The 115,343-nt window shown below is 36.0% G+C and carries 104 protein-coding genes, 8 tRNA genes and 1 other RNA gene (2 of these 113 cut by a window edge); 50 read left to right on the top strand and 63 right to left on the bottom strand.

Annotation, left to right across the window (positions count from 1 at the left end):
- The 15 genes from BLR30_RS00820 to rpsU form a co-directional block, all read right to left on the bottom strand.
- Positions 1 to 1,834: the 5' portion of an efflux RND transporter permease subunit gene (locus BLR30_RS00820; RefSeq protein WP_089853302.1), read on the bottom strand. Its footprint begins 1,265 nt before the window's first position; 1,834 of the gene's 3,099 nt are visible here — the first part of the coding sequence; its start codon is at positions 1,832 to 1,834; its stop codon lies off the left edge, out of view.
- 217 nt (positions 1,835 to 2,051) lie between these two features.
- A complete protein-coding gene (locus tag BLR30_RS00815; protein WP_089853300.1) occupies positions 2,052 to 3,134 on the bottom strand; it encodes an efflux RND transporter periplasmic adaptor subunit in 1,083 nt (360 codons plus the stop codon).
- Positions 3,135 to 3,136: 2 nt separating this feature from the next.
- A complete protein-coding gene (locus BLR30_RS00810) occupies positions 3,137 to 4,378 on the bottom strand; it encodes a TolC family protein (protein ID WP_089853297.1) in 1,242 nt (413 codons plus the stop codon).
- A 369-nt stretch (positions 4,379 to 4,747) separates the two neighbouring features.
- Positions 4,748 to 6,112, bottom strand: a complete 1,365-nt coding sequence (locus tag BLR30_RS00805) for an ATP-binding protein (protein WP_089853293.1) — start codon at positions 6,110 to 6,112, stop codon at positions 4,748 to 4,750.
- Position 6,113: 1 nt separating this feature from the next.
- The gene (locus BLR30_RS00800) at positions 6,114 to 6,794 is read right to left on the bottom strand and encodes a response regulator transcription factor (protein ID WP_089853290.1); all 681 of its coding nucleotides are present in this window, start codon (positions 6,792 to 6,794) and stop codon (positions 6,114 to 6,116) included.
- 369 nt (positions 6,795 to 7,163) lie between these two features.
- Positions 7,164 to 7,235, bottom strand: a tRNA-Thr gene (locus BLR30_RS00795).
- Positions 7,236 to 7,276: 41 nt separating this feature from the next.
- Positions 7,277 to 7,349, bottom strand: a tRNA-Gly gene (locus tag BLR30_RS00790).
- Positions 7,350 to 7,434: 85 nt separating this feature from the next.
- Positions 7,435 to 7,515: transfer RNA gene (locus BLR30_RS00785), tRNA-Tyr, on the bottom strand.
- A gap of 19 nt (positions 7,516 to 7,534) precedes the next feature.
- Positions 7,535 to 7,608, bottom strand: a tRNA-Thr gene (locus BLR30_RS00780).
- 96 nt (positions 7,609 to 7,704) lie between these two features.
- Positions 7,705 to 7,777 (bottom strand) — tRNA-Gly (locus BLR30_RS00775).
- Positions 7,778 to 7,862: 85 nt separating this feature from the next.
- A tRNA-Tyr gene (locus BLR30_RS00770) sits at positions 7,863 to 7,943 on the bottom strand.
- A gap of 19 nt (positions 7,944 to 7,962) precedes the next feature.
- Positions 7,963 to 8,036 (bottom strand) — tRNA-Thr (locus BLR30_RS00765).
- A gap of 109 nt (positions 8,037 to 8,145) precedes the next feature.
- Entirely contained in the window at positions 8,146 to 8,436 is a 291-nt protein-coding gene (locus BLR30_RS00760; RefSeq protein ID WP_089853287.1) for an HPF/RaiA family ribosome-associated protein, read from the bottom strand.
- On the bottom strand, positions 8,433 to 9,320 hold the full coding sequence (locus BLR30_RS00755; RefSeq protein WP_089854568.1) for a tyrosine-type recombinase/integrase: 888 nt from the start codon (positions 9,318 to 9,320) through the stop codon (positions 8,433 to 8,435). Before BLR30_RS00755 ends, BLR30_RS00760 begins: the two co-directional genes overlap by 4 nt.
- 79 nt (positions 9,321 to 9,399) lie before the next feature.
- On the bottom strand, positions 9,400 to 9,597 hold the full coding sequence (gene rpsU, locus BLR30_RS00750) for a 30S ribosomal protein S21 (protein WP_062697349.1): 198 nt from the start codon (positions 9,595 to 9,597) through the stop codon (positions 9,400 to 9,402).
- Between the two features lie 255 nt (positions 9,598 to 9,852).
- On the opposite strand from rpsU, the gene ssrA reads away from it, so the two are divergent.
- Positions 9,853 to 10,254: a transfer-messenger RNA gene (gene ssrA / locus BLR30_RS00745) on the top strand.
- 255 nt (positions 10,255 to 10,509) lie between these two features.
- On the opposite strand, the gene BLR30_RS00740 is transcribed toward ssrA, so the two are convergent.
- Positions 10,510 to 10,986 carry a thermonuclease family protein gene (locus BLR30_RS00740; RefSeq protein WP_089853283.1) on the bottom strand — a complete coding sequence of 159 codons (477 nt, stop codon included), beginning with the start codon at positions 10,984 to 10,986 and terminating at the stop codon, positions 10,510 to 10,512.
- Between the two features lie 309 nt (positions 10,987 to 11,295).
- Here BLR30_RS00740 and BLR30_RS00735 point away from each other — a divergent pair, with 309 nt between their 5' ends.
- From BLR30_RS00735 to pyk, 5 genes are read left to right on the top strand one after another with little or no spacing between them, the layout of a single operon-like run.
- Positions 11,296 to 11,535, top strand: a complete 240-nt coding sequence (locus BLR30_RS00735) for an acyl carrier protein (RefSeq protein ID WP_002976354.1) — start codon at positions 11,296 to 11,298, stop codon at positions 11,533 to 11,535.
- A gap of 34 nt (positions 11,536 to 11,569) precedes the next feature.
- Complete coding sequence (gene fabF / locus BLR30_RS00730; RefSeq protein ID WP_089853278.1) at positions 11,570 to 12,814, top strand: beta-ketoacyl-ACP synthase II; 1,245 nt, start codon at positions 11,570 to 11,572, stop codon at positions 12,812 to 12,814.
- 9 nt (positions 12,815 to 12,823) lie between these two features.
- Positions 12,824 to 13,582 carry a ribonuclease III gene (gene rnc, locus BLR30_RS00725; RefSeq protein ID WP_089853275.1) on the top strand — a complete coding sequence of 253 codons (759 nt, stop codon included), beginning with the start codon at positions 12,824 to 12,826 and terminating at the stop codon, positions 13,580 to 13,582.
- Positions 13,560 to 14,033, top strand: a complete 474-nt coding sequence (locus tag BLR30_RS00720; protein WP_089853272.1) for an IPExxxVDY family protein — start codon at positions 13,560 to 13,562, stop codon at positions 14,031 to 14,033. The genes rnc and BLR30_RS00720 overlap by 23 nt, the downstream gene beginning before the upstream one ends.
- Positions 14,026 to 15,471: a pyruvate kinase gene (gene pyk / locus BLR30_RS00715; protein WP_089853268.1), complete on the top strand. Its 1,446-nt coding sequence runs from the start codon at positions 14,026 to 14,028 to the stop codon at positions 15,469 to 15,471. Before BLR30_RS00720 ends, pyk begins: the two co-directional genes overlap by 8 nt.
- Positions 15,472 to 15,543: 72 nt before the next feature.
- Here pyk and BLR30_RS00710 read toward each other — a convergent pair whose 3' ends face one another.
- From BLR30_RS00710 to BLR30_RS00695, 4 genes are all read right to left on the bottom strand, one after another.
- A complete protein-coding gene (locus tag BLR30_RS00710; RefSeq protein ID WP_089853264.1) occupies positions 15,544 to 16,836 on the bottom strand; it encodes an NAD-dependent succinate-semialdehyde dehydrogenase in 1,293 nt (430 codons plus the stop codon).
- 123 nt (positions 16,837 to 16,959) lie between these two features.
- Positions 16,960 to 17,883: a formimidoylglutamase gene (gene hutG, locus BLR30_RS00705; RefSeq protein ID WP_089853263.1), complete on the bottom strand. Its 924-nt coding sequence runs from the start codon at positions 17,881 to 17,883 to the stop codon at positions 16,960 to 16,962.
- Positions 17,884 to 17,951: 68 nt separating this feature from the next.
- On the bottom strand, positions 17,952 to 19,178 hold the full coding sequence (hutI, locus tag BLR30_RS00700; protein ID WP_089853260.1) for an imidazolonepropionase: 1,227 nt from the start codon (positions 19,176 to 19,178) through the stop codon (positions 17,952 to 17,954).
- A 33-nt stretch (positions 19,179 to 19,211) separates the two neighbouring features.
- Positions 19,212 to 19,577, bottom strand: coding sequence for a four helix bundle protein (locus tag BLR30_RS00695; protein WP_089853256.1), 366 nt, complete (start codon positions 19,575 to 19,577; stop codon positions 19,212 to 19,214).
- Between the two features lie 159 nt (positions 19,578 to 19,736).
- Here BLR30_RS00695 and ruvB point away from each other — a divergent pair, with 159 nt between their 5' ends.
- The 3 genes from ruvB to coaE all read left to right on the top strand — a co-directional run bounded on the left by ruvB (position 19,737) and on the right by coaE (position 22,396).
- On the top strand, positions 19,737 to 20,759 hold the full coding sequence (gene ruvB, locus BLR30_RS00690; protein WP_089853253.1) for a Holliday junction branch migration DNA helicase RuvB: 1,023 nt from the start codon (positions 19,737 to 19,739) through the stop codon (positions 20,757 to 20,759).
- A gap of 127 nt (positions 20,760 to 20,886) precedes the next feature.
- The gene (locus BLR30_RS00685; protein ID WP_089853250.1) at positions 20,887 to 21,753 is read left to right on the top strand and encodes an MBL fold metallo-hydrolase; all 867 of its coding nucleotides are present in this window, start codon (positions 20,887 to 20,889) and stop codon (positions 21,751 to 21,753) included.
- 7 nt (positions 21,754 to 21,760) lie between these two features.
- Complete coding sequence (gene coaE / locus BLR30_RS00680; protein ID WP_089853247.1) at positions 21,761 to 22,396, top strand: dephospho-CoA kinase; 636 nt, start codon at positions 21,761 to 21,763, stop codon at positions 22,394 to 22,396.
- Positions 22,397 to 22,811: 415 nt separating this feature from the next.
- On the opposite strand, the gene BLR30_RS17820 is transcribed toward coaE, so the two are convergent.
- The 6 genes from BLR30_RS17820 to BLR30_RS00640 all read right to left on the bottom strand — a co-directional run bounded on the left by BLR30_RS17820 (position 22,812) and on the right by BLR30_RS00640 (position 39,422).
- Positions 22,812 to 29,255 carry a GEVED domain-containing protein gene (locus BLR30_RS17820; protein WP_089853244.1) on the bottom strand — a complete coding sequence of 2,148 codons (6,444 nt, stop codon included), beginning with the start codon at positions 29,253 to 29,255 and terminating at the stop codon, positions 22,812 to 22,814.
- Between the two features lie 399 nt (positions 29,256 to 29,654).
- Positions 29,655 to 30,389, bottom strand: coding sequence for a DNA-binding domain-containing protein (locus tag BLR30_RS00670; RefSeq protein WP_089853241.1), 735 nt, complete (start codon positions 30,387 to 30,389; stop codon positions 29,655 to 29,657).
- 190 nt (positions 30,390 to 30,579) lie between these two features.
- Entirely contained in the window at positions 30,580 to 31,713 is a 1,134-nt protein-coding gene (locus tag BLR30_RS00665; protein ID WP_139164562.1) for a hypothetical protein, read from the bottom strand.
- A gap of 1,284 nt (positions 31,714 to 32,997) precedes the next feature.
- Positions 32,998 to 33,552 (bottom strand): hypothetical protein, encoded by a 555-nt coding sequence (locus BLR30_RS00650; RefSeq protein WP_175443567.1) that lies wholly within the window; start codon positions 33,550 to 33,552, stop codon positions 32,998 to 33,000.
- A gap of 628 nt (positions 33,553 to 34,180) precedes the next feature.
- Positions 34,181 to 37,192: a reprolysin-like metallopeptidase gene (locus tag BLR30_RS00645; protein ID WP_089854565.1), complete on the bottom strand. Its 3,012-nt coding sequence runs from the start codon at positions 37,190 to 37,192 to the stop codon at positions 34,181 to 34,183.
- Between the two features lie 166 nt (positions 37,193 to 37,358).
- Positions 37,359 to 39,422 carry a T9SS type A sorting domain-containing protein gene (locus BLR30_RS00640; RefSeq protein WP_089853226.1) on the bottom strand — a complete coding sequence of 688 codons (2,064 nt, stop codon included), beginning with the start codon at positions 39,420 to 39,422 and terminating at the stop codon, positions 37,359 to 37,361.
- Positions 39,423 to 39,629: 207 nt separating this feature from the next.
- Between BLR30_RS00640 and BLR30_RS00635 the strand changes: the two genes are divergently transcribed.
- A complete protein-coding gene (locus tag BLR30_RS00635; protein WP_139164561.1) occupies positions 39,630 to 40,007 on the top strand; it encodes a hypothetical protein in 378 nt (125 codons plus the stop codon).
- On the opposite strand, the gene BLR30_RS00630 is transcribed toward BLR30_RS00635, so the two are convergent.
- The 10 genes from BLR30_RS00630 to lpxB all read right to left on the bottom strand — a co-directional run bounded on the left by BLR30_RS00630 (position 40,004) and on the right by lpxB (position 51,607).
- Positions 40,004 to 40,663: a DUF6048 family protein gene (locus tag BLR30_RS00630; RefSeq protein WP_089853221.1), complete on the bottom strand. Its 660-nt coding sequence runs from the start codon at positions 40,661 to 40,663 to the stop codon at positions 40,004 to 40,006. The genes BLR30_RS00635 and BLR30_RS00630 overlap by 4 nt on opposite strands.
- The gene (locus tag BLR30_RS00625) at positions 40,629 to 41,111 is read right to left on the bottom strand and encodes a DUF6452 family protein (protein ID WP_089853218.1); all 483 of its coding nucleotides are present in this window, start codon (positions 41,109 to 41,111) and stop codon (positions 40,629 to 40,631) included. Before BLR30_RS00625 ends, BLR30_RS00630 begins: the two co-directional genes overlap by 35 nt.
- Before the next feature lie 33 nt (positions 41,112 to 41,144).
- Positions 41,145 to 42,557 carry a 23S rRNA (uracil(1939)-C(5))-methyltransferase RlmD gene (rlmD, locus tag BLR30_RS00620; protein WP_089853215.1) on the bottom strand — a complete coding sequence of 471 codons (1,413 nt, stop codon included), beginning with the start codon at positions 42,555 to 42,557 and terminating at the stop codon, positions 41,145 to 41,147.
- A 150-nt stretch (positions 42,558 to 42,707) separates the two neighbouring features.
- Positions 42,708 to 44,252 (bottom strand): TlpA family protein disulfide reductase, encoded by a 1,545-nt coding sequence (locus tag BLR30_RS00615; RefSeq protein WP_089853212.1) that lies wholly within the window; start codon positions 44,250 to 44,252, stop codon positions 42,708 to 42,710.
- 134 nt (positions 44,253 to 44,386) lie between these two features.
- Entirely contained in the window at positions 44,387 to 45,154 is a 768-nt protein-coding gene (locus tag BLR30_RS00610; protein WP_089853209.1) for a succinate dehydrogenase/fumarate reductase iron-sulfur subunit, read from the bottom strand.
- Positions 45,155 to 45,178: 24 nt separating this feature from the next.
- Positions 45,179 to 45,754 (bottom strand): hypothetical protein, encoded by a 576-nt coding sequence (locus BLR30_RS00605; RefSeq protein WP_089853205.1) that lies wholly within the window; start codon positions 45,752 to 45,754, stop codon positions 45,179 to 45,181.
- Between the two features lie 5 nt (positions 45,755 to 45,759).
- Complete coding sequence (locus BLR30_RS00600) at positions 45,760 to 47,772, bottom strand: fumarate reductase/succinate dehydrogenase flavoprotein subunit (protein WP_089853202.1); 2,013 nt, start codon at positions 47,770 to 47,772, stop codon at positions 45,760 to 45,762.
- 15 nt (positions 47,773 to 47,787) lie between these two features.
- On the bottom strand, positions 47,788 to 48,450 hold the full coding sequence (locus tag BLR30_RS00595; RefSeq protein WP_089853199.1) for a succinate dehydrogenase cytochrome b subunit: 663 nt from the start codon (positions 48,448 to 48,450) through the stop codon (positions 47,788 to 47,790).
- Positions 48,451 to 48,593: 143 nt separating this feature from the next.
- Complete coding sequence (locus tag BLR30_RS00590) at positions 48,594 to 50,360, bottom strand: ComEC/Rec2 family competence protein (protein WP_089853195.1); 1,767 nt, start codon at positions 50,358 to 50,360, stop codon at positions 48,594 to 48,596.
- Positions 50,361 to 50,503: 143 nt separating this feature from the next.
- Positions 50,504 to 51,607: a lipid-A-disaccharide synthase gene (lpxB, locus tag BLR30_RS00585; protein ID WP_089853192.1), complete on the bottom strand. Its 1,104-nt coding sequence runs from the start codon at positions 51,605 to 51,607 to the stop codon at positions 50,504 to 50,506.
- Positions 51,608 to 51,772: 165 nt separating this feature from the next.
- Here lpxB and BLR30_RS00580 point away from each other — a divergent pair, with 165 nt between their 5' ends.
- On the top strand, positions 51,773 to 52,282 hold the full coding sequence (locus tag BLR30_RS00580) for a DUF2480 family protein (protein ID WP_089853189.1): 510 nt from the start codon (positions 51,773 to 51,775) through the stop codon (positions 52,280 to 52,282).
- Between the two features lie 2 nt (positions 52,283 to 52,284).
- Positions 52,285 to 53,547 (top strand): protein O-mannosyl-transferase family, encoded by a 1,263-nt coding sequence (locus tag BLR30_RS00575; protein WP_089853186.1) that lies wholly within the window; start codon positions 52,285 to 52,287, stop codon positions 53,545 to 53,547.
- A gap of 48 nt (positions 53,548 to 53,595) precedes the next feature.
- On the opposite strand, the gene BLR30_RS00570 is transcribed toward BLR30_RS00575, so the two are convergent.
- Positions 53,596 to 53,715 carry a 30S ribosomal protein THX gene (locus BLR30_RS00570; RefSeq protein ID WP_083862198.1) on the bottom strand — a complete coding sequence of 40 codons (120 nt, stop codon included), beginning with the start codon at positions 53,713 to 53,715 and terminating at the stop codon, positions 53,596 to 53,598.
- Between the two features lie 263 nt (positions 53,716 to 53,978).
- Between BLR30_RS00570 and aspS the strand changes: the two genes are divergently transcribed.
- Both aspS and BLR30_RS00560 read left to right on the top strand, forming a co-directional pair.
- On the top strand, positions 53,979 to 55,733 hold the full coding sequence (gene aspS / locus BLR30_RS00565; protein WP_089853183.1) for an aspartate--tRNA ligase: 1,755 nt from the start codon (positions 53,979 to 53,981) through the stop codon (positions 55,731 to 55,733).
- A gap of 47 nt (positions 55,734 to 55,780) precedes the next feature.
- Complete coding sequence (locus tag BLR30_RS00560) at positions 55,781 to 56,326, top strand: hypothetical protein (RefSeq protein WP_089853179.1); 546 nt, start codon at positions 55,781 to 55,783, stop codon at positions 56,324 to 56,326.
- Positions 56,327 to 56,376: 50 nt separating this feature from the next.
- On the opposite strand, the gene BLR30_RS00555 is transcribed toward BLR30_RS00560, so the two are convergent.
- The gene (locus tag BLR30_RS00555; RefSeq protein ID WP_089853176.1) at positions 56,377 to 57,225 is read right to left on the bottom strand and encodes a mechanosensitive ion channel family protein; all 849 of its coding nucleotides are present in this window, start codon (positions 57,223 to 57,225) and stop codon (positions 56,377 to 56,379) included.
- Between the two features lie 360 nt (positions 57,226 to 57,585).
- Between BLR30_RS00555 and ku the strand changes: the two genes are divergently transcribed.
- From ku to BLR30_RS00535, 4 genes are read left to right on the top strand one after another with little or no spacing between them, the layout of a single operon-like run.
- On the top strand, positions 57,586 to 58,371 hold the full coding sequence (gene ku, locus BLR30_RS00550) for a non-homologous end joining protein Ku (RefSeq protein ID WP_089853173.1): 786 nt from the start codon (positions 57,586 to 57,588) through the stop codon (positions 58,369 to 58,371).
- Positions 58,371 to 58,970, top strand: a complete 600-nt coding sequence (locus BLR30_RS00545; protein ID WP_089853169.1) for a DNA polymerase ligase N-terminal domain-containing protein — start codon at positions 58,371 to 58,373, stop codon at positions 58,968 to 58,970. The genes ku and BLR30_RS00545 overlap by 1 nt, the downstream gene beginning before the upstream one ends.
- 41 nt (positions 58,971 to 59,011) lie before the next feature.
- Positions 59,012 to 60,922 carry a DNA ligase D gene (gene ligD, locus BLR30_RS00540; RefSeq protein ID WP_228400670.1) on the top strand — a complete coding sequence of 637 codons (1,911 nt, stop codon included), beginning with the start codon at positions 59,012 to 59,014 and terminating at the stop codon, positions 60,920 to 60,922.
- Between the two features lie 31 nt (positions 60,923 to 60,953).
- On the top strand, positions 60,954 to 61,463 hold the full coding sequence (locus BLR30_RS00535; protein WP_089853164.1) for a hypothetical protein: 510 nt from the start codon (positions 60,954 to 60,956) through the stop codon (positions 61,461 to 61,463).
- Here the strand turns inward: BLR30_RS00535 and BLR30_RS00530 are convergent, their stop codons facing one another.
- The 4 genes from BLR30_RS00530 to BLR30_RS00515 all read right to left on the bottom strand — a co-directional run bounded on the left by BLR30_RS00530 (position 61,464) and on the right by BLR30_RS00515 (position 64,099).
- Positions 61,464 to 62,195 (bottom strand): SDR family NAD(P)-dependent oxidoreductase, encoded by a 732-nt coding sequence (locus BLR30_RS00530; protein WP_089853161.1) that lies wholly within the window; start codon positions 62,193 to 62,195, stop codon positions 61,464 to 61,466.
- 102 nt (positions 62,196 to 62,297) lie between these two features.
- A complete protein-coding gene (gene yajC, locus BLR30_RS00525; protein ID WP_089853157.1) occupies positions 62,298 to 62,681 on the bottom strand; it encodes a preprotein translocase subunit YajC in 384 nt (127 codons plus the stop codon).
- A 4-nt stretch (positions 62,682 to 62,685) separates the two neighbouring features.
- Complete coding sequence (locus tag BLR30_RS00520; protein WP_089853154.1) at positions 62,686 to 63,183, bottom strand: DUF1573 domain-containing protein; 498 nt, start codon at positions 63,181 to 63,183, stop codon at positions 62,686 to 62,688.
- Between the two features lie 10 nt (positions 63,184 to 63,193).
- On the bottom strand, positions 63,194 to 64,099 hold the full coding sequence (locus BLR30_RS00515; RefSeq protein WP_089853150.1) for a transcription antitermination protein NusB: 906 nt from the start codon (positions 64,097 to 64,099) through the stop codon (positions 63,194 to 63,196).
- 90 nt (positions 64,100 to 64,189) lie between these two features.
- Here BLR30_RS00515 and BLR30_RS00510 point away from each other — a divergent pair, with 90 nt between their 5' ends.
- The 4 genes from BLR30_RS00510 to BLR30_RS00495 all read left to right on the top strand — a co-directional run bounded on the left by BLR30_RS00510 (position 64,190) and on the right by BLR30_RS00495 (position 69,176).
- Positions 64,190 to 65,851 (top strand): ABC transporter ATP-binding protein, encoded by a 1,662-nt coding sequence (locus BLR30_RS00510; protein WP_089853147.1) that lies wholly within the window; start codon positions 64,190 to 64,192, stop codon positions 65,849 to 65,851.
- Between the two features lie 99 nt (positions 65,852 to 65,950).
- Positions 65,951 to 66,286, top strand: coding sequence for a DUF3276 family protein (locus BLR30_RS00505; protein WP_002976288.1), 336 nt, complete (start codon positions 65,951 to 65,953; stop codon positions 66,284 to 66,286).
- A gap of 342 nt (positions 66,287 to 66,628) precedes the next feature.
- Positions 66,629 to 68,005 (top strand): T9SS type A sorting domain-containing protein, encoded by a 1,377-nt coding sequence (locus tag BLR30_RS00500; RefSeq protein ID WP_089853143.1) that lies wholly within the window; start codon positions 66,629 to 66,631, stop codon positions 68,003 to 68,005.
- Positions 68,006 to 68,078: 73 nt separating this feature from the next.
- The gene (locus tag BLR30_RS00495) at positions 68,079 to 69,176 is read left to right on the top strand and encodes a hypothetical protein (protein ID WP_089853138.1); all 1,098 of its coding nucleotides are present in this window, start codon (positions 68,079 to 68,081) and stop codon (positions 69,174 to 69,176) included.
- A gap of 98 nt (positions 69,177 to 69,274) precedes the next feature.
- Here the strand turns inward: BLR30_RS00495 and BLR30_RS00490 are convergent.
- The 11 genes from BLR30_RS00490 to BLR30_RS00440 form a co-directional block, all read right to left on the bottom strand.
- Positions 69,275 to 69,350, bottom strand: a tRNA-His gene (locus BLR30_RS00490).
- 35 nt (positions 69,351 to 69,385) lie between these two features.
- A complete protein-coding gene (bshB1, locus tag BLR30_RS00485; protein WP_089853135.1) occupies positions 69,386 to 70,105 on the bottom strand; it encodes a bacillithiol biosynthesis deacetylase BshB1 in 720 nt (239 codons plus the stop codon).
- 87 nt (positions 70,106 to 70,192) lie between these two features.
- The gene (locus BLR30_RS00480) at positions 70,193 to 71,842 is read right to left on the bottom strand and encodes a tetratricopeptide repeat protein (protein WP_089853133.1); all 1,650 of its coding nucleotides are present in this window, start codon (positions 71,840 to 71,842) and stop codon (positions 70,193 to 70,195) included.
- 95 nt (positions 71,843 to 71,937) lie between these two features.
- Entirely contained in the window at positions 71,938 to 72,810 is an 873-nt protein-coding gene (locus BLR30_RS00475; RefSeq protein ID WP_089853130.1) for a PstS family phosphate ABC transporter substrate-binding protein, read from the bottom strand.
- A complete protein-coding gene (locus BLR30_RS00470) occupies positions 72,800 to 72,997 on the bottom strand; it encodes a DUF308 domain-containing protein (RefSeq protein WP_175443566.1) in 198 nt (65 codons plus the stop codon). The genes BLR30_RS00475 and BLR30_RS00470 overlap by 11 nt, the downstream gene beginning before the upstream one ends.
- A gap of 72 nt (positions 72,998 to 73,069) precedes the next feature.
- Positions 73,070 to 73,915, bottom strand: coding sequence for an energy transducer TonB (locus tag BLR30_RS00465; protein WP_089853124.1), 846 nt, complete (start codon positions 73,913 to 73,915; stop codon positions 73,070 to 73,072).
- A gap of 24 nt (positions 73,916 to 73,939) precedes the next feature.
- On the bottom strand, positions 73,940 to 74,515 hold the full coding sequence (locus BLR30_RS00460; RefSeq protein ID WP_089853122.1) for an ExbD/TolR family protein: 576 nt from the start codon (positions 74,513 to 74,515) through the stop codon (positions 73,940 to 73,942).
- Positions 74,516 to 74,527: 12 nt separating this feature from the next.
- Positions 74,528 to 75,136: an ExbD/TolR family protein gene (locus BLR30_RS00455; protein ID WP_089853120.1), complete on the bottom strand. Its 609-nt coding sequence runs from the start codon at positions 75,134 to 75,136 to the stop codon at positions 74,528 to 74,530.
- 60 nt (positions 75,137 to 75,196) lie between these two features.
- Entirely contained in the window at positions 75,197 to 76,060 is an 864-nt protein-coding gene (locus BLR30_RS00450) for a MotA/TolQ/ExbB proton channel family protein (RefSeq protein WP_089853118.1), read from the bottom strand.
- Between the two features lie 240 nt (positions 76,061 to 76,300).
- Entirely contained in the window at positions 76,301 to 79,798 is a 3,498-nt protein-coding gene (locus BLR30_RS00445) for a leucine--tRNA ligase (RefSeq protein WP_089853116.1), read from the bottom strand.
- Between the two features lie 187 nt (positions 79,799 to 79,985).
- Positions 79,986 to 80,456, bottom strand: coding sequence for a lipocalin-like domain-containing protein (locus tag BLR30_RS00440; protein ID WP_089853113.1), 471 nt, complete (start codon positions 80,454 to 80,456; stop codon positions 79,986 to 79,988).
- A 195-nt stretch (positions 80,457 to 80,651) separates the two neighbouring features.
- Here BLR30_RS00440 and BLR30_RS00435 point away from each other — a divergent pair, with 195 nt between their 5' ends.
- The 3 genes from BLR30_RS00435 to BLR30_RS00425 are packed head-to-tail and all read left to right on the top strand — an operon-like array spanning position 80,652 to position 83,035.
- A complete protein-coding gene (locus BLR30_RS00435) occupies positions 80,652 to 81,629 on the top strand; it encodes an acyltransferase family protein (RefSeq protein ID WP_089853111.1) in 978 nt (325 codons plus the stop codon).
- An 11-nt stretch (positions 81,630 to 81,640) separates the two neighbouring features.
- Positions 81,641 to 82,399: a glycosyltransferase family 2 protein gene (locus tag BLR30_RS00430; RefSeq protein ID WP_089854559.1), complete on the top strand. Its 759-nt coding sequence runs from the start codon at positions 81,641 to 81,643 to the stop codon at positions 82,397 to 82,399.
- Between the two features lie 9 nt (positions 82,400 to 82,408).
- Positions 82,409 to 83,035: a deoxyuridine 5'-triphosphate nucleotidohydrolase gene (locus BLR30_RS00425; protein ID WP_089853109.1), complete on the top strand. Its 627-nt coding sequence runs from the start codon at positions 82,409 to 82,411 to the stop codon at positions 83,033 to 83,035.
- Here the strand turns inward: BLR30_RS00425 and BLR30_RS00420 are convergent.
- The 5 genes from BLR30_RS00420 to BLR30_RS00400 form a co-directional block, all read right to left on the bottom strand.
- Positions 83,027 to 84,253, bottom strand: a complete 1,227-nt coding sequence (locus tag BLR30_RS00420) for a 3-deoxy-D-manno-octulosonic acid transferase (protein WP_089853108.1) — start codon at positions 84,251 to 84,253, stop codon at positions 83,027 to 83,029. The two genes, BLR30_RS00425 and BLR30_RS00420, sit on opposite strands and share 9 nt — an antisense overlap.
- Before the next feature lie 33 nt (positions 84,254 to 84,286).
- Positions 84,287 to 84,418 (bottom strand): DUF1648 domain-containing protein, encoded by a 132-nt coding sequence (locus BLR30_RS18055; protein WP_089853106.1) that lies wholly within the window; start codon positions 84,416 to 84,418, stop codon positions 84,287 to 84,289.
- Positions 84,419 to 84,496: 78 nt separating this feature from the next.
- Positions 84,497 to 85,213, bottom strand: a complete 717-nt coding sequence (locus BLR30_RS00410; RefSeq protein ID WP_089853104.1) for a C40 family peptidase — start codon at positions 85,211 to 85,213, stop codon at positions 84,497 to 84,499.
- Positions 85,214 to 85,281: 68 nt separating this feature from the next.
- The gene (locus BLR30_RS00405; protein WP_089853102.1) at positions 85,282 to 85,929 is read right to left on the bottom strand and encodes an O-methyltransferase; all 648 of its coding nucleotides are present in this window, start codon (positions 85,927 to 85,929) and stop codon (positions 85,282 to 85,284) included.
- Between the two features lie 381 nt (positions 85,930 to 86,310).
- The gene (locus tag BLR30_RS00400) at positions 86,311 to 87,144 is read right to left on the bottom strand and encodes an OmpA family protein (RefSeq protein WP_089853100.1); all 834 of its coding nucleotides are present in this window, start codon (positions 87,142 to 87,144) and stop codon (positions 86,311 to 86,313) included.
- 85 nt (positions 87,145 to 87,229) lie between these two features.
- On the opposite strand from BLR30_RS00400, the gene tilS reads away from it, so the two are divergent.
- From tilS to BLR30_RS00370, 6 genes are all read left to right on the top strand, one after another.
- Positions 87,230 to 88,558, top strand: coding sequence for a tRNA lysidine(34) synthetase TilS (tilS, locus tag BLR30_RS00395; protein WP_089853098.1), 1,329 nt, complete (start codon positions 87,230 to 87,232; stop codon positions 88,556 to 88,558).
- Positions 88,559 to 88,560: 2 nt separating this feature from the next.
- Positions 88,561 to 90,627, top strand: coding sequence for a protein-disulfide reductase DsbD family protein (locus tag BLR30_RS00390; protein WP_089853096.1), 2,067 nt, complete (start codon positions 88,561 to 88,563; stop codon positions 90,625 to 90,627).
- 213 nt (positions 90,628 to 90,840) lie between these two features.
- Entirely contained in the window at positions 90,841 to 91,368 is a 528-nt protein-coding gene (locus BLR30_RS00385; RefSeq protein ID WP_089853094.1) for a biopolymer transporter ExbD, read from the top strand.
- A 61-nt stretch (positions 91,369 to 91,429) separates the two neighbouring features.
- Positions 91,430 to 91,939, top strand: coding sequence for a hypothetical protein (locus tag BLR30_RS00380; RefSeq protein ID WP_089853092.1), 510 nt, complete (start codon positions 91,430 to 91,432; stop codon positions 91,937 to 91,939).
- A gap of 12 nt (positions 91,940 to 91,951) precedes the next feature.
- Positions 91,952 to 92,734, top strand: coding sequence for an alpha/beta fold hydrolase (locus BLR30_RS00375; protein WP_089853090.1), 783 nt, complete (start codon positions 91,952 to 91,954; stop codon positions 92,732 to 92,734).
- Position 92,735: 1 nt separating this feature from the next.
- Positions 92,736 to 93,548: a patatin-like phospholipase family protein gene (locus tag BLR30_RS00370; RefSeq protein ID WP_089853088.1), complete on the top strand. Its 813-nt coding sequence runs from the start codon at positions 92,736 to 92,738 to the stop codon at positions 93,546 to 93,548.
- Positions 93,549 to 93,594: 46 nt separating this feature from the next.
- Here BLR30_RS00370 and BLR30_RS00365 read toward each other — a convergent pair whose 3' ends face one another.
- Entirely contained in the window at positions 93,595 to 94,602 is a 1,008-nt protein-coding gene (locus BLR30_RS00365; RefSeq protein ID WP_089853086.1) for a DHH family phosphoesterase, read from the bottom strand.
- Between the two features lie 231 nt (positions 94,603 to 94,833).
- Between BLR30_RS00365 and rpmH the strand changes: the two genes are divergently transcribed.
- Together rpmH and BLR30_RS00355 are read left to right on the top strand one after the other, a co-directional pair.
- Complete coding sequence (gene rpmH / locus BLR30_RS00360; RefSeq protein ID WP_007843334.1) at positions 94,834 to 94,992, top strand: 50S ribosomal protein L34; 159 nt, start codon at positions 94,834 to 94,836, stop codon at positions 94,990 to 94,992.
- A 153-nt stretch (positions 94,993 to 95,145) separates the two neighbouring features.
- On the top strand, positions 95,146 to 95,856 hold the full coding sequence (locus BLR30_RS00355) for a cell division ATP-binding protein FtsE (protein WP_089853083.1): 711 nt from the start codon (positions 95,146 to 95,148) through the stop codon (positions 95,854 to 95,856).
- A 54-nt stretch (positions 95,857 to 95,910) separates the two neighbouring features.
- Here the strand turns inward: BLR30_RS00355 and BLR30_RS00350 are convergent, their stop codons facing one another.
- The 3 genes from BLR30_RS00350 to BLR30_RS00340 are packed head-to-tail and all read right to left on the bottom strand — an operon-like array spanning position 95,911 to position 98,658.
- Positions 95,911 to 96,618, bottom strand: a complete 708-nt coding sequence (locus BLR30_RS00350) for a tRNA1(Val) (adenine(37)-N6)-methyltransferase (protein WP_089853081.1) — start codon at positions 96,616 to 96,618, stop codon at positions 95,911 to 95,913.
- Entirely contained in the window at positions 96,618 to 98,072 is a 1,455-nt protein-coding gene (locus BLR30_RS00345) for a sensor histidine kinase (RefSeq protein WP_089853078.1), read from the bottom strand. The genes BLR30_RS00350 and BLR30_RS00345 overlap by 1 nt, the downstream gene beginning before the upstream one ends.
- Positions 98,062 to 98,658: a riboflavin synthase gene (locus BLR30_RS00340; RefSeq protein ID WP_089853076.1), complete on the bottom strand. Its 597-nt coding sequence runs from the start codon at positions 98,656 to 98,658 to the stop codon at positions 98,062 to 98,064. Before BLR30_RS00340 ends, BLR30_RS00345 begins: the two co-directional genes overlap by 11 nt.
- A gap of 49 nt (positions 98,659 to 98,707) precedes the next feature.
- Here BLR30_RS00340 and pdxA point away from each other — a divergent pair, with 49 nt between their 5' ends.
- The 15 genes from pdxA to BLR30_RS00265 all read left to right on the top strand — a co-directional run bounded on the left by pdxA (position 98,708) and on the right by BLR30_RS00265 (position 113,215).
- Positions 98,708 to 99,799: a 4-hydroxythreonine-4-phosphate dehydrogenase PdxA gene (gene pdxA / locus BLR30_RS00335; protein ID WP_089853074.1), complete on the top strand. Its 1,092-nt coding sequence runs from the start codon at positions 98,708 to 98,710 to the stop codon at positions 99,797 to 99,799.
- 84 nt (positions 99,800 to 99,883) lie between these two features.
- A complete protein-coding gene (locus BLR30_RS00330) occupies positions 99,884 to 100,402 on the top strand; it encodes a YceD family protein (RefSeq protein ID WP_089853072.1) in 519 nt (172 codons plus the stop codon).
- A gap of 59 nt (positions 100,403 to 100,461) precedes the next feature.
- Positions 100,462 to 100,665: a 50S ribosomal protein L32 gene (rpmF, locus tag BLR30_RS00325; RefSeq protein ID WP_007843326.1), complete on the top strand. Its 204-nt coding sequence runs from the start codon at positions 100,462 to 100,464 to the stop codon at positions 100,663 to 100,665.
- 126 nt (positions 100,666 to 100,791) lie between these two features.
- Entirely contained in the window at positions 100,792 to 101,277 is a 486-nt protein-coding gene (gene accB, locus BLR30_RS00320) for an acetyl-CoA carboxylase biotin carboxyl carrier protein (RefSeq protein WP_089853070.1), read from the top strand.
- Positions 101,278 to 101,427: 150 nt separating this feature from the next.
- Positions 101,428 to 102,783 carry an acetyl-CoA carboxylase biotin carboxylase subunit gene (accC, locus tag BLR30_RS00315; RefSeq protein ID WP_089853068.1) on the top strand — a complete coding sequence of 452 codons (1,356 nt, stop codon included), beginning with the start codon at positions 101,428 to 101,430 and terminating at the stop codon, positions 102,781 to 102,783.
- A gap of 270 nt (positions 102,784 to 103,053) precedes the next feature.
- Entirely contained in the window at positions 103,054 to 104,301 is a 1,248-nt protein-coding gene (rocD, locus tag BLR30_RS00310; protein ID WP_089853066.1) for an ornithine--oxo-acid transaminase, read from the top strand.
- A gap of 194 nt (positions 104,302 to 104,495) precedes the next feature.
- A complete protein-coding gene (locus BLR30_RS00305) occupies positions 104,496 to 105,242 on the top strand; it encodes a glycosyltransferase family 2 protein (protein ID WP_089853064.1) in 747 nt (248 codons plus the stop codon).
- A 5-nt stretch (positions 105,243 to 105,247) separates the two neighbouring features.
- Complete coding sequence (locus BLR30_RS00300; protein ID WP_089853063.1) at positions 105,248 to 106,237, top strand: WaaS/CpsH family glycosyltransferase; 990 nt, start codon at positions 105,248 to 105,250, stop codon at positions 106,235 to 106,237.
- Positions 106,238 to 106,239: 2 nt separating this feature from the next.
- Positions 106,240 to 107,430, top strand: a complete 1,191-nt coding sequence (locus tag BLR30_RS00295; RefSeq protein ID WP_089853061.1) for a glycosyltransferase — start codon at positions 106,240 to 106,242, stop codon at positions 107,428 to 107,430.
- A gap of 1 nt (position 107,431) precedes the next feature.
- Positions 107,432 to 108,463, top strand: a complete 1,032-nt coding sequence (locus BLR30_RS00290) for a glycosyltransferase family 2 protein (RefSeq protein WP_089853059.1) — start codon at positions 107,432 to 107,434, stop codon at positions 108,461 to 108,463.
- A gap of 10 nt (positions 108,464 to 108,473) precedes the next feature.
- Positions 108,474 to 109,454 carry a WaaS/CpsH family glycosyltransferase gene (locus tag BLR30_RS00285; RefSeq protein ID WP_139164560.1) on the top strand — a complete coding sequence of 327 codons (981 nt, stop codon included), beginning with the start codon at positions 108,474 to 108,476 and terminating at the stop codon, positions 109,452 to 109,454.
- Positions 109,455 to 109,477: 23 nt separating this feature from the next.
- Complete coding sequence (glf, locus tag BLR30_RS00280; RefSeq protein WP_089853055.1) at positions 109,478 to 110,578, top strand: UDP-galactopyranose mutase; 1,101 nt, start codon at positions 109,478 to 109,480, stop codon at positions 110,576 to 110,578.
- Position 110,579: 1 nt separating this feature from the next.
- A complete protein-coding gene (locus BLR30_RS00275; RefSeq protein ID WP_089853053.1) occupies positions 110,580 to 111,431 on the top strand; it encodes a glycosyl transferase family 90 in 852 nt (283 codons plus the stop codon).
- On the top strand, positions 111,428 to 112,327 hold the full coding sequence (locus tag BLR30_RS00270; protein WP_089853051.1) for a glycosyltransferase family 2 protein: 900 nt from the start codon (positions 111,428 to 111,430) through the stop codon (positions 112,325 to 112,327). The genes BLR30_RS00275 and BLR30_RS00270 overlap by 4 nt, the downstream gene beginning before the upstream one ends.
- Before the next feature lie 9 nt (positions 112,328 to 112,336).
- Positions 112,337 to 113,215 carry a glycosyltransferase family 2 protein gene (locus tag BLR30_RS00265; protein WP_089853049.1) on the top strand — a complete coding sequence of 293 codons (879 nt, stop codon included), beginning with the start codon at positions 112,337 to 112,339 and terminating at the stop codon, positions 113,213 to 113,215.
- Positions 113,216 to 113,265: 50 nt separating this feature from the next.
- On the opposite strand, the gene BLR30_RS00260 is transcribed toward BLR30_RS00265, so the two are convergent.
- Positions 113,266 to 113,610 carry a phosphomannose isomerase type II C-terminal cupin domain gene (locus BLR30_RS00260; RefSeq protein ID WP_175443565.1) on the bottom strand — a complete coding sequence of 115 codons (345 nt, stop codon included), beginning with the start codon at positions 113,608 to 113,610 and terminating at the stop codon, positions 113,266 to 113,268.
- A 123-nt stretch (positions 113,611 to 113,733) separates the two neighbouring features.
- On the opposite strand from BLR30_RS00260, the gene gltX reads away from it, so the two are divergent.
- Both gltX and BLR30_RS00250 read left to right on the top strand, forming a co-directional pair.
- Positions 113,734 to 115,239, top strand: a complete 1,506-nt coding sequence (gltX, locus tag BLR30_RS00255; protein ID WP_089853045.1) for a glutamate--tRNA ligase — start codon at positions 113,734 to 113,736, stop codon at positions 115,237 to 115,239.
- 48 nt (positions 115,240 to 115,287) lie between these two features.
- Positions 115,288 to 115,343 carry the 5' end (the start) of an acetyl-CoA carboxylase carboxyltransferase subunit alpha gene (locus BLR30_RS00250; RefSeq protein ID WP_089853042.1) on the top strand. The gene runs 901 nt beyond the window's last position, so the window shows 56 of its 957 coding nt (coding positions 1-56); its start codon is at positions 115,288 to 115,290; its stop codon lies off the right edge, out of view.

Raw genomic sequence — 115,343 nt, 5'->3', positions numbered from 1 at the left:
TACCATCGTTACTTCTTCCGGTCTGAGCAAGAACGTCTGTCACTTCAGGAAAGCTCATGATGTCTTTCTTTAAAAGATCGGTTGTTTTTAAAGATTCTTTTAATGATGAACTCATCGGCATTTCCGCAGTGATCCATAATGAGCCTTCATTTAACTGAGGTAAAAACTCCGTTCCTAAGAATTTCCCTGAGAATAATGTAACTGCTAAAAATGAAATCGCAACAATTAAACTCATTTTTTTATGCTTAAAAGTATAATTAAATCCTTTCAGTACGATTCTGTCCCAGAAATTCACAAACGGATTATTTTTTTCCTTCACATTTTTATTCAACAAAATATGTGAAAGCACCGGCACCAAAGTCAAAGTAAAAATTAAAGCTCCGGTAAGTGCAAAACCTAACGTAAATGCCAGTGGCGAAAACATTTTCCCTTCAACTTTCTGAAATGAGAAAATCGGAATTAAAGAAGTGATGATAATTAATTTTGAAAAGAAAATCGCTTTTCCCAATCCTGTCCCGGTTTGCTTAATCCAGCCGGCTTTTGCCAGTTTATTGAATCTCTCTTCGCCATATTTATGAGCCTTGTGGTCGAGCATTACAAAGAGTCCTTCCACCATGACGACGGCTCCGTCAATAATGATTCCGAAATCGACCGCACCGAGTGATAATAAATTAGCACTCATTCCTGCCAGTTTAAGACATAAAAAGGCAAATAATAGGGATAACGGAATAATGATGGAAACAATGAGAGTCGTACGCCAGTCTGCCATAAAAATCAGAACAATTACCGTTACCAGAATAATTCCTTCGATAAGGTTGTGCATTACGGTGTGCGTGGTAAAATCCATCAGGTTGTCACGGTCGTAGAACGTCACCATTTTTACGTCTTTCGGAAGGATTTTTTCATTAAGTTCTTTAATTTTAGCCTTTACACCTGACAAAACATCACGAGCATTTTCCCCTTTTCTCATCACAACAATTCCTTCCACGGTATCTTCTTGATGATTTAGTCCGGCCTGCCCTACTCTTGGCAAAGACCCTTCATGAACATCTGCTACATTTTTCACTAGAACCGGATTTCCATTGTCATTTTCGATGGTAATATTTCCGATATCATTAATGGATTTCACCAAGCCAATCCCTCGCACGACATAGGCCTGTCCGTTTTTCTCGATAACATCACCACCAACATTCAGGTTGCTTTTGGTAACGGCATCGTAAACCTGAAGCGGTGTGAGATTATATTTATCCAACGCTCTCGGATCAATGCTTAATTCAAAAACTTTATCCTGCCCTCCGAATACATTGATGTCTGCCACTCCGGGAACACCTCTCAGCGCGCGGTCAATCACCCAATTTTGAAGAGTAAGCAATTCACGGGAATCTTTTGTTTTGCTCTGTAAAGTGTATCTGAAAATTTCCCCGGTCGGTCCATAAGGTGGCTGAACTTCAGGATCTACTTCATCCGGAAGACTTACGCTTCTCAGCTGATTATTGACCTGGTTTCGTGCAAAGGTATCGTCTACGCCATCATCAAAGAGAATCTTAACGATAGAAAGGCCAAACATTGTGGTACTTCTCACGCTGGTTTTTTTCTGAACCGGACTCATCGCCAACTCGATGGGTGTTGTTACAAAACGTTCTACTTCTTCAGCACTGCGGCCGTTCCATTGGGTAATGATGACGATCTGGGTATTGGTAACATCCGGAAAAGCTTCAATCGGCATATTCTTGAAACTTATAAATCCTGCTACCGCCAGTACGGCAACCCAGATAAAAGTAAATGCTTTATTTTTTAATGAAAAAGCAATTATATTTTTAATGAATTTATTCATGATGGATTTTTTTGACTTAAAAAGTCGTTGAATTTGTTTTTAACGCAGAGCGCGCAAAGATTTTTAATGACAATCTTCTGCATATTTTCGTTCGCAAAGGCATTTCATTAAGCAAAGGCACTTAAAATTATTTTTAACCTGCTTTACGTTTTTAGGTTCGCAAAGGTGTTTTAGTTTCACTCAGCCAAGCACATAAAAATTCTTTAAAAAATTAATTTTAGCTGTTCAAAGAGCGGTAAATTAGCAACTGATTGTTGGTGACCACCTGTTCTCCTTCAGATAAGCCCTCGGAAACGTAAGTAATGTCACCGACCTGTTTCAATACTTTAATTTCTTTTACTTTAACATCTGTTCTGGATTTATAAACCACTACAAAACTTCTGTTATCATCAAAAATCACAGCTTTGGATGGCACTGTAAGTGCTGTAGTATTTTCTGAACTGGTTACTTTAATGGTTGCTTTACTTTCAGGAATCAATAATCCGTTTTGATTGTCGAGTACTACCCTTGCCTGCATCGCATTGGTTTCAGGATCGATGATTTTGAAGATTTTATCTATTTTTCCGTCAAAAACTTTATCCGGATAAGACAAGGTAGAAACCTGCGCCTTCATTCCCAGGCTTATTTTATCAATATCAGATTCGTTGACGTTCATGATCGCCCAAACATTGGTGGTGTTGGCCACATCAAAAATATTATCGCTCCGGTCGCTTCTCAGCTGCATATCTTTATTGATATTTTTCTGAACAATGTATCCGCTGATGGGAGCTACGACACTGTAAATATTTCCTTTTCTTACATTATACACCGTACTTACCGCATTCGCGCGCTGCATCTGATCCTGAGCTTTCTGCAATTCACTTTTTGCTTCCAACACATCTCTTTCTGTATTTAGTTTACCTTCATACATTTCCTTTGCTACACGAAGATTGTTCTGGGCTACTACAAGATCTGTTTTTGCATCACTTACATCTTTCTGAACCTCTGCCAGTTCGGTACTTCTGATGGTTGCCATCACCTGTCCTTTTCTCACATGATCGCCCAGCTCTACATTTACACTTAAAACATTTCCGCCTACCAATGGGTAAACGTCGATGTAGCTGTTTTTATCTGCCGATATCTTTCCATAGAAACTGTAATCGTCTTCAATATATTTTTTTTCAACTTTTGCGAGAGAAATAGACTGAAGCATGGTATTACTAAGCTCAAAACCTTTTTTCTGAGTCTGTTGCGGTGCTTCTTTCTTTGAGCAAGACACTACGGCCAATGTTATAATTATAGGAATAATATATTTTTTCATGATTAATAGAAGATTTTCGTTTGTACCAGTTGATTTAATTGTTCTGCCGACTGCATAATTTCGTTTTTCATATCGTAGATCTGAAGTGCTGTTTCTCTATAGCTATCCATAAAATCTACAAATTCTATAAGGCTTACATTTCCTTTTCTGAAATTGCTCAGCATACCATTGTACACAGTATCCATATTGTTGAGATCTTCGGATTTAATTTGTGAAAGTTGCTCATACTGCGTTTTCCATGTTTTATATGCAGACTGCACTTTAGTTTCAAGACTTAACTTTTGGAAATCAGCATTCTTCTGATTCTGCTGAATGGCAAAATTTGCTTTCTCAACATTCCCTTTATTTGATTTCCATAATGGCAATGGAATTCCTACCATTAAGTTCACTTCATTTTTAAAAGTCCCTCCATTCTGGTCCCACCCTGCACCAAGATTCAGATCGGGAACGTTTAAAGACTTTTGCCACTGGGCATACAGTTTACTGTTGTCGATTAATTTGAGGTTATATTGATAATCAGCGTTATTTTCGAGTGCTTTTTTCTGCAATTCCGTTTCATCACCGAAAGGCTGTGAGGCAAGAATATCTTTCGCTTCAGAATCAGAAAGTTTAGGTTCGATATCATCAGTAACACCCGTTAAAACTTTAAGGGTCTGTTCAAATTCAAGAATGTTTTTATTAATACCTACTTTATCATTATTCAACTGAATGACAACACTCTGAAGCCTTACCTCATCTCTCAGAGATACATTTCCTTTCGCAGACTGCACTTTGTATGCTGCCAGCAGATCATTCATATACCCCAGCTGCCTGCTGGTGTTTTCAAGTTTGAGTTTTTCATAATAAAGATTGTAGTAGGCAGTACGAAGCTGCGCTCTAAGGTCTACCAGCAATTGAGAAAACTGAAGCTGGGCAAGTTCTTTGTTGGATTTTGCAAAAGCAATTTCATTTTTCTTTTTACCGCCCATATAAATAAGCTGCGTAATCTGTGCTCCTTTTGCATGACCTACATCAAAAACTTTATGATCTTGTGGGTTGTACGCATTTATTTGTCCGCTCAGCTGTGGCAATTCCCAGATTTTAGCCTGCAAAATATCGGCATCAGCCATATTGATATTATACTGTTCAGCGAGCAGCTCCAAGTTATTCTTTTGAAAAGCTTCTTCGCAATCCGGAAGTGACATTTGCTGCTGTGCCGTCATAAGAGATGATATCACGATCAGCAGCCCTGCAATTTTGTTCATCTTCTATTTTTTATGCCACAAAATTGTCATTTCGCTATTAAAATGCTCTTAAAGAATGCTTAAAAAAAAATTAAAATTGATTATTGCCCATTTACAAATAACCACAAAAAAATGAAAAATTTAAGTATTGGACTCAGGAAATTTCCTTTGAAGTATGGGTTCTGATTGTCTCTTTATGAGAAAGTTTCATCTTAAATGGGTTTTGCTCATCTCAAGCTGAGAAAGTTTAAACACAAAGTGGTTGACTCTGTCTCACTCTGAGAAACCTTCATCCTAAATGGGTTTTGCTCATCTAAGGCTGAGAAAGTTTAAGCACAAATTGGTTGATTCCATCTCACTCTGAGAAACTTTCTTCTTTACCAGAATCTGTTATTTATTAAAAATAACACTGAACTTATTGAGTAAATCTCCCGGAGAAGAGTACGTAATTTTTGCCCCGTGATATTCCAGAATTCTTTTTACAATTCTTAATCCCAATCCGGAGCCGGAAATATTATGAGAATTATTTCCCCGCATGAAAGCCTCAAATAACTTCGGACGTTCTTCTATCGGAATCGTATTTCCGTGTGAAATAATGTCAACGATAAGCGTGTCTTCTGTTTCTGTAATCAATACATCAGCTTCCATATCATCTGAGTAGACTGCTGCATTTTTAAGCAAATTAATAAAAACAATATCCAGCAAAGACTGTACTCCGTTGATCGTTAATAAAGCATCTTCAGAAGTTTTTTCAGAGATCAGAAAATCCATTTTCATTTTCGGATAACTTTTTTCCACAGCTTCAAAAGATTCAAATATAACTTCATCAATCCTCACTTCTTCATAGATACTCTGAATATTTTCTTTATCAAATTTCGTTAAAAGCAAAAGGGAATTGGTAAGATCAGACAACTGATAAACATCTCTCTGGATCTGCTGTAAAGAGGTTAAAGTTTCCGGGGAATTCTGGCCGAGTTTAATGAGATTTTCAAGCTGAAAAGCCATCCTCGTAATCGGAGTACGGATTTCGTGAGAGGCACTTGCGGTAAAGTCTTTCTGCGACTGGAAAACATCGTCTAGCCTTTTAATCATTGTATTGAAAGATCTTGCGAGAACATTAATCTCGTCATTAGAGTCACGCACCGGGACTTCCGTTGTGAGACTGTGAGCCGTTACTTCTGATATTTCTTTATTGAGATCTTCAAGAGGTTTTAGAAACTGCCCCATAAAATAATAGCTGAAAAAACCAATAATCAGTGTGCTCATGACATAGGCCGTAATCAGGAGATATTTTAAATAGGCTAGCTTTGAGTTTCCGTTGGTATCGTAAGCGCTGGTAAGAATGTAGTAATTTTCGCCATTGATATTTTTCAAAGCGGCATAAATTTCGGGTATTGTTTTTTCGGAATAGATGACTTTCTTTTCATCCAGCTCTTTCAAAAGCTCATTATCCCAGGTCACGTTTCTATCCTTGATCGTGCTGTAGATTAATTCTTTCTTACCATTAAAAATTAAGATCGTTTCATCTAAAAGAATATTATCCGAATTTTCATTAAAAAACACAGGCGCTTCTTGTTCAAAGTCTTTTGATTTAGCTATAAAATGAACAGTAAATTCCAGCCTCTGCCGGAATCTTTCCTGAAACTCGTCTTTTCTGAAATCATTAAAAGAGATATAAATCACCGCCATCACAATACCGAAAAGCAATGAAAAAGCAATACTGAGATTGAGGGCAATCTTTCTTTTTAAAGACATATTACAGCGGGCTTAAGTAATATCCGAAACCGGAACGCGTATGAATAAGTTTAACTTTAAAATCTTTATCTATTTTCTTTCTTAAAAAATTGATATACACTTCTACCGTATTCGTATTGGTATTAAAATTATGTTCCCAGACGTGTTCTGTAATCTGCTGTTTGGAAACGGTTCTTCCTTGTGCTTCTGCCAGATACACCAGCAGTTGAAATTCCTTTAAGGTAAGTGCAATCTCATTTCCTGCCCGGAAAACTTTCTGCTCGGTTTTATTGATGATAAGATCATCAATTCTTATAATTTCCTGATCGCTGCTTTCTGAAGGTGCTTTTCTTCTCAGCAGGGAATTTATACGCAAAAGCAATTCTTCAAACTGAAAAGGTTTTACCAGATAATCATCAGCAAGTCTTGTAAAAGCATCTTTTTTATCCGAAAGATCTCCGTATGCCGAAATGATAATGATCGGAGTATTTTTATCGAAAGAGCGAATAGTCTGGCAGACATCAAGCCCGTTAATTTTAGGAACATTAATATCGAGCAGGTACAAATCATACGAATTATTCCTTATCTGACGAATAAATGTTTCACCATCATAGATTTTGTCACAGGTAAAATTATTGGACTCCAAAAATTTACAAAGCTCTGCCGAAAGAATTAAATCATCTTCCAATAAAAGAATATTCATCGAAAATTATTTTATACGAATGTAAAGAAAATTTTTATGATGATAAAGGAAATGAAACTGGCGGAAATACTTTTAATTGAATTTTAAGGTTAATGGAGCTGGAAGAGGGAAGCTGGGCGCTGGAAGTTTTAAACAATATTACAACTTAAAACCTTTGAAGAGTTACGGATTAACATGATACTCAATTAGAAAAGATCATCAATTTTATAATCTTATCCGTACAATTTTAAATTTTAAAGCTAAATATCCAAAGCTATCACTTGCTGAACGGAAAGTATATGAGATGCTTAATAAGATTATTGTATTTGTAGCGTTTAAAAGAAGTTTCCAGAAATAAAAAAATCCCGAAAGAATCGGGATGAGAATCTGAGCCAACTACGGGACTTGAACCCGTGACCTCTTCCTTACCAAGGAAGCACTCTACCGCTGAGCTAAGTCGGCCTAAACAAAAAAATCACCCTAAAAAAGCGTGATTTTATGTGAGCGGAAGACGGGGGTCGAACCCGCGACATTCAGCTTGGAAGGCTGACGCTCTACCAACTGAGCTACTTCCGCAATTTTGTTTCCAAAACTATTGGTAACGCTGTGCAAACTTAAGGAAATTCCCTGATCTCTGCAACTTTTTTTGTAATATAAAATGTGGGGAGAGCAGGATTCGAACCTACGAAGCCGAAGCAACTGAGTTACAGTCAGTCCCATTTAGCCACTCTGGAATCTCCCCAGATATTTTATATTAATTGAGCCTCCAGAGGGATTCGAACCCACGACCCCGAGATTACAAATCACGTGCTCTGGCCAACTGAGCTATGGAGGCATTTTAATATATGGACTGAAATCTGTGAGAAAACTCTACTCTACATCATTTCAGTAGTTAAAAAAAAATCACCCTACGATAAGCGTGATATTTCTGAGCGGAAGACGGGGGTCGAACCCGCGACATTCAGCTTGGAAGGCTGACGCTCTACCAACTGAGCTACTTCCGCAATTTTGTTTCCAAAACTATTGGTAACGCTGTGCAAACTTAAGGAAATTCCCTGATCTCTGCAACTTTTTTTGTAATATAAAATGTGGGGAGAGCAGGATTCGAACCTACGAAGCCGAAGCAACTGAGTTACAGTCAGTCCCATTTAGCCACTCTGGAATCTCCCCAGATATTTTATATTAATTGAGCCTCCAGAGGGATTCGAACCCACGACCCCGAGATTACAAATCACGTGCTCTGGCCAACTGAGCTATGGAGGCATTTTAATAAAAAGAATTCAAAAGATCACTGTTCCTTTTTGCGAGTGCAAATATAGAAAGGATTTTTTGAATTCTCAAATTTTTTAATAATTATTTTTAACTTTTTTTATTAAGCCATTTCTTTTTTCTTGATTAGTAGCTTTTTAGCCGCATCAACGCATAAATCAAGGCTTTCTTCAAAAGATGTTGTTGTCTTTTTTACTACGATATCGTCTCCCGGAACCGCAAGAATAATCTCGGCAGTTTTGTTTGCCTTATCAGAGTTATTTTCTACTTTTAAGAATATTTTGCAATCTTGGATCTTATCATAAAAAGTATCCAGCTTGCTTACTTTTTTTTCGATGTGTGATTCTAGTGGTTCGTGTGGAGTTAATCCAATTGATTGTACTGTGATCTTCATAATTCGTCATTTTTTGAAGCTCTTGGATGAGCCTGATTAAAAACTTTTTTCAATTGTTCGATATTGGCATTCGTATAGACCTGAGTACTTGCAAGACTTGAATGACCTAATATTTTTTTTACTTTAGAGATCTCTGCCCCATTATCCAAAACGTGTGTAGCAAAGCTATGCCGAAGGATGTGAGGGCTTCTTTTTTCTTTTGTTGTTATAAGACTAAGGTACTTATTAACCACCACATAAACAAATTTTTCGGTGAGTTTTTTACCTTTCTTATTGACAAAAAAATATGATTTATATTCTGTTTCCGGGTTGCGTATTTCTACGTAACTTTTCAACAAGCTGCAGAGATCATCAGAAATCGGAATTACTCTTTGTTTGTTTCCTTTTCCAATTATTTTTATCTCGTTTCCGCTAAGGCTTACATTCTCAAAAGTCATACCACAAAGCTCCGCTTTACGAATTCCTGTTTGATAAAGAACCTCTAAAATACATTTTTCCAGAATGTCATGAACTTGTGTAAAAACCTGACTATTCAGGTCTTGCATCTCCTGTTCGGACATAGGAATTTGTTTTTCAGGGTAAAATTTTAAAGATGAAATATTTTCGGCTGGCGAAACCGTAATTTCACCAATTTTCAAGAGGAATACATAAAAACTTCTGAGTGAAGACAATTTTCTATTAATACTTCTTCTGGAAATATTTTTTTCACTTAACTCCACGATAAAATTCCGGATAACTTTTTTGTCAACTTTCAAAAGATCAGCAGAAGACTCTGTTCTAAGATAAAAATAGGAAAAATCTTCAAGATCTTTCCTGTAACTTGTAATTGTGTGAGGTGAATACCTCTTTTCAAGCTTTAAATATTCTAAGAATTTATCCAGCATCATAAAGTATAAAACAAAAATTCACTCTTCAAATATAAGTATTTAAAGAGTGAATTAGTATGCGAATTAAGAAAATTTCTTAAGCCTGCTCTTCTTTGCTAAGATTTCTTTGCTTGTGAGCTGCTTTTAATCTAGCTTGTCTTAAAGTTACAGAAGGCTTGATAAACTGTTGTCTAGCTCTTAACTGACGAACTGTTCCTGTTTTATCAAATTTTCTTTTATATTTTTTTAATGCTCTGTCGATGGATTCACCATCTTTAACTGGAATTATTAACATATTTTACATCTCATTTTGGATTGCAAAAGTAGGAATTTTTTATTTACCTGCAAAATTAATCATATAAAATAGTTAAAATTCTAATTATTAATCCTAATTTTAAAACGAATGACCACTCCCCTAGCCCCGATTGAAACGACATCCTTTTGGGTTGCGGCGGAGCGTAGCGGAGCCGTAACCCAAAAGATATAGAGGAAAGCGGGATAAAGCTTCTAATAAAAATAAAAGTATTATCTTTGCATTCACTTTATTCATGGGGTTGACTGGTTTCGACAGCAAGGTCAATGGGTAAGTAAGCATGCAGAGAACCGTAGCGCGATCTCTATAATCCCTTGCTACAAAATTTTAACTGGCAACGAAGAGTTCGCTCTTGCAGCTTAATATCGAAGTATAGTAGATCAAGCGTTTTCCCGAAGATGTTAGTAGGGAAGCAAGATATTCCACAAACGCTCTGTTCTGCGGCGTTTGATTCTGGGATATAGGAATGCGGAAATAAGGCTTTAGACACTTCGGTTAAAGCTCGAAAACCTCAGAAGATAAGCTGAACGTTGGGTGTCTGCTCTCTGCGTTCAGTCGAAAACCAATAGCAGAATAAGCATGTAGAAAGCTTATGTATTGCTTGTTTGGACGAGGGTTCGAATCCCTCCAACTCCACTTTTTAAACTAAAGAGAATTTGTAAATTATTAATTTTTAGATAATTGCATTTTCTCTTTTTGTTTTTGTCAGAAATCCACAATCATTTCATATTATCTTTCGATTAACAGAATACAATTTTATTTATACCTATCTAATATGTAAATAATATTATGCACTTAAAAAATAGTAACCGTAATCCGGACGTTCTAATCTCGTCAGAGATTCACGGTTTTTTTACCAACATAACATAGTCCAGACTAAATTGAGAAGATGTTTCATTTTTCCTTGCTCTTTTTACTCTTCCTGAATTCCCAGGGTGAAACTGCATTTTTATCACCCCATAAGCCAAGTTTCTTTGACTTCGCCTCATCCTGAAATTTCTGAAGTTCCGTATTTTTTGAAGTTTTAAAATACCACCATCCAAATCCTGCTTTCACAATCTCCCTTGAAAGATACTTATCTTCATCATAGAATACACCAGCAACGCTTCTTCCGTATCTGTCTTTTCCAACTTTGTAAAAAACAACATTTTTACCAAAAACCTGATCGGAAGTAAACTGTTTAGCATTGTTCCCGAAAGCCTGTCCTCTCTCCGGACAGTCAACTTCCGCAAGTCTTAATGTTTGCTCGGTTTTGTCTTCCAATAAGACAACAATTGTATCACCATCTTTTATCTTGATAACTTTTCCTTTGATCTGTGCTACGAGCGATATAGAAATTAAAAAGAATAAAACACAAATATTTTTTTTCATTGAATTAAATGAAGCTTTAAAATAACTTTAAAATAAAAGGCAAAACTAATCATAATACATGAATTAAAAACCTCATATAATAATCCGCAACTTACCATTCTATTACAACAAACATTCTCTTATTTTTTTGCACATAAACACATATAAACAAGATTATGAAATAATAAAATATAAACCACTGAAAACTAAAAGACTAAACATAAACACAACAAAATACACACCTGCAAGCCACAAAAAAGACTAAAAAAATGTTTTATCGTAAAGAATTTTATATATTTGCAGCATCTAACAATTAAAAAAAAATTTACTATGTCAGACATTGCATCAAGAGTAAAAGCTATCATCGCTGATAAGCTTGACGTTGAAGAAACAGAAGTAACTCCTGAAGCTAGCTTCACAAACGATTTAGGAGCTGATTCATTGGATACAGTTGAACTAATCATGGAGTTTGAAAAAGAATTCAATATTCAAATCCCTGATGATCAGGCTGAAAAAATTACTACTGTAGGACACGCTATCGCTTATATCGAAGAAGTAGTAAATAAATAATATTCTTCAACAAAAAAGAAATTAAACAAAGTTTATGGAATTAAAAAGAGTAGTTGTAACCGGTTTTGGAGCAATAACACCTATTGGAAATAATGCAAAAGAATACTGGGAAAATCTTGTAAAAGGTGAGAGCGGTGCCGCTCCTATTACTCTTTTTGATGCCACAAACTTTAAAACAAAATTCGCCTGCGAGGTTAAAAATTTCGATCCGTTGCAACATTTCGATAAGAAAGAGGCAAAAAAAATGGATAGAAATACACAGCTTGGGCTTGTTGCTGCAAGAGAAGCAGTACAACACTCAAGAATTATTGAAGACAGCGTAGACAAAAACAGAGTCGGAGTAATCTGGGGTTCCGGAATCGGAGGTTTGGAGACATTCGAAACTGAAGTTTTAGGATGGGCAAATACGGAAATCCCGAGATTCAACCCTTTCTTTATTCCTAAAATGATTGCGGATATCACACCGGGACATATTTCTATAGAATATGGTTTTCACGGTCCTAATTACACAACAGTATCTGCATGCGCATCTTCAGCAAATGCTTTGATTGATGCCAAAATGCTGATCCAGCTTGGAAAAGCAGATGTAATTGTATGCGGTGGCTCTGAAGCAGCCGTTACAGCAAGTGGTGTCGGCGGGTTCAATGCGATGATGGCACTTTCTACAAGAAATGATGATCCTAAAACCGCTTCAAGACCTTTTGACAAAGACAGAGATGGATTTGTATTAGGAGAAGGAGCAGGAACTATCATTCTCGAAGAATATGAACACGCGGTAAAACGTGGTGCAACAATTTATGCAGAATTAAAAGGCGGAGGTCTGAGTGCAGATGCACACCATATGACCGCACCGCACCCTGAAGGCTTAGGAGCTTATCTGGTAATGAAAAACTGTTTGGAAGATGCAGGCTTAACTGCTGATGAAGTAGATCACATCAATATGCACGGTACATCTACTCCATTAGGAGATATTGCAGAATCCAATGCCATTTCAAAATTATTGGGAGAGCACGCTTTTGACATTCAGATTAATTCTACAAAATCTATGACAGGTCACTTATTGGGTGCTGCCGGAGTCATTGAAGCTATTGCTGCGTTGGGAACAATTATTCATGGTATTGTTCCTCCTACCATCAACCATTTTACTGATGATGAGAATATCGACAGCAGACTGAATTTCACATTCAATGAGGCTGCGAAGAAAGATGTAAAAGTAGCCATGAGCAATACTTTTGGATTTGGTGGGCACAACGCTTGCGTTCTATTTAAGAAAATCTAAATCTACTGAATGGAGTTACAGAAATACTTTTCTAAATTCCTTCTCAAAAAAAGAAAAAGAAAATTAACGGAGAGAGATTATTTTCTCAGTACTGAACTTAACAAAATTCTCGGTACTGAGGTGCAAAATGTTGCGCTTTATCGTGAAGCTTTTTCTTTAAAAAATTCTTCTAAGAAAGACAGTAATTATGAAAGGCTCGAATTTTTAGGAGATTCTGTTTTGGGTACAATCATTTCATGTCATTTGTTTCGTACATATCCTCAGGCTAACGAGGGATATCTCACACAAATGAAGTCTAAGATTGTGAATAGGAAAAATCTTAATAAATTAGGAGAAGATCTAAAACTGACAGATCTGTTGCAAAAGCAGGCATCTTTAGCTTTAGGTGAAAATATCTCCGGAAATTTATTTGAGGCTTTAGTAGGTGCGGTGTATCTGGATTTTCATTACGAAACCTGCAGGAAGATTATTTTAGAAAGACTTCTTACACCAAGCGAAATGAATAAGCTTGAAAATAAAATTGTAAGTTATAAAGGTCTTTTGCTCGAATGGAGCCAGAAGAAAAAATTAAATATAAAATACGAAACCTGTGAAGAGATACAGGTGAACAAGTCGATCGTTTTTCGCTGTCATGTATGGCTCGGAGAAGACAAAATCGCAAATGCTACAGAAACCTCTAAGAAAAAAGCGGAAGAAAAAGCAGCACAGAGAGCATTTTATATTTTAAACAAAAAAGAAAACATACTTGGAAATTCAAAAGCTTTATGATCTTGATGATATAGAATTTGAAGATGTTACCATAGGATTGGTAAGATTAGCCAAAAATATACCCGATCATGAGTTTTTCTATACCGTAAATCAAAAAAACGATCTTAAATTTAAAAGGATTGATGATCTCGTCTATCATGGATCGTATTATGATTATTTTTTTCCACGATTTGAGGCATATCACAAGTTTACCAAGACATGTTTTACGTTTATTTCAAACCGATCTTCGGAAAGTAAACAAAAAAAAATACAAACTGAGCTCTTCTCAGAAGAAGAAAACATTAAATTTTTATTAAATAATCAGGTAGAAGTGCAATATATTTTGCATAGTTCGGAACAGTTTCCTGATTTTTCCGTAATTTTGCTCCCTGAAAATCTTGTTTTTCCAATTCAAGATTATACATTAGGTTCTGAGGAAGAACTTTATCAAATTATCCAGTATTATGAATAAGTATTTAAAGAAGACAAAAATTATCGCAACACTTGGGCCGGCGTCGTCGTCGAAAGAAGTAATGTTAGGGTTAATGAGAGCAGGTGTTGATGTTTTTAGAATAAATTTCTCACACGCAGATTACGACTTAGTTCGTTCAAATATCGAAATCATCAGAGAACTAAACAAAGAATACGGTTTTTCTGTTGGTATTTTAGGAGATTTACAGGGTCCCAAACTAAGAGTAGGTGTTGTAAAAGAGGGTTCATATCTTAATCCGGGAGATATTCTTACCTTCACAAATGAGAAGATAGAAGGAGATTCTACCAAAGTGTATATGACTTACCAGCAATTCCCCCAGGATGTAAAAGTTGGAGAAAGAATACTTATCGACGACGGTAAATTAGTTTTGGAAGTAACTGAAACCAACCTTACAGATACTGTAAAAGCCAAGACAATTCAGGGTGGGCCGCTAAGTTCTAAAAAAGGTGTAAATCTTCCGAATACGAATGTTTCTCTTCCTGCATTAACGGAAAAAGATATTCAGGATGCCAATTTCATGCTCGATCAGGAAGTTGACTGGATTGCTCTTTCATTTGTACGTCATGCTCAGGATATTATTGATCTTAAAGAATTAATTTCAAAACATCCGAACGGGAAATTCAAAACACCGATTATCGCTAAAATTGAAAAACCGGAAGGCGTAAAAAATATCGACGAAATTTTGTTGGAATGCGACGGATTAATGGTTGCTCGTGGTGATTTAGGGGTAGAAGTTCCTATGGAAGAAGTTCCTGCCATTCAGAAAACATTGGTAGAAAAAGCAAGATTCTATTCTAAGCCTGTGATTATTGCAACGCAGATGATGGAAACCATGATCAACAGCTTAACGCCAACAAGAGCAGAAGTAAATGACGTAGCTAACTCTGTACTGGATGGTGCTGATGCCGTAATGCTTTCCGGAGAAACTTCAGTAGGTAGATATCCGGTTCAGGTAGTTGAAAACATGGCGAAGATTGTAAAAAACATCGAAACCACTCACTTCTATCAACATAGAAATGAGCCGATTGAAAAGGACTTTAACTGTATTGACGAAAGATTTATCACAAACAGAGTTTGTCTTGCAGCCGTAAGAATAGCAAAGACAACGAATGTTTCTGCAATCGTTACTTTAACAAGTTCAGGTTACACAGCATTCCAGCTTTCAGCGCACAGACCTAATTCTCACATTATCGTTTACAGCGGAAATAAGAGAGTTATTACAATGCTGAACCTACTTTGGGGAGTTCACGCTTATTATTATGATATGAAGAAATCCACTGATGAAACGATTATCCAGGTTAATATGCTTACTCATAATTATGGTTATATTGAGGCTGGAGACTTTGTTATTAATATCAATGCCACTCCATCTTACGAAGGTGGAAAAACCAATACATTAAGATTGACTACGGTTTAAATCAAAATGTTATATAAACAAAAACTCCCGAAATTTTCCGGGAGTTTTTTATGTTTAAATGATTCTTTAATACTAGTTTCCGACAATGGTTTTTGCAGTCACAAATTCTTTTAAAGCCAATAAAGAAAGTTCTGTTCCGTATCCTGAGGTTTTGGTTCCTCCAAAAGGAAAACGAGGATCAGAACTTGTCATTCTGTTAATATTGACTGTACCGGATTCCAGATTTTCAATAAAAAATAATTGACGGTCTTTATTTTTAGTCCATACAGAATTTGATAACCCAAAAGGAATATCATTGGCCAGCTTTAATGCTTCTTCATCATTTTTAGCGATCATAACCATCCCTAAAGGTCCAAAAAGTTCTTCTTTCAAAATCGGATTTCCTTCTTTTACTCTGATTAGCCCCGGCATGAATTCATTATCAGAAATTCTTTCCAAAGGAAGAATAATCTCCGCTCCGTTTTCAAGAGCTTTTTTGAACTGTTTTTCTAAATCATCTGCCAGATCGGGTCTTGCCATTCCCGCAATTTTTGTTTCCTTATCCATAGGATCTGCAGGAATAAATTTTTGATACTCTTCAATAAATTTCGGAAGAAATGCATCCTCAATTTTTTCATCAATAATAAATCTTTTTGCCGCTACACAGGTTTGTCCGCAATTCTGAAGCCTCGCCAATGCACCAACTTTAGCCGCTTCACCAATATCTGCATCATCCAGCACGATGAATGCATCGCTTCCGCCAAGTTCCAATAAAGATTTTTTAATGTTTTGCCCTGCAATAGAAGCAACATCTGCACCCGCTTTTTCACTTCCTGTTAAGCTTACTCCTGCGATAGCCTTATGCTCTATAACTTCCTTTACATCTTTGTGTCCGATCTCAAGATTGTGGAAAACACCTTCAGGAAAACCTGCTTCAAGAAGTACCTTTTCAATGGCATTTCCACTTCCGAAACAGATCGATGCATGTTTCAGCACCACTGTATTTCCTGCTAAAATGGCTGGAGTAGCAAATCTCAGAACCTGCCAGAAAGGAAAATTCCAAGGCATTATACCCAAAATCACTCCCTTCGGAACATAATGTATTTCAGAAAAAGAATATTCAGATTCTATTTTTTCAGGCTGTAAAATATTTTCTGCATCTGCATAATAATTCATCATCAAAGCACATTTTTCAACCTCAGCAATCGCCTGTGAAATGGGCTTATTCATCTCTGAAGTTATAATTGCTCCAAATTCTTCAGAACGTGATTTCAAAATTTCAGCTGCCTTGGCAATAAGTTTTTGCCTGTGTTCGAATGGAATTTTCTTCCATTCTGAAAATGCCTCATCCGCTTTGATAAGTTTATTTTCAATTAATTGTTCCATAATATAGTCTCTGTTTCAAATTCAAAACTGAATTTATTTATTGCTTTAAAAAAGCGATGTGAAAGAAACAAAATGTGTTCCTTAGGATAATATAAAATAATGATTTTCTCTATTGAAATAATGCTAAACCATAAACCACTCATTAATAAGTGTGGCCGCCAGCCTTGCCGTTCTGTCCTGAATATCATAGGAAGGATTGACTTCTGCTACATCAAGCGCCAAAAGTTTTTCACTTTTTAAAATATGTCTGTAAAGATGCATAAATGCAGCATCGGCAAAAATACCGTTGTAAGCAGAAGCGGAGACTCCTGGCGCAATGGAAGTATTAAAAACATCCATACATATGGTGAGATATAGATAATCTACACTTTCAGTCAAATCATTTATTCTCTGATAAATTGACGGAAGATTTTCAAAGAAAATTTCATCTGCTAAAATATACTTCATTCCGTATTGATGGGCAGTATCAAATAACTTCAACGTATTGGAATTTCTCTGAATCCCGATATGCAAAGAATTCATTACTCCTTCCTGAGCAATCTGCCAGAAACCCGTACCAGAGCTCGCTCCTACTCCATTTTCCGGTTGCCGATTATCGAAATGAGCGTCTATATTAATAATTCCTATTTTTTGTTCAGGAAAAGCTGTTTTTAACCCAAGATAATGAGCATAGTTAACTTCATGTCCTCCACCCAAAACAACAGACCTGCCATGTTTCAGTAATACTTTAGATACATTTTTTGCCAGATTATTCTGTGTTTCTTCCAGATTACCATCTTCACAAGTAATATTTCCGAAATCGAGAAGTGTAAAATCGGGACGGATTACCGGAAAATTTGACATATTCTTTCTGATTACGTCAGGAGCATCTTTTGCACCTTCCCTTCCTTTATTCCTTTTGACTCCTTCATCTACTGCAAATCCGTGCAAAACGAAATCCTTAGTTGAAATAATATCATAATTATTCTCTTCCTTTACCCGCTGAAATATTCTGTGGTAAAGAAGTTCTTCGCCGTCTAATCTTCCCTGCCAAATATTGTTATTCATAAATTCAATTTGTGTGTGTTGTAGTTCTTATGCAGAAAGCATCTAAACGTAATTTTTATTACAATAAACTATTCAATTTTCATTCCTTCAATATAAACATGTTCCGCTCTCAAACTTCCCTGATGATAAAGTACATTCTGGAAATTATCAGTTTTGAATGTAACAAAATCTGCTTTTAATCCTACTTCCAGTTTTCCTCTGTCCTGAAGTCCTAACGCAAAAGCAGAACGAAAGGTTATTCCAGCTAAAACTTCCGCCGTCGTCAACTTTTCAAATGTCGCTAAAATAGAAGCCTGTGTAATTAAATTTCCCATCGGTGCCGATCCTGGATTCCAGTCGCTTGCGATCGCCAAAATAGCTCCGGCATCCAGTAATTTCCTTGCCGGAGTAAATTTTTCACCTAAACCTAGGCTGGCGCCGGGTAACGCCGTAGCCACTGTTTCAGATTGTGCTATGAATTCAATATCTTCATCAACAGTCGCTTCCAGATGGTCTGCAGACTTCGCTCTTACTTCTACCGCAATCCTTGAACTTCCGGGAGTAAACTGGTCTGCATGAACCGTGATATCAAAACCTAGTTTTTTAGTTTCAAGCAAAAATGTTTTACTTTCTTCAGGTTGAAATGCTGATTTTTCGATAAAAATATCAACCCTTTTGGCCAGGTTTTCTTCTTTTACTGTTGGTAAAATTTCATTTAAAATATATTGTAAATATTCTTCATTGCTTCCTTTAAAATCCCTTGGTTTCAAATGCGCAGAAAGACACGTAGGAACCAATGTAGCCAGAGTCTGTTGTTGTGCTTTTTGAATCGTCCGCAGCATTTTAAGTTCGTTTTCCACATCCAGGCCGTAGCCGCTTTTTACTTCAATGGTAGTTATTCCCAAAGCTATCAGAAAATCAATTCTCTCCAGTAATGTTTTTAATAATTCTTCTTCAGAAGCATTTCGTGTATGCTGCACTGAACTCCATATTCCTCCCCCGCTTTCAGCAATTTCAAGATAAGTCTTCCCGGCATTACGCATGGCAAAATCATTAGCTCGGTTTCCACCAAAGCAGATATGGGTATGTGAATCTGTGAAAGCAGGAAGAACAATCTGCTCTCCTTGAACTTTTTCAATTTCAATATTTTGATTTTCAGATTTTAAATTTTCAAAATTTCCGATTTTGTAAATTTTATTTCCGTTGACTATAATTCCGCCATCTTCAACAATTTCGAGCTGCTCATCTGAAATTTTTCCTCTTAGAGGAAGATTGGCAAGCGTTATAATTTGCTTAAAAGGTCCAATTAGTTTCATGTATTATGGTTGAGGTTAAGGTTGAGGTTGAGGTTAAAAGTGGTTATTATTTAATCTACTTGTGATTTTATTTAAATCATATATAACCTCACCAATTAAATTTTGTATTTCTAAACTCTCATTTTCTGCAAAATATTTTACTCTGTGCCCATATATTAAATGGCTTTTCGTTTCAAATGCTGATCCTCTCGAAATATCATAGAATCTGCTTTTATCTTTAGATGTTCTTCTCCCAAAACCTTCAGCAATATTTGCCGAAATACTTTCGGCGGCTCTTCTTAATTGTGATGCGAGTGCATAATCTTCTTTTTTGGGTAAACTTTCAGATATTTTGAAACACTTTTCAGCAATATCCATTGCCTTTTGCCAAACGGGCATTTCGGTAAAATCTTTTATCATTTGTTATTATTAAATTTCCTTTCCAAAAATACTTAAAATAAATCAAATGTTTTGCTCGTCTCATCTCAACCTAAACCTTAACCTCAACCTTAAATCTTAACATCCTTCTTTAATCGTAACCTCAATTTCCTTATCTTTACGGTAAATGAAATTGAATTAATGCCAGACTTTTTACATCCAGATAAAGACAATTATTCCCGTGAAGAACTTGCACAGGAAGAGCAGATTCGTCCCCAGAGTTTCAGGGATTTTGCGGGTCAGAGAAAGACACTGGAAAATCTTGAAGTTTTTGTAACGGCTGCTAAAAAACGTGGCGGTGCACTCGATCATGTTCTTTTGCATGGTCCTCCAGGTTTAGGAAAAACTACTTTAGCCAATATCATAGCGAATGAATTAGGAGTAAATTGTAAAATTACTTCAGGGCCGGTATTGGATAAACCCGGGAGTTTGGCAGGCCTACTTACCAATCTCGAAGAGAACGATGTTCTTTTTATCGATGAAATTCACCGCCTGTCGCCTGTTGTGGAAGAATATCTGTATTCTGCCATGGAAGATTACAAGATCGATATTATGCTTGAGACCGGTCCGAATGCAAGAAGTGTCCAGATTGGTTTAAATCCTTTCACACTGGTGGGTGCAACTACCCGAAGTGGTATGCTTACCAAACCCATGCTGGCAAGATTTGGAATCCAGAGCAGACTGGAATACTATACGATTGAGCTTTTATCAATGATTATTCAGAGAAGCTCAAGGGTTTTGGGGGTAAAGATTTACGAAGATGCAGCGATTGAAATTGCGCGCAGAAGCCGGGGAACTCCAAGGATTGCGAATGCTCTTCTCAGAAGAGTCCGTGATTTTGCAGAAATCAAAGGAAATGGAGAAATCGAGATCAACATTACGAAATATGCTCTTAATTCGTTAAATGTAGATGAGTTTGGTCTTGACGAAATGGATAATAAAATCATGCGGGTCATGATTGAGAATTTTAAAGGAAAACCTGTGGGAATTTCTGCCCTGGCAACATCAATCGCAGAAAATCCGGAAACGTTGGAAGAAGTTTATGAACCTTTCCTGATTCAGGAAGGATTTATCATCAGAACGCCCAGAGGGCGTGAGGTAACGGATAAAGCGTACAAACATTTAAATATTGCAAGGCCTAAAAATCCGGGAGAACTTTTCTGAAATCATAAGTAGTTATCAGTAGCAGCAGTAAAATTTCATGTAAATAATTTTTAAAACTGCCATGAAAATCTTATTTTTTCAGATATAAAACTATTAAAATAAACAACATTATAAATCTTAATATTATATGAAATTATATCCAATACAATGTGGAAAATTTAAACTCGACGGCGGAGCCATGTTCGGAGTCGTCCCAAAGAGTCTGTGGGAAAAGACCAATCCTGCAGACGAAAGAAACCTGATAGAGCTGGGAACACGTTCTCTGCTGGTGGAAGACGGAAAGAAACTTATCCTGATCGATTGCGGACTGGGTGATAAGCAGGACGAAAAGTTCTTCAGCCATTATTCGCTTTGGGGAGACGATACATTAGATAAAAATTTAAAGAAATATGGTTTTGTAAGAGAAGACATTACCGATGTTTTTCTTACACACCTTCACTTCGACCATTGTGGCGGAGCTATTGAATGGAATGATGATAGAACCGGCTACAGACCTGCTTTTAAAAATGCACACTTCTGGACGAATGAAAATCACTGGCAATGGGCAACAGAGCCTAACGCAAGAGAAAAAGCAAGTTTTTTAAAAGAAAATATTATACCGATCCAAGAAAGTGGCCAATTGAATTTTTTACCTCTTCCGACAACAGGGAATTACGGGTTTGCTCCGGATCTTAAAATGGACGTAATCTTCGTAGACGGACATACAGAAAAACAGATGCTTCCTGTGATTCAATATCAGGAAAAAACAATCGTTTTCGCGGCTGATCTTATTCCTACGGCAGGACATATCAATCAGGTATATGTGATGGGATATGACACCAGACCTCTCCTTACTTTAGAAGAGAAAGGAAAGTTCCTGAAACAGTGTATCGACAATGAATATCTGCTGTTCTTTGAACATGATGCCCACCATGAGCTGGCTAGCCTGAAAATGACAGAAAAAGGCGTAAGGCTGGATGAAACTTTTAGCTTTAATGATGTTTTCGGATATTAAGTAAACTATGGAAGAACTACATTCAGAAACTCAGAAAGCCGAACCGGAACCATTATCATCACCCAAGGTTATCGGCCTCACAGGAGGGATAGGCTCAGGGAAAACAACCGTAGCCAGATTCATTGAAGAATTCGGATTTCCTGTCTATTATTCTGATGAGCGGGCAAAAGATATTGTAAATGAAAATGAAGATCTGAAGATAAAGATTAAAGAAATCTTAGGCGAAGATGCATATGATGAAAACGGATTTTATAACAGAAAATTCGTAGCGGAAAAAGTTTTCAGCAATACAGATCTGCTTCGGCAACTGAACGAGATTATTCATCCGGCTGTACGTATCGATTTTGAAAACTGGGTAAAAAAGCAAACCAAGTATTTGGTCTTTAAAGAAACAGCTTTATTGTTTGAGCTAAAACTACACCGGGAATGCTACAAATCTGTGCTGGTAACTGCCGAAGACAATATCAGAATTAAAAGGGTGATGGACCGAGACGGTAAAACGTATAGAGAAGTCCAGGCCGTTATGGAAAGACAAATGCCCGAAAAAGATAAGATCAAGCTGGCAGACTGCATCATTTATAACAATACCAATCTGGAAGATCTTAAAGACCATACCGAAAAGGTAATCTTTGATATCGAATAAATTAAAACTCACTGGAAAAAATCAGTGAGTTTTTTTATACCTAACAATTGGAGTTCCACCTTTATTCACCTTAAGTATTGCTCTATTGATATTAGGTATTTTTCTACTTACTTCGGGTATTGCCCTACTCACCTTGGGTATAATCTTACTGACTTCGGGTATTGCTCCACTGACCTTGGGTATAACCTTACTTACTTCGAGTAATATTCTACTGACTTCGGGTATTGCTCTACTGACCTTGGGTATAACCTTACTTACCTCGGGTATAATCTTACTGACCTTGAGTAATGTTCTACTTACTTCGGGTATTGCTCCACTGACCTTGGGTATAACCCTACTGACCTCCGGTAAAAAGACATAAAAAAACAGGCTCTCAATATTGAGAGCCTGTTAAGATGATTAATAGTTAAATGATTTATTCTTTAATAAATTTCTTCTGAACTGAGATATCATTTCCATCCTGAATATCGATGATATACACTCCATTTATTAGTGCATGAACATCAATCTTGTTGTTCAGGATAATTCCGCTTGACACCAATTGTCCGGCTGCATTGTAGATCTTATAATTAGCTTTTTTGCTGATATTTTTCACATACAATACAGAACTTACCGGGTTCGGATAGATTAAAATATCCGTCTGGTTAATTGGGTTTGAAATAAGAGGTTTAGATATTCTCACTGTATAGTCTTCAACTTCGCCATTAGGGAAATTGGTACAGTTTACAGGGATAGCATCTTTCGCCATTGCAACTCTCATAACTACATACTTGTAATCTGTCAGGCTGATGAAAGCATCTGCCGGTACAGTAAATGTTCCGCTTACAGTAGAATTTGTATTTGGAGCTACTGCCAAGACTCTTTCATTGATATCAAAATATCCGTTTCTGTTGAAATCAATCCAGACAGCTACCCCAGCTTCTGCATTTCCGGAAAGTTTTTTATCAATGGTAATCTGATTGTTAGAAGACCCTTGGATCAATTCTATAAACTTCAGCGGATCACCTGTATAGTCTGTATAGTTGGATGCTCCTGATGCATTTTCCATTGTATCTTTTCCATTTGGCACCACTTTAACTTTAGAAATATACTCTGATGAAGAAGATGCTGAAGACATATTACAATAGATAACAGTCGGAGTTGTAAAGAAGTACGGAAGGGTATAAGTACCCGGCGTACCACTACATACATTGGCAACCTGTAATTCGTATTGCGTTAATTCCAGTAAACCTGTCAGTGTAATGGTATTGGTATTCGAGGTAACCGTCGTCCAGCTAGGAATGCCAACTTTTCTATATCTTATGATATACGTTGCTCCAGGGAACGGATCCCAAACCACTATTGCAGTTGTTGGAGTAAGGTTGGTAATCGTAAGTCCCGGAGGAGGTAATTCGCATGTTCTCTCAGTAGTAAATACTTTAGGATTAGACCATGCATTCACCGTTGTTTCTCCATTACAGATATTAGCCACCTGAACCTCATACGTTGTATATGGGCTTAATCCCTGAATGGTGTAGGTATTCAATGGTGGTGTTGTGATGTTCACGGTAGTCCATAATGTGGTTCCTACGATTCTGTATCTTAATACGTAGGTAGCACTTGGTACTACAGGAGCCCATGTTACTACTGCAGAGTTTGTCGTCACAGTACCAATGGTTACATTCGGAGGTGTAGGATCACATCTTGTTGTGAAAGTCTGAACCGGTGTAAATGTTCCCGGAGTAGTTCCACAGCTTGCCGCAATCTGTACTTCGTATGTTGTTGCAGGCGTTAAGCCTGTTAGAGCCAAAGGTGGGTTTCCTGTTAGTGTAGAAGTTACTACCTCTGTCCACGTAGATGTACCGGCCACTCTATATCTTACAATAAATGTAAGACCTCCTGTAGGTACAGTCCAGGTAATATTCGCAGAAGTATGGGTAATTGTATTGAATGATACACTTGTAGGTGCCGTTGTAGAGCATGGTCTCAGCTTTACAGCATAATCTTCAACCTCTCCGTTGGTAACATTCTGACACATTACAGGAGCACTTGAACGCTTCAGCACCACTCTCATGGTTGTAGTTAAAGGTCCGTTATATGCATTCGCAGGTACTGCAAAAGTAGCTGTCACAGGACTGGTTGTACTAGCCGGAGAAGTCATGATTTGCTCGTTAGTTTCAAACACTCCGTTTCTGTTGAAATCAATCCATGCTGTTACGGCATCATTCTGACCTCCGTTTTTAGCAACCGAAATCTGATTCCCTGTAGAACCTATTTCAAGATTAATTAATGTAGCCGGCGTTGTATAGCTGATATAATTTGTCTGAACCGAAGTATTACTCATCGGAGGAATTCCCGGATTCACAGAAGTTACTGTAACATTGGAAATAAAATCAGTTGTACCGGTACCTGTCATATTACAATAAGTAATTGGAGTGGTCGTAAATGGTGTTGAGGTAGACCAAGGTCCCTGACTTCCTCCACATATTGTGGCCACCTGTACTTCATAAGCCGTTTGCTCTGTAAGCCCTGTAATATTGTAAGAGTTTCCATTGATCGGTCCAGGAGAAACGTTCCATGCTCCGACAGGATTGGTTGTTCTCCATCTCACAAGATATGTTGCTCCGGTAGAAGATATCCAGGATACAGTGGCTGTAGTAGCCGCAATATTTGATACGGTAATTCCTGAAGGAGCAGCTGTAGTACACGGCTGAATATCTATAAATTTCACCTGATAATCCTCAACTTCCCCGTTACTTGTAAGAGGTGAGCAGGCATCTGTTGGTGTAAGATAATATACGATAACACGCATTTTCACTTTGTTCGTTCCGGAATAGGCTCCGGCAGGAACAGGGAATGTAGCTGTAACAGGTGTTGTAGAAGAATAACCAAGATTCATAATTCTTTCTCCACCCGGCACCGTAGTAGGATTATTATTAAATACTCCGTCCCCGTTAAAATCTATCCATGCATAGGTAGAATAAGTACCTGATAATATTGTTCTTCCTACTGAAAGTACATTATTGGTAGAGTTTCTGGCCAGCGTGACAATTTTAGTAGGATCATTAGAGTAATCAGTGTAAGTACTAGACCCTGAATTGTTGGACATTGTAGGTGTAGCAGTACCTGTTACCGTGATATTATTAATAAAGCCGTTAGTAACAGAAGCTGTACCAGAATTACAGTAAGATATCGCAGGAGTCGTAAAGTTAACAGATCCAGACCAAGCTCCCGTACTACCTCCACAAATAGTTGCTACCTGCACTTCATATGTGGTATTTCCGTTTAGGTTTGCAATGGTATAAGGATTTGTTGCCGGAGCAATAACCGTCCAGGCACCTGTACCCGTTCTGTATCTCAATGTATAAGTCGCCCCGGTAGCATTAATCCAGGAAACCATAGCAGTTGATGCAGTAACGTTTGAAACAACAATCGGAGATGGTGCTGCTGCAGAACAAGGAGAAAGATCAATGATCTTCACAGCGTAATCTTCAATTTCTCCATCAGCTATTGTTGCACAAGGATTTGTAATCGTGCTTGTAGAGAAAATCACTCTCATTCTTAACGTCAGCGGACCGTTATAAGCGGTTCCCGGAACAGTGAATGTAGCACTGATAGGAGTCGTTGTATTTGCAGTTGTATTAATTACTCTTTCACCTGTTTCAAAAATACCGTTTCTGTTGAAATCAATCCATGCACCCACCGCTAATGATGAGTTAAATGTGCCAAGCCATGATTTAGAAACAGATATACTGTTGTTTGTAGTGTTACGAACTAATGTAATGAGTTTTGTAGGATCCGGAGAATAGTTTGTGTACGTATTTGCTCCTGAATTATTACTCATAACATATGAATTGGTAGGAGTAACTGTTACATTAGAAATATATCCGTTGGCGTTATTATTCGAGGTGATTGTACAATAAGTTACCTCAGGTGTGGTAAACGGCATCGGAGCAGTAAACGTTCCTGTAGTACCTGAACATACATAGGCAACCTGAACTTCATAGTCAGTTTGTTCTGATAGACCATTGATCGTGTACGCATTGGTAGTCAAAGGTACAGTCGTCCATGTTGTAGAACCTAAAGGTCTGTATTGCAATACATAAGTCGCACCTACAGCAGGATCCCACATTACATAAGCAGAAGTTGCCGTAATATTGGTAACACTAAGGTTAAGCGGCGCATTGCTTGTACAAGGAATTGGCTGAATTAGTTTTACAGCATAGTCCTCAACCTCTCCATAGGTAAAACTTGTACACATTGTAGGCGAACTAAAAAACTGCATTGCCACTCTCATTCTTGTAGTAGCAGGGCCATTATAAGCCGTTGCAGGTACCGCGAAAGTAGCCGAAACCGGAGTTGTGGTATTCGCAGGAGTATTCATGATCTGCTCAGAAGCTTCAAATACTCCGTTTCTGTTGAAATCAATCCAGACACCAACTCCTTCACTGAATGTAGTTCCTGTCCAGAATTTAGTAACTGATATTGTGTTGGCTGCAGATCCTATTACAAGATTCACCAATGCACTTGGTGTGGTTGTGTAATCAGTATATGTAGATCCGGCAGAATTATTACTCATTACAGACGCACCAGTCGGAGTTACCGTAACATTAGATATGTATTCATCACTAAAGTTACTTGAAGTCATGGTACAGTAATTAAGACCAAGTGTTGTAAAGTTTGTAGATGCAGAGAAAGGTCCCTGAACACCTGTACAAACGGTAGCTACCTGTACTTCATACTGAATACCATCACTTAGACCTGAAAGGTTTACAGAGTTTCCGGTAGACGGAACTGTGATCCATGTTGTACTTCCTACCGGACGGTATTGAACAACGTACGTTGAGTTTGCAGTCGCCGTCCATGTAACCGTGGCTGTAGTTTGTGTAATTGCAGATACCACTATACCCGTTGGAGCCGCACCGGTACAGCTGGCTAGATTAGCTACTGTAGCACTTCCTATGGCATAGAAAACATTTCCTATGGAGCTTACTCTGATTTTAACGGTTCCTCCTAAAGTAAGACCGTTAAGGGTTAGAGATTCGTTACCATCATTAGGAGTAGAAGCTGATGCAACCGTCCAGGTCACACCATTATCGGTTGTGTAATCAATTTTTACGTTGCCCACATTATATGGAGCTGCCGTAGTATTTACAACATCCCATGTAACAGAAGTCGGGCCGTTATTATAAGCCGTAGAAGTTGTTACTTTAAAAGGCCCATCATTTCCTACAATAATTTGCTGGTTGGCATATTGTGTCTGCTGTTGGGTTGGAACAGGATTATTATCCCTAACAGTTACTCTGAAATTTGTATTTCTTGCAACAGTAGAAACAGACTCCCATCCATTATTGGAATTATTTAAAACACCAGCTAAAACTGATGATAATTTAGGAAAATATCTTGTAGGGCTAGTCGTCGGATTGAATGATCTGAACGAAGCTCCACTCGCAGTTGTTCCTAAATTATTTTTATTAATCGTAACAGTTGCATTGTCTACTTCCTCCCAACAATAAGTCATAGGGTCATTTTCAGCATCTGTTGCAGAGGCCGTCAGCACGAATGCCGTCCCTTTAGGAATATTATACGTTGGTAAAGGTGAAATTACAGGAGCATTGTTATTGATTGTAGTTTCAACATCACAGGTTTTACTAGTAAGATTGTTTTGAACCTGAGTAATACTTACTGCATGAAAATAAGGATCCGAATGTGGCTGAACGTCAGTATTGGGTCCCGTAATTCCGGCATATCCCATAATAGTAGACCCGGAACCCGGCTCTACGTTTACTCCTGCACCTTCAAGTCCGTGGGAGAATGTGTGATTAGCTCCCAGCTGATGTCCCATTTCATGGGCTACGTAATCAATATCAAAATTATCTCCCTGTGGAATTCCATCAGCGGGAGAAGTGTATCCTGATCCCTTTTGCGTAGCATTACTGCTAGCAGGATCTACGCACACGCAACCTATACATCCGGCATTCCCACCACCTCCGGATGCACCGAACAAGTGACCGATATCATAGTTGGCACTTCCTACATTTGTTGTAAGTGTCTGCTGCAGCTGAAGATTCCAGTTATTCATCTGCGCTGAAGGAGAATAAGGATCAGTAGCAGGGTCTGTATAAATTACATTCGGAAAGTTCTGCAAATTTAAGTGTAGAGCAAAATCTTTCTCAAATACTCCGTTTACTCTGGTTAATGTAGCATTTATTGCAGTTAATGCATTAGCTACAGTACCTCCGAAGTATTGTGTGTATTCGCCTGTCACAGACATTGCCAATCTCATCGTTCTGTATTTTTTATCAGATGATTTGGCAAAATCAGTTGTCTGATTAGTGAATGATTTCCCCGCTTTATAAAGCTTGTCAATCTCCTGCTTTGTCAACAGGTTTTCGTTCATAGAGCATAGGAAACCTTCATTGCTTTTATCAGTTTTTGGATGCACACCATACACTGTTTTTCCTTTGTCGGCCGGTTCTATGAATTCATACACACCGTTTTTGATAATCATTGACTGAAAATCATCCGGTGCCAAACTAAATCTCAGATATTTACCGGGATCATCAATCCCGACACCTACATAAGATCCCAGTTGATACTGATCTGCCAATTCCTTTACAACCACCGGGAAGCTGTAAACGGCAAATTTTTCAATTTTTCCTTCTAAAGTTGGCAAAGAAATTGTGACGGGTTTTGCATTTTTCCCCGTTTCCTGGGCTTTGGCCAATTGAGACTTTAGTAAAGAAATGTCAAGAGTGTAATAGCTTTTAATATCTGAGCCTGCTCTTGTTTTTTCTCCTCTGAATGTCGTGGGACTCCATTGTGCACTGGTAATCGCAAACAAAAAAAGGAAAAAGAAAGAAGTAAAATTTTTCTTCATAACTTTCTCAATATTATATTAATTATACAAATCTAAACATTTTTTATTATTAATTTCAAAATACAAATAATTATTTTATATAAAAATCACAACAATTTAAATTAAACCATTAAAATACATAAACAATAAATAGTTTATATAAAATATTAACAATAATTCACTTGATTCTTTATTTAAAGTCTCGTTTGCTATTTCAGATTTTGCTCCTAATTGCAAAAAAGAGGCTGTCCTAAAAGTTTGGACAGCCCCCTCGTTTAGGTAAATCGTAAACCCTAAACTATGAATATTCATACCGTACGGTCAACATACCCACACTCGGGCGGTCAACACACCCTTGACCGAGCGGTCAACGCACCATTGATCGGGCGGTCAACACGGTGTTGACAAATACGCCTGTCCTTACATCACAGTAAGCAGCTTATCAAGGGTAGCTGTTCGCGGTTCTTTCAGAAGAGCGCCTTGTGTGAACTGCGTCACCACTTCCAGATTGTAGGTGCCTGCCGGTAATGCCGGAATCACCACCATAAGCTCTGACGGATTGTTCGTTACAATATCGAATGCCTCTACCATTGTTCTGTCTTGGGTAGTAGTATTGATGAAATAAACTCCCCGCGTAGGATTATCGCCCATGATTTTAATCTTGCTGCCCACTATCTTCAGGTTTCTGCCCGGCGTAAGAAGATCATTGACAGAGCCGCTCTTCATATCTGTTACCTGCAAGATCACCGCAGAAGCTTCTGCTACGCCAAGGATTTCTACCTCAATGTTTGAAATCTCAGCCCGTAGCTTTTCTCCCTGGTTGAACTGGAAGATAATGCTGTGCTTCTCTTTGTTAAACGTCTCCGACGGACTGTCGAATACCCCGCGGATGGTAGTACTTGCAGTAAAATATCCGGTATTGACCGAAAAGCCATCACACAGTTGGTACGCCATTTCTTTCAGGAACAGCTCGGTAGCATGTTCCATCGCCGAAGCGGAAACATCTGCCCCACCGCGGCTGGCGGCGGCTTCACAAATCTGTTTTACAGAAAGAGAACGCTCGCTTGCCGTGCGGGCAATGAAATCATTGGGATTGTCTTTGGTTAAGGTGTTATCGTAGAGATACGCTTTGATTTTGTGTAAGATATTGGCCATTATTGTTATATTTAAATGGTTGTTAAATCCTCATAGGTTTTAGAAACCTATGAGGATTAGGAATTAATTAATGTTGTTGTTGGACTGCTGGCTCGAGTATTACTTTTGTGGCTAAACACCATATCTGAATCTACATTTATATTAAAATCAGCACGAAATACCCTCACGCTAGCAGGGGATATTAGTAGCTTTAATTCGTCACTAAAATATTTGTATATATTGGACTAAGAGCATAATTATTATGGTTTGTCGGAGAATTGCCCCTATAAACATATACTTGTACTGTATATTGGGTTGTAGTGGCTACAAGGCTCTTTGCTACCGAAATTGCTGTAGATTGGCCAGCTCCATTGGCAAATAATAAAGCAAAACTATCTCTTGAATATGAAGAAAGAGGTAAGGTTGATGCTAATCCTGTAGCATTTGGTGTAACTGTAACCAGAATATCTGCTTGTGCAAGAGCACCACCTCCTCCTCCTAGAAAGTATTCATTTAAAATACAATTGAATGTCACTCCAATCTGAGCACCAACAGAGACGGTAATTGTTTTTTTTAGTTGAGATATTTCAATCCAATTAGGACCATTATTAGTTAGAAGATTCATATCAAAAAGCGGAGCAATATTTAAACTCGAATGTTCAACTCTAGTAGAATTAGGAATTGAATTCAATAATTTTTCCCAATATGGTATAGTAGATGTACCTGTGTTCAATTCAAGCTGATTGGTGATTGTGTTAAATATAATGGAACCTGTGGGTGGAGATATTAATACATCTCTCTGACTTGTTGTCATCCTAGGAGGTACAAACCCACCTTGTGTTGAATTTACATCTAAGGCGGCGGATGGAGTTGAAGTTCCTATTCCGACTTGACCATTATCTTTTACAACGAAGTCTGTCCCTGCTGCCCTCGCTGTTCCACCTGCTTTTGTCCCCAATTTTACTAAACCGTTGGTGGTGTCATTGATCCAGGCATCGTTGGTGGTATCTCCTGCTGAAGCACCACTCATTTTCTGCCATACACTTCCATCAAAATAATAATATCCCGCACTGGTAATATTAGCTGTTGTACTTATAGGAGAAGAGTCAGCGGAGGTTGCATAGATGATAAGTCCTTTCTGGTTTGTTCCATAGACTCCTGCTGCTGTGGCAGTATGGATATTGCTACCGGATAATTGCGGGATAATGAGTCCTTCGGGTTTGCTGCCGTCGGTGGTTTTGGCGGTAATATCGAGGGTTGCTTTTGGGGAAGTATTATTAATCCCCACCTGAGCGAATGCTGTCATACTGAACAGCAATGCGGCGGCTGTAAATAAATGTTTCATTGTTTTGTATTTATGTTATTGTTATATTATTAATTGTGAACACGAAGCCCACAAAGATTTTTTTTGTATGTCAGTTTTTAAGTTTCATAAAGGCGTTTTACTTATAAGAGCTTGCTAAGCTGGTTCTTGAAAACGAATGGCTTGGGCTTCGACAGTCTCAACCCGATATTGTAAACAGGAAGCGCACTAAGGTTTTTTACCTATAAGTTGCTTTTAAGTTTCACAAAGGCGTTTCACTTATAAGAGCTTGCTGAGTCTATCGTCACTTCGAGTAGACTTTGTAAAAGTCGTATCGAGAAGTTTATGAGCTTGAGGATCAATTTCATTCTCGATACATTTTTCTTCACTTTGTTACGAAAAAACACTCGAATTGACGACGAGTCCAACACCTAAAATTTAGTTTCCTCACCACTCCAATTGTCATCCCGTAGGGATCTAAGCCCGAATCTTTCCATTCTTCTATTACCAGCTATGCCGAGATTTCTAACGAAATGACAAAGAGTCGTAAAATGCCGGTGACTGAGGTTCTCGAAGTCACATCCCTGCATCATGCGTTGCACTTATAAGAGTTTAGTGAGCTCACTAATGACTTGGATTGGACAGGCTCAGCCTGATATTGTGAACACAAAGTCCACTAAGATTCTTACGTGCTGTGCATCTTGATTCACTTCGTCACTTCGAGTAGACTTTGTAGAAGTCGTATCGAGAAGTTTATGAGCTTGAGGATCAATTTCATTCTCGATACATTTTTTCTTCACTTTGTTACGAAAAAACACTCGAATTGACGAAGAATCCAATACCCAAAATTGAGTTTCCTTACCCCTCCGATTGTCATCCCGCAGGGATCTAAGCCCGAATCTTTCCATTCTTCTATTACCAAACACTAAGCGCGCTAAGATTCTTATTGGTTATTCATTTTGATTCACTCCGTCACTTCGAGTAGATTTTGAAAAAATCGTATCGAGAAGTTTATGAGCTTGAGGATCAATGTCATTCTCGATACATTTTTTCTTCACCTTGTTACGAAAAAACACTCGAATTGACGACGAATCCAATACCAAAAATTTAGTTTCCTTACCACTCCGATTGTCATCCCGTAGGGATCTAAGCTCGAATCTTTCCATGCTACTATTACCAGCTAAGCCGAGATCCCTACGGGATGACAAACGAAGTGGATAGTGAGTGGATAATGAATGATTAAACGTTACGCAAGAAAATCGAAGATTTTCAAAGTCTTATGTGTTCTATTTATTTTCAAAGCTGTAACCTTATCTCTTATATGACTTATGTGTTAAAAGCTTTTGTGTATTCAGCGGGAAGCTCAGGCGGAGGACGGACGAAATGATTGGTAATGATATTTGTAATTTGAAATGGATGAAAGGCAGCATTTATAGGTCGCTTTCTATCCCTGCCTGTGCCGGAAAGCAAAGGGAATAAAGGTTTTATTGTTTTATCAAGAAGCCTTAGAGAAGGACTTCCCATAATCCCCAACATTGAGGTACGAGAAATGCGTCCGGGGTCATGATGACTCCCCGGACTATTTGTATAGCAAGCCTTATTGGCTGCAATATTGACTGATTTTTGAGTAGAAAATGGTAAAGATGATCTTTTGAGAAAATCTCTGGACTTTTTAGCTGATCTGAAACTTTTATTCTGTTCAGAACCTGCAATAAAAACAGAGGTTTCTGAATAAACATACGAGTCTTCAGCTACGAAAATAATGGAATCTGCCGGTACAAACGAACCGGAATATGCTTTTAAAGGGATGAAAATATACAACCAAACTACGAAAAAACGTAGTAACGGAAAGGGTTCATAACTTTTCATCATTGTGTTCATACGTGCTATTGTAAAAGTAGTCTTGGTTGGACTACTTTTTCTAGGTAATGAACACTAGATCACAAATATATAAAATAAATCAGGAAAACTGTAGTGTAAGTTTGTGCGATCTTGTGGTTTTTGCTATCAGTATGTAAGAAATTAGAAAATAAAAGGTTAGTGTTTGGAGGTGAAAATATTTTGTTTACATTTGTAGCTGAAATAGTAGTCCAACCAAGACTACTTTTGGAGTATTGCCGTTTTCATGGGCAATTACGGGTAAAATCTTCCTTCTATTTTTACATTTCACCATTTTATTTTAACGCTATCGACGCAAAGATTTGTTAAAAGGATTGCGCTTATTTTTCGGGCGCTAAGGGTACTTCGACAGGCTCAGCATAAACTTTAATGCTCAGCAAATGAGTAGTACTGTAATATTTTATTAACCTTTGATTGTTATTTGACGCTATTGACGCAAAGGTTTGTTTGAAAGAATTGTTTGCATTTTTGGGCGCTAAGGTACTTCGACAAGCTCAGCATAAACTTTAACGCTCAACAAGTGATAGCTATTAAGATTAGAAGATATAATCAAAAAAAGACTGCCCTTTTGGACAGTCTTAAACATATTAAATTATTTAAAAGCTATTGCTTATTTCTTGATGAATTTAGAACTGAATAAATCTTTTCCTTTTTCTTCAATAGTAATCACATAAGCTCCTTTAATTAATTCAGAAACATTGATCTGTCCTTTATTAATATTTCCTTGTTTTACCAATTGACCTGCAGCACTGTAAATTTTATAAGCTGCTTTATCAGAAACTTTCGTAATATTTAAAATATCTGATACCGGGTTTGGATAGAGCTGGATATTATTTTTAGGACCTGCGATATCGTCTGTTGCTAAAGCTGTTGCTGTAACCATAACATTGTAATCTTCTACCTCGCCGTAATTATAAGTTCCACATCCTGCAAAAGTAGCTCCTAATGAAAGACCTGCATTAGCCTGTCCTGCATAGTACAATACTACTCTCATTCTCAACGGCTGATTTGTAACAGCTGTAGCAGGGACTGTAAAGTTTCCACTGATTGGCCCCGTCGGAAGAGCTACAGGGTAATTATACACTCTTTCACTTGATTCGAAAACTCCATTATTGTTATAATCAATGAATACTAAAGCTGTATCATAATCAGCATCTGTGATAGTCATTGAGAATGTATATTGCGTATTCAGAACAAGGTTTGGCTGAAGAGCTGTATTTGTTGTATAATTTGTATAATTAGAAGGACCACTTGAATTGTTCAATAATGTTACAGATCCACCAACGTTTGTAATTTTCACATTAGAGATATACTCAAATTGTGTTGAATTATTAGCAGATAAAGTACAGTATGTCACTGGTTCCGTAGTGAAAGCAGTACTCGTTGAGTAAGCTCCTGGGGTTCCAGAGCAAACAGCTGCTATCTGAACTTCATAATTAGTAGCACCTGTTAATGCAGACAATGTTACAGTAGGATTCGTAGAGGTTGTTTGCTGCCAAGTTGTCGATCCTACAACTCTATAGCGAATAACATAAGTAGCATTTAGAACCGGAGTCCAGCTTACAACAACACTGTTAGATGTGATGTTACTTGTAGTAACACCTGTAACAGCAGATCCGTCACAAGGAGCAAAAGCAGCAACATTAATTCTACCAACCGCATAGAATACATTCCCAATAGAGGAAACTCTCAGTTTGATAATTTGTCCGTTCAACGTTGAAGGAAAAGTGAAATTTTCAGCGCCGTCATTTGGAGTAGAAGCAGACAATACCGTCCAAGTTGCTCCATTATCTGTAGTATAATCAACTTTTACATTCGCAACACTATAAGGAGCCGCTGCGGTATTAGCTACATCCCAATTAATTGCTGTAGGAGCACTTACGTTGGCATATTGAGTAGTAACCTTAAACGGCCCGTCATTTCCTACAATAATCGTCTGAACATTATAATCTGTCTGCTGCTGATTAGCTACCGGATTATTATCTCTTGCCGTAATGGCAAAGTTTGTCGTTCTTGCCACTTGAGAAACTGCTTCCCAAGTATTTCCGCTGTTATCTAAAATTCCGTTTAATACAGATTCTAATTTAGGAAAATAACGAGTTGGTGTCGTACTGGGAGCAACTGATCTGAAAGATGCACCTGTAGTTGTAGTCCCTAAGTTGTTTTTGTTAATAACTACACTTGCGTTATCAATCTCCTCCCAAGTATAAGTCATTGGATCATTCTCCGGATCTGTAACATTTGCGGTTAGTACGAAAGCTGTTCCTTTAGGAATGTTGTACGTTGGCAAGTCAGCAATTACCGGAGGATTGTTTGTAATATTTGTTTCAACGTCACAAGTTTTTGAAACTAAATTAGTCTGCACTTGTTCTATACTTCCTATATGAAAATAAGGATCTGAGTGAGCCTGAACATCAGTTGTGGATCCTGTAATACCAGCATATCCCATGATTGTTGACCCTGAACCCGGTTCCATCTGAACCGGCGCTCCCTGCATTGCATGTGAAAATGTATGGTTTGCGCCTAATTGGTGCCCCATCTCATGAGCAACATAATCGATATCAAAATTATCTCCGGAAGGTGGGTTTGCTGCTGTTGGCAATGTAGATCCAGTAGCCGGAGAAGTAATCCCCGATCCTTTACCATACCCTACAACAGAATCATAGCCAGTACCAACAGGACTCATACATACACAGCCAATACAACCTGCATTACCTCCTCCTCCGGAAGCTCCGAATAAGTGACCGATATCATAATTAGCCTGTCCTACTTGTGCTGCTAATACATCACGAAGAGATGTGTTCCAACTGGATGGCGGAGATGTTGCACTTGTAACCGTAGCGTAAGGGTCTGTAGCCGGATCCGGATAAATAAGTGCAGGATAACTTAATAAGTTCAAGTGTACTGCAAAATCTTTTTCAAAAACTCCGTTTACCCTTGTTATCGTAGCGTTAATCTGTGTCAAAGCTCCTGCCACACCTCCGAAAAACTGTGTATATTCTCCTGTGGTAGACATTACCAGCTTCAGTGTTCTATACTTTTTATCATAGCTTTTAGCGAAATTCGTAGGCTGATTCGCAATAGACTGACCTTGCTTTAATAATAAGTCAACCTGTTTTACAGCTGCCGGATCTTCCTGTGTAGAACATAAGAATCCATTTTCATTCTTTTTAGATTTAGGATGTACACCATAAATCGTTTTGTCTGAATTAGCAGGTTCTATAAATTCATATTCTCCTCCTTTAATAATCATAGACTGAAAATCATTCGGAGCAAGTGAAAATCTTAAATACTTTGAAGGATCATCAATCCCCACACCTACATAGGAACCTAGCTGATACTGGTCAGCAAGATCCTTTGCCATAACAGGAAAACTGTACACTGCAAATTTTTCAACTTTACCATTCAGAGTAGGTAAAGAAATTTCAACGGCTTTGGCGTTCGGACCTGTCTCCTGTGCCACTGCCAGCTGAGATCTTAAAGCAGAAATATCCAATGAATAATAGGCTTTTATGTCAGCCTCTTTTCTTATCTTCTCACCTTTAAATGTTGCTGGCGACCACTGTGCAGTTGCGGCACCTATCATAAAAAGAGAAAAGAAAGAAGTAAAAAATTTCTTCATAGCTTTTTCATTAAATTTATCGCCAAATATAACCATAATTGATTACACATTATTAATTCATATTGATTTTAACACAAAAATTAAAAATAAATCAATTATAAACATAAGTAAAAACAAAAACCTCAAACAATGTTGAGGTTTCTATTAATAGTAAAATTTCTAAAAATTATTTTTTAATGAACTTAATACTTTCAGAAATATTATTGTCTTTGATTGTTATGATATAGGTTCCTTTTATTAATTCAGAAACTCTTACCTGATTATTATCAATATTTCCAGCTTTTACCAATTGTCCAACTGCATTGTAAATTTCAAATTTGGCCTTGCTTGACACTTTGGTTATATTCAATACATCGTTCGCCGGATTTGGATAAATAGCAAATTTATCTTTAGTGACTTCAGTTGTTGATAATAAAGAACTTAAGCTGAAAGCTCTTGATTCTGAATCTCCAAATAAACCACCAGTACAAATTAATTGATTTGTAGAAGTTCTTAGCTCATAACTTCCAGGTACAAGTCCTAATGGAGGATATTCCGTGCTTAAACCATCACCTTCAGAATCATTAATTTTAAATATATAACAATCATTATTATTTAGCGTCCATGTTTGGCTTATAAGCGCCGGAGTCATACTATCTGTATATGGACCACCACTATATAATAAAGTACCGTTACTATTTTTAAGTGTCCATGTTGTTTCTGTCCCATAATAATCCAACTGTAAATTAAAGTTTACTGTAGTTGTATTGAATGAGGTATCAAGCACAGGATTAATAAAAGTACCTGTAGCAGTATTATTAGTAGTTCTCTGATCTGTACCTCCATTTGCGTTAACAATAGAAGCCGTAACATTTCCACTAGGCGTTGAGGCAGCAACCGGAACAGAGAATGTGCTGAATTTATCCTGGGCCAGACTTCCTGTCCAGTTATAAGTTTGTGCAGCTCCACCATTTACAGAATACGAAACAGTGGCTGATGTTAATGTTGATGTACCTCTGTTATATATCGTAAGTTTTAAAGTAGGTGTAGCAGAAGATGTAGGACAAGCTGCAAGATTATTACAACCTCTTTCAACTTTAATTTCAGCATCTATCGGAAATAATGTAATTGCCTGCTCAGCAATTGAAGTTTTCAGCTCCACTCTTCTCGGAGAGTTATCCATCACGGTTCTTATTCTTGCTTTCTGATTTAGTGTAAAAATATTCATACAAGCATCTGGAGTATAATCCATGTAATTCTCTACCATATCGTTACCCGGATCACTAGGACAAGAATCAATCGTCACACAATTGTAATTTTCCGCTGCCGCTGCCGGAGTATCCAGACAGTAATCATTATTACTGTCGGTCGCATCAACAACACAAGATGAGGAGTCTCCCCAAATATGTCTCAGCCCCAACCAATGTCCAACTTCATGGGTCATTGTTCTTCCTTTATCATATCCTTGATACAATAAGAAGGTACCATCATTATAAGTGCTGCTACCAAATGCACCTGCAGCAGCAACAACGCCATCTGTACTTGCTAATCCTCCACTCACATTAAGTCCTCCCAGACCTGAATTTGAAGGAAATTGAGCGTATCCCAAAGTACTCTGATCCGTACCCTCGAAAGCAACAGTCCACATATTAAGATATTTTGTTGTATCCCAAATAGTTTCGGGCTTCACATAGTCATCAATAGCAGCCTGTGTCCAGCCTGATCGGCAAAGATTAACACGGTCTACACCATTAGTAGGATTGCCGTTAGGATCAACTTTAGCCATCGCAAACTGAATTTCAACATCTGCACCTACAGGGTTAGTATTATATCCGGTAGTTCCAAAAGCTTTACGATAATCATTATTTAAAACCGTAATCTGAGACAAGACCTGCGCATCTGTAATATTTGGGTATGAACCCACATTCTGACCGGAGTGAATTACGTGTACTACCACCGGAATAGTAATAATATTACCATTTTGTGATTTGTTCGATTTTGTTTTCTCTACAAGCGGAGCCAGCCAGGCCTCAAATTGCTCCTTTGTCATTCTTTCAGGAAATTTATTTTTCAAATACTCCTCATACTCATTGCTGGAACATCTCTCAAACCCATGCGATTTTTCCAATTCTCCTTTCTTAGTGCTTAAAGTTGTTTTTTTAGGCATTTCATTCTCAATCTGGGCATTTATTCCAAGACTACAAAACAGAGAAAGTAAGAAAACAACTTTAAAAAATGTAATTTTTTGCATTTCTTAATTTTTATAATATTTTGCAAATATATTATTTTTCGGCACATTTTTTAATACTTAATGACTATAAAAAGCTAACTTTTTACAAAAAAAGAACAAATGAAAAAGCATTCATTATTATTAGTATTATTCGTTTTATTTCATATTCAATGCATTTCCCAACATAAAACAAAAAGCAATGAAAACATTGCAATCATAAATAAAAAGATGCAAGAAATTTATAAAATAGAATTAAAAGAACAAACGAGAGGTATGAACCGAATCGTAACTTTTGAACCGGATTCATTAACGGTTTCATTAAATGATAAACTGGAAAAATTACCTTTTCCTCTTTCCGATTGGCAAAATATTATAAAACAGGTAAGTTTGTTGGATTTATCAAAAATTTCATCTTATCAAGCCCCTACAGACAACAGATTTTCTGACAGAGCGTTATCATCCTCAATCATAATTTTTTCAAAGGGAAAGATGTACGAATCTTCAGCATTTGACGCAGGAATCCCCCCAAAAGAACTGGAGGGATTATATCATTTATTAAAAGGTAAAGGAGGTATGCTTAAAAATACAAAACCTGAATTTCGCTAAAACTTATACGCTAGATTCCAGGCAAAGCCCATATTGAATTTAGAAGAGCTTTTTCCGAACCCCGGAACGATCATAGGCTGTATGTCATCTTGTTTTGTTGTGAAAACAAGATATCTTGGCTGGAGATTTACATCAATGTAAAAATTGGATTCAAAAAGCTGCACTCTTCCGCCGATCGTTCCCTCTAGCCAATAAGAAGACTGCGTAGATGACGGAAAACTAATAGAAGAACTGCTTCCTCCATAGCCTCGTACCGGAACTGCCATATATTCCTGAGTATAAAAAGAGCCGCCTGCCTTTCCGCCTGCATAAAAGCCATTAAACTCATTTTCAAGATCTTTCGCCAGCATATAAAAAGCCCCTATTTTCAGGAAAGGGCCATTAACCTTTGCGTCATAGCTATTTTTCTGGTAAATATTAGACTCAAATCCGGCTTCAACAATAGCATGAATATTATCTTTTATTTTTGAGGAAATAAATCCCTGATAAAGTTTCCTATCTGAAAAAAATGATACTCCGGCATTAAGAACATCGCCGCCAACCATAAAATTGGGCTCATATTTCCATTTTTCTTTTTTTTGTTCTTTGGTTTTCTGACCAAAACCCAAAATACCAATCAGGCTAAAAAAGAAGGTAAAGATTAGTCTTGTCTTCATTCTCTATAAAATTTTGTCCGTCTTCGATGCCTTTCACAGGAGCCATTGTTGATGTAGTTAATACTGAATTTAAGTTTTCATACGTTCTCTTAATCCCACATCCCGGGGAAACGTAAACTGATTTTGTAGAATAATTTATCCTTACTTTGGATTCGGCTCCGTTATTTTCTGTTCTGAAATAGATATCTGTGTACGGAGAATCGTCTACTCTCAAAGGAATTACCCTGGAGGTGATTTTTGCCAACCCTCCAAGCTGAACTTTTCCCGATCCGTAATCTACCGCAACATAAAGTGAATCAAGTGTTTTCACTTTTTTATCAGCGAACGTAAGAAACGAGACTTTCATTCCGGGAGTTCCTTCACCATTTTCACAGATGTCATCGTCAGCGCCGCAGGAAAGCAGCATACTGATAAAACATAGAGCTAACAGGAATTTAAAATACTTCATATTAATATTTGATCGTTTTCAAATTTAAATAAATTATTTCTTAATCAGCAATGCAATATTTTCAACATGGTGAGTTTGCGGGAACATATCCACGGGTAAAATTTTCACCACTTGATAATGTTCTTTCATTAAAGCAAGATCACGAGCCTGTGTCGCAGAATTACAACTTACATAAACTACTTTTTCAGGTGACAGCTTCAATATCTGCTCTACAACTTTCTGATGCATTCCGTCTCTTGGTGGGTCAGTGATTAAAACATCAGCTTTCGGATGATTAGCTAGAAATTCGTCATTAAAAATATCTTTCATATCACCACAATAAAACGTTGTATTGGTAAGCCCGTTCAATTCTGCGTGTTCTACAGCTGCATCAATAGCTTCCTGTACGGATTCTATCCCAATTACCTGCTTTGCTTTTCTGGCTACATATTGTGCAATTGTTCCTGTGCCTGTATATAAATCATATACTACTTCATTGCCTTTTAAATCTGCAAATTCAAGTGTTTTTCTATACAGCTCCAGCGCCTGCTTATAATTGGTTTGAAAGAATGACTTCGGGCCGATTTTGAATTTCAGTCCATCCATTTCTTCCATTAAAAAACCATCACCTGAATACACATTGATGTCCAGATCATAGATTGAATCATTCGGTTTAGGATTGATCGCATAAACCAGCGTCTTTATCTGCGGAAAAGTTTCCAGTAAGAATTGGAAAAGCTTTTCCCTGCTTTCTTTTTCTTCTCTGTACAGCTGGAAAAGAACCATCCATTCACCTTTGGAGTTCTGCCTCATCATTAAAGTTCTCAGGAAACCTTCGTGATTTCTGACATCAAAAAAGTCCAGTCCGTTTTTTACAGCATACTCTTTTACGGCAAGTCTTATTGTATTGGAAGGTTCCTCCTGAAGGAAGCATTCTTTAAGATCAAGAATTTTACTCCACATTCCAGGAATGTGGAATCCTAATGCATCTCTATTACCAAAATTTTCTTCCGAGCTTATTTCGTACTGAGTTAGCCAGCGTGCATTGGAAAAAGAAAATTCCATTTTATTTCTGTAATAATACTGCTCTTCCGAACCGAGAATCGGCATGGTTTCGAAATCATCAATTCCACCGATTCTTTTAATATTATTATAAACTTCTTCCTGCTTAAAATCCAATTGCTTTTCATAGCTCATGTTCTGCCATTTGCATCCCCCGCAAACCCCAAAATGAATACATTTCGGGTCTACTCGGTAAGGTGATTTTTCAAGCAGGTCTAACGCTTCGCCTTCATAATATTTAGATTTCGCTTTTTTAACTTTTACATTAACAACATCCCCGGGAATCGCTCCTGTCACCATCACCGTTTTCCCTTCCTCCGTTCTACCGATGGCAACACCTTTTGCCCCCGCATTTAAGAGTTTAATATTTTCAAGAATAATATTTTTCTTATTTCTCTTTTTCATTAAGAATTTTTTCTGTTTTAACTTCTAAAACTTTGTCAAAGATTTAAAGCTTAACAAAGCATAATTGGAAACGCTTACGTTTCAGTCTGCAAAAATACAATAAAAAAAACCTTATCCGAAGACAAGGTTTCTATCTGTATTGAATTTAAATTATTTTGTCTGAGCCGGCTGAGGATTTGGCTGTTGCTGAGGAGCCTGTTGACCCGCAGCTGGATCCATACCAGATCCCGGTTGCAGTTGAACGTTAGGATTTACTTTAGGAGCAGAAAGTCCTGTTTGTTTATCCAAAACAGTTACCAGTTCAGGATCTCCAAGGTTGAAGAATGGTTTGCTGGCAATTTTGCCGTCTTTATCAACAACAATAAAGCAAGGTAATTTGAAACCATAAACTCCATATTTTTTGGCAATATCAGAATTTAATCCTCCTTCACCATACACATTCGTTCCGGTAATTCCTTTCATCAGCGAATTGCTTGTTTTTATAAACTGATCTTTTGTATCATCAACATTTACAAAAACAAAATTCATTTTTGATTTGTAGAAATTTACAACTTCTTTTAAAACAGGGATCGATGCCTCTCCAATGTAAGGATTCCAAGATGCATAGAACATCATCATGTATGGTTTTCCTTTATTTGATGAAAGATTGTATGATTTTCCGTCAGCTTTGATTAATGATGCTTCCGGAGCCTGCTCACCGATTTTGAAACCGTTAATAGCAAACTGAATTTTCTTTAAATCTTCTTTAATGGTAGCATCTTTAATATCTGTATCGATGATTTTTTTAATTTTCTCAACAGTTTTTTCAGGCACTCCCGGGTGAATATCAGACTGAGCCATTACAAAAGCCAATAAATAATCTTTTGCTGTTTGTGAAAGGTCTTTCTGATTTTTCTTTAAATATTCAGTAAACAATTCTGAAGTGGTAATATCTGTTTTACCTGCGCTGTTTGCCTGCGCATACTTTTGGAAATCAGGACTCATTTTACCTAAAAGATATTGTCTGTAGTAAGGGTTTTCTTTTACCATCACATCTTTATTCTCCTGAAGTTTGTTTTCAAAATCGGTAAAAGCTTTCGTTACTTTGAAAGATGGATTCCCCATTTGTTTATGGTTCATCTCATACTGATTCAAAATAGTAAGCAGAGTACTTGACAAATCGTTCTTTTTCCACTGCACAATCTCATTATCAGGATTGAATTTCTGAACGTTTTCTTCAATATTTTTATTAATATCGGCCTGAACTTTTTCGATTCCTTTTAAGAAAGTTTTCTCATCCTTCGCCATAAGTTCATTCATATTCACCTTCTGGGCATAATTGGTAAGATACTTTTGTGTAGCGGTAAAGAAATCATTATTATTTTTGGCATCACCAGTAATAACATATTCTGATGGGAAAGTCATTCCGTTACCTGTAATCTCAAGCTTCTGACCTCCTTTTAAATAAATAAGGTTTTGTTTTCCACCATAAGACATTACGTACATTCCGCTTTTAGGAGCTTCAAAGCTTCCAGCGAAAGTTCCGTCTTTATTAATTCCGATATTAATTAATGGTAAAGTAGCGACTCCCGATGCTTCGATGAATTCGATTCTTTCTAATGGAGAACCGCCGCTGATTTTTCCTTTTACTTCGACTTTTTTAGAGCAAGACATCACAAAAACAGAGATGATAAACAATAAAAGATATTTTTTCATTTTAATTTTATAATTACGCAAAAATAGGTTTTTAGATAAATTAAAAGCAAGCAAATGTTACTTTTATGAAAGATTTAACTAAAAAAATCGCCATCCGTAAAGGAGACGATTTTTTATGATATAATAAATAAATTTTATCCTCTGTCAACAAATGCTGCCATATACTCTCTGTTCATTCTGGCAATATTCTCAAGAGAAATTCCTTTCGGACATTCCACTTCACAAGCACCTGTGTTTGAACAGTTTCCGAACCCTTCTTCATCCATTGCTTTCACCATATTCAGAACTCTTCTTTTCGCTTCTATTCTACCTTGTGGTAAAAGTGCATATTGAGAAACTTTAGCCCCAACGAAAAGCATTGCAGATCCGTTTTTACAAGTAGCTACACAAGCTCCACATCCGATACAGGCTGCAGCATCCATTGCTTTGTCTGCATCTTCTTTAGGAACCGGAATCGCATTGGCATCCAATGTATTTCCAGAAGTATTCACCGAAATGAAACCACCAGCAGCCATTACTCTGTCGAATGCGCTTCTGTCTACCATTAAATCTTTAATAACAGGGAAAGCGGCACTTCTCCACGGTTCAATAACGATTGTTTCACCGTCTTTGAACATTCTCATGTGAAGCTGACAGGTAGTAATTCCCGTATCCGGGCCATGTGCTCTACCGTTGATGTAAAGAGAACACATTCCGCAGATTCCTTCACGACAGTCGTGGTCGAAAGCGATTGGTTCTTTTCCTTCGTTGATTAAGTTTTCGTTAAGGATGTCTAACATTTCTAGGAATGAAGAATCTGTAGAAACATCCGATATTTTATAAGTCTCAAACTGACCTTTAGATTTATTATTTTTTTGTCTCCAAATTTTCAGCGTAAGATGTAAGCCTTTTTTTGCACTCATAATATTATATTTATAGGTTGGAGATTATTTTGTTGGTTTGTCTGCATTTTCAAATTTCATATCTGAACTTAAAACTGCAATTTTATTAGAATTTCTACTTTTCAGATCATTATACTTTTCTATTGCTTTTGCAATATTTTCAGCCTTATCATCCGAAGATGGCTGATATACCGTTTTGGTATTATTTTTAACCACCTGATAAAAAAGTTTTTTGTCTCTGAATTCCGTAGGTTTCAAAGGCCTAAGGCTAACGCTTGCAATGAATACGCCCATTTGTCCTTCGGCATTCAGAACATATACTGAATTAGGTTCTAAATTGGCTTCAACATAATCTCTGTTCTCTGAACCAGCCCAAAACAAATGTTCACCAGGTTCACATTCGTACACTAAATATTTCCCACTCGGAATAGCTCCAAGAAATTTATCTTTATCATAAACCCGGAAATTGAGCAAAGCGCCGGCTCCTGTCTTTAAAATATATACAAGAGACTTTCCTTCGGAAGGTTTATCGATAGACTGGGTTGTTACTTTTTGAGCAAAAACGGTAGAAAGTCCGGAGAAAATCACAAAAAACAACAGTACTTTTTTTAAACTCTCCATATCTGTTATTTGTAACTTCTTGTTTTCACTTCAATATTATCATAGATCAGCTCTTCTTTATGCAATACTTCTGCATTGATATCGCTTCCCTGATATTCCCAAGCTCCAACATATTTGTAATTAATATCGTCTCTTTCAGCTTCTCCGTCCGGAGTTGAGTGGTCTTCACGGAAGTGTCCTCCACAAGATTCATTTCTATGTAGCGCATCGATAGCCATCAATTGCCCAAGTTCTAGGAAGTCAGCAACTCTGAATGCTTTTTCAAGCTCAGTATTCATGCCGTCGTTATCTCCGGGAACCTTTACGTTTTTCCAGAAATCGTTTCTTACTTCTTCGATTTCTTTTATAGCTTCTCTTAAACCTTCAGGCGTTCTTCCCATTCCTACTTTGTTCCACATAATGTTTCCTAATTTCTTGTGGAAATAATCTACAGAATGTGTTCCTTTATTATTAATGAAGAAATCAACTTTTTCTTTGATTCCTTTTTCAGCTTCATCAAATGATGATGAATTGGTAGGAATTGCTCCTGTTCTGATATCTGCAGAAAGATAATTTGCAATGGTGTAAGGAAGTACAAAATATCCGTCAGCAAGTCCCTGCATCAAAGCAGAAGCCCCTAATCTGTTGGCACCGTGATCAGAGAAGTTAGCTTCACCGATTACGAAACACCCAGGAATCGTAGACTGAAGATTATAATCAACCCAAACACCACCCATTGTATAGTGAACTGCAGGATAAATCTTCATCGGAGTTTTGTAAGGATCATCAGCAGTAATTTTTTCGTACATAACGAATAAGTTACCGTATTTTTCCTCAACCCAACTCTTTCCTAAATCATAGATTTGCTGATCTGTCGGATTATGAATATGTTTTTCGATCGCAGCTTCTCTACCTTTTTTCATGATCTCTGTAGAGAAATCAAGATAAACACCCTCCTGAGTATCATTATTTTCAATTCCGTATCCGGCATCGCATCTTTCTTTAGCCGCTCTCGAAGCAACGTCTCTAGGTACAAGGTTACCGAATGCAGGATATCTTCTTTCAAGATAATAATCTCTGTCTTCTTCTTTAATATTTTCAGGTCTGAGTTTTCCTGCTCTGATGGCTTCTGCATCTTCTTTCTTTTTAGGAACCCAGATTCTTCCTGAATTTCTTAACGATTCGGACATCAACGTCAGTTTAGACTGCTGCGTTCCGTGAACCGGAATACATGTCGGGTGAATCTGTACATAACAAGGATTTGCAAAATACGCTCCTTTTTTGTGAATTTTCCATGCTGCGGAAACATTCGATCCCATAGCATTCGTGGAAAGGAAATATACGTTTCCGTAACCTCCGGAAGCGATAACAACTGCGTGAGCAGAATGTCTTTCGATCTCACCTGTTACAAGGTTTCTTGCAATAATTCCTCTTGCTTTTCCGTCAACGATTACAAGATCCATCATTTCATGACGGTTGTACATTTTGATTCTGCCTTTACCGATCTGACGGCTCATTGCAGAATATGCACCTAATAACAACTGCTGACCAGTTTGTCCTTTTGCATAGAACGTTCTTTTTACCTGAACCCCACCAAATGAACGGTTATCAAGCTGACCTCCATACTCACGGCCGAAAGGAACACCCTGAGCAACACATTGATCTATAATATTAGCTGAAACTTCAGCCAGTCTGTAAACATTAGCTTCTCTTGCTCTATAATCACCACCTTTGATGGTATCGTAGAACAATCTGTAAGTAGAGTCACCGTCTCCCTGGTAATTTTTAGCAGCATTGATACCTCCCTGAGCAGCAATAGAGTGCGCTCTTCTCGGAGAATCCTGGTAGCAGAATGCCTTTACATTATATCCCTGCTCTGCTAAAGTAGCTGCAGCAGAGCCACCTGCCAAACCTGTTCCAACAACAATAATATCAATCTTGTCTCTGTTGTTTGGTGCAACAAGGTTCATATGGTCTTTATGATTTTTCCACTTATCCTTTAGAGGACCCGCCGGAATTTTTGAATCTAATTTACTCATATTAGTATATTGATATTATTGAGTTACGAAGTGATAAATTGCGATAAAAATAAAACCTGCAGGAATCAGGATGGAATACCATTTTCCTAATGCCATAATAACAGGAGTATATTTAGGGTGTCTTGCCCCAATCGACTGGAATGAAGACTGAAAACCGTGTCCCAAATGCAACCCCAGTAAAATAAAAGAAATAACATATAGGATTACTCTCCAGACATCTGCAAATTTTGCGTGCAGATCTCCCCAGAAACGCGATTCTTCAATTGGCAATCCGTCTATGTACTTGTAGTTCATTTCGTGAAACCAGAAATCATACATATGAAGAAAAATAAAAGCCAAAACCACAGCTCCGGAAATAATCATATTTCTTGACATCCATGTAGAATTGTGAGAAGGATTGTTAGACTCGTATTTAACAGGACGTGCTTTTTGGTTTTTAATTTCCAAAACAAATCCCATTACAAAATGGAAAATCACAGCAACTATCAGAACCGGCTGCATTACAAATTGAATAAGAGGATTATACCCCATAAACTGCGAAGCATTGTTGTAAGCATCCTCACCAAAAACCGACAAAAGGTTTACAGAAAGGTGCATCACCAGAAATATCAGCAAAAAGATAGCCGACAATGCCATAGCATATTTTCTACCTATCGTAGAACTCGTTAAACCTGCCATATAAGTTTAAATTTGATTTTCCACAAAATTAAGAAATGTTAACTAGATCAAAAAGTGAGAAATCTCACATATAGCCAGTTTGTAATCTTTCTAAATAAGCGTTAAAATATTATAAATAAAGGAAAAACGTAAAAGCGTAACAATTAATTCATCTTAAATATTTTGCCATGATAAACTACTTTCTGAGCTGAATCAGGAAGTGTTCTGATTTCAAAATAGTTTAGCCTCCTGGAAGCACAGTAAGGATTAATGATAAAATTTATAATCTTCTGTTTATCTGAATCTTTATCAATCCAGAAACAAACTGAAGTATTCTTCTTTACCGACAATAATTTATGTTTAGAAAAACTATGGATCAAAACTTCCGACCTGTTGTTTTCATAATAATCAAAACTCGTTCGCATGACTGAAAATGCCAAAACCATGATAATCACACGTGTGATATTTTTAATATTAAATTTTAAAAAGACAAACTTCAACCGATAAAAAATAAGATAAAGCATAATAACTTCTATGAAATTCATAGGAATTTTTTCAAAGAAAAGTGTATTAAAATCTGCAAACCAATGAATTACTTTCAACAAAAGCTGAATGATAAAATCGTATATTATATTGATAAGTTCAACATCTAAGTTAAAAGCGATTAAAGCTGTCATTACAAATGAAAACACAATAATAATTTCAGAAAACGGAACGATAAATAAGTTTGCCACAATTGAAATAAATGAAAACTGATGAAAATAATATAAAACCAACGGCAATGTGGCTAGTTGCGCAGAAATCGAAATGGAAATCGTATTGAAAACCAACTTTTTAATCCAATTGTCCTGTTTGGGAAAATAACTCAGGATTGGCTGATTTAGCCAGAATATGCCCAAAACAGCAAGAAAACTCAACTGAAATCCGACGTCGAAAAGCTGTTGTGTATCAAAAATTAAAATGATAAAAGCAGATAAAGCCAAAGCGTGCAAAATATCAGGTTTTCGTTGCAGTAAAACATATATAAAGTAAATGGTCAGCATCAGACTTGAACGTACCACCGAACTTCCAAAACCAATAAAAATGGTGAACGACCAGATTAAAACCAAACTTGAAACAATCGCATATTTTCTACATTTTAATGGCAAAATCTTAATCAACGAAAAATAAAACAATCCGAAAATTACAACAATATGCGTTCCCGAAATCGCCAGAAAGTGTACCAGCCCGGATCTGTTAAAATCCTGAACAGTCTGCGCATCAATTTCCGTGCGGTCTGCAAGAATAATTCCTTTTAAAAACTCTTTAGACTTTGATGATATATTGGTTTTATCAATATCCTGAAGGACTTCCAGTCTTTTCTGAGAAATTTTTTCGCCAAAACTTAAATTTTTTCTTTCAGCATAAAAAATTTTGTCGTTGACATAAGATTGATATTCAATATTTTTACGCCTGAGATATTTTGAATAATCGAACTGGAAATCATATTGTGGTTTTTTGGCTTCAGATATGTAGGCCTTTGTTTTATAATAATGCTTAAAATCTAGCTCTTTTTCACTTCTCGGAATATATAAAACCGTATTGAAATTTTCTTTTCCCACTTTTGCGGAAGCTTCATATTTCCTATTCTTATCGTTAGAATTCAGCTTTTTAGAAATTTTAAAAACAATGACATGACTTCCGGAAATAGAAATTTGTTGATTAAAAGAGTTATAAAAATGCAGAGCCATGCCAATTCCAAAAAACATGAAACATAAAACGTAAGGTTTTACCTTATAAAAAAAGTAGTTTCTAAGAAATGTTAAAATTAAAATAATCAGACAAATACCCATTATTGCATGGATATAATGTATATCTAAAGAAAATTTATCCTGAAAAAAAATTCCGAGGATAAAACATATGACAAGTATGAGAATAGGCTGTCGGCTCAACAATTGTGTTTTTTCAAAAATATTTAATTGAAAGGAAAATCCCTCATAAACATTTCAAAAATTTAAAAAACTTATTGAAATTCCTTTTGCAAAAGAAAAATCGCAGAAAAATTTTCTACGATTGGTATAATTTATTTTAAATTTTAAATCTTCAAAATGACCTCTGCCGCATTTTCACTGGCTCCTTTCCCGCCAAGTTTTTGTCTCAATAATTCATAATCTTTCAAAACCTGAGATCTTTTTTCACCTTCCAAAATCTTCTTTAATTCTTCTACAAGATTATTTGTATTTAAATCACTCTGAATCAACTCTTTTACAACTTCACGATCCATAATGAGATTAACCAGAGAAATATATTTAATGTTTTTAACCAGTCTTTTTGCAATGGCATAGGAAACTTTACTTCCCCGATAGCAAACGACTTCCGGCACATTCAGCAAAGCGGTTTCCAATGTTGCCGTTCCGGATGTAACCAAAGCCGCTTTTGAACACCTCAGCAAATCGTATGTTTTATTGGAAACAAAATGTACATTATCATCAACATAAGTTTCATAAAACTCTTTTGGCAAGCTTGGTGCTCCTGCAATGACAAACTGAAATTCCTTAAAATAAGGCCTCACCGAAAGCATCATCTGAAGCATTTTTTCTACTTCCTGCTTTCTTGAACCCGGCAATAACGCAATAATTTCCTTTTCGTTTAAATTATTTTCTTTTTTAAATTCTTCAATATCGACTTCCTCTAAAGTGGAAATTGCATCCAGCAAAGGATGTCCTACAAAATGCGAGTGAACACCATGTTTTTTATAAAAATCTTCTTCAAAAGGAAGAATCACCATCATTTCATCCACATATTTTTTAATAATCTCTACTCTTCCTTCCTTCCACGCCCAAAGTTGCGGTGAGATATAATACACGACTTTAATACCCAACTCTTTTGCAAATTTTGCAATTCTTAAATTAAATCCTGGATAATCAACCAGAATAAGAACATCCGGTCTGTTATTTTTAATATCTTCTTTACAAAATTTAATATTATTCAGAATCGTGCGCAAATTCATCGCGACTTCCAGAAAACCCATGAATGCAAGATCTCGGTAATGCTTTACCATTATTCCGCCCTGTTTTGCCATGAGATCGCCACCCCAAAACCTGAAGTCGGCATTCGGATCTTTCTGTTTCAAGGCTTTCATTAAATTACTCCCGTGCAAGTCTCCGGAAGCTTCTCCGGCAATGACATAATATTTCATTTCTGCTGAAATCTTTTATTTTTTTAATGGCCAAAAGCAACCTCTTTTCAAATTTCTCTTTGTCGACAACTGAAGTTATGGGAGGTTTCTATGACATGAATAGAGAACAAATTAAAACTTATAACATCTTTAATTTGTAAATTTGTCCAAAGATAATGATAAAAAATGTCAGAAGAATTTGAAATCCGAAATAAAGTTGCAGAGAGCGGTCTCATCAATTTTGATCTTACCGATCTTGTCCCGAAAGGCATTAGAAAAGGTATTGACCTAAAAGATTTCCTATTTATGGAAATGATTTTAAAAGAGAAAGACTTCCGTGAAAAAGTAGCTGCCATTGATGTAGAAGAATATCGTGATGCCTACGTTTATATCTACAATTCTGCAGATGCTATTGTACCACTTTGGGCTTATTTTTTAATTACAGCAAAGCTAACTGATGTTACAAAAAAAATAGTCTATGGAGACCGAGAAGATCTTGAAGTGATCCTGATGCATAATGCTATTAAAAATCACGATTTTGACGAAATGCGCGGGAAAAGAGTACTGGTAAAAGGCTGCTCCGACAAAGAGATTCCTGAAAATTCATACATAGAACTTGTAGAACAGCTAAAACCCGTTGTAAAATCACTGATGTTCGGTGAAGCATGCTCTAATGTTCCTATTTTAAAGAATTAATAATGCTTAAAAAAAACTATTATCCTTTTATTTTATCCCTCATTTTTTTCTTCATTTATTATGCCGGAAGTTTTAGAAAAATCCCCTTTGCAGATTGTGTAGGTTTTGTTTTTCTGGTAGAAAAAGGCGATTTTATGTCGGCGGCTACAGCGACTACCCACTTTCTGTATATAAATACAGCCATACTCCTGAAAAATTTATTTAATATCAGCGCAATAGAAGCAAGCCGGCTTTTAGTCATTGGATCTGCTGCTGCAACCGTTTCTGTAATTTATGCCAGTGTAAAAACCATCACAAAAACAGAATGGATCTCAATAACCTCAGCTTTTGTATTTGGTTTTAGTTTTTCTTTTTGGAGAAACGCTGAAATAGTGGAAGTTTACACTTATAATTCTTTATGGACAAGCCTGTTTTTTTATTGCATTATAAAATCATTCACAGAAGGTAAAAAACAATATATTGTTTGGGGGAGCTTTTGTTTAGGAATCAGCTTATGGATTCATATACAAAACATTATGCTCATTCCTGGTTTTCTGCTTTTCATCTTTTATTTCAGAGCAGAGAAAAAATATATGTATTCTTCCTTGCTGGTATTTACAGTGTTATTTATTTCTTTATTCATTTTAAATGTATCTCAGGGATTATCTTTTAATTCGCCTTACAGCTCCGATCAGGGAACCTGGGTTCAGGATTCATTTAAAAAGTCTGCCATACAATATGCTCAGGATTTGATAAAATCTGTGGTGTATTTGCTTTATAATTTCAATCTATTTACTGCCTTCGGTATCGTTGGAATTATTGCTTTATATAAATCCGACCGCAAAATGTTCTTTGTATTCTTTGCTGCTTCATTATTTGTATATGGGTTTGCAACTTTTTATGCTGTTTCGGACAATTATGTGTTTTTCATTCCCTTCAACATTATTTTTGCTTTGTCTATCGGCTATGGAATGTTCAGCATTAAAAAGCCTTTCGTGATAAAGATTTCCTGGATATGCTTACTGATTCCCGCATTATATTTTGCAGCCTTTAAGATTGCTTATAATACAAATAAAGGGAAAGAGTTTCATGACTTTAAAAGTTATAAAGGCGGGTTAAATTACTATATGCTTCCATGGATGAATAACAATTCCGGGATTCTGGAATTCACCATTGAAAAGAAAAAAGCACCCGAACCGGTAAACTGGATGACCTACAGCGCCTTAGAATACATAAAGCTATTAAAAAGCAAAGGCTACACTGAAGAAGAGATTAAAAAACTTTAGCTAATATCAAAAAAAATAGGCTGTCCGAAAAGTTTGGACAGCCTATTTTTAGCTTTTTGATTTCTCTTCTGAAGCAGCAACTGATTTAGAAGATTTTCTTGGTCTTCTCTTACCATAGCTTCCATTGTTAATCTTTCCTCTTCTGGATTTTTTGTCTCCTTTTCCCATAGTAATATAATTTAGTTGTAGCACGAAATTAGAGAATACTCTTTTAAAATCAAAGATTCAGCTGTTAAAATTATTATAAAAAATCCTACTCAATGGTGAATTCTAATTGTTAAACACTTATTAATTACTTCAGATTTTACTCAAAAACTTCCGAAAGGGAGTTTTTTTGTTTTAAAAACCTCTAAAAACCTTATCTTTGCCAACGAAAAATCAGACGTATAAAAGTCTAATTTCTAAAGTCTAATATCTAACATCTAAAAACAATGTTTCGATCGCACACCAACGGAGAATTATCTCTCAAAAATCTTAATGAAGAAGTTACACTTTCAGGATGGGTACAAACCATCCGTGATAAAGGATTTATGATTTGGATAGATCTTCGGGATCGTTACGGAATTACCCAATTGGTTTTCGACCAGGAGCGTTCTACCGCAGAACTGATGGAAAACGCTAAAAAACTGGGTCGAGAATTCGTGATTCAGGTAACCGGAAAAGTGATTGAAAGAGTAAGTAAAAACCCTAATATTCCAACAGGAGAAATTGAAATTTTGGTTGAAAAACTTGCCGTTCTTAATGAATCCCAGCTTCCGCCTTTCACGATTGAAGATGAAACGGACGGTGGTGAAGAATTGAGAATGAAATACCGTTATCTTGATATCAGAAGAAGCCCGGTAAAAGACAAACTGATTTTCCGTCACAAAATGGCGCAAAAAGTAAGAAATTATCTTTCAGACAATGGATTTATCGAGATTGAAACTCCGGTTTTAATTAAATCTACTCCGGAAGGAGCAAGAGACTTTGTTGTGCCAAGCAGAATGAATCCGGGACAGTTTTATGCGTTACCACAATCTCCACAGACTTTCAAACAGCTATTGATGGTAGGTGGAATGGACAAATATTTCCAGATTGTAAAATGTTTCCGTGATGAGGATTTAAGAGCCGACAGACAGCCGGAATTCACACAGATTGATTGTGAAATGGCTTTCGTAGAGCAGGAAGATGTGATGAATGTTTTTGAAGGAATGACAAAAACTTTATTGAAAGATATCACCGGTCAGGAATTCGGAGATTTCCCGAGAATGACGTTTGCAGATGCCATGCAGAAATACGGAAACGATAAACCGGATATCCGTTTCGGGATGGAATTCGTGGAACTGAATGATTTGGTAAAAGGAAAAGATTTCAAAATATTTGATGAAGCAGAACTGGTTGTCGGAATTAATGTAGAAGGATGTGCAGATTACACCAGAAAGCAAATCGATGAGCTTGTTGATTGGGTAAAAAGACCACAAATCGGCGCTTCAGGAATGGTGTGGGTTAAATTCCAGAATGATGGAGTGAAAACTTCTTCGGTTAACAAGTTTTATAGTGAAGAAGATTTAACCAACATCATCGAAAAATTCGGAGCTAAAGAAGGAGACTTAATGTTGATTCTTTCCGGAAATGAAAATAAAGTAAGAACCCAGCTTTCCGCTTTGAGAATGGAACTTGGAAACCGTTTGGGATTAAGAAAAGGAAATGAATTCGCTCCACTTTGGGTGGTAGACTTTCCTTTATTGGAGTTTGATGAAGAAAGTGGCCGCTACCATGCGATGCACCACCCTTTCACGTCTCCAAAGCCTGAAGATATTCACTTATTGGAAACAGATCCGGGGAGAGCGAGAGCCAATGCCTACGATATGGTACTGAATGGAAACGAAATCGGTGGAGGTTCCATCAGAATTTTCGATAAAGATCTACAGTCTAAAATGTTTGATCTTTTAGGATTCTCAAAAGAAGAAGCGGAAGCTCAGTTTGGTTTCTTAATGAATGCATTCAAATACGGAGCACCCCCTCATGGTGGATTGGCGTTCGGGTTTGACCGTTTGGTAGCTATTTTGGACGGAAATGAAGTAATCAGAGACTATATCGCATTCCCGAAAAATAATTCCGGGCGAGATGTAATGATTGATGCGCCATCTTCGATTGCTGATGAACAGCTGGATGAATTGGAATTACAATTAAATTTAAAAGCATAAATTAGAAGCGGAGAAAATTTCTCCGCTTTTTTTAATTATAACCAAACATGAACGAAGAAATTTTAACATACAATACCCAATGTTCAGAAGAAATTTTGAGAAAAATAAATCAGTCTGAATTTAAACGGCTTTGGAAAAACAATCTGAAGAAAAACACTAAAAATCTTTATTGGGGAATAACATTTATGATGGCCGGAGTTATTGCCATGCTTTTAAAAAACTATATCTTCGCAGCCTTTTTTATCGGCTTTTCTTTGGCTACAATTTCCTCCTATTTTAATTATTTATCTCAATACAAACAATATAAAAAAGTTTTTTCCGAAAAATTAGAAAGAAAAATTTCAAATCTTAAAATAAATTCAAAAGATGTAATTTGGGAATTCACACCTTTTCATTTCTCTTTCAAAAACTATGAATCTGAATATAAATTTATCTGGCAAGAAGTTACATACTGTATCTTAGACGATCAATACTTATATATTACAGCTTCAGATTTAATGAATTTTATTTTAGACAAAGACAACATTGATGAAATTACTCTTAATAAAACTATCACGTACCTTGAAGATAAATCAAAGTTTAAAGAAATTTAACTTATTGATTTTTAAGTATAATTAAAAAGTTATTTATTCCAATTCAAATCCTAAGAACGCTGATAAACATGCAAATCTCTCTGTGGAAAAGGGATCTCAATTCCGGCATCATCGAGTGCTTTTTTGCAATTGATAATTAATTCCTCGTTCATTGTCCAGAAATTATCCAGGGAAGTTGTTGCCCTTACAGAAAGATTTACCGCACTGTCTCCCAATTCTGTCACCACAACCTGTGGCGCAGGATCATCAAAAGCATACTGATTATTTTTAATCACATCAAGAAGAATATCTTTAGCCTGTTTCAGATCTGTATCATAAGAAACCCCGATATTGAACCAGGTACGGCGAGTTCCTAAATGCGTGTAATTGGTGATACTATTATTAGAAACATCTCCATTCGGAATTACAACCATTTGGTTTTGAGGCGTAATTAATCGAGTATGAAAAATGTCGATTTCCTGAACCGTGCCCGATTCTCCGGATTTTACTTCAATATAATCCCCTACTTTGAATGGTTTTAACAACAATATTAAAATTCCACCCGCAAAATTAGCAAGTGATCCCTGCAATGCCAAACCAATTGCCAGACCTGCGGCTCCGATCATGGCCACAAAAGCTGAGGTCTGTACTCCAAGCTGAGTAACAACAATGATGAACAATAAGATATTCAGTGCCCATGTAATCACATTGAGCATAAATTTTTGTAAAGAAATTTCGACATCCTTTTTTATGAAAGCCTTCGCGATGAGTTTTTTCGCAATTCCGATGAGCCATCGCCCTGCAATAAATATAAGAATAGCAGATACAAGTGCTGTAATCAATCGTGGAGCCATTGTGACGGCTGAAGAAATAAAGTTTTCCCAATTGTCCTGTACATTAGTCAAATTAAATTCTTTCATAAAAATATTTAGTTTTAAATTGAATTAATAGAAATCCGGTATATTCTGGATGATAAAATGAAAACCGAAATGATGTGTATTTACAGAAAGTGACACTTTCCTGAAAGAAGTAACAAAGGTAATAAAAATAAAAAAAATGAAGTAAAGTTATATGGATTTAAAAAACGGCCGACTCAAGGCATAAAGGTTTACGTTTTCCGAAAGACACTTTCGTCGCCCGACGAAAGCCCCTTACATCGGGCGTGATAAGGAGATTGCTTCGGGTGTCACAAGGTGTCTTCGTCGCCTGACGAGAGCACCTCTCGAAAATCTATTTCACACGGCACAATCATTGTACTTTTTATTATAAATCAAATTACAATGAAAGCAATCTGGAACGGCGCTATTGGCTTTGGCTTAGTAAATATTCCCATCAAGATTTATTCGGCAACAGAAACCAGTAAACTGGATCTGGATATGCTGGATAGATCAGATCTCTCGAATATCCGCTTTAAAAGGGTAAACGAAAACACCGGGAAGGAAGTAAAATGGGAAAATATTGTGAAAGGTTATCTCATGGATGATAAATACATTGTTCTTGATGAAGAAGATTATGAGGCAGCAAGTCCGGAAAAATCTAAAATACTTTCTATTGACCAGTTTGTAAAGGAATCTGAAGTTGATTCCGTTTACTTTGAAAACCCTTATTATTTGGAGCCTCAGAAGAACGGCGATAATGCGTACCGACTTCTCCTGAAAGCATTAGCGAAAACAGAGATGGTAGGCGTAGGCACATTTGTACTCCGTGAAAGTGAGGCAATCGGAATGATCCGACCTTATAATGATGAAATTCTAGTACTGAACCGGCTGAGATTTGCCCAAGAAATAAGGGATTACGGCGATTTGAAGATTCCTGCTAAAAAAGCCCCAAAGCCCGCCGAACTTAAAATGGCAGTCAACTTCATTGAGCAGCTTTCCCAGGAATTTGATCCTGAAATGTACAAAGACACTTATTCTGAATCTTTGATGAAAATTATTAAAAAGAAAGCGAAAGGAAAAACTATTAAAACTAAAAAAGCTGAACCGGCTAAAGAAGGTAAAGTGATCGACCTTATGGCGCAGCTGAAGGCCAGTTTACAAAGTTCCAAATCTAAAAATGCATCATAATGGCTTTAAAAGATTACAACGAAAAGAGAAAGTTCAACGAAACTACTGAACCGGAAGGAAAAACCAAAAAGAGCAAAGACAAGCTGATTTTTGTTATTCAACGTCATGCTGCTTCACGGCTGCATTATGATTTCAGGCTTGAGATGGATGGGGTGCTGAAGAGTTGGGCCGTTCCGAAAGGTCCGTCATTAGATCCGAAAGATAAACGTCTGGCGATGATGGTGGAAGATCATCCTTATGATTATAAAGATTTTGAAGGGAATATTCCGGAAGGGAATTATGGTGCCGGACAGGTAGAAATATGGGACAGCGGAACGTACGAACCTTTAGATCAGAACTCAAAGCTTTCTGATGAGAAAGAACTGTTTAAAGAACTTCATGCAGGGTCGTTGAAATTTATCCTTCACGGAAAAAAGTTAAAGGGCGAATTTGCTTTAGTAAAAATGAAAAACACGGAAGATAATGCATGGCTGCTGATTAAGCATAAAGATAATTTTGCAGAGAGCAACTATGACGCTGAAGAAAATACGGCAAAGAATTCTTTGGTAACGAAATTTTTAGAGGAAAAAAAAAGCTCAAAAGTCAGCGCAAAAAAGTAGCGAATGACGATATAAAACCACAGTTCAAACGATTTAATGATTTGGTTGATGAAAAAAAATTAGAACACTTCATCAAGCCTATGCTGGCAAAACCTCATGATGAGGCCTTTGATGATGAGGACTGGATTTTTGAAATAAAATGGGACGGCTATCGCGCTGTTGCTGATCTTAGAGAAGAACCTCTATTCTATTCCCGAAATGGGATTTCTTTTTTATCCAAATTTGAGAAAGTGGCGAAGGACTTCAACCTTCAGGAACGCAAAATGATTCTAGATGGCGAGATCGTAGCTTACGATGAAAATGGCAGACCTAATTTTCAGCTGCTACAACAGATTGGTGATAATCCTGATCTTGCTCTTGTCTATCAGGTTTTTGATCTTCTTTGGCTGAACGGTCATTCTACGGAGGAACTATCGTTGATTCAGCGCAAGGAACTTTTGAAGGAAGCTTTAATTGAAACAGATGTCATAAAATACTGTGACCATATTCCCGAAAAAGGTATCGATTTCTTTAAGCAGATGAAAAAAATGAAGCTGGAAGGCATGATCGCTAAAAAAGCGGACAGTCAATACACCGAAAATCACAGAACTTCCGACTGGCTTAAAATAAAATTCACCAATACTGAAGAAGCGATCATCTGTGGATTTACAGAACCTCGCGGATCAAGAGAAGGTTTCGGCGCACTGATTCTGGGAAAATACATTGACGGAAAACTTATCTATTGCGGACATACAGGAACGGGATTTAACCGTGAATCAATTAAAGAAATTCATGAAAGATTGAAGAAAATAATGGTAAAAAGTTCACCTTTTGAGACTAAACCTAAAACTAATATGCCCGTAACATGGACAAAACCTGAACTGGTGTGCGAAATAAAATATTCTGAAATCACTAAGGACGGTATCTTCAGACATCCGGTTTTTGTAGCCATCCGTGAAGATAAAGAGCCGGAGGAAGTAAAGAACTCTGCCGGTGAAATAGATCAAATCAACCAAAATACAAAATACATGAAAGCTACTAAAAAAGCAAAAATTTCTGAAAATGACAAAGAAATAACGCTGAACAGGCATAAGGTAAAACTGACCAATCAGGATAAAATCTATTTTCCTCAGGATGATATCACCAAAGGTGATGTGATTGAATATTACCAGTCGGTAGCTAACTATATTTTACCTCATTTAAAAAACCGTCCGCTTTCATTAAATCGTTTTCCGAATGGTATTGAAGAACAGAATTTTTATCAAAAAGATGCCAGCGATAACATCCCGGACTGGGTAAAAACAACCCAGGTATATTCGGAATCGAACGATAAGTATATCGATTATATTTACTGTAATGACAAAGCTACGCTTGCCTATCTTAATAATTTAGGATGCATCGACATGAATCCATGGAACTCTTCCCTACCCGATCTCGACCATCCTGATTTTCTGGTATTGGATCTGGATCCATCCAAAAAAAATACTTTTGATGATGTGATCGAAACCGCTATTCAGGTGCATGAGGTTTTAGAATCCATTAAAGTAGAAGGGTATTGTAAAACTTCAGGCAGTACGGGGATCCACATCTACGTTCCTATGGGCGGAAAATACGATTTTGACCAGGTGAAAGATTTTGCACACATTCTGATGAAGCAAGTTCATGACAAACTTCCGAAAATTACCACGCTGGAAAGAAGTCTTCAGAAAAGGGACAACAATAAAATTTACCTTGATTATCTTCAGAACAGAACGGGACAAACATTGGCGAGTGCTTACAGCTTGCGCCCAAAACAAGGAGCTTCCGTTTCCATGCCTTTGGAGTGGAAAGAACTGAAAAAAGGCTTAAAACCAACAGATTTTAATATTCATAATGCTTTGGACAGGATCAAAGAGAAAGGTGACTTGTTTAAGCCTGTTTTAGGGAAAGGAATTGATATGATGAAGGCTTTGGAGAGGTTGCAGGAATTGTAGTAATTGGTTATTTTTAGATAAAACTTATTACATGAAAAAATGCTTTGCTGTTCTATTACTAATTCTTTCTTTAAGTTGCTCTAAAAGCTCAAATATAAATTACTCTTTTGATAATATTTTAAGTTATAAGGACACTATATTTATAAAATCCAGATTTGCTGATTGTGGAGAATGGGGAGGTCATAATGAAATAATTAAGATTTATTCTGAAAAAGAACAAACTAAATTGGTTTACACCAGATACAGAGTCGATTGTGGAGTTAGAGATAGTACAGGATTAATTGTACAAAATGAAGAGACAAAAAAAAATATTGTTTTATCAATTTCTCAAAAAGCTGGCTTGATGAATTACATCAATAATGTGATGCAGTACAAATTCATGGAAAATGAATTTGGTAATAGCGGAAATTCTTTTTCTGTTGAAGACAGTGAAAATCAATTAAAAATTTCTCATTACGGTAGCAGTAGCATTCTGATGGAAAACTATAATGATTTAATGAATAAATTAGGCTTTCCAAGTGTCATTGTTAAAAGTGAATAATTAAGGCAACTTCGCCACCAAGCTTTCCGGCAACATTTTTAAAATCCAATAAATCATTTTCCATTTAAAGTTCGGAACAATGGTAAAGGAATTCCCTGCGTTGACAATGAATTTTGCGACGTAATCCGGTTCCATGATTAAAGATTCGTTTAACTGTAAACCTTCATTAATTTTTGTTCTTATATAACCGATTACCAACGCATTGACTTTGATATTTCTTGAAGCCAGCTCTTGTCTTAAACCCGCTAAATAAGTTATGAAAGCCGCTTTCGTACTTCCATACACGAAATTGCTTTTCCTTCCCCGAACACCTGAAAGTGATGATAATCCGATGATTCTTTCTAAATTCTTATTGGTTTCATCTGTTGCAATAATATTCAGAATAGAAACAGCTCCCATATAATTGACCATCATCATCTGTTGTACTCCTTTGAAATCTTTTAGTGCTTTTTCATTTTCAACTAAAAATCCTGCGGCATACACAACAATATGAGGTTTTGCGGGAAGTTCGTCATAGAATTTCTGATGTGAATCAAATTCAACGGAGTCAAAATGCAATACTGAAACTTGTGAATGCAAGCTATTTTCCTGAACGAATTTTTCTAAGGAAAGCGTATTTCTGGAAGCTGCCAGAATGAAGAAATCTTTTCGTACATATTGCAGAATACATTGCTTGGCAACATCTGAATTGGCACCGATGATGAGAACGGTTTTACTTGTGTTTTTATTCATGTGGCAAAGATATTATTTTACCTCATATTTCCGATATAAAAAGTTTCGGCGGGGTGAGCAATGCTCACCCCGCCGAAACGGAATATTTTTCAAAACAAAGAATTATTTTTTCTCAGTTTCGATTTCTTTTTTCTCTGTAGCTTTATCGGCTGTTTTTTCCGCAGCTTTAGCTTTATCACCAAAACGCGCTTCTGTAAATTCTCTTGAGACAGCCGCTTTTTCAAACTTCAGTTTTCCTGACAACGTTTCGATGATAAAACCATCATCCTGAACCTGGGCAATTCTTCCGTGAAGACCTGAAGTAAGCACTACTCTGGTTCCTACTTTAAGGGTTTGCTGAAAGTTTTTTTCCTGCTTCTGCTTTCTCATTTGCGGTCTTATCATTAAGAAATAAAAGCCAACAAACATTACTCCCATCATAATAAGCATCATGGAAGAATTTCCTCCCTGAGCAGGTGCCTGTAAAAAGATTGATAATAAATTCATGATGTTATGGTTGGATATTCGCAGTGAATGTTAATTTTATTGGAGTTTTTTCTACGTTTGCAAAAACATCTGCAAATTTACTTACGTTTCCGTCAAAGTTTGTAGAGTCGAAGTGTAACGTGATTTTTCCTTTTTTACCCGGCATGATCGGTTCTTTTGTAAAATCCGGAGCTGTACATCCGCAACCTGGCTTAACTTCTGAAATTACTAAAGGGTTTGTTCCTGTATTCGTAACTTCATATATATGCTCTACTTTATCTCCCTTTTTAATCTTACCAAAGTCGAAGTTGCTTTCGGAAAGAGCGATTGTAGTCAATGGCTGATTGGAAGCTGGTGTACCTGCAGGAGCTACAGCAGAGTCGCCCGCCACCGGAGTTACAGTCGCAGCAGAATCTGCACCAACAGAAGTTTCTGTTCCTGCTACTTCTTTGTTTTCTTTTTTACATGAAACCAAGCCAAGGCCTATTACTGATAAAGCGATAATTGATAACGTCTTTTTCATATTGAAATATTTATATTCTATTTAAATCTTTACAGTATTTATCTAAAATCCCGTTAATAAAAATATTGGATCGGTCTGTAGCGAATACTTTTGCAATCTCAATATATTCATTGATAATAACTCTTGAAGGTGTGAAAGGAAAATTATCAAGTTCCGAAATAGCAGTTGATAAAATCACTTTATCCATCAGCGAAACCCTTTCCAGATCCCAGTTTTCAAGTCTTTCTTCCAGCTTCTTTTCATTGTTTTCCCAACTGTCTAATGTATTTCTCAACAGTTTCATGGCGAAGGTTTTATCTTCATCATCTTTAATCATTTTGATTAAAGTTCTGCTTTCTTCATCTTCTTTCAGGAAACCGATTGTCTTCTGAACCATTGAGTTGGCAATATGAATGTCGTCATACCAGGAAAGTTCTTTATCTCCAAGATAATCATGGAAATCATCATTTTCGGCAATATATCTTAAAAACAGCTTGCCAATAAATTTCTGATCTTGTTCGAAAGAATATCCTTCTTCTTTCATAAAATCCTGATATCTTTTTCCTGCTGTAATTCTTTGGAAAGTTTTTACCAGAAGATCATCGTGCATATCCCATTTCAATTGTTTATGCTGACCGGTGAAGAATAATCTTTCCGGATTTTCTTCCAATTTAATTAAAACCTGATTATTGATGAATTTTTGGTTAGGATTGATGTTGGCATCGGTTTTAATAAACTTATTTTTACCGATTTCAATCTGGTGTTCTGCCAGTTCTTTAAGCGCCACCAAAAAGTTTAACTCATAAATATAGAGATGATAGATTTTCTCTATTCCGGTAAACATATTTTTCTCTAACACATCAAACTTTACAGGATTCTGGTAATATGAATACACAGTCTGTACTACTTTTTCACGGATTTGTCGTCTTCCTAACATTCAAAGAGCTTTTTATGGGTGCAAAGATACAAAATTTAAACTTTATGAAATTCGCAGTGTGATGACATTTTTGTAAATTTGTAAAAGTTTATGAAAGCGCTAAAAACTCTGAACCCCTATTTCTGGAAGCACAAGATATTATTATTTTGGGGGGTATTATTTATCATTGCCAGTAACTTTTTTAATATATATAAGGTACAGTTCGTTGGAAAATCAGTGGATGAACTTACAAGAAACGGAAATCTGGGCTTCAACAATCAGGTTTTGGTTTATGTTGCCATTATTGTGGGATGTTCCCTGCTAACCGGATTTTTTACATTTATGATGCGGCAAACTATTATTGTCGCGTCAAGAAGAATTGAATATGAACTGAAAAATAAAATATACCGGCATTATCAGGATTTATCTTTAACAGATTACAAGCAGACAACCATAGGTGACCTTATGAATAGACTGAGTGAAGATGTTGTTGCAGTAAGAATGTATCTCGGACCAGGAGTAATGTACGTCGCCAATTTAATTGTACTTGTTGTGATTACAGCAATTTATATGCTCAAGACGGATGTTTCCATGACGTTGTGGACGTTACTTCCTTTGCCTATTTTGTCGTATGCTATTTATAAAGTGAGCTCTATTATCAACAAAAAGTCGAAGATTATGCAGAAAAGCCAGTCTGCGATTTCCACTTTTGTACAGGATAGTTTCTCGGGAATTCGTGTGGTAAAGTTTTTTGCCCGTGAAAAATATATTGAAAAAAATTACGGCGTAAAAGTTACCGATTATCAGGATAAAGCGCTGGATCTTGCCAAAACAGAAGCCTACTTTTTCACCATCATCCTTTTTGTCATCGGACTTCTAAACGTGGCGATTATCTGGATCGGCGGACAGAAATATATTGCAGGAGAACTGAGTATTGGTAAAATTGCGGATTTCTTTATGTACATCAACACACTGATATTTCCTTTCTCTATGGTAGGATGGGTAACTTCAGTGAATCAGCGGGCTGAAGCTTCTATGCAGAGGATCAATGAGTTTATGGATAAAAAATCTGAAATCGTTAACAAAAATTTTGAAAATTATCCTATTAAAGGAAATATTGAGTTCAGGAATGTATCTTATGTGTACCCGAATACAGGAATTATAGCATTGGAAAATCTAAGCTTTACCGTAAAAGCCGGAGAATCCCTTGCGATAATGGGAAAAACAGGAAGCGGAAAATCCACCATCGCATTATTACTTTGCAGATTGATTGATCCTACGGAAGGTGAAATTTTAATTGACGGAAAGAATTTAAAAGAGCACAATTTAGAAAATTACAGAAATTCCATCGGATATATTCCACAGGAAAGTTATCTTTTTTCAGATTCTATTGAAAATAATGTTGGCTTTGCCATCGACCATCCAACTCATGAAAAAGTGGTTGAATATGCAAAAATTGCAGATGTCGATAAGAATATCATTGAATTTAAAGATCAGTATAAAACAATGGTTGGTGAGCGCGGCGTGATGCTTTCGGGAGGCCAGAAACAAAGAATCTGTATTGCAAGAGCCTTAATTAAAGATCCTAATATTATTATTTTTGACGATTCACTCTCTGCGTTAGATACCGAAACCGAACAGAATATACTGGAAAATATCGAAAGGAAAATTCATAATGCCACATCTATAATCATCACACACAGAGAGTCTAGCGCCCAAAGAGCAGATAAGATTCTTAACCTTACAGAAATTAGCAATTCCGTAACTGCTTAGCTCATTCGTTCACAAATGTTAAATAAATCATAAAAAAAATTTTGTGATTAAAAGAAAACTTTTATATTTGTTCTTAACAAGATTAAAAAATATCTAACAATGAGTGAATACAAGGAACGCCATGAAAATGAAATTTTCACGAAGGTGTTAAAAGCAGGGAGAAGAACTTATTTCTTTGATGTGCGCGAGACGAAAGCAGGAGATTATTATCTTACGATTACCGAAAGTAAAAAGAATTTCGGAGAAAATGGAGAAGCTACATTTGAGAAGCACAAAATCTATCTTTACAAAGAAGATTTCAAAAGTTTTCAGGAGATGTTTAATGAATCCACAGATTTCATCATTAACGAAAAAGGTGAGGATGTAATATCAGAAAAGCATGATAAAGACTTCAAAAGCAGATCTTACACGATTGATTCTGACGACGAAGTTTAAATATTCTAAACAATATTAAAAACACAAGCATCTGGAAAAAGATGCTTTTTTTATTCCCCATAATTCATCACTTTTTTCCATTACTAAGTATATTCTTCTAAATTATAGCATCAAAATACAATGCTATGCATATATTTTTAGAAGCTTTATTTTTTGATTATTAAAATAATAATTACTAAAATTGTTATTAATTATTTAACATTAGCATTAAAAAACTAAATTATTTTTATTAAAATAAATAAAATAATAGTAAAACACAAACCTGACATTATAAAATCCATTAATAAAATAAACCCAAACAGATTATCTATGAAATAATTTTAACCTTTTAAATATAAATACATGAAAAAAAATTTATTCCTTTTTATTCTATCATCTGCATTCTGCTTTGCCCAAAACTCTTTAATGGTATCTCCTCAGACAGGAACAATGATTACCTCCGGAACCATTACAAATTTTAAACTTATTAGTGACGGAAACAGTGTTGCGTTAGTTGCAACAAATAATGCTAGCGGTAAGGTATTTATTGTTGACGTAAATGACAGTAATCCCGCAGATAAAGCAGCCAATACTATTGCAACGACTTCCGATAATGTAAAAACAAGAATAGAAGCCGCAACCGGACAAACATTTACTTCGATAAAAAATATTGAGGTAAACCCTATTACAAATGCCGTATATGTGATGGCTATGGTCAATACGACACCCTATTTTGTGAAGCTTACCAACGCAGGAAATACAATTACCGCCTTGAATTTTAATACAATGCCTTATTGTGCTTTAAACTTTACCAACGCAAATTGTACTTTTCAGGATATAGCCTGGGGAGGAAATAAGCTTTTTGTATCAAGTAATCATAGTACTTTAAATGGTGAGCTGGGTTATATATCTGCTCCTTTTACCTATAATGCAACAATCACAAAAAGAGCCACCACGATGTTTAAATCCAATTGGGGAAATACATACCTCACCAATGCTCCGCTAGAGACACTTAATTATATAAAAATTAATAATACTGAATATTTATGCGGTACAACAACCTGCGCACCTGGTTTTTCAGAAACAGTACCCTCATTAACAAGCAATTCAGGTCTGTTTACGGTACGCGAATCATTTAATGTTGTATTTGACTACTCAGTGAAGACACTCACGATCACTAACGGAACAGAGGCGTACCTATTGGACCTACACGATAATTGGTCAAATAAAAAAATCTATAGAATCGGAAAGAAATTTCTTGACGGAACTCCCTTTACGAATAATACCTATAATAATAATTCAGTTGATTTAAGAGATTTTTTCGGCAACGTAAACTCAAGCCTTACGACTGAAGAAATGACGAGTTTCCCCGGCAACTTCTCATCAATGGCATATTACTCACCTTGTGAAATTCTTACATTGTCTGCAGATTTTCAAACATTATCGAAACTTAGTGTTTGCACAGCAGCGCTAAATGTTGAAGAACAAAATGCTAAAAATATAAAATTTGAAATCTCTCCAAATCCAGCATCCGATGTTTTGAATATTTTCTATAATGATAAGCTTTATAAAAATATAGAAGCCACAATTTACAGCTATGATGGAAAGCTTATCAGAAAACAAACAGTTGATTCAAATAACAAGAAAATCTCAATTTCAGATTTACAAACAGGAAATTATCTGTTAAAAATCAGCAATAAAGGGATAGATCTGGATTCTAAATCTTTCATTAAAAAATAACTAATAAGGAATTTTCTAAATAAATGTGCGGATCAAAAGTTCGCACATTATTCTTTACTATAAAATTTTAGTTATGAAAGAAATAACAACAATTAATTTAAGGTATCTGTTTATGCTTTTTTTTATCTTTTCGTACAATTTCATTTATTCTCAGGAAATACAAATTGATGTAAAAAGATCTAATAAACCTTTATTTAAAGCTTTCCCTGCTCACGGAGATGACAAACAACCCTCAGAATTATTAAAGGTGTTTATGATTCAGGAAGGAAAAGAATCCCAAACACCGCTATTGGGTCTTTACTCCAAAAATGAAGATACAATCTTCTTTCAACCTCAGTTTGAAATGGGAGATGGACTTTCATTTAATGCTCACTTTTATAATAAAAATGACACTGTAAAAACTTTTTATAAAACTCCATCAATCAATCTTAACATTACCAATGAGATTTTTGTAAAAGAAGTTTTTCCAAGAAGTAATAAAATCCCAAAGAATATATTGACTTTTTACATTGAATTTTCACAACCGATGCTGGAGGATGAATCTGCTTTCAGATATGTGAACTTATATAATGAAAATAAGGAAATTGTACCTCATGTCTGGCTTAATAAAAGCAGGTGGATCAGCGATAAGATATTAATGCTTATGATCCATCCCGGAAGAGTAAAAAGAGGAATTAAATATTATGACAATTTAGGTGACGTTTTTTATGTTGGAAAAAAATATTATTTGGAGATTACTGACAAAGTAAAACCATTACATAAAAATTCAAAAGTAAAATCTTTTACAAAAGGTTTTGAAATTAATTATCCGACAGCAAGCTGTCCAAAAATATTAAAAAATAAATTTAGTATTCCAAGAAGAAACAGTAAAGAAAAATTAAAAATAGTCTTTGATAAGCCTATGGATCTCTATAGTATTCTTGGCGGAATTTCTATTAACATCTACAATAAGGATATCAATATTCAAGGAAAATTCATCCCCGGATCGGATGATACAGAATGGTATTTTATCCCTGAAAAACCGTGGACGGAAAAAAAATACACTTTGATTTTCAATAAATATGTTTCCGATCCTTCCGGCAATGGTCTTATAAAACCATTTGAAACGACCAAAATAAAGAAATCATATACAAAAGATATTGTTAAAGTAATAAATTTCAGAACAAATTAAGATAGACGAACTGAAAACAGTTATAATCTTAATTATTTAGATAAGAAAAATAAGGCATAAAAAATCCTGCTAAAATTTAGCAGGATTACCGTTTTTTTGGGTGAATGATGGGTCTCGAACCCACGACCTTCGGAACCACAATCCGACGCTCTAACCAACTGAGCTACAATCACCGTTTTGTGAGTGCAAATATAGGAAATGTTTTTTAATTACCAAACAATTCCGTCAAAATTTTTCATCGCAATAAGCTTCTCAGACGTAAATCCCTCAGCATAAGTCACTCCCGATAACCGTCCTAAATCCTGAGCGCGATACGTTAAACTCTGATAAAAATCTTTAGAAGTAATTGGTGTTTCAGGCTCTTTGGAAGCGGGATCATAAAACTGGGTTTTAAAAGCCATGCACGCTTCAATTTTTTTATCCAAATGTTCAGAAATATCTATTACAAATTCAGGTTCAACGTTTTTCCACTGTATGTAATGAAAAACATGCTTTGGTCTCCACTCTTCCTGATTTTCTCCATCCAAAACGGTTTCAATCTTTCTTAATCCAGCTAAAAAACACGCATCTGACACTAATTTCGCTCCTTTTGCATGATCCGGATGTCTATCATCAATTGCGTTTGCTAAAACGATTTCCGGCCGGTATTTACGGATCATTTTTACGATTCTCATCTGATAATCTTCAGAATTTTCAAGAAATCCATCTTTCATTCCCAAATTCTCTCTGGCTACAATTCCTAATATTTTTGCGGAGTCTGCGGCTTCTGCCTTTCTTGTCTCTTCAGTTCCTCTTGTGCCGAGCTCTCCTCTTGTAAGGTCAACAATTGCACATACTTTCCCTTCAGAAACCATTTTAATAATCGTTCCTCCACATCCAAGTTCTACATCATCGGGATGAGCGCCAAAAGCTAATATATCTGTTTTCATAATATTCAAAGATAAGATTTAAAAGAAAAACTTCCCAAACATTGCGAATGGGAAGTTATATATTTATAATTTAAACTTTAAATTATTTTATTTGTTGATCTCTTCATTCAGTTTAATTGCATCCTGATAAGTAGGATCGAGTTGCAAAGATTTAGCTACATAATCTTTAGCTTTAGCCATATCAGTATCTTTGCTCAGATACGCAACTGCAAAATATGAGTAAGCAAGTGTCTGCTTATTAGCCTCCTTATCTGCAGGTTTTACGGTATTAATGAACTTTTCATAAGCAACTTTCGCAGCATCGTTGTTCCCAGCCTGCTGATAAGAATATCCTAAACTATAATAACCTGGTGCCCAATCCGGAAGAAGTGCATTCATTTTCTGCCATGTCTGGATTGCTCCATTCCAGTTTTTCACTTCCTGATAAGCTGTCGCCAACTTGAATAAAGAATCTGTATCCTGAGCATTAGCAGCAATTTTCTGCTTTAACCCTTCAATAACAGGATTTGTAGGACCTGCGTCAATATCAGCCTGAGAAGCTCCTCCTCCTGCTATCTTCACCAATTCCAAATCCCACTTCATTGTTTCATCTTTAGCAGCTTTTGCAATAGCCACTTTTTGTTGCGCTTCTGTCATTAAAGCAGTCTTTTTTGCAGCATCAGTTTCAGTTTTAGCTAAACCTGCAGCAATAAGACCTTGCAATCCTTGATCCGCCGGCTGTACTCTTGATTTTTCCGCCTGAGAAACAAAAGTATCCATGTTTTGCTTTGCTTCTACATATTTTCCGTCAGCATATAATTGATAAGCTCTTAACTTAAATTTAATCGGATCGTTAATTTTGTCGAAAATCTTATCTAGAACCTGCTTAGAATTCACATAATCTTCATTGGTAAAATAAAGTTTGGAAATTTCTAACTGCGTGTACGGGTCTTCATCAGCATATTTTGTATAGTTAATGAGATCCTGAGTTGCTTTTGCATTTTGCTGATATCGGATATCATAAGCAGCCAACGCTTTATATGCAGGCGCATAAGTAGGGTCAGTAGCAATTGCTTTGTCTATACTTGTTTTCGCCTGTTGCCATTGTTGCGCAGCCATCCAAAGAGTTCCGATTCTTGTATATACTGATGCTTTATTTTTAGCCAAAGGAAGCGCTTTATCATAAGCTGTCATTGCATCTCCCGGCATTCTTTTTAATCTGTAGGCATCTCCTAAAGTATAATAATAATATGCTGGAACTTCTTTTCTTGAAGCTCTCTCGATTGCTTTATTCAGAAACTGGATGGCAAGATCCGGAGAGTTATTCTTTTCAAATAAAGTTAAAGCCTCCGCTGCTCTGAATAATACTTCAGCATCCTTTTCTCTTGAATCTGAAACGATTTCCTGAATTTCGGCAATAGCACTCTTATCTCCTTTTCCAAGTTTTACAGTTGCTAAACCAATTTTATTTAAATAACTTTTTTTATCTGCTGCCAATCCTTTATTAAAATTTTCAGTTGCAGCTGCAAAATCCGGTTCTCCTTGTTTTAAATAAGTATTTCCCAAATAGAAATAATTTTCGGCTGTAGGATCCGAAGCAATCATATTTGTGAAATTAGTTTTTGCCTGGGCAAATTTGTCGCTGTCCATACTGTTAATACCGTCCTGTACAGTTTGCGCAATGGCAAAATTGGTAAAAAACACCACCGCTGCTCCAAAAGCAATCTTCTTTACATTCATATTCATTATATCTCTCATTTTTTATTTTATAATCTAAATTCGATTTATATTATAGACAATTTTCAGACCAAAATAATGATTTATTTTGGGGTAAAGCGTTAATTTAATATATTTTAACGCATTTGCACTTCTCTTCTATAGAGGTTATAGGGTTGCAAACCTTCTTTTTGAACAATCATTTGCCCCAGTTGCGTACAGGAATATCTTATGAATCCATTCGCAATGTTAAAATTTCCTTCATTTGTTAAAAAGTACAAAACTCTTGTAAATGGATAACTCATTTTTCGCAGATTATCAAAATCCGCATCGTATTTTACTCCTTTGTTTTCTACGGGGAGAATCTTCACCATATTTCTCAATTCTTCAGACTCCTTATCATAAGGGCGACTAAATGTATTAAGGCCGATAACACCTATTTTATCAGGATATTTATTTAATTCCTGAATAATATTTTTATTCCCGGGAATGATGGAATATTTCAAATCCTTAGGTTGTTTTTTAAGCTTCTGAGCAACAAAATTCAGATTACTTGAATTCGCTCCGTCGAAAATAAATTTTTTATCATCAGACTGCATTCCCTGTGTTATTTCTTCCATTGAAATACTTTCCTTTGGAGAGTCTTTCGGGACAATAAAAACCACAGCATCGGCAGCAAATCTTGCAGGTAAAAACTTAAGCTCTACTTGTTCTTCGTACGTTTTAATTTCTTCAGGTGACAGATCTCTCGACATGACAACAATTTTTGCTTTATCATTTAAAAGATCAAGAAAGCCTAGATCTTCTTTCTTTGTGACTACCTTTATTTTAGTTTCGGGATAATTAATCATATATCCTTCTGCTAAAGCTTCAGTAACGCTTTTAAAAGATTCATCTGTAAGAATAGTCATTTCTCCTTTATGATAAGATGGAGATTTCTCTTCCTTTTTACAGTTAACAGCTATAATACTAACAAAAAATAGCATTACAATTCTAATACTACTTTTCATTGTCTGAATTTTTGATTTTTGAAATCGCTCTGTAAATTCTAAAGATGCCGTACAGGATAAGCAATACCCCCAATGCATAAGCAACTCCGGGTTCAAGAACGGTGAAAAAGAATTTGTAAAGAATCACTACAATTCCCAAAACGATATAGAACAATCCCGTGACCAGGGATAACCAATTGAACATCATATAACAAAAATACCAAAAAAAATAAAAAGAGAAGCATATGCTTCTCTTTTTTAATTATTATTTAAAGATAAATTATCCTTCAAAATTCATAGTCAGAGGTAATCTGAATCTATAACGTACAGATTGTCCGTTAATTTTAGCAGGAGTCCATTTATTTTTAATTGACTTAATTGTTCTGATCGCCTCAGCGTTGAAATCTGAATTTCCTCCGTTTGCTTTAATGTCAGTAATACTTCCGTCCCTTTCAACAACGAAAGTTACTTCAGTTTTTACAGTACCCTCGTCACCATTCATTGCAGAACCATCAAAGTTGTTTGCCACTTTATTTCTGAAAGCATTAATACCTCCAGGGAATTCAGCAGTCTGCTCTACTTCGGTATAAACCTGATTTTGATTAATCTGAGGTTTAACTTCAGCTGTTGAAGCTTTTGTACCCGTTGATGGCGGCGGCGGTGGTGGCACATACGCCGGAGCTTTTACACCCTCCTGATTAACAAGACCAGTTGTTGTTTCTAACTGCTTGGAAATCGGTGGTGGAGGAGTTTCAATTTTCGGAGCTTTTACAGGCTCTGGTACAACATTCTGAATAATTTCAATTTTCTCTTCCTCTTTTGGTGGTGGAGGTGGTGGAGGTGGTTCTTCTTCTTTTGGCTGCTCGATAATTTTATCTTCCTGAAGAATCTCTACCAAATCTGCCTTTACTTCTTGTTTAGGCGGCGCAGTTAATCTTTTAATGGTAAGATAAATAAAAGGAGACAAAGCCAAGATAAGGAATAATACTGTCCCAACGATAAAAGATCTAGTCAGAAGTTTTGGATACTGATGTCTTAGATCGTATGCACCATATTCCTTGTTTCTATTTTCAAATACAATCTCGTCTAAAGTAAGACCAGAATCGTATACATTTTCGTTTGCCATAGATTTACAATTTTATGGTTTAAATTACTTCGTAGCCGGTGCCGCAGCTCCAGAGTTAGAATTACCAACTTTTTTGTCGTAGATAGCTTTTTCCCAAGATTTAAGATCGGTAACCCCGTATCGCTCAATATTAGTAATTGCCATTTCGTCGAGAATATCTACAAAGTTTTTATATACAGCATCGTCAGTAGGCTTGATAATCACGGTAAATTTGGATTTATCAGCCGCATTTGCTTCTGCCTGCTTGATAACCTTTCTTATTCCTTCTCTATCAAAAGTGGTTTCATTAAGGTTTTGGTCTGTTAGAGAGGTATTATCCTGCTGGTGCCAGAAAACCTTATTGTCTTTACCTAATAAAAGAGAAATAGAGTTTGAAAGTTTAATTTCTGTTGGAGGTGGTTTCTGTGTATCATCTTTCGGTTTTGCCGGAAGACCCAAATCCATCACATTCGGTTTAGAGAATGTGGTTGTGAACATAAAGAAGGTAATCAATAGAAAACCCAAGTCCACCATTGGAGTCATATCGACTCTGGTACTCTGTTTCTTGGAACGTACCTTGCCGCCTTTGGCGCCTTTTTCCTGTACTTGTACTTCTGCCATTTCTAAATGATATTATTCATTAGGTTTACCTTCTTGTGATGTAATCAACCAAAATTTAAGAAAATCGATATCTCTTAAACCCTCAAATAAGCTTTTTACTTTAGGATATTCTGTAGTAACATCGCCTTTAATCGCCAATTTGTAATCAGGATTAACGGTTAAACTTTCTTTTACCCAGTCTACTAACTGCTTATTTGTACTATCCATAGGAATCCCTGTAGGACTCTTGAAATTCTTCTGCTCGTCATCTGGCAAATCAAGATAGCTTTTCAGCTGGTTCATAGGAACGCCGATAGCCTGTACTTTTTGGAATGCAGCTTTTTCTTTATTGTCAAAAGTAATTCCGTACTTTTTACCCATATTGTCTAAAAGCTGTAATCTTTCTGATGCATTTTCTACAGGCTGGAAATAGAATTTTCCGTCCGGTGTAGCGTTGATGGTCATCAAACTTGCATCAGGAAGTAACTTCTCTGATATTGAAGATGGCGGTTTGATCTGCTCCACGTCAGGTTTTTTAAACTGAGTGGTCAAGATAAAGAATGTAAGTAGTAGGAACGCAACGTCACACATTGCCGTCATGTCCGTAATTACCCCATGTCTTTTTGGTTTGACTCTCGCCATTATTATTAATGATTTTTAATTAAACTTCTTTTTACTTATGCAAATTTCTTGCTAAAATTCTTAGTTGAATTCAGCGAAAGACTGTTGGATACTCATTGCGATCTCGTCGATCTTGTAAGTTAATCCGTCAATTTTAGAAGTAAAGAAGTTATAAAGGATGATAGCGATAGCCGAAGTACCGATACCTAAAGCTGTATTAATCAAGGCTTCAGAGATACCTGTAGAAAGTGCAGCTGCATCCGGAGTACCACCTCCTGAACCTAATGCGAAGAACGCCTTGATCATCCCGATTACCGTACCTAAAAGTGCGACTAACGTTGCAACAGTACCTAAAGTAGAAAGGATCATCATGTTTTTCTCAAGCATTGGCATTTCAAGAGTAGTCGCTTCTTCGATTGCTTTGTTAAGCGCTACCATTTTTTGCTCTTTGTTAAGAGTTGTATCATGAGATAAAGCTTTGTAAGTCGTAAGACCTTCTTTTACTACATTACCAACAGAACCTTGTTGTCTGTCACACTCTTCTAAAGCTTCATCAATTTTGTTTTGGTTTAGCAAGCTTCTCACCTGTACAACAAAGTTGTCTAAGTTTCCTTTACCGGCAGCTTTGCTAAGAACGAAATATCTTTCAAAAGAGAAAACGATTACCGTAATCATGAAAGTAATCAAGATAGGTACAATTACACCTCCTTTGTAGATAATTCCCAAAAACGATTCTGGGTGAATGTCTTTTCCTTCAACACTTGAGAAAGCAACAGACCCACTTCCTAGTTTTTCTGCGTCTTTGAAATTTCCTGGGTTACCAAGAACGAATAAATAAATACAAACTCCTATTACGAAAAGAATAGGAATAATTAAAGCCGGGTTAAGACCTCCTGCCTTTCTAGCAACTAATTGCTCATCATTTTTTGAAACATTCATTTCCATATTTAACTAAATTATATTGTTTTAAAATTTTACAGGGTGTAAATTAAAGGCAAAATTAATTAAAATGCAAGAGTCTCAAATAAACATTTCTGTTTTTTTTGACAACAAAATTTTAATACGATTTCGATATTATAATTATTTTCTCTTTTTTTGGCAATAATCATTAATTTTAACATTTACGTTAAAAAGTTAAAAAATATACACCATCATTTTTTTTAATTTCCTAATGTTAATTTTTATTTAAATTACTATGTTCACAATTCTTCCTGGCACCACAATGATTTTTTTTGGTGTTTTCCCTTCCAGAAAATGCTGTACTTTTTCGTCCTGAAGCACCATTTCTTCTACTTCTTTTGCTGAAAGCTGTGACGATAATGGCAACTTATGTTTTGTTTTTCCATTAATACTTATCGGATATTCTATCTCGTCCTCTACCAGATAATCTTCATTTAGAACCGGGAATTTTTCAAACTCAATAGAAGCTGTATGACCAAGCAGACTCCAAAGCTCTTCACAGATGTGTGGCGCATAAGGAGAAATGATAACGGCCAAAGGTTCCAAAATATTGCGTTTGTTGCATTTTATTTTTTGCAATTCGTTTACGGCAATCATAAATGATGACACAGACGTATTGAAAGAGAAATTTTCAATATCATAAACGACTTTCTTTATTAAAGTATGCAAAACTTTATATTCTGCTTTTGTCGGCTCTTCATCTGACACTTCAAAAACTTCGCCATTGAAATATAAATTCCAGAATTTTTTAAGGAAACCATAAACTCCACTTAGTCCTTGCGTGTTCCAAGGCTTGGATTGCTCCAGTGGACCGAGGAACATTTCATACAATCTCAAACCATCGGCTCCGTATTCTTCACAGATGTCATCCGGGTTTACAACATTGTATTTTGATTTGGACATTTTTTCTACTTCGCGTTCCGTGATATATTTTCCATCTTCCAAAATAAATTCTGCATCTGCAAAATCAGGTCGCCAAGCTTTGAATGCTTCTGTATCCAATTCGTCTGATGTTCCTTTTAATAAGGATATATCAATATGAGTTACAAATCCTTGGAAAGGAATTAGTCTATCAAGTTCATATTCTTTTATATCAAGGTTCAGAGCCTTAAATTTCTTCTCAATATATGGAGCAAGTATATCGAAAAACTTGTTTTTATTTTCTATAAAACCTTCCTCTTGAGAACTTAATGTCTTAATGTATTTTTTATAACTTTTCGAAATGAACAAATTTTTTAAAACAATTTGTTCAACTTCATTTAATTTTGTCAATTTACCATTTTCTACATTTTGAGACTCTGCGGTTTTTCTAAAGTTTAAAGCAACTCTATACACAAAAGCACTCATCCCCAAAATCATCCCCTGATTAATCAGTTTCTGGAAAGGTTCATTCTGACTGATATATCCTCTATCCTTTAAGAACATATTCCAGAAACGGGAATATAACAAGTGACCGGTTGCGTGTTCGCTTCCTCCGATATAAAGATCTACTTGTCCCCAATAATCGGCAAGGTCTTTTTTAATGAAAACATTTTCATCATGCGGATCCATGTATCGTAAGAAATACCATGAACTTCCCGCCCAACCCGGCATCGTTGATAATTCTAGAGGAAAAACTGTTTTTTCATCAATCAAATTGGTATCAACTACTTTTTGATTTACTTCATCCCAGGCGAAAGTTTTTGCATTTCCCAATGGCGGATCTCCGTCTTCTGTCGGCAAGTATTTTTCAACTTCAGGAAGTTCCAAAGGCAATGCAGAAGTCGGCAAAGTGTAAGGCATTCCATCCTTATAATATATAGGAACCGGTTCGCCCCAATATCTTTGTCTTGAGAAAATCGCATCTCGCTGTCTGTAGTTGGTTGTTCCGTGCCCGATTCCTCTTTTTTCGATAGCGGAAATAATTAAAGCTTTTGCTTCGTCATATTTTAATCCATTTAAAAAATCCGAATTTACACATACGGAATCTTTAGAATCAAAAGATTTTTCCTGAATATCTTCGTCGGTTTCTACAACCTTTTTAATTTCTAAATTAAATTTCTTTGCAAATCTGTGATCACGTTCATCATGAGCCGGAACCGCCATAACAGCACCTGTCCCATAACCCATCAAAACATAATCTGAAATATAGACCGGCATTCTTTCTCCACTGAACGGATTTAAAGCATAACTTCCGGTGAAAGCTCCCGAAACATTCTTCACATCGGCCATTCGGTCTCTTTCCGTTTTCTTGGAAGTTTCTTCAATATAACTATCAACCTCAGCTTTCTGCTCCGGTGTTGTGATGGTTTCCACCAAAGGATTCTCCGGTGCCAAAACCATGAATGTTGCTCCGAAAATGGTGTCGGGTCTTGTGGTGAAAACTTCTATCCTCTCCCTAAATCCCTCTCCCGAGGAGAGGGACTTTTCAGATCCTGAAAATTGTTGTTTATTTTCTTCTAATTTTCGCTTTATTTCTTCTACAACATTCTCTATATTATTAAGAACTTCTTCATTTGAGAATCGCAGAACGTCATAGCCAAAGGAATTAAGATATTGTGTTCTTAGATTGTCATATTCAATCTGTTCTTCTTCAGAATGATAACCTCCGTCTACTTCAATCACCAATTTATTTTCAAGACTAACAAAATCAACAATGTAATCTTTTATTAAATGTTGTCTTCTAAATTTACTTTCAAGTTTCCTATTTCTAAGCATCTGCCAAAGCGTGTCTTCACCCTCTGTTGCTTCATGACGCATATTTTTCGCATACTGCAGCAAAACTTTAGAATTTTGGCCTCCCGTTAAATAACCAGGCTTTTTATTTTCCAAGCTGTCAGCTCCCTCTCCTTTGGAGAGGGTTGGGGTGAGGACTTCAAACCTCACCTGCGCCCCCTGAGATTTCCCGATCCAGTATTCCTGAGAATCTTTCAAAGGTTGCGGCCAATCTAATGTTTTTAAACCTTGTAAAAGTCTTTCAGAGTATGCAGAAATCCTCATACTCCACTGCATCATTTTCTTCTGGAAAACCGGAAAACCTCCTCTTTCGGATTTTCCATCCTTTACCTCATCGTTTGCCAGTACGGTTCCTAAGGCAGGACACCAGTTTACCGTTGTTTCTGCTCTATAGGCCAAACGGTAATTTAAAAGTATATCTTCTTTATCGATTTCAGAAGCTTGTTTCCATTCTTCTGCAGTGAAATGAAGCTCGTCGTTTTGATTGGCATTTAAACCTTCCGTGCCTTTCGTTTCAAAATGTTCGATCAGAGTAGAAATCGGTTCCGCTTTGTCTGTATCTTTATTATACCATGAATGGAATAATTCAATAAAAATCCACTGCGTCCATTTATAATAAGAAGCATCGGAAGTTCTTACTTCTCTGCTCCAGTCGAAAGAGAACCCAATTTTTCTAAGCTGCTCTTCATATCTTGTAATATTCTGCTCAGTGGTAATGGCAGGATGCTGACCGGTCTGGATCGCATACTGCTCAGCAGGAAGCCCGAAGCTGTCGTAGCCTACCGGATGAAGCACATTGAAACCCTGATGTCTTTTATATCTTGCATAAATATCTGATGCAATATATCCCAGCGGGTGTCCCACGTGGAGTCCTGCGCCCGATGGATACGGAAACATATCAAGAACATAAAATTTAGGTTTATCTGTGCTGTCGGAAGTTTTATAGGTCTGATTTTCTTCCCAGTATTTCTGCCACTTTTTTTCTATCTGCTGATGATCGTAAAACACTTGTTATATTTAGATATTTAGATGTTAGACTTAGATATTAGATTAAATTTGCTTTAACTCCAAAATCAAGATTCACAAAAATAATGATTTTAATAGAAATAGAATTTAATTTTAAATTAAATATAGTAAAACAAAAATCCCATCCGGAGATGAGATCTTAAGTTTTAAATGAGTAAAAGCACTCTTATTATTGAGGGATTCTCTTTAAAGTATAAGTTGTAGACTGGTATTCAGTAGGATCTGAAGTGTCTTCGAATTTAATGTTTAAAGTTGTTTCATTAAGGGTAACCACGCTTCCTTTATCTGGCTCTACAATTCCCTGATATTTTACCTGAATAGCCTTAGTATCTTTGTCATACGTATAGGTAAAGTTTCTGTCGAAAGTCGGCTGGCACGTTCCCGGGGATGTTCCGTCTCCATTATCCGTTCTTTTTCCTGAACTTGCAGCGAATACCCATCTTGATGTTTTCTGACAGTCGGTATCAAAAGAAATCCCGTCCGAAACAGGATCTTCTCCTATCGCAACCGTAGTAACAACTTTTTTTATAGGTTGCCACGTTCCTACAATAGGATATTCCATTGTATTATCGTCGTCGTTATTACATCCTGTCGCTACGAATAAAGATAGACCTGCAAAGAGTAATGCTAATTTCTTCATGTATCAAATTTTTCAAGCGCTAAAATTATAATTTTTTTGATTTATTTAATAATTTTTTGAAAGAAATTATCATAAAATTGCAAATTTTAAAAAATATTAACCTGATAAGGCAGTATAATGGCAGTTTTTGACAAAATATTAAAGCAGAGATTCATTATATCCTGAAAAAAACTATTTTTGTAAAAACAAATACAAATGTCTGATATAACGAAAAATAATTTTGATTTCCTGCGTGTTCTCCTTGCCTTTATTGTTTTTTTGGGACATCTCGGCACCCTCAGCAACTCAGAAGAACTTAGATTCCTCAAGCACAGCCCCATAGAGATCGCGGTTTTCGGCTTTTTTGTTATCAGTGGTTTCCTTATCGCAAGGAGCTACGAAAGATCATCCAGCCTCAAAAGTTATTTAAGCAAAAGAATCAGAAGAATTGTTCCCGCATATCTTCTGGTGGTATTTCTTTGTGCTATTCTGCTAAGTCTTGTAAGCACTTATTCCATTAAAGATTATTTCAGCAATCCTGAAGTTTATAAATATCTTTTCTGGAACTCTTTATTTTTGAATTTCAAAGCTCCCTGGCTGCCGGGAGTATTTGGCAACCAGGCGGTGAATGGTGCGCTCTGGACACTTAAAATAGAAATGTCTTACTATTTCTGTCTCCCGTTGTTGTTTTTACTGTTTGGAAAAAGCAACAAATACCGGAATATAAGTCTTATCATTGTCTATTTCCTGTCGCTTGTTTATCTAAATTATTTTGAATCGATACACAAAATTTCCGTTGCCAAACAACTTCCGGGAACATTATCCTATTTTATTCCGGGAATGCTGATTTACTTTAATTTTGATTTATTCATTAAAAATAAAAACACTCTTTTCATTATTGCAATACTCACAGTCTGGTTCGATTTGATTTTTAATATTATCCTGTTTTCACCTGCAATGATCGGCATTATTGTTCTGTATATTGCTTATTCTTTAACATTTTTAAACGATTTCGGAAAGTATGGAGATTTCACTTATGGAATTTATATTTTTCATTTTCCCATCATTCGTGTTTTTACCACATTGGGACTTTTCCGGGATTACAATCCTTACTTAATGGCTTTTATATGTATGATTCTTGTCGTCTCGGTAGGGATTTGTTCATGGCATTTTTACGAGAAAAAATTTTTATAATATCAACACAAATGAAAGACCTTGTTTCCATCATTACTCCCTCATACAATTCTGCAGAATTCATTGAGGAAACCATACATTCAGTGTTTAGCCAGACATATACAAACTGGGAATGGCTGATTACAGACGATCTTTCCAGAGACAACACTGTTGAGATTTTACAGAAATATCCGGATTTGAGAATAAAGCTTAAAGTGTTGAAGCAAAATGGCGGTGCAGGAAATGCCCGCAATAAAAGCCTTGAAAGAGCTCAGGGAAGATATATTGCTTTTCTGGATTCTGATGATCTTTGGTATCCTGAATATTTAGAAACGATGATTAATTATATGCAAGAAAATAATGCAGAATTGGTTTACTGCAATTATTCAAGGTGTGACGAATATACTATGCAGCCTGTTCTTAAAGATTTTGAAGCGGATACCATCGTTACATTTTCAAATTTACTGAAAACATGCAGGCTTGCACCGGTTTCCACGATGTATGATACACAAAGAGTCGGTAAATTTTTCTTCCCGGTAAAGAGCAAGCGTGAAGATCATGTGATGTGGCTAAATCTTTTAAAAGAAATTCCGAAAGGTTATCCTATACAACGGACTCTCGCCAAATACAGAATGCGCGAAAACAGTGTTTCCAGGAAGAAAAAAAACATCATTAAAGACCAATATCTGGTGTATAAAGACTTTATGGGATATTCTACGGTTAAATCTTTATACTACACCGCCAACTGGGCTGTAAACGGATTTTTGAAATATTCGAAAATTTTTAATTAATTTTAAAAAATGGAATATTCAAAAGAATTTAAAGCTGCGATAAGTAATTTTTCTTCCGTAGAAAAAGACCGACTGATTTTCAGATTATTAAAGAAAGATAAACTTTTATCTAAAAAATTATACTTTGAACTCATCGATCCTGAAACCACAGACAATAAGCGTGATGCGATGGAAGAAATCGTTGCAGAAAAAGTTTTGCTTGCCTCGAAATACATCAGCAATCAGAAATATTTTCTGAGCATTATAAGAACAATCAGCGCTGAAATCACGGAACACGTGAAAATTACAACGGACAAATTCGGAGAGGTTTCACTTAATCTTCTTCTGATTAACAAAATTCTTGATTATAATGAAGACCTCAGCCGCTTAAGATTCGATAATGTGTACAAGCTTTATCTTTATATTATTAATAAAACCGTCAAAGCACTGCTTCTGACAAAGAAACTTGATGCTGATTACTGGATGGAAATTGACGAACATCTCGACGAACTGTATGGAAAAATTCTTCAGAACAATTATTTGTCTAAACTTTTCATCAACAACGGAATAGACTTCAACTGGCTTACAAGCGACAAAATTCCAGAAAACTTTGATCTGATTATTAAAGAGATAAAGAGTCAGGGATTTTTAAGATAAAATTTTACTGACAATCAAAGTGGTAGAATTTGGTTTTTCATCAACAAATTTCTTTGCATTTGCCGACATTATCCGGAGGGTTTCTTCATTATTGATGAGAAACGTTACAAAATCTGCGGCCAAACCAGTATTTTCAAAAGATTTGCCACCGTCGGCAGATATCAGTTCATCGGCTTCAGGATTTTTCCGGTAATGATTTCCGAAAATGACAGGAACGCCAAATGTTGCCGCTTCCAGAATATTATGCAGTCCAGCATCGTGAAACCCACCTCCTACAACAGCAATATCTGCATAAGAATATAATTTTGAAAGCAAACCAATACTATCTACGATTAAAACCCTGGACTGTATTTTTGTCTCTTCTTTAATTTCGCTGTATAAAACGGCATCCGGGAAAATTTGTTTTAAATGCTGAACTCTTTTTAGATCGTGTGGAGCCAGAATCAGTTTTGCATAAGGACTTACCTGAAAAACTTCTTCAGCAACTTTTTCTTCAGCCTGCCATGAACTCCCGAAAACCACTGCTTTATCACTACTAATAAAATCTGTGATATATTTTACATGATTGTCCTGATCCCGCAGCTGTTTTACACGATCAAACCTTGTATCTCCTGTCACGGAAGACTTTGTAAGGCCTACGCTTTTTGCCAGTGCATAAGATAGTTCTGTCTGATGAAAAAACCAGTCTATATTTTTTTGCAGTTCTTTCACAAACCATTTTCCGTAAGAAGTGAAGAACGACTGTGTATCATAAAACAAAGCAGAAATTACATATGTTTTGACACTTTTTTCTCTTAATTGATCCAAAAGGTTGTACCAGTAATCGTATTTTACCGTAAAGAAAAGATCAACATTAATCTCAGCCAAAAATTCTTTTACATGAGATTTTTTATCGAAAGGAAGATAACAGATTGCATCCGCAACAGTTTTCTTCTTCACTACATTTTCGTATCCGGAAGGAGAGAAAAAAGTTATAAGAACTTTATGATCCGGTAAATTTTCTTTCAATTTTTCCAAAACGGGAAGTCCTTGCTCATATTCACCAAGACTTGCCGCATGCATCCAGATTATCTTATCTGATTTCGAAAATGCTGATTTTATTTTTTGCAACGACTCTTTTCTTCCAAGAATTCCTTTTTTTGCTTTTTCATTAAATAAAGAAAAAACCTTCATTCCGAAGATCAGCAGATTGATAAATATGTTGTAGAAAAAAGCCATTTAACTTAAGATGTTATAATTAAGTTGTATCATTTAAAAATTCCAATAAAAATGAATAAATCGCTGCCAAAATGCATATTTCTTACTTCCGAAGTTATCTGCTTTACCTTCAAAATCAAAATGAACGGGAATTGTTTGGACTAATGTTTTACAGTAAACCACCATAAAAATACCAGCAATCCGAAATTAAAAATATCAAAAAGCAGAAAAAGAATATTTTGCATTTCAGATGTTTTTTTGTTATTACAATAAACTTTTTATCACTCTCAGCTTGTGCGTATGCTTGTTCATTTCTTTATTAAAAATCCCGGTAGAATCCAGCGTATCGATCCGCACTTTTCCCGAAGCGTGAATAATTCTCTGGTTATCCAGCATGATTCCCACATGAATAATTTTTCCTTCAGGGTTTTCAAAAAAGGCTAAATCTCCCGGCTGACTTTCTTCAACGAAAGTCAATGATTCTCCTATTTCTACCTGCTGAGAGGTATCCCGTGGCAGTTTTATATTATGAACTTTATACACCAACTGGGTAAATCCAGAACAGTCTACCGCAAAAAAACTTTTTCCACCCCATAAATACGGAACATTGAGAAATTCCTTTGCCGTTAAAGCGATACTTTCCCGCACATCATGGCTTCTTCTTGATGCCACCACCGGAAACTCAACTTCCGAACCCATGGAAAGCAACGTTTTTCCATCATGCATAAGTACGGAGGAGAAATCTTCAGTCACCACCGTTACCTTACGATTAGCCAGTTCTTCATCTGTTACAGGTTTCAGCTGCTTGGTATCCACCCAACCTTCATAGCCGTCGTAGTGCATTTTTATTCTGGTCCAGTTTTTATTTACTTCAAGAATATCGGCACTTTCACCAAACAATATTTCCGTGACAATTTCTGCTTTGTCAGAACTTTCTGCACGAACGGGTGCTACCGTAACAATACAAATTCCTTTATTCATTTGTTTTCATTAAAAGATTGAATGATTTAAAGATTAAAAAAAATTAGAGACTGCTTAATTTTTTTAATTTATTTTCTTCTCAGAAAATTAACGCCATCTCGCAAAGGTAAAATAAGATTTTCAAAATCATCATCTTTTGCAATCAGATCATTTAATTCCTTAATGACTTGTGTAGATTTTTGCTTGGGATTTTCTTCAAGTACTTTACCATACCAGAGTACATTGTCGAACATTACCACAGATCCTGATTTCGTACGGGGCTTAATGAGTCTGAAATATTCTGCATAATTTTCTTTGTCGGCATCAATAAAAACAAGATCAAAGAATTCATCAGTTTCTTTTAAAAATTCTTTTGCATCCAGTAACCTGAAATCAATCTGAGAAGAATATCCGCTTTCTGCAAAATATTTTTTAGGAAGATATGCGAGATCTTCATTTACATCCAGTGTTGTAATTTTACCTTTTTCACTCATACCGGAAGCCAGGCAGAGTGTTGCATATCCTGTAAATGTTCCGATTTCAAGGATATTTTTCGGCTGCATCATTTTTGAAATGATCGTTAATAATCTCCCCTGCTGATAGCCGGAAATCATATGCGGCTGCGTCGTTTTCTGGTAAGTTTCCCTTCTTAACTTTTTCAGGATATCAGGCTCTGAGGAAGCATGGGTTTCCAGATACCTTTCCATTTCGGGATTCTTTTCTTCAAAAAAGCTCATTCTACAAATTTTGGTGATTCAAATTTACTTAAATATAAGCAAAAAAACATGAAGAATGCTGAATATTCGGTTTGTGAAAATCCCCTGAAAAAATTACCGTGAAAATACGGGTTTTCTGCTCTCCGAATTAGATGTACATTTGGATCAGGGTAAAAACACTACATAAAATGGATGCAGGAACAAAACAAATTGACCAGGAGAATTCCAGAAAAGGACTATCTAAGAGTAAGACTGATTCTGTAAAAAAAACTAAACCGGAAATATCCAATTCATTTTTACAGCGAATTATTTCTCTATTGAAAAAAGAAGAATTAATTTGATTAAACAAATAAATCCCGAATTGCTTCGGGATTTATTGTATTGACTGAATGTTTTTTCTAATTATTTTTTAGGCGCTATGTCCATTAATTTCATGAATTCATCAAGTTTAGGCATGATGATAATTTCCGTTCTTCTGTTTTCAGCTCTTCCGGAAACACTCATATTAGTCGCTTTAGGATTGTATTCAGAACGTCCTCCGGCCGTGATTCTTGCAGGATCCACCCCGAACTGAGTCTGTAATACTTTAGCAACCGCAGTTCCTCTAAGCGCAGAAAGATCCCAGTTGTCTTTAGGTAAGTTTGGAGAGTTTAAAGGAGCATTATCTGTATTTCCTTCGATTAATACAGAATATTTGTCGTAATCGTTGATTACTTTAGCTACTTTACCTAACACTTCCTGAGCCGCCGGCAATACATTGTAATCTCCTGTTTTGTACAACATTTTATCTGAAAGTGAAATCATTACCACCCCTTTAAGAACTTTCACCTGCACATCGCTGTCTGCTACGTTATCCAAAGATCTTTTCAGTTTGTTTGATAAAGCTAAATTCAAGCTGTCGTTTTTAGCATTACTCGAAATCAATTGTTTGATATAAGAGTTTGAAGAGTTGATTTCGCCTACCAGTTTATCAATATTGGCAGAGCTTTTTCCTGTATTGGAAAGACATGCATCCAATGAAGATTTTAAAGCATCGTGCTGACTTTTTAATAGGCTATTCTCGCTTGTCAACGCAGAATTCTGAGATTTCAGATCCTGAATTTCTCTCTGTCTTTCACCTACGTTTTCAATACATTGTTTGTAATTTGAGCTCAGTGCATCATACTGTTTTTTGCTGATACAAGATGTCATTCCCAACACCATTGCAGATACTGCTAAGATTTTAAAAATTTTCATAAATAATCTTTTTTAGACATCCAAAGGTAACAAAATTCATTTTAATTATATCGATTATCTTTGTACAAAGAAATTCTCAGCATATATGTTGGAAACAACGGCCTTTAAAAATCAATTAGAAAATCTCGTTCAGTCACCTGAGACACAAACCTATCTCCTGACGGTAAGCGGTGGTGCAGATTCTATGGTCATGGTCTACTGTTTTAATGATTTAGGACTGCAGTTTCAGGTGGCCCACATTAATTATAAACTGCGCGGACAAGACTCTGATCTGGATCAGAAGGTGGTAGAAGATTTTTGCAAAAAAAATAATATTAAATTTCATTTATATAAAGTTTCCGACAAGGATAAAAAGCCCGAAAATTCTATTCAGCTATGGGCAAGGGAATTGAGGTATGATTTTTTCAACCGAATTCAGGAGAAAGAAAATCTGAATTTTTTAGTGACCGCCCATCACCTGAACGATCAGCTCGAAACCTTCATCATCAATCTTTCAAAAGCAGCCGGAATAAATGGTTTGAGCGGAATCCCTGCCAACGATAATAATATTTTACGGCCTCTTTTATCTTTCACAAAAGAAGAGATTTACATATTCGCAAAAGAAAATAATATTGAATACCGCGAAGATCTTTCCAATCAAAAAAATGATTATTTAAGAAATAAAATACGGAACGAGATTGTTCCGAAATTACTAGAGACAAACGATCATTTTCTTGAAAACTTTAAAAAAAGCTCATTGTATCTAAATCAGACAAAAGATTTTGTACAAGAACAGATTCAGGAAATTGAAATCCGTATTATCGTATTTAACCCATCTCATAAAATTTTATCAAAAGAGCAGCTTGATCTGGAAAGTGATTTCGTGAAATTTGAGATATTGAAAAAATATGGTTTCAACAATGAAGAGGAAATTCCGAAAATTTTTAAAGCAGAAAATGGCAGCTCCTTTTTTTCTAAAGATTATCAGTTGATTGTAAATTATGGAGAATTGGTTTTAATGGAAAGAAAGACGGAAGATGAAAAATGGAAGAAAAATAATTCTGAAGAGATTCTTTTAATTGAAAAATTTGACTTCTCAGAAAACCAAATCGCTCTTAATCTCGAAAATATAGTAGAAATTGAATCAATCAATAACAACTTTGAATGGGAGTTCGATGCAGAAAAATTGAGTTTTCCTCTACGCTTGAGAAGGCAAAAAGAAGGAGACGAGTTTTATCCCGTGGGATTTTCAGGAAAAAAGAAAGTTTCTAAGTTTTTTAGGGACGAAAAAATATCTATTTTAGCAAGGCAAAAAATCTGGCTTCTGACTGACAGTGAAAATTCCGTACTCGGAGTGATTCCTTTCAGGCAAGACCGGAGAAATGCAGGAAATGAGAAGTCTGGATACGTTCTCAAAATTTTTAATAAGAAGTAAAAATGAAATTTAGAAACTGGTTTTTATTAATTCTGATGTTTTTGGCAACCGGAATTAATGCACAAATCAAAAATCCTGTAAAATTTAAATTTACAATCAACGAGTTAGGAGACAATCAATACGAAGCCGTACTGAATGCAACCATGGAAAGCGGCTGGCATATTTATTCCAAAGACATTCCGGAAGATACAGGAATTCCGACTGATTATAAAGTTTCGGGTAAGAATATCGAACTGATCGGCAAGTTTACTGAAACTGGTAAAAAACATGAAGAGTTTTCTGAAGCTTTTGGCGGGAAAATCATTTTCTACTCCAATTCTGCAGGCTTTAAACAAAAATTCAAATTAAAAGACCCTACAAAACCCGGAGATGTTGTTGCTGAAATTACGTATCAGACCTGCGACGACAGAGTTTGCCTGGCACCCAACACACTGGAATTCAATAAACAGGTAACACCAAAAGGTACGGTCGAGACTAAAGCAGAAGAAAAAACGGAAGCAAAAAAAGATTCTGTCTTAATAACTGAAACTGTAGTGGAAGATCCGGTGAAAAATATTGTAACCGTAACAGAAACCTCTAAACTGGATCCCAAACAGCTGAAAATAGAATCTATCGATTTCCAGAAACCTCTTACAGACTGCGGAACTGCTGCAACAAAAGTCGCTGAAAATTACTGGACGTACCTATTCCTCGGATTTATCGGCGGGTTGATTGCCTTGCTTACACCGTGCGTTTTCCCTATGATTCCTTTGACTGTTTCCTTCTTTACCAAAGGCAGCATGAATAAGGCAAAAGGTAAAAGAGATGCATTTATATACGGATTTTTCATTCTTCTGATCTTCGTTCTCTTAAGTGTTCCCTTTCACATCATTGATGGGATTGCAGGTAATATTTTCAACGAAATATCAACTAGCGTATGGCTGAATATCGCATTCTTCATCATCTTTATTTTCTTTGCAGGAAGTTTCTTCGGATATTATGACATTACCTTACCAAGCTCTATAGCAAATAAATCATCAAAAGCGGAAGAAGCGGGAGGAATTATCGGAATTTTCTTCATGGCGTTGACGTTAGTAATTGTTTCATTCTCTTGTACAGGCCCAATTTTAGGAAGTTTATTGGGAAGTGCCGTAACGGGCTCTGCTAATGTTCCTATGCTGCTGACATTTGCTTTGGCAGGTTTCGGACTGGCATGGGCAATCATCTTCGGATTATTGGCTTTATTTCCGCAGGCCTTACAAAGCCTTCCAAAATCAGGAGGCTGGATGAATACGGTAAAAGTTGTTTTAGGTTTCGTGGAATTAGCATTAGCATTGAAATTTTTATCTAAAGCGGATTTAGTTTCCAAAACATTCTTGTTAAAAAGAGAACTATTCATTGTCATCTGGATTCTTGTGGCTTTAGGTTTAGCATTATATTTACTTGGATTAATCAGATTCCCGCACGATGATAAAAAACCGAAAATCTCTATAACAAGAAAAATTCTTGGAGCTTTAGGATTCGGATTTGTGATTTATCTTATTCAGGGATTAATTCCGTCCGACCGTCCGAAACTTCAATTATTGAGCGGAATTTTGCCTCCTTTAAATGTAAGTTATTTCCATGATGAAAAAGACGGAATTCTAGGAATGCATCCTGAACATGATTTTTTTAAAGCGGTTGAACTCGCTAAAAAGGAAGACAAGCCGATCTTAATTGATTTCACGGGCTACGGATGTGAAAACTGCCGTAAAATGGAGGAATTTGTTTGGAGTGAAAGTGACATTTTACCGATTCTTCAGAATGATGTTGTGTTGGCTTCTCTTTATGTGGACGACAAAGAAGAACTTCCTGAAGATCAGAAAACAAAAATTGATCTTGGTGACGGACAAGTAAAAAAAGTAAAAACAATAGGCGACAGATGGAGTCTGTTCCAGCAGGTGAATTTTAATAATAATTCCCAACCGCATTATGTATTGGTAACTCCGGATGGAAAAGTGATTAACACGCCGGTCTCAGGATATATGCCGAAAGAAGATTTCAAGAAATTCTTAGAATGTGGAGTAAATTATTATAAAAAGAATAAATAACATATCCCAAATATAGCAAAAGGCCTTTCCAGATTACTGAAAAGGCTTTTTTATTACACTGATTTATAGCAAACTATAACACATTTAAATCAAACAATGAAAATTCATCACAAAAATAAGTTTCAGGTATGAAATTTGCATCAATTATCTAAAATAAGTATAAATTCAACACTCTTATTTAAAAACTGTTTAACATTTTAAAAACTATTAATTATGGCTGAAGTAATTGCACAAGAGAAGCAAGGAGGAAACAAACAAAGAAAAAAAATGATCCGCGTGGATATGACTCCGATGGTAGATTTAGGATTTTTATTAATCACTTTTTTTATGTTTACCACGAATTTTACAAAACCTAATGTGATGGATTTGGGATTGCCGGCGAAAGATCCGAATCCAATTCCACAACCTACACCTCCGATTGATTTTAATAATCAAATAACATTTATCTTAGGAAAAGACAACAGGGTATTTTACCATCAGAAAACTAAGGAAGATTTAAATAAAAATAATTTAAAAGAAACCGATTTCAGTGGAATCAATATCACCAAAATCATTTCCGAAGCTTATAATAAGGCTCCCAAAAAAGAAAATTTCACCATCATCATTGAACCCACAGATGATGCCAATTACAAAAATTTCGTAGATATTCTGGATAATGTCGCGATCTCCAAAAAAGAACGTTACGGAGTCACCGACATTAAACCGTGGGAAAAGAAAGTTTATGATGAATTAACCAAATAAACATTAAAGGGCATTTTCAGAATGCTCTTTTTTTATCTATTTTTGGATATAATTTTATTCAATGAAAAACTTCTTAACCGCACTGGCTATTTCAGTTTTAATGGTTTCATGCTCTAAAAAAGAGACAACCGCTACTCCAGCCAAAACAGACAGTACAAAAATTGTAGATTCCATTAATGCAGCAAGAACAAAAATCAACGACAGCATTAAATCTAAAAATCATTTCAAAGATTTTAGCGGAACTCACAAATTCACCCATAATTCAATAAAAGGATCAGGAACGGTAGAATTTAAAAAAATTGACGGTGAAGCAGACCATTACAACGTTACCGGAGATATAAAATCCGGAAAAGACTATTTACATATGAATGGTTTTATGGCTGTAGTTTCCGAAAAACACATGAATTTCACAGGAAATATTTCTGAAAGCATCTCTGAAAACGACAACGGAAAACCTTACATAAGAAAAGGAACAAAAACCTTCATGTCCAAAGATGGAGGAAAAACCTACAGATTACAGGATATGGTAAATGGTTCGGGATTTGTTGAGTATATTGACATCCATTTTTAATCGCAGAAAATTATGTTAAACTACGAAATAAAAGGACGCGGAAAAGAAATGCTGGTTCTCCTCCATGGCTTTATGGAAAACCTTTCCATCTGGAGCGATATGGAATCTCATCTTTCTGAAAATTTTTCATTGTTAAAAATCGACCTTCCCGGTCACGGAAAATCAGAAATCATTTCTGAAGTTCAGACTATGGAAATGATGGCTGAAGAAGTAAAAAAGGTACTCGATCATCAGAATCTCCAAAAAGTGCATTTGCTGGGACATTCCATGGGTGGATATATTTCTTTGGGTTTCGCCGAAAAATATCCTGAATACCTGAAAAGTCTAACGCTATTTTTTTCATCTTATCTTGCAGATGATGAAGAAAAGAAAGAACAACGCATTAAAAGCTACAGAATCATTAAAGATGCCTTTCCACATTATGTCAGAGCAGGAATTCCTAATCTTTTTAATCCTAATGAAAGAGATATTCTGGAAGGCAAAATAGAAACGGCTCTTGAAATTGCGCTATCCACAAATAATATGGGAGCTTTAGCTTCAGTAAAAGGTATGGTAGAAAGAACTGACAAAAAGCATATCCTGGAAAATCTTGATACCAAAATTTTAGTCCTTGCAGGCAAACACGACAACGCCGTAAAAACGGAAACAATGATTAAGCATCTTCCTGACAAAACCAATATTAAATCTTACATTCTCGACTGCGGACACAACGGCCACTGGGAAAAACCGTCTATCTGCGCAGAGATCATCAATACAGAGCTTCTTCACAATTTACCGAAACATTTAGTTTTCTGATATGCTGGATTTCTTGTTCAAAAAAAAGAAACCGGTTATCGGCCTTACGCTTTCAGGCGGAGGTATGCGTGGCATTGCACATATCGCAGTGCTGAAAGCCTTGGAAGAATACAACCTGAAGCCTGATATTATTTCAGGTACCAGTGCAGGATCAATTGTAGCAGCTTTTTATTCTTTAGGAAAATCACCGGATGAAATGATGGAGATTGTGAAGCAAACTACCTTTTTTTCAAGATCATATCTAAAGCTTTCCAAAAACGGAATTTTTAGTTCTAAATTTATCCTGAAACTTTTTATGGATCATTTTCCGGAAGATGATTTTAAAGTTCTAAAAATCCCGGTTTACGTTGCTGCCACTGAAATGACGCATGGAATCGTAGATTTCTTTTCAGAAGGCGAACTTTTCGGTCCGCTGCTTGCTTCATCGAGCGTTCCTTTCATTTTGCCCCCGGTGAAAATTGGTGAAAAAATTTATGTTGACGGCGGCGTTTTAGACAATCTTCCGATTGAACCCATTATTGACAAATGCGACTTTTTAATTGCGTCTCACGTTAATTCCATCAGCTACGACAGCCTCGAAAAAATGAGTTTGATGAAAGAATTTGACCGCATTCTTCACCTTGCCATAGCAAAATCAGTTTATTCTAAAGCAAAATCTTGTGATATTTTCTTAGATCCGCCTAAAATGACAAAGTTCAGTTTATTTAATAAGAAGTTTCTTGATATCATGTTTCAGGAAGTCTATGAATATACCTGTAAAGAGCTTGAGGAAAAGGGATATTCAAAAAGCATATCATTGCGAGGAACGGAGTGACGAAGCAATCTCTCAATTAAAATATTTACAAAATTATTAATATTAATTACAACCTTTCTTCAGCCTCTATTCTATTTTTAAAAGTTTCAATCGTTTCGTGAAGAGCTTCAAGGGATTTTCCTCCAGCTGCGTTAATATGACCTCCTCCACTGAAATATTTTCTTGAGAATTGATTTACATCCATATCGTCCTTACTTCGGAAAGAAATTTTAATGAAATTTTCGTAAAGATCTTCCATGAAGAAAGCTGCCATCTTCACCCCCATAATACTTAGTCCGTAGTTTACAAAACCTTCTGTATCTCCTTTTTGAAAACCATACTCTTTCAATTCTTCTCTTGTAAGATAGAGAATTGCTACCTTACCTTCTTTTACCACCTCTATTCTTCCTAAAATCAAAGCTAATAAATGAAGACGTGAAACAGTATTGGTATCCCATGTGTTTGAAGTAATCATTGCGGGATCTGCTCCATGTTCGATCAGATTCGCGATAATCCTATGCGTTGTGGCACTGGTTGAACGGAAACGAAAACCTCCGGTATCTGTCATAATTCCTGTGTAAAGACATTCTGCAATATCTTTATCAACAAGTTTTTCATCATCAAGCGCTTCAATAAAATGATAAACCATCTGACAAGTCGCAGGAATAGCCGTTTCTGAATAGACGAAATCAAATTCTTCAGGCTGCTGATGATGGTCGATAAGAATTTTTTTAGCCGTTGCTTTTGTAAGCCAGTCTCCCAACAAACCTATTCTGGAAGGAGCATTGAAATCAAGACAAAAAATAACATCCGCTTCATTAATTAAATCAAAGGCAACTTTTCTTTTATATTCGGCGATCAAAACTTTTTTTGCTTCCGGCATCCACTTCAGAAACTTAGGAAAATCGTTCGGCACGATGACTTCAGCAAAAATTCCTTTAGCCTTAAGATAATGCTTTAAACCAAGGCTGGAACCGATAGCATCTCCATCAGGATTGTAATGGGTAAGTATCACGATTTTGTTTTCAGGAGTCAGTAATGTATTGATTTCTAAAAGTTCCGCTGGTGTAAACATGGGATGTTTATTTTCTTTAAAATTAAGTTTCCAAAGATAGAGCTTTTAAATAAATCGGAAAGCATTATTTTTGTATCCGGATAAACTGCGGTAGCATTAGGCTTTAATTATATCTTATAAAGAAGACATTAAAAATTTCAAAAAAATATAAGTAAAGTTTGTAACTTTTAAAAAATTGCATATCTTTGCAACCTGAAAATTAATAGATAATTACGATTTAAACATATAGTAATGAGTAAAAGAACATTCCAGCCATCAGAAAGAAAAAGAAGAAACAAACACGGTTTCAGAGAAAGAATGTCTACGCCAAATGGAAGAAGAGTTTTGGCTGCGAGAAGAGCTAAAGGCAGAAAGAGTTTAACTGTAAGTGCATCACGCGCTAAGAGATAATCTTTTTATTATCATATACGAATCATGCTTGAAAAGAAGTTTTTCAGGCATTTTTTGTTGTTAAAATTTCCTAAAATTTAGGTTCTTTATCCTTCTTTTTCCTATTTTTAAAATCTGAAAATATTTTTTAGAAAAGTACTTTAAAACCGAATTATGCCACATACAAATATTGCCGGAGACAACATTATCAGCCTGCAACACGCTAAGATTGCACAAAAAAACTTCACCGTACTTTCTGATGTAAATCTTAATATCAAGAAAGGAAGGTTCTGCTATCTTATCGGAAAAACAGGTTCCGGAAAAAGTTCACTGCTAAAAACTTTGTACGGGCACATACCTTTGGCATCAGGGCACGGAGCTGTTGTAGGCTTTGACCTTGCCAAACTGAGAGCTTCTGACGTTCCGAATCTGAGAAGAAAATTGGGAATTGTATTTCAGGATTTTCAGTTATTATCCGACAGAACAGTTGAAAAAAATCTGAAATTCGTACTTGAAGCAACCGGTTGGAGTGATAAAGTAAAAATGGAAGACCGCATCAATGAGGTTTTAGGAAGTGTAAACATGAAAAGCAAAAAACACAAAATGCCCCATGAACTTTCCGGCGGAGAGCAACAGCGTGTTGCTATTGCAAGAGCATTGCTTAACCACCCGGACTTGATTTTAGCAGATGAGCCTACCGGAAATCTCGATCCCGAGACATCCAACGAAATCATGACTCTGCTAAAACAGGTTGCTCTCGAAAACGGAGCCGCTGTAGTAATGGCAACACACGATTATCATATGATTCAGAACTTCCCGGGAGAAGCGATCAGATGCGAAGACGGAAAAGTATCTGTACTTGATACAGCAGAATTATTTGAATAAAAACAAATTAAAAGATTAAAAATTAGAGATTACGATATCACTAACTTCTAAAATCTAATTTCTAACTTCTTTTTTAAAGACATGAAACTCTTTAGTGAGTTCAAGATATTGGTCCGAGTATTGTCTCGGACTTTTTTCTATGGTAAATTCAGATTCTATGTAATCCTTTTTAGATAAGGAAAACTCAAGAATCAATCTTTTTATCTTTGAATTTTCGATTCCTTTTATATTAATTTTCCGTGTCAAAAACATTCTATTTTCATCAGCTATTGCAGTGAAATCACTTCCCGCTTCAGCTGGAATTATCACCGACAAAACACCTCCTTCAGAAAGCACTTGTGATGATTTTATAATAAGCTGGCGAAAATTCAATTCTACTGTTTGTCTTGCAATCTTATCTTTTTCAGAGTCTGAAGCTTCGAAATAAGGAGGATTAGAAACGATTAAATCAAATTTTTCATGTGTTTCAAATTCCTTAAAATCCTGATGTGCATTTTTCAATCTAGAAGAGAATGGCGAATTTTCAAAGTTAATTTTGGTAAGATCCGCAGCTTCTTTATTAATATCAATTCCAAAAAAATTGGCATCAGGGTTTCTCTGGGCAAGCATTAATGAAATCAAACCCGTTCCCGTTCCTATTTCGAGGACATGTAAAGCCTGATCTACATTTGCCAAAGCACCCAGCAAAACACCATCAGTTCCTACCCGAAAAACATTTTTCGATTGCTGAATGGTAAATTGTCTGAAGATAAAAGGTTTCACTATAAATTTGTCGGTAAAGTAATAGTAAATGTAGATCCTTTGCCGACTTCAGATTTCACACTGATTTCCCCCTTGTAATCTTCCACCATTTTTCTGACCATTGATAAGCCCAGTCCCATACCACTGTTTTTAGAGGTAAAATTGGGTTCGAAAATTCTTTCATAAATGTTTTCAGGAATTCCGACTCCATTATCCTGCACAGAAATAATTACTCTTCTCTGATGCTGCTCTACATCTACATTGATAATCAGTTTTCTTTCTTCGCTCTCCGCCTGCTTTGCATTGGTAACAAGATTTGTGATAATTCTGGAAAGATAAATCTTATCCATATTAATCATGATATTGCTTTTGTTTGAATGCATAAAGACATTTTCATCATTAAACACACGAAGGATATCTTCCACTTCGTTATTCAGATTGATGATTTCGTTATTTTTTTCAGGCAGTTTGGCAAATTCGGAGAACGCTGAAGCGACAGTGGCAATAAGATCGATCTGGTCGACCACCGTCTTGCTCATCTGCTTTACTTTCTCTCTTATGTTTGGATCTTCCGGGTCAAATTTCCGTTCAAAATTCTGAATCGTAAGTTTCATTGGCGTGAGCGGATTTTTCACTTCATGGGCTACCTGTTTGGCCATTTCCCTCCAGGCTTCTTCGGAAGCCTTGAATCGAAGTCGTTCTTTCTGATCCTGAATCTGAAGAATCATCCTGTTATATGCTCTCGCAAGGGCATTTAATTCATCATTTTTATAATATCTGATAGGACGCATTTCGTTTTCAAATAAAGTAATGCGGGTAATCATATCAGAAAATTTAGTAATATTTTTAGCCAGGCTATTAGACATCACCCAACTAAACCAAACACTGAATAAGATAAGAAAGATATCTACAAGAATAATGTATTTTACATAAATATTTAAAACATCAAAATAGGCAGATTCATTGTGGTACAACGGAATATAAACAATAGCTATCGGTTCAAGATCATTATTTTTCAGCAACAGGTAAGAAGAAGTAAATACCGCGTCACGTGATGCATCATAACCTTTGATATCAACTCTTGCTTTGGTCGCTAGTATTCTGTTGACAATGTTGATTGGTATTTTTTTCTGCTCTACAAGGTTTTCTTCCTTATTTGAAAGCAGATAATTTCCTTTTAAATCATATAAAATAATATCATGCTGATTGATATCTGCAATCTCGAAAATCTTATTATCAAGAAGCTTTGGAAGATCTTGGGTTTCGGTACGCTTCATACTCACCGCATAATCCAGAAACCGTATTACAGCTCCCGTTTTCTCCTGCATATCAATCCTGCTTTTAGTCGCAGAATTTTCCCTTAAAACAAAATAAGGAACCAGCGAAGAAGCCACTACACTTAAAAGACACACCAGCAAGAATCCGAAAAAGACACGGTTTCTTAAGCTATATCCTTTGTACACACTAATTGACATTCTGTTTATTAATTAACCTAGCAATATACTTACCAATTATATCAAATTCTAAATTAACCTTATCTCCTTTTTTTAAATATTTCATATTGGTAAATTCCCAGGTGTACGGAATAATAGCTACAGAAAAAGTTTGATCTTCACTTTTTGCGACCGTAAGACTTATTCCGTTTACAGTGATTGATCCTTGCGGAACAGTTACAAAACTGCCATCATTTTCGTATGACATGGTAATAAAATAACTTCCGTCTTTATTTTCGATGTCTATTACTTCGCCCGTTTTATCTACATGCCCCTGAACAATATGCCCATCAAGTCTTCCGTCCATTTTCATACAACGTTCAAGATTTACAACTGTTCCTACTTCCCACTTTCCGAGGTTTGTTTTTTCCAGGGTTTCATTAATGGCTGTCACCACATATCTTTCGCCGTCCGTTTTCACAACTGTAAGACAGCAGCCATTATGAGCCAAGCTCTGATCTATTTTTAGTTCATTGGTGAAAGGACATGTAAGGGTAAAATTAATGTTACTTCCGGATGTCTCAATTTTTTCAATTACTCCAACCGCTTCAATAATTCCTGTGAACATATTATTTTTTGCTAAATTTGTAGTTTATTAATCTTCAAAGATAATCAAAATGAGCCCAAAAAACCATAAAATACGAGTAGGAATTTCAATAGGAGATTTCAATGGCATCGGTCCCGAAATCATCATGAAATCCCTTTCAGAGAAAACAATTACAGATTTTTTCACTCCTGTGATTTTTGGTTCGGGAAAATTATTTACCTATCAGAAAAATATTTTAAAACTGAATATAAATTTCAATTACATCAACGAAGCCTCACAAGCTCAGGGAGGTAAGCTGAACATGGTAAATCTGGTGAAGGAAAACTCTACGGTAGAACTTGGCACACCAACGGAAGAATCCACAAAAATGGCTATTGATTCTCTTGAAGCTGCTACAGAAGCTTTATTAAAAGGAGAAATCGACGTTCTTGTTACCGCGCCAATCAACAAAGATGAAATGATGAAGATGGGTTTCAAACACGCAGGACATACCGGATATTTTGAAGAAAAATTCAATAAAAAAGGACTGATGTTTCTGGTAACGGAGGATTTAAAAGTAGCCGTATCAACTCATCACATTCCTTTAGCTCAGGTAGCTGAAAACATCTCTAAAGAGAAAATCAAGAAACAGATCCGAATTCTAAATCAGACTTTGATTGAAGATTTTAATATTTCGAGACCGAAGATCGCTGTTTTAGGGTTGAATCCTCATGCAGGTGACGGCGGCGTGATTGGAAAAGAAGAAATTGAAATTATTGTTCCGGCTATCAAAGAACTTTCAGACAATGGAATTCTTGCATTTGGACCCTTCCCCGCCGACAGCTTTTTCCAGCCAGAAAAATATAAAAATTTTGATGCGGTTTTGGCGATGTACCATGATCAGGGCTTAGCTCCTTTTAAAACTTTAGCTTATGAAGAAGGCGTAAATTACACAGCAGGACTTCCTTTCATAAGGACTTCTCCCGATCATGGAACGGCGTATGATATTGCAGGTAAAAATATTGCTGATGAGCAGAGTTTTACAGAAGCCATATTCACAGCTATTTCTATTTTCAGAAACAGAAGCGAATACAACGATTTGATGACCAACCGACTGCAACCTAAAAGAATGGTTGTAGACAACGGAATAGATGAAGATTTGCCGGACGAATCTGAAGGCTAAATCTTTAATACAGATTTTAAATTAATTTGTTTTAGAATTTATTTGTTATTATAAAAAAAATGCATATTTTTGCACACTCATTTTATGGACAAGTTAAGAAACTATGACGTAAGCTTTTCCGGGCTAAAAACCGGTAAGCACGAGTTCAGGTTTGAGATAGGTAAGGAGTTCTTTCAATTATTTGATACTGAACAGGAATTTACAAATCCAAGAATTTCAGTAGATGTTTTACTAGATAAACATTCTACCTTTCTGGAATTTGAAATAAAAGTAAATGGTACGGTAGAACTGGTTTGCGACATCACAACCGACAATTTTGACTACCCTATTGAAAATGAAATCAAGGTTCTGGTGAAATTCGGAGAAGAATATGACGACAGTGAGGAAGACGTTATTACGATACCTTCCAATGATCACGCTTTCAACGTAGCACAGCTGATTTATGAAAATGTTGCACTATCTATTCCGATGAAAAAGATATCGCCGAATGTAAGTGATGAAGATCTTGCCATCCTTGAGAAGTTTAGTCCGAAAGAAAATGAAGAAGAACCTGAAAGCGACCCTCGTTGGGACGCACTAAAAAATTTAAAGAATAAAAATTAAATAGTTTAATGATGAGATGATGAATCTCATCGCTCATCAATTAAAAAAGTTATTAGAAAATGGCACATCCAAAGAGAAGACAGTCGTCTACAAGAAGAGATAAGAGAAGAACACACTACAAAGCTGTAGTTCCTCAATTAGCTAAAGATGCAACAACAGGAGAGCTTCACCTATACCACAGAGCTCACTGGCATGAAGGAAAACTTTACTATAGAGGTAAAGTAGTATTGGAAAAAGAAGTAGCAACTACTGAAGAAAACTAAGAGTCGTTTTCACCGAAAAACACTCGTTTTTATACAAAAACCGCCCAATTTTTATAAAATTTGGCGGTTTTTTGTTGTTTTTTACGATTTTTTGGTATCTTTGACCCAAAATCAAATATCAAATTTATGGACATTAAAGACATACAAAATCTTATCAAGTTTGTGTCTAAAGCAGAAGTTTCTGAAGTAAAATACAAAACTAAAGATTTCGAAATCACTATTAAAACTCCATTAGCTGGTAGTGAAGTTGCTTATGCGCAACCTGCGGTTTATCATACTGCACCTCAACAGATGGCTGCTGCACCGGCACCTGCTGCAACTCCGGCGGCTGCCCCTGCATCAAGCACAGAAGCGGCTTCTGACGATAGTAAATATGTAACCATCAAGTCTCCGATGATCGGTACTTTCTACAGAAAGCCATCTCCGGACAAAGACGTGTTCGTAAATGTTGGTGACGAAGTTTCTAACGGAAAAGTAGTTTGCGTGATTGAGGCAATGAAGTTATTCAACCAGATCGAGTCTGAGGTAAGCGGAAAAATCGTTAAAATTTTAGTCGATGACGCAACACCTGTAGAATATGACCAACCTTTGTTCTTAGTAGATCCATCTTAATTTAGATGTTAGATGTTAGACATTAGATGTTAGAAGATGGAAGCGGGAAGATGGATGCTGGAATTTACCAGCTTTGATTTTATCCGATTCGCATCATCACATCACCGCATTATCTAATTTTCAAATTATCTAATTTTCAAATTTAAGAAGATGTTCAAAAAAATATTAATAGCCAATCGTGGCGAAATTGCAATGCGTATTTTACGTACTTGTAAAGAAATGGGGATCAAGACCGTTGCGGTTTATTCAACTGCAGACAAAGACAGTCTTCATGTAAGATTTGCTGATGAAGCAGTTTGTATCGGTCCTGCAATGAGTAAAGACTCATATCTCAAAATTCCTAATATTATTGCTGCTGCTGAAATTACAAACGCAGACGCAATTCACCCGGGATACGGTTTCCTATCTGAAAATGCTAATTTCTCAAGAATCTGCCAGAAAAACGGGATTAAGTTCATTGGTGCTACTCCAGAGCAGATCGAAAAAATGGGAGACAAAGCTAACGCAAAAGCTACTATGAAAGCTGCCGGCGTTCCATGTGTCCCTGGTTCAGACGGTTTGATAGAATCTTATGAACATGCTGTAAAGATTGCTGAAGAAACCGGTTATCCTGTAATGATTAAAGCAACTGCCGGTGGTGGTGGAAAAGGAATGAGAGCCGTTTGGAAAGCTGAAGACCTTAAAGATCATTGGGAATCTGCAATTCAGGAAGCTGTAGCAGCATTCGGAAACGGTGGTATGTACATGGAAAAACTGATTGAAGAGCCTAGACATATCGAAATTCAGGTTGCAGGTGACCAATTCGGTAAAGCTTGCCATCTTTCAGAAAGAGACTGTTCGGTACAGAGAAGAAACCAGAAACTGACTGAAGAAACTCCTTCTCCTTTTATGACGGACGAACTTCGTGAGAAAATGGGTGAAGCTGCTGTAAAAGCTGCAGAATTCATCGGATACGAAGGAGTAGGAACTATCGAATTCCTTGTGGACAAGCACAGAAATTTCTATTTCATGGAAATGAACACAAGAATTCAGGTAGAACACCCAATCACTGAACAGGTTATTGATTATGATTTGATCAGAGAACAAATTCTTTTAGCTGCCGGAACACCAATTTCAGGAATTAATTATTATCCTAAATTGCATTCCATCGAATGCAGAATCAATGCAGAAGATCCTTACATGGATTTCAGACCTTCTCCGGGGAAAATTACAGGATTAAATATTCCTGGTGGACACGGAGTAAGAGTTGACACACACGTTTATTCAGGATACACAATTCCTTCTAACTATGACTCAATGATTGCAAAACTGATCACGACCGCTCAAACACGTGAAGAAGCCATTGCAAAAATGAGAAGAGCATTGGAAGAATTTTATATTGAAGGTGTAAAAACAACCATTCCTTTCCACAGACAGCTGATGGATAACGAAGATTATCTTTCAGGAAACTATACGACAAAATTCATGGAGGATTTTGTAATGGATAGAAAGTATGATAATCATTAAGATGATTTTATATATAATTTGTAAACCGCTCTTTTTGGGCGGTTTTTTTTATGAAACTTTGTCAAAATTAACCAGTCCATTAAATTAATAAATATTAAAATTTATTTTTTAAAGATATAATAACTATAACCTATTATTTGAATGGGAAATATTTTCTGATTCACTTTTCCAATAGGCTTAAAAGTTCTTAAATTCAATGCTTTCTCAGCAAGAGGCTTCTGTTTAGCGATCTCATTTATAATGTTTACATTTGTGGAAAACCTAAAATTTATGTCAACAGCAGAAACAGTTAAAGATTCACAATATTTTATTGAGCTTGAAGACAAGCACGGCGCACACAACTACCACCCTCTTCCTGTAGTTTTAGACAAAGGAGAAGGCGTATTTGTATGGGATGTGGAAGGTAAGAAATATTATGATTTCCTTTCTGCTTATTCTGCAGTAAATCAGGGACACTCTCATCCAAAAATCGTAAATGCTTTAGTGGAGCAGGCTAAAAAGTTAGCTTTAACCTCAAGAGCTTTTTACAATTCTAAACTGGGAGAATACGAACAAAAGATTACTTCCCTTTTCGGTTTCGATAAAGTTTTACCCATGAATTCAGGAGCTGAAGCGGTGGAAACAGCAGTAAAATTAGCCAGAAAATGGAGCTATGAGGTAAAAGGTATTTCTGAAAACGCTGCGAAAATAATTGTCTGCGAAAATAATTTCCACGGAAGAACTACAACAATTGTTTCGTTCTCTAATGACCCTGATGCTAATCAAAACTACGGACCTTTCACACCTGGTTTTATTAAAATTCCGTATAATGACATTGATGCTTTAGAAGAAGTTCTTAACAGAGAAGCAGCAAATATTGCAGCATTTTTAGTTGAGCCTATTCAAGGAGAAGCTGGAGTTTATGTTCCTAATGAAGGTTTCCTAAAAAGCGCTTCCGAATTATGTAAAAAACACAATGTTCTTTTCATTGCAGACGAAGTGCAGACCGGAATTGCAAGAACAGGAAAACTGATTGCCTGTCATCACGAAAATGTACAGCCTGACATTTTGATTTTAGGAAAAGCATTATCTGGCGGTATGTATCCTGTTTCAGCGGTTTTGGCAAATAATGAAATCATGAACGTCATAAAACCGGGACAACACGGTTCTACATTCGGAGGAAATCCTATTGCCTGTGCGGTGGCAGTAGCAGCCCTAGATGTTGTAGAGGAAGAAAAACTATCTGAAAGAGCTGAAGAATTAGGGAAATTATTCAGAGCTGAGATTGAAAAAGTAATGGAGAAAACCACTCTCATTACAAAAGTAAGAGGAAAAGGTTTATTAAATGCTATTCTTATCAACGACACGCCCGACAGTTCTACAGCATGGAATATCTGCTTAAAACTAAAAGAAAACGGACTTTTGGCAAAACCAACTCACGGAAATATCATCAGACTGGCTCCACCATTGGTCATTACTGAAGAACAACTATTGGATTGTGTGAAAATCATTGAGAAAACCATATTGGAATACAAATAATTTTGGAATAGAATTTCAGAATCAAATATCGGGTATAACTGAAAAAAGTTATGCCCTTATTTTTTAACTGTAAATCAATATCATGAAATAAAATTCTTTTTAATTTTGAGAATAAACAGACCAAGATTTGTAAAAAAATTTAAATTAAACTTATCTTTGAAGATAAATTTATAATTATATTATCAATAAAGCTGATGAAGATAAGTGGCTTAATCATAACATACAATGAAGAAAAAAACATCAGGGAAGTTCTTGAATGTTTTGATTTTTGTGATGAAATCATTATTGTAGATTCATTCAGCACAGATAAAACGGTAGAAATCGCAGAACAATTTCCGAAAGTAAAAATCATTCAAAATACATTTGAAGATTTTACAAAACAACGGAACCTGGCACTTGATGCTGCCACGAACGACTGGGTTTTATTTCTTGACGGCGATGAGAGAATAACTGCGGCGTTGAGAAAAGAAATCATAGAAGAATTACAAAAACCAACACAAAAAGACGCGTATTATTTCTACAGGAAATTTTATTTTGCAGACAAACCCATCAATTATTCAGGGACGCAAACCGACAAGAACTTCAGGCTTTTCAGAAAATCTAAAGCGAGATATATCGCAGGAAGAAAAGTTCACGAAACGCTCGAAGTCAACGGAACTATCGGCGAATTAAAAAATAAACTTCTGCACTTTTCCGTTAGTGATTATGAGTCTTATAAAAAAAAAATGATCCATTATGGAGCGCTAAAAGGTCAGGAACTTGCGGCCAAAGGAAAAAAATACAGTCTTATAATTCAGTACTCAAAAACAGCTTTCAAATTTTTTAAGGCATACATTTTGCGTTTAGGTATTCTTGATGGAAAAGAAGGCTATCAGCTCTCTTATCTACAATCATTAAGTGTTTTTGAGACATACGAATCATTAAAAAAGGAGCAGAAATAAACTGGATGAAAATTTGTGTAATTAGTTTCGATTTCTGGGGATACGATCAATATATCGTTGAAAATCTGCGTTCTAAAAACATAGATGCCCACCACATTAAAATAGGAGATGTTACACATTCTAATTTTAGTGAAAGGGCGACTAACGCTGTGAGTAAAATCTTTCTCAATAAAAATCTGAAAACGGAGAAAAGGCAGAGATTTGTTACAGATTCTCTTGCACAGCTGGGACATCAGGATCAGATTCTGGTAATGAATCCCGATACGTTTGATCTTTCTACACTTCAGGAAATCAGAAAATATACCGACCGGCTCATCACCTATCTTTATGATAGCCTGGACAGAGTTCCGGTTGACAAGGAAAAGATTAATCTTTTTGACAAAATTTTTTCATTTGATATTGCCGATATACAAAAATATGGTTTTGAAAAGCTAACCAATTATATTTATATGCCCAATTGCCGAAGTGAAAACGCCACACCAGAAATGGACTTATTCTACATCACTTCTTATGATAATAAAAGGGTGGAATTCATTAAACTTCTTACCAAAAGGCTGCTCGAGCTACAATTAAAATTTCAGATCATTGTTATTGGAAAAAAGGGCTGGAAACATCAATTGAGAAATGCTTTTATTAAAATTCCCGAAAATCTGCATATTATTTTCAGCATAAAAAAAATAGACCATAAAAAACTTCCCGAATATTATAAAAATTCCCGAGCTTTGCTTGATCTTACACGTGAAAACCAGTACGGTCTAAGCTTCAGGGTTTTTGAAGCGATGGCCCTGAAGAAGAAAATCATTACTGATAATGAGTCTATTAAAAGTTATGATTTTTACAACCCTCAGAATATTCTGGTATTAAACGAAACATGTAGCAATCTCGATAAATCTTTTTTTGAGTCACCCTACGAAAAAGTTCCTGAAGAGATTTATTATAAATACACTTTGGAGCATTGGACGAACAAAGTTTTCGGGCTTAATAAAAAAACTTAGTAATGGGAATTATAAAGAGAATAAAAAAACACTTCAGAAGAAAAGAAAAACTAAAAACCCTTAATACGCAAGAAATTATCAATATAAAATTTCTTGATCCTTCAAAAAAAACTATTTTATTTACATCCCGAGATTTTCCCACCCATGATAAAGATTCAGGATCCAACCGACTTAAGGAGATTATTTTAATATATAAAAACTTAGGCTATAACTGTATTCTGTTTGCTCCTCATATGTTTGAAGATGATTTGTATGTAAAATTCTATCAGCAACATCATATTATCGTATTTGTAGAAAATGTAAAATTCAAAAATATTTATGATTTTCTTATTTCCTTAAAAAAAATTGATTTTATTTGGTTCAACGGTCCACTTGCACTCAATTTATTCTATAAAAAAATGAAAACGATTTTACCGCATGCGAAATTCATGTACGATATGGTGGATATTCATTTTTTACGATATAAAAGAGCTATTGAAATAGAACCGAATCGTATTTCATTAAAGAAAAAATATAAGCATTTTTTCCGTCTGGAAACAGTTGTTGCACCTCAACTTGATTATATCATTGCGATTTCTGATAAGGAAAAGGAGATTATGAGCCAGTACGCAGATAAAAATAAGATTATTACTATTTCCAACATCCATTATCCTAAAATTGATATTTCTGAAAGAAATGATTTTGCGGCAAGTAAAGGAATCATTTTCATCGGTTCCATTCATGAGCCTAATATTGATGCCGTAAAGTTTTTATATGATAAAATAATGCCTCTTGTATGGAATGTAAATCCGGAACTTGAGGTGAGCATTCTCGGAAATGTAGCCGACAAACTTGACCTTAAACTTTACCCTAAATTTAAATTTCTGGGGTTTGTAGAAAGTATTGAAGATCATTTTATGAAATCAAAAATAATGGTAGCTCCATTACGATTTGGTGCAGGTGTAAAAGGGAAGATCGGCCAGGCATTCGAATATTTCCTACCCGTAGTCACAACAGATATCGGAGCGGAAGGCATGCAGCTTGTCAATGAAAAAAATGTTCTGATAGCCAATGATGAAAAATCCTTTGCAAAAGCAATTATACACCTGAATAACGATGAAGATCTGTGGAATACACTTCGTGAACATTCAGTTGACAGTTTGAAACCGTTTTCAGTTGCGGCAGTAAGTGAAACCCTGAAAAAAATTAATTAGGATGAGTCTTTTGGTAAGCATTATTGTGCCATGTTACAACGCTTCACATTACATAGCAGATGTTCTTATAAGCATTCAGAATCAGACTTATAAAAACATTCAGTGTATTTTAATCAATGATGGAAGCACGGATAATACCCTGAACATCATTAAAACCTTTTCAGACGAAAGATTTCAAATTTACGATCAGGAGAACAAAGGACTTTCAGACACCAGAAATTTAGGAATAGAAAAATCTAAAGGTGATTTTATTTTTTTCTGTGACAGCGACGATCTTCTTCCTCCTAAAGCTATAGAAACTCTTATTTCCGCTTATACCGGAAAAGAAGATATTATTATCGGGAGAACAGCAACTTATGCATGGGACAAGAAAGAAAACATTTCATTTTTACCGCATCCCGGCAAACAGCAGATAATTTCCAACAACCATTCTGAAGTTCTTTTAAAAAATATTACAGAAGGTTTAAGCCCGATTGCTCAGAATAAACTTTATAAGAGATCATTTATAACAGAAAATAACCTGAAATTTTTTAGCGGAATTTATCATGAAGATGAGTTGTGGTTTTTCGAAACCATGTTCAGAGCTAGAAATGTAGTTTTCATCCCGGAAACCACTTACCTCTACACCATAGATAATGCACAGTCGATCACCAAAAAGAAAAGCGATAAAAATCTTTTAGGATATTTAAGCGTTATTAAAACCATTTATCATAGTTATTATCTGAAGTATCCTGACAGGAATATTAACGCATATTACATTGCTTATCTTAAGAAAATTATTATCGGAAATTTTAAGTATGATTCTAATTATTCCAAAGAAGCGGTGTTGGAAATGGAAAAAACTTTTAAAGAAGTAAACCCTGCATTTAGTGATCGTATTAATTTGAAAAACATTGATAAGACCTACTTTAAATACCTTAATAGCATAAGCCTGAAAAGCAGTGATGCTATAAAAAAAGAATATTTCAATCGTCCCGTCAACAGTCTGAGGAAGCATTTTAAAATTATATTATTCCGTCTTTTTAATTCCTAAATAAATGATGATGAATAAAGAAAAAATTCTTCTTGTGATGCCTGATTATTCGGATTTTCCACAACTTTTCCTGGATAATCTGAAAAATATAGGCTTTGAACCTTTTCTCCTTACAGATAAAGTTTCGAAATTCAGGTATAAAGGTCTGGAAAGTATTAAGAATTTTTTTGTTAAAAATATCTTCAGAAATAAAGAATATAAACAAAACCTCATCAAACGTCATTTCCTGGAAGAGCTTGAGCGTAATCTTTCTGCCATAGAAGGCCAGCTCGATTATATTCTTGTGATACGCCCGGATAATTTCCCGGTTTCATTCATAAAAAAACTGAAAACCAAAACTCCAAAACTAATTGCCTATCAATGGGATGGGATTGAAAAATTTCCGGAAGTTAAAAAGTATTTTGATCTTTTTGACACTTTTTTTTGCTTTGAAAAGTTAGAAAATCAGGAGAATATAAAACCTGTTACCAATTTCTATTTTGATCATCTTCCTCCTTACTATAAAGAGTATAATACAGAAAATCCGAGGCTTTATTTTGTAGGACTATATTGGAAAAGCAGGGAAGAAAAAATTGACACATTTATTGATAAGGTTTCCGATTTCAATGTAGATCTTTCAATATTCATTCAGTATTTCAAGGAACCTGAGAAAAAAAATCCAAAAATCACTTATATTAAGGACAGGATCACATTTGAAGACAATCTTGAAAAAGTAAAAAATTCCGACATCCTCCTTGATTTTGTTGATCCTTTGCACAATGGGCTTTCCATAAGATTTTTTGAAGGATTATATTACAGAAAAAAAGTAATTACCGATAATATCATGGTAAAAAATTATGACTTTTACCATCCGGACAATATCTTTGTCGTTGAAAATGGTAATTATAAGAATATTGATGCGTTTATAAAAAAGCCTTATCATGATCTACCCAAAGAAATTGTAAAAAAATATGGCTTCAGCAGCTGGATCCAAAAAATTATCAAAGGCTAAAAAACAGTAGCAAACATTAATTCATGAAAAAATATTTAATCATAGGAAGCGGTTTTTCAGGAAGTGTTTTAGCAGAACAGCTAAGCAAAAATAATATCGTTCACGTTGTGGAAGAAAGAAGTCACATCGGAGGCAACTGCTATACAGAAAAGGACGCAGAAACAGGAATTACTATACACAAATACGGGCCTCACATATTTAATACCGACAATATTGAAGTATGGAACTATATACAGCAGTTCTGTGAAATGGTTCCTTTTATCAACCGTGTAAAATCGGTATACCAAAAACAGGTGTATTCACTGCCTGTTAATCTTCATACCATCAATCAGTTTTTTCAAAAAGACTTTTCACCAAAAGAAGCAAAAGAGTTTATTACTTCTTTAAGTGATACCTCCATAGACATTCCTAAAAATTTTGAAGAGCAGGCGCTAAAATTTGTCGGCAAAGATCTGTACAAAGCTTTTTTCTACGGATATACAAAGAAACAGTGGGGTTGCGAACCGACGGAACTTCCGGCCAGTATTCTCAAAAGGCTTCCGGTACGATTTAATTATAATGATAATTATTATGCCATGCCACTTCAGGGAATTCCCAGAAATGGATATACCGAGATTTTTGAAAAAATGCTTGACCACCCCAATATTAGTGTCAGTCTGAACAAAAAACTTTCCGCACAGGAAATTAATTTTTCCGAATACGACCATGTTTTCTATTCTGGTCCTATTGATGCCTATTTTGACTATAAATATGGGAGATTAGGCTACAGAACAGTATTTTTCGAAAAGTTTACCGCCAAAGGAGATCATCAGGGAAATGCTGTAATCAATTATGCCGACCAGGAAATTCCTTATACGAGGGTTCATGAGCATAAACATTTTACACCTTGGGAGGAGCATGAAAAAACAATTTATTTTAAAGAATTCAGTAAAGAAACAGAAGAGACAGACATACCATACTATCCAAAAAGGCTTCAGGGAGATATGGAAATGCTTGAAAAATATATATCAGAAAAAGATAAACTTTCTAATATTACATTCATTGGAAGGCTCGCAACTTACCGCTATATGGATATGCACCATGTAATTGCAGAAGCACTGGAAATTGCTAAAAAATTCGTGTAAGATGTGGTTTAAAAAAAAGAAAACACAAGAACAGGTAAAAGAATTATTAAATATAACGATACGGAACGGGCAGATTGCACTTGCAGAAAATCATAATTCTTTCCAGACAAGGGCAGAATCTTCTCTGAAGCAGATTCTGGATGCGATTGCAATGGGAGTTCCGGAAAAAGAAATTATTTTCAGCCTGCATACAGGCGATTTTCCTGTAAAAAAACCTGTAAAAGGTGATTTTTATTATTGCTGCGAAAGAAAGGAAGATCTTGATTTTGTTTTTCCTGATTTCATTTTCGACCACTGGAAACAGGCAGGTATCACGAATTTTGGAAACACAGTCTCAGAAATTTCTGAAGCAGCCAAACAGCCCTATGATTATAAACGAATGTTGTGGATTGGTAATGTTCAGACCAATATCATCAGGGAAAAAATCATACAGTATTCTGAAAAATTTCCGGATCTTATTGAAGCATATGACACTTGTGTGGATCAGGTTGTTGACGGTAAAAAGGATATCCCTTACATCTCATTGAAAGACCACACAAAATACAAATATCTTATCGATATTGAAGGAAGAGGCTACAGTGGAAGAATTAAAATGCTTTTATTTACCAAAAGACTTCTCTTTATCCAGGAAAGGCAATGGAAATCTTATTACCATTTTGAGCTGGAACCATACAAACATTTTATTCCCGTAAAAAATGATCTTTCCGACCTGATTCAACAGATAGAATTCACGGAAAGCCAGGGAGAAAATTATTATGATAATATTACACAAAATGCGTATAATTTTGCTGTTGAAAATCTCCGGTATGAAAAAGCCGTAGCAAGAATACAAAAATTAATTTCTGGCTTATGAATAATTCTGACACCATTTGCACCGTAGTCGTTACTTACAACAGGCTCGAACTTTTAAAACAGTGTTTACAAGGCATTCTTAACCAGTCCTATCCTATTGACAAGATCATTATTATCAACAACGGATCTACAGACGGTACAGGTGAATACCTTAAGACGCTTAATCTTCCACAGATAGAGATTATTACCCAGGAAAATCTGGGTGGCGCAGGAGGATTTCATACGGGTATTAAAAAAGCATACGAATATGGCTATGGCTGGATCTGGGTAATGGATGACGATGTAGAACCGTTTACGAATTGTCTGGAAAATCTTTTACAATTTAAAGAAAAATCAAAATGTATGCATCCGCTTAGGATCTTCAGTGATAATAATGAAGTTTTTAAATGGGAACATTATTTTGACCACAGAACCTGTATGCCAATTATCCATCATAACATTTCTCTGGAAAATAAAGATTATTGCTACGTTAATACAGCATGTTTTGAGGGTATGCTGATCCACAGAGATGTTGTAGAAAAAATAGGCTTTCCGAAAACAGAATATTTTATTGCAGGAGACGATACGGAATACGGAATTCTGGCCAACCTTTACACGAATGTGCTGTACACGAAAAAAGCGGTCATGTACCGTAAGAGAACGGTTGTTTCTCACAAAATCCGTCCTTTGCAGGCTTATTATGAATACCGAAACTTATTTATACTGAGAAAAAATATTAAATCTTATTTTCCGGGGAGTTTCAGTTCCATGTTTTACAAAAATCTTTATAAAGACTGTTTTTCAAAAATCATGACCGTCCTGAAAGGAAAAGAGTATTCTTTTTCAGAGAAAAAACTTTTGATAGGAAAAATGATTAAAGGAATAAGAGACGGAAAGAAAATCTATAAAAATAAATAATCAGAAAAAATGAACAGCTCTTTGAAAATCTCCGTTATTGTTCCCTGCTACAATCAGGCAGACTTTTTAGACGACTGCATCAATTCACTGCTAAATCAGACTCATGAAAACTGGGAATGTATTCTTGTAAATGACGGTAGCACAGATAACACCGAAGAAAAAGCTTTGGAATGGCAGAAAAAAGACAGCAGAATAAAATACATTAAAAAGCAGAATGGCGGTCTTAGCTCTGCAAGAAATAAAGGCATACAGAATATAACCGGAGATTTTATACAGTTTCTGGATTGTGATGATTTTTTATATAAAGAAAAGTTTGAAAAATCTTTAAAACAAATTAATCAGCCGATCAATAATACTGTTATTATTACCGACTTTCAGCGTTTTGACAATCAGACAAAAACAGATCTTCCGCCTCACTGCACACTAGAGGATCGGTACTTTAATCAGAAAGATATTCTTCTGAAATGGGACAACACGTTTTCTATCCCTATTCACTGTGCTCTTTTTTCACGAGACATTATAGAAAAATACAGATTCAGTGAAGATCTTAAAGCAAAAGAAGATTGGATTTTCTGGCTACAGGTGTATGAAAATCATCCGAAAACATATTTCGTTAAAGAATATCTACTCGCCTACCGCATGAGTTCTGCAGGGATGACTAATAACGAGTTTTTCATGTATGAAAATAAAACCAAGGCGATCAAAAAGCTTGAAGAAATTATTGCCGACAAAGATATATTGAGAGAATTTTTTCGACAAAATCTTCTTAATACGATGAATGAAAATTTTCATCTAATGGAAAGGATTAAGCTTCTGGGCTATAAAAGAACAATGAAATATAAAATTGAAAAGATTTTAAAAATATTCGGTTTGAAAAAACAAAAGTAAAATAAATGGCTGTCGCAATCCCGGACAGCCATTTTTATATTTGCTAATGATTATTCTCTATTATACTCATCCTCAATTCTTACGATATCATCTTCCCCAAAATAAGTCCCTGTCTGCACTTCAATAAAAACGACAGGCTTATCGGAAAGATTCATCATTCTGTGTTTGGCACCAAGCGGGATAAAAATACTTTCGCCATATTTTAAGCCGATTTCTTTATCATCAAGAACAACTGTTGCATCACCTTCAATAATCGTCCATTGTTCCTGTCTTTTATGATGATATTGATAAGAAAGCTTCTGCCCCGGATTTACTTCAATTCTTTTTAGTTTGTAATTGGGTTCATCTGCCAAAACATAATATTTGCCCCAAGGTCTTTCCCCTATTTCTAACATAATTTAATGCTTTTTATATTATACAAAAGTAAATATTCAGATCAAGAAACCAAGCAACCATTCCATTAAACATTCTTAAAAACATATAATTTTAAGTAAATTTGCATCAAAATTTTAATTGAAATGGGGAAAGTAAGAGTACGTTTTGCTCCAAGTCCTACCGGACCTTTACATTTGGGAGGCGTAAGAACTGCATTATATGACTATCTTTTTGCTAAAAATCAGGGTGGAGAGTTTGTATTGAGAATTGAAGATACCGATACCGCAAGATATGTGGAGGGTGCGGAAGAATACATCGAAGAAGCCCTTGAATGGTGCGGAATCATAGCCGATGAAAGCCCCAAGAAAGGAGGGAAATTTGCTCCTTACAGACAATCCGAAAGAAGAGATATTTACGACAGATATACAGAGCAGATTCTAAAAACAAATTATGCTTATATCGCTTTCGATACGGCTGAAGAGCTGGACGCAATCCGTGCTGAATACGAAGCAAAAGGAGATGTTTTTTCCTATGACAACAAAACAAGAAACCGTTTAAAAAACAGCATTGCTCTTTCTGAAGAGGAAGTTCAGAAATTGCTTGATGAAAAAACACCTTATGTGGTAAGGTTCAGAATGCCGGTTGACAGAACACTTAATCTTGAAGACATTATCCGTGGAAAGTTCTCCGTAAATACCAATACTTTGGATGATAAAGTTTTAGTGAAAAACGATGGGATGCCAACGTATCATTTTGCCAATATTATCGACGATCATGAAATGGAAATTTCACATGTAATCCGTGGTGAAGAGTGGCTACCTTCTTTGGGGTTGCATACTTTGCTCTATGAAGCAATGGGCTGGGAAGCTCCTCAGTTTGCACATCTTTCATTGATTTTAAAGCCTGAAGGAAAAGGAAAACTAAGCAAAAGAGACGGTGATAAATTCGGATTCCCTGTATTTCCATTAAATTTCACCGATCCTGTAACAGGAAATGTTTCTAAAGGATATAGAGAAAGTGGTTATCTTCCGGAAGCATTCATTAATATGGTTGCTCTTTTAGGCTGGTCGCCCGCAGATGACAAAGAAATTCTATCGCTGGACGAAATGGCAAAAGAATTTGATTTAAATAAAGTTCATAAAGCCGGAGCGAGATTCAGTAAAGAAAAGGCGGAATGGTTCAACCATCAATATATTCAGCAAAAATCCGATGAAGAATTGCTTGAAATTTTAAAAAAGTCAGATTTGAATATAGCGCTTTCTGATGATAAACTATTAAAGGTCATTCATCTCATGAAAGAAAGAGCTACTTTCCCGAAAGACATCTATGAAAATGGAAAGTTTTTCTTCGAAGCTCCAGTATCTTATGATGAAAAAGCCTCAAAAAAAGCATGGAATGATGAAACATCTGCTGTTTTAGGAGAGCTTGCTTCAAATTTAGAAGGAATAGATTTTACAGCTGAAAATATAAAAAATGTAGTTCATGATTTCGCAGAAAGCAAAGGCTTGGGAATGGGGAAAGTGATGATGCCATTACGCTTGGCATTGGTGGGAGAATTGAAAGGACCAGACGTTCCAGATATCATGGAACTTCTTGGAAAAGAGGAAACTATCTCCAGAATAAACAATGCGATCAATAATTTTAAATAGATTCATATAATTTTTCATAAATTTGAAAGATTTAATTTACTTCAAGAAATGGAATATTTAAGTTTCGAACTTCCTATCAAAGACTTAATGGATCAGTACCAAAC

Origin of the sequence: Chryseobacterium taeanense (assembly GCF_900099685.1) — a bacterium.
Lineage (GTDB): Bacteria > Bacteroidota > Bacteroidia > Flavobacteriales > Weeksellaceae > Chryseobacterium > Chryseobacterium taeanense.
This window is presented reverse-complemented; position numbering and strand designations above follow the sequence as displayed.

Excerpts from the sequence above, each read along its gene's own strand:
- BLR30_RS00815 (WP_089853300.1), bottom strand. The coding sequence starts at position 3,134 with ATGAAAAAATATATTATTCCTATAATTATAACATTGGCCGTAGTGTCT.
- BLR30_RS00810 (WP_089853297.1), bottom strand. The coding sequence starts at position 4,378 with ATGAACAAAATTGCAGGGCTGCTGATCGTGATATCATCTCTTATGACG.
- BLR30_RS00805 (WP_089853293.1), bottom strand. The coding sequence starts at position 6,112 with ATGTCTTTAAAAAGAAAGATTGCCCTCAATCTCAGTATTGCTTTTTCA.
- BLR30_RS00800 (WP_089853290.1), bottom strand. The coding sequence starts at position 6,794 with ATGAATATTCTTTTATTGGAAGATGATTTAATTCTTTCGGCAGAGCTT.
- BLR30_RS00760 (WP_089853287.1), bottom strand. The coding sequence starts at position 8,436 with ATGAAGATCACAGTACAATCAATTGGATTAACTCCACACGAACCACTA.
- BLR30_RS00755 (WP_089854568.1), bottom strand. The coding sequence starts at position 9,320 with ATGCTGGATAAATTCTTAGAATATTTAAAGCTTGAAAAGAGGTATTCA.
- rpsU (WP_062697349.1), bottom strand. The coding sequence starts at position 9,597 with ATGTTAATAATTCCAGTTAAAGATGGTGAATCCATCGACAGAGCATTA.
- BLR30_RS00740 (WP_089853283.1), bottom strand. The coding sequence starts at position 10,986 with ATGAAAAAAAATATTTGTGTTTTATTCTTTTTAATTTCTATATCGCTC.
- BLR30_RS00735 (WP_002976354.1), top strand. The coding sequence starts at position 11,296 with ATGTCAGACATTGCATCAAGAGTAAAAGCTATCATCGCTGATAAGCTT.
- fabF (WP_089853278.1), top strand. The coding sequence starts at position 11,570 with ATGGAATTAAAAAGAGTAGTTGTAACCGGTTTTGGAGCAATAACACCT.
- rnc (WP_089853275.1), top strand. The coding sequence starts at position 12,824 with ATGGAGTTACAGAAATACTTTTCTAAATTCCTTCTCAAAAAAAGAAAA.
- pyk (WP_089853268.1), top strand. The coding sequence starts at position 14,026 with ATGAATAAGTATTTAAAGAAGACAAAAATTATCGCAACACTTGGGCCG.
- BLR30_RS00710 (WP_089853264.1), bottom strand. The coding sequence starts at position 16,836 with ATGGAACAATTAATTGAAAATAAACTTATCAAAGCGGATGAGGCATTT.
- hutG (WP_089853263.1), bottom strand. The coding sequence starts at position 17,883 with ATGAATAACAATATTTGGCAGGGAAGATTAGACGGCGAAGAACTTCTT.
- hutI (WP_089853260.1), bottom strand. The coding sequence starts at position 19,178 with ATGAAACTAATTGGACCTTTTAAGCAAATTATAACGCTTGCCAATCTT.
- BLR30_RS00695 (WP_089853256.1), bottom strand. The coding sequence starts at position 19,577 with ATGATAAAAGATTTTACCGAAATGCCCGTTTGGCAAAAGGCAATGGAT.
- ruvB (WP_089853253.1), top strand. The coding sequence starts at position 19,737 with ATGCCAGACTTTTTACATCCAGATAAAGACAATTATTCCCGTGAAGAA.
- BLR30_RS00685 (WP_089853250.1), top strand. The coding sequence starts at position 20,887 with ATGAAATTATATCCAATACAATGTGGAAAATTTAAACTCGACGGCGGA.
- coaE (WP_089853247.1), top strand. The coding sequence starts at position 21,761 with ATGGAAGAACTACATTCAGAAACTCAGAAAGCCGAACCGGAACCATTA.
- BLR30_RS17820 (WP_089853244.1), bottom strand. The coding sequence starts at position 29,255 with ATGAAGAAAAATTTTACTTCTTTCTTTTTCCTTTTTTTGTTTGCGATT.
- BLR30_RS00670 (WP_089853241.1), bottom strand. The coding sequence starts at position 30,389 with ATGGCCAATATCTTACACAAAATCAAAGCGTATCTCTACGATAACACC.
- BLR30_RS00665 (WP_139164562.1), bottom strand. The coding sequence starts at position 31,713 with ATGAAACATTTATTTACAGCCGCCGCATTGCTGTTCAGTATGACAGCA.
- BLR30_RS00650 (WP_175443567.1), bottom strand. The coding sequence starts at position 33,552 with ATGAACACAATGATGAAAAGTTATGAACCCTTTCCGTTACTACGTTTT.
- BLR30_RS00645 (WP_089854565.1), bottom strand. The coding sequence starts at position 37,192 with ATGAAGAAATTTTTTACTTCTTTCTTTTCTCTTTTTATGATAGGTGCC.
- BLR30_RS00640 (WP_089853226.1), bottom strand. The coding sequence starts at position 39,422 with ATGCAAAAAATTACATTTTTTAAAGTTGTTTTCTTACTTTCTCTGTTT.
- BLR30_RS00635 (WP_139164561.1), top strand. The coding sequence starts at position 39,630 with ATGCAAGAAATTTATAAAATAGAATTAAAAGAACAAACGAGAGGTATG.
- BLR30_RS00630 (WP_089853221.1), bottom strand. The coding sequence starts at position 40,663 with ATGAAGACAAGACTAATCTTTACCTTCTTTTTTAGCCTGATTGGTATT.
- BLR30_RS00625 (WP_089853218.1), bottom strand. The coding sequence starts at position 41,111 with ATGAAGTATTTTAAATTCCTGTTAGCTCTATGTTTTATCAGTATGCTG.
- rlmD (WP_089853215.1), bottom strand. The coding sequence starts at position 42,557 with ATGAAAAAGAGAAATAAGAAAAATATTATTCTTGAAAATATTAAACTC.
- BLR30_RS00615 (WP_089853212.1), bottom strand. The coding sequence starts at position 44,252 with ATGAAAAAATATCTTTTATTGTTTATCATCTCTGTTTTTGTGATGTCT.
- BLR30_RS00610 (WP_089853209.1), bottom strand. The coding sequence starts at position 45,154 with ATGAGTGCAAAAAAAGGCTTACATCTTACGCTGAAAATTTGGAGACAA.
- BLR30_RS00605 (WP_089853205.1), bottom strand. The coding sequence starts at position 45,754 with ATGGAGAGTTTAAAAAAAGTACTGTTGTTTTTTGTGATTTTCTCCGGA.
- BLR30_RS00600 (WP_089853202.1), bottom strand. The coding sequence starts at position 47,772 with ATGAGTAAATTAGATTCAAAAATTCCGGCGGGTCCTCTAAAGGATAAG.
- BLR30_RS00595 (WP_089853199.1), bottom strand. The coding sequence starts at position 48,450 with ATGGCAGGTTTAACGAGTTCTACGATAGGTAGAAAATATGCTATGGCA.
- lpxB (WP_089853192.1), bottom strand. The coding sequence starts at position 51,607 with ATGAAATATTATGTCATTGCCGGAGAAGCTTCCGGAGACTTGCACGGG.
- BLR30_RS00580 (WP_089853189.1), top strand. The coding sequence starts at position 51,773 with ATGTCAGAAGAATTTGAAATCCGAAATAAAGTTGCAGAGAGCGGTCTC.
- BLR30_RS00575 (WP_089853186.1), top strand. The coding sequence starts at position 52,285 with ATGCTTAAAAAAAACTATTATCCTTTTATTTTATCCCTCATTTTTTTC.
- BLR30_RS00570 (WP_083862198.1), bottom strand. The coding sequence starts at position 53,715 with ATGGGAAAAGGAGACAAAAAATCCAGAAGAGGAAAGATTAACAATGGA.
- aspS (WP_089853183.1), top strand. The coding sequence starts at position 53,979 with ATGTTTCGATCGCACACCAACGGAGAATTATCTCTCAAAAATCTTAAT.
- BLR30_RS00560 (WP_089853179.1), top strand. The coding sequence starts at position 55,781 with ATGAACGAAGAAATTTTAACATACAATACCCAATGTTCAGAAGAAATT.
- BLR30_RS00555 (WP_089853176.1), bottom strand. The coding sequence starts at position 57,225 with ATGAAAGAATTTAATTTGACTAATGTACAGGACAATTGGGAAAACTTT.
- ku (WP_089853173.1), top strand. The coding sequence starts at position 57,586 with ATGAAAGCAATCTGGAACGGCGCTATTGGCTTTGGCTTAGTAAATATT.
- BLR30_RS00545 (WP_089853169.1), top strand. The coding sequence starts at position 58,371 with ATGGCTTTAAAAGATTACAACGAAAAGAGAAAGTTCAACGAAACTACT.
- BLR30_RS00535 (WP_089853164.1), top strand. The coding sequence starts at position 60,954 with ATGAAAAAATGCTTTGCTGTTCTATTACTAATTCTTTCTTTAAGTTGC.
- BLR30_RS00530 (WP_089853161.1), bottom strand. The coding sequence starts at position 62,195 with ATGAATAAAAACACAAGTAAAACCGTTCTCATCATCGGTGCCAATTCA.
- yajC (WP_089853157.1), bottom strand. The coding sequence starts at position 62,681 with ATGAATTTATTATCAATCTTTTTACAGGCACCTGCTCAGGGAGGAAAT.
- BLR30_RS00520 (WP_089853154.1), bottom strand. The coding sequence starts at position 63,183 with ATGAAAAAGACGTTATCAATTATCGCTTTATCAGTAATAGGCCTTGGC.
- BLR30_RS00515 (WP_089853150.1), bottom strand. The coding sequence starts at position 64,099 with ATGTTAGGAAGACGACAAATCCGTGAAAAAGTAGTACAGACTGTGTAT.
- BLR30_RS00510 (WP_089853147.1), top strand. The coding sequence starts at position 64,190 with ATGAAAGCGCTAAAAACTCTGAACCCCTATTTCTGGAAGCACAAGATA.
- BLR30_RS00505 (WP_002976288.1), top strand. The coding sequence starts at position 65,951 with ATGAGTGAATACAAGGAACGCCATGAAAATGAAATTTTCACGAAGGTG.
- BLR30_RS00500 (WP_089853143.1), top strand. The coding sequence starts at position 66,629 with ATGAAAAAAAATTTATTCCTTTTTATTCTATCATCTGCATTCTGCTTT.
- BLR30_RS00495 (WP_089853138.1), top strand. The coding sequence starts at position 68,079 with ATGAAAGAAATAACAACAATTAATTTAAGGTATCTGTTTATGCTTTTT.
- bshB1 (WP_089853135.1), bottom strand. The coding sequence starts at position 70,105 with ATGAAAACAGATATATTAGCTTTTGGCGCTCATCCCGATGATGTAGAA.
- BLR30_RS00480 (WP_089853133.1), bottom strand. The coding sequence starts at position 71,842 with ATGAGAGATATAATGAATATGAATGTAAAGAAGATTGCTTTTGGAGCA.
- BLR30_RS00475 (WP_089853130.1), bottom strand. The coding sequence starts at position 72,810 with ATGAAAAGTAGTATTAGAATTGTAATGCTATTTTTTGTTAGTATTATA.
- BLR30_RS00470 (WP_175443566.1), bottom strand. The coding sequence starts at position 72,997 with ATGATGTTCAATTGGTTATCCCTGGTCACGGGATTGTTCTATATCGTT.
- BLR30_RS00465 (WP_089853124.1), bottom strand. The coding sequence starts at position 73,915 with ATGGCAAACGAAAATGTATACGATTCTGGTCTTACTTTAGACGAGATT.
- BLR30_RS00460 (WP_089853122.1), bottom strand. The coding sequence starts at position 74,515 with ATGGCAGAAGTACAAGTACAGGAAAAAGGCGCCAAAGGCGGCAAGGTA.
- BLR30_RS00455 (WP_089853120.1), bottom strand. The coding sequence starts at position 75,136 with ATGGCGAGAGTCAAACCAAAAAGACATGGGGTAATTACGGACATGACG.
- BLR30_RS00450 (WP_089853118.1), bottom strand. The coding sequence starts at position 76,060 with ATGGAAATGAATGTTTCAAAAAATGATGAGCAATTAGTTGCTAGAAAG.
- BLR30_RS00440 (WP_089853113.1), bottom strand. The coding sequence starts at position 80,456 with ATGAAGAAATTAGCATTACTCTTTGCAGGTCTATCTTTATTCGTAGCG.
- BLR30_RS00435 (WP_089853111.1), top strand. The coding sequence starts at position 80,652 with ATGTCTGATATAACGAAAAATAATTTTGATTTCCTGCGTGTTCTCCTT.
- BLR30_RS00430 (WP_089854559.1), top strand. The coding sequence starts at position 81,641 with ATGAAAGACCTTGTTTCCATCATTACTCCCTCATACAATTCTGCAGAA.
- BLR30_RS00425 (WP_089853109.1), top strand. The coding sequence starts at position 82,409 with ATGGAATATTCAAAAGAATTTAAAGCTGCGATAAGTAATTTTTCTTCC.
- BLR30_RS00420 (WP_089853108.1), bottom strand. The coding sequence starts at position 84,253 with ATGGCTTTTTTCTACAACATATTTATCAATCTGCTGATCTTCGGAATG.
- BLR30_RS18055 (WP_089853106.1), bottom strand. The coding sequence starts at position 84,418 with ATGGTGGTTTACTGTAAAACATTAGTCCAAACAATTCCCGTTCATTTT.
- BLR30_RS00410 (WP_089853104.1), bottom strand. The coding sequence starts at position 85,213 with ATGAATAAAGGAATTTGTATTGTTACGGTAGCACCCGTTCGTGCAGAA.
- BLR30_RS00405 (WP_089853102.1), bottom strand. The coding sequence starts at position 85,929 with ATGAGCTTTTTTGAAGAAAAGAATCCCGAAATGGAAAGGTATCTGGAA.
- BLR30_RS00400 (WP_089853100.1), bottom strand. The coding sequence starts at position 87,144 with ATGAAAATTTTTAAAATCTTAGCAGTATCTGCAATGGTGTTGGGAATG.
- tilS (WP_089853098.1), top strand. The coding sequence starts at position 87,230 with ATGTTGGAAACAACGGCCTTTAAAAATCAATTAGAAAATCTCGTTCAG.
- BLR30_RS00390 (WP_089853096.1), top strand. The coding sequence starts at position 88,561 with ATGAAATTTAGAAACTGGTTTTTATTAATTCTGATGTTTTTGGCAACC.
- BLR30_RS00385 (WP_089853094.1), top strand. The coding sequence starts at position 90,841 with ATGGCTGAAGTAATTGCACAAGAGAAGCAAGGAGGAAACAAACAAAGA.
- BLR30_RS00380 (WP_089853092.1), top strand. The coding sequence starts at position 91,430 with ATGAAAAACTTCTTAACCGCACTGGCTATTTCAGTTTTAATGGTTTCA.
- BLR30_RS00375 (WP_089853090.1), top strand. The coding sequence starts at position 91,952 with ATGTTAAACTACGAAATAAAAGGACGCGGAAAAGAAATGCTGGTTCTC.
- BLR30_RS00370 (WP_089853088.1), top strand. The coding sequence starts at position 92,736 with ATGCTGGATTTCTTGTTCAAAAAAAAGAAACCGGTTATCGGCCTTACG.
- BLR30_RS00365 (WP_089853086.1), bottom strand. The coding sequence starts at position 94,602 with ATGTTTACACCAGCGGAACTTTTAGAAATCAATACATTACTGACTCCT.
- rpmH (WP_007843334.1), top strand. The coding sequence starts at position 94,834 with ATGAGTAAAAGAACATTCCAGCCATCAGAAAGAAAAAGAAGAAACAAA.
- BLR30_RS00355 (WP_089853083.1), top strand. The coding sequence starts at position 95,146 with ATGCCACATACAAATATTGCCGGAGACAACATTATCAGCCTGCAACAC.
- BLR30_RS00345 (WP_089853078.1), bottom strand. The coding sequence starts at position 98,072 with ATGTCAATTAGTGTGTACAAAGGATATAGCTTAAGAAACCGTGTCTTT.
- BLR30_RS00340 (WP_089853076.1), bottom strand. The coding sequence starts at position 98,658 with ATGTTCACAGGAATTATTGAAGCGGTTGGAGTAATTGAAAAAATTGAG.
- pdxA (WP_089853074.1), top strand. The coding sequence starts at position 98,708 with ATGAGCCCAAAAAACCATAAAATACGAGTAGGAATTTCAATAGGAGAT.
- BLR30_RS00330 (WP_089853072.1), top strand. The coding sequence starts at position 99,884 with ATGGACAAGTTAAGAAACTATGACGTAAGCTTTTCCGGGCTAAAAACC.
- rpmF (WP_007843326.1), top strand. The coding sequence starts at position 100,462 with ATGGCACATCCAAAGAGAAGACAGTCGTCTACAAGAAGAGATAAGAGA.
- accB (WP_089853070.1), top strand. The coding sequence starts at position 100,792 with ATGGACATTAAAGACATACAAAATCTTATCAAGTTTGTGTCTAAAGCA.
- accC (WP_089853068.1), top strand. The coding sequence starts at position 101,428 with ATGTTCAAAAAAATATTAATAGCCAATCGTGGCGAAATTGCAATGCGT.
- rocD (WP_089853066.1), top strand. The coding sequence starts at position 103,054 with ATGTCAACAGCAGAAACAGTTAAAGATTCACAATATTTTATTGAGCTT.
- BLR30_RS00305 (WP_089853064.1), top strand. The coding sequence starts at position 104,496 with ATGAAGATAAGTGGCTTAATCATAACATACAATGAAGAAAAAAACATC.
- BLR30_RS00300 (WP_089853063.1), top strand. The coding sequence starts at position 105,248 with ATGAAAATTTGTGTAATTAGTTTCGATTTCTGGGGATACGATCAATAT.
- BLR30_RS00295 (WP_089853061.1), top strand. The coding sequence starts at position 106,240 with ATGGGAATTATAAAGAGAATAAAAAAACACTTCAGAAGAAAAGAAAAA.
- BLR30_RS00290 (WP_089853059.1), top strand. The coding sequence starts at position 107,432 with ATGAGTCTTTTGGTAAGCATTATTGTGCCATGTTACAACGCTTCACAT.
- BLR30_RS00285 (WP_139164560.1), top strand. The coding sequence starts at position 108,474 with ATGAATAAAGAAAAAATTCTTCTTGTGATGCCTGATTATTCGGATTTT.
- glf (WP_089853055.1), top strand. The coding sequence starts at position 109,478 with ATGAAAAAATATTTAATCATAGGAAGCGGTTTTTCAGGAAGTGTTTTA.
- BLR30_RS00275 (WP_089853053.1), top strand. The coding sequence starts at position 110,580 with ATGTGGTTTAAAAAAAAGAAAACACAAGAACAGGTAAAAGAATTATTA.
- BLR30_RS00270 (WP_089853051.1), top strand. The coding sequence starts at position 111,428 with ATGAATAATTCTGACACCATTTGCACCGTAGTCGTTACTTACAACAGG.
- BLR30_RS00265 (WP_089853049.1), top strand. The coding sequence starts at position 112,337 with ATGAACAGCTCTTTGAAAATCTCCGTTATTGTTCCCTGCTACAATCAG.
- BLR30_RS00260 (WP_175443565.1), bottom strand. The coding sequence starts at position 113,610 with ATGTTAGAAATAGGGGAAAGACCTTGGGGCAAATATTATGTTTTGGCA.
- gltX (WP_089853045.1), top strand. The coding sequence starts at position 113,734 with ATGGGGAAAGTAAGAGTACGTTTTGCTCCAAGTCCTACCGGACCTTTA.